The sequence below is a fragment of the Ruegeria sp. BC1 genome (genome assembly GCF_056539305.1).
Map to the genome: position 1 here is coordinate 341,988 of NZ_JBQFUT010000001.1, position 112,435 is coordinate 454,422.

114 protein-coding genes, 3 tRNA genes and 1 other RNA gene (2 of these 118 only partly in view) are annotated in these 112,435 nt (G+C 55.8%); 69 read left to right on the forward strand and 49 right to left on the reverse strand.

What is annotated here, in order from left to right; all coding sequences use genetic code 11:
* A protein-coding gene (locus ACR0IY_RS01640) for a hypothetical protein (RefSeq protein ID WP_480670074.1) crosses the window boundary here: on the reverse strand, nt 1-122 show its beginning. It extends 379 nt beyond the left edge of the window; the window shows 122 of its 501 coding nt (coding positions 1-122); the start codon lies at nt 120-122; its stop codon lies beyond the left edge, outside the window.
* Between the two features lie 232 nt (nt 123-354).
* Here ACR0IY_RS01640 and ACR0IY_RS01645 point away from each other — a divergent pair, with 232 nt between their 5' ends.
* The 5 genes from ACR0IY_RS01645 (at nt 355) to ACR0IY_RS01665 (ending at nt 6,271) form a co-directional block, all read left to right on the forward strand.
* Nucleotides 355-1,323: an XdhC family protein gene (locus ACR0IY_RS01645; protein ID WP_480670076.1), complete on the forward strand. Its 969-nt coding sequence runs from the start codon at nt 355-357 to the stop codon at nt 1,321-1,323.
* The gene (locus tag ACR0IY_RS01650; RefSeq protein ID WP_480670078.1) at nt 1,320-2,318 is read left to right on the forward strand and encodes a molybdopterin-binding protein; all 999 of its coding nucleotides are present in this window, start codon (nt 1,320-1,322) and stop codon (nt 2,316-2,318) included. The genes ACR0IY_RS01645 and ACR0IY_RS01650 overlap by 4 nt, the downstream gene beginning before the upstream one ends.
* 140 nt (nt 2,319-2,458) lie before the next feature.
* Nucleotides 2,459-2,944 carry a (2Fe-2S)-binding protein gene (locus ACR0IY_RS01655; protein WP_480670079.1) on the forward strand — a complete coding sequence of 162 codons (486 nt, stop codon included), beginning with the start codon at nt 2,459-2,461 and terminating at the stop codon, nt 2,942-2,944.
* A gap of 80 nt (nt 2,945-3,024) precedes the next feature.
* Nucleotides 3,025-5,385 carry a xanthine dehydrogenase family protein molybdopterin-binding subunit gene (locus ACR0IY_RS01660; protein WP_480670081.1) on the forward strand — a complete coding sequence of 787 codons (2,361 nt, stop codon included), beginning with the start codon at nt 3,025-3,027 and terminating at the stop codon, nt 5,383-5,385.
* A 94-nt stretch (nt 5,386-5,479) separates the two neighbouring features.
* A complete protein-coding gene (locus ACR0IY_RS01665) occupies nt 5,480-6,271 on the forward strand; it encodes an FAD binding domain-containing protein (RefSeq protein WP_480670082.1) in 792 nt (263 codons plus the stop codon).
* Between the two features lie 45 nt (nt 6,272-6,316).
* Here ACR0IY_RS01665 and ACR0IY_RS01670 read toward each other — a convergent pair whose 3' ends face one another.
* Nucleotides 6,317-7,162, reverse strand: coding sequence for a MurR/RpiR family transcriptional regulator (locus ACR0IY_RS01670; RefSeq protein WP_480670084.1), 846 nt, complete (start codon nt 7,160-7,162; stop codon nt 6,317-6,319).
* A gap of 141 nt (nt 7,163-7,303) precedes the next feature.
* Here ACR0IY_RS01670 and ACR0IY_RS01675 point away from each other — a divergent pair, with 141 nt between their 5' ends.
* From ACR0IY_RS01675 to ACR0IY_RS01685, 3 genes are read left to right on the forward strand one after another with little or no spacing between them, the layout of a single operon-like run.
* Nucleotides 7,304-8,083: a beta-keto acid cleavage family enzyme gene (locus tag ACR0IY_RS01675; protein WP_480670086.1), complete on the forward strand. Its 780-nt coding sequence runs from the start codon at nt 7,304-7,306 to the stop codon at nt 8,081-8,083.
* Nucleotides 8,080-9,396, forward strand: a complete 1,317-nt coding sequence (locus tag ACR0IY_RS01680) for an aspartate aminotransferase family protein (RefSeq protein WP_480670088.1) — start codon at nt 8,080-8,082, stop codon at nt 9,394-9,396. The genes ACR0IY_RS01675 and ACR0IY_RS01680 overlap by 4 nt, the downstream gene beginning before the upstream one ends.
* A 58-nt stretch (nt 9,397-9,454) precedes the next feature.
* Nucleotides 9,455-9,859, forward strand: a complete 405-nt coding sequence (locus tag ACR0IY_RS01685) for a hypothetical protein (protein WP_480670089.1) — start codon at nt 9,455-9,457, stop codon at nt 9,857-9,859.
* Nucleotides 9,860-9,907: 48 nt separating this feature from the next.
* On the opposite strand, the gene infC is transcribed toward ACR0IY_RS01685, so the two are convergent.
* From infC to cobA, 7 genes are all read right to left on the reverse strand, one after another.
* Entirely contained in the window at nt 9,908-10,498 is a 591-nt protein-coding gene (infC, locus tag ACR0IY_RS01690) for a translation initiation factor IF-3 (protein ID WP_480671101.1), read from the reverse strand.
* 116 nt (nt 10,499-10,614) lie between these two features.
* A complete protein-coding gene (locus ACR0IY_RS01695; protein WP_480670091.1) occupies nt 10,615-11,448 on the reverse strand; it encodes a ferredoxin--NADP reductase in 834 nt (277 codons plus the stop codon).
* 106 nt (nt 11,449-11,554) lie between these two features.
* Nucleotides 11,555-11,962, reverse strand: a complete 408-nt coding sequence (locus ACR0IY_RS01700) for a DUF934 domain-containing protein (RefSeq protein WP_480670093.1) — start codon at nt 11,960-11,962, stop codon at nt 11,555-11,557.
* The gene (locus ACR0IY_RS01705; protein ID WP_480670095.1) at nt 11,959-12,720 is read right to left on the reverse strand and encodes a phosphoadenylyl-sulfate reductase; all 762 of its coding nucleotides are present in this window, start codon (nt 12,718-12,720) and stop codon (nt 11,959-11,961) included. Before ACR0IY_RS01705 ends, ACR0IY_RS01700 begins: the two co-directional genes overlap by 4 nt.
* Nucleotides 12,710-14,374, reverse strand: a complete 1,665-nt coding sequence (locus tag ACR0IY_RS01710; RefSeq protein ID WP_480670097.1) for a nitrite/sulfite reductase — start codon at nt 14,372-14,374, stop codon at nt 12,710-12,712. Before ACR0IY_RS01710 ends, ACR0IY_RS01705 begins: the two co-directional genes overlap by 11 nt.
* 66 nt (nt 14,375-14,440) lie before the next feature.
* Complete coding sequence (locus ACR0IY_RS01715) at nt 14,441-14,755, reverse strand: DUF2849 domain-containing protein (RefSeq protein ID WP_480670099.1); 315 nt, start codon at nt 14,753-14,755, stop codon at nt 14,441-14,443.
* Nucleotides 14,755-15,531, reverse strand: a complete 777-nt coding sequence (cobA, locus tag ACR0IY_RS01720; RefSeq protein ID WP_480670100.1) for a uroporphyrinogen-III C-methyltransferase — start codon at nt 15,529-15,531, stop codon at nt 14,755-14,757. The genes ACR0IY_RS01715 and cobA overlap by 1 nt, the downstream gene beginning before the upstream one ends.
* A gap of 142 nt (nt 15,532-15,673) precedes the next feature.
* On the opposite strand from cobA, the gene ACR0IY_RS01725 reads away from it, so the two are divergent.
* Nucleotides 15,674-16,153 carry an Lrp/AsnC family transcriptional regulator gene (locus ACR0IY_RS01725; protein WP_480670102.1) on the forward strand — a complete coding sequence of 160 codons (480 nt, stop codon included), beginning with the start codon at nt 15,674-15,676 and terminating at the stop codon, nt 16,151-16,153.
* A gap of 5 nt (nt 16,154-16,158) precedes the next feature.
* Here the strand turns inward: ACR0IY_RS01725 and ACR0IY_RS01730 are convergent, their stop codons facing one another.
* Nucleotides 16,159-17,331, reverse strand: a complete 1,173-nt coding sequence (locus tag ACR0IY_RS01730; protein WP_480670104.1) for a cytochrome P450 — start codon at nt 17,329-17,331, stop codon at nt 16,159-16,161.
* 47 nt (nt 17,332-17,378) lie between these two features.
* Here ACR0IY_RS01730 and ACR0IY_RS01735 point away from each other — a divergent pair, with 47 nt between their 5' ends.
* From ACR0IY_RS01735 to ACR0IY_RS01765, 7 genes are all read left to right on the forward strand, one after another.
* On the forward strand, nt 17,379-19,112 hold the full coding sequence (locus tag ACR0IY_RS01735; RefSeq protein ID WP_480670106.1) for a sensor histidine kinase: 1,734 nt from the start codon (nt 17,379-17,381) through the stop codon (nt 19,110-19,112).
* Nucleotides 19,109-20,338 (forward strand): sigma-54-dependent transcriptional regulator, encoded by a 1,230-nt coding sequence (locus tag ACR0IY_RS01740; protein WP_480670108.1) that lies wholly within the window; start codon nt 19,109-19,111, stop codon nt 20,336-20,338. Before ACR0IY_RS01735 ends, ACR0IY_RS01740 begins: the two co-directional genes overlap by 4 nt.
* A 376-nt stretch (nt 20,339-20,714) precedes the next feature.
* Nucleotides 20,715-21,716, forward strand: a complete 1,002-nt coding sequence (locus ACR0IY_RS01745; protein WP_480670110.1) for a DctP family TRAP transporter solute-binding subunit — start codon at nt 20,715-20,717, stop codon at nt 21,714-21,716.
* Between the two features lie 114 nt (nt 21,717-21,830).
* A complete protein-coding gene (locus ACR0IY_RS01750) occupies nt 21,831-22,508 on the forward strand; it encodes a TRAP transporter small permease (RefSeq protein ID WP_480670112.1) in 678 nt (225 codons plus the stop codon).
* Entirely contained in the window at nt 22,508-23,884 is a 1,377-nt protein-coding gene (locus ACR0IY_RS01755; RefSeq protein WP_480670113.1) for a TRAP transporter large permease, read from the forward strand. The genes ACR0IY_RS01750 and ACR0IY_RS01755 overlap by 1 nt, the downstream gene beginning before the upstream one ends.
* Before the next feature lie 162 nt (nt 23,885-24,046).
* On the forward strand, nt 24,047-24,358 hold the full coding sequence (locus ACR0IY_RS01760) for a DMT family transporter (protein WP_480670115.1): 312 nt from the start codon (nt 24,047-24,049) through the stop codon (nt 24,356-24,358).
* Between the two features lie 76 nt (nt 24,359-24,434).
* Nucleotides 24,435-24,881, forward strand: a complete 447-nt coding sequence (locus ACR0IY_RS01765) for a nucleoside deaminase (RefSeq protein ID WP_480670117.1) — start codon at nt 24,435-24,437, stop codon at nt 24,879-24,881.
* 11 nt (nt 24,882-24,892) lie between these two features.
* Here the strand turns inward: ACR0IY_RS01765 and tpiA are convergent, their stop codons facing one another.
* Complete coding sequence (tpiA, locus tag ACR0IY_RS01770; RefSeq protein ID WP_480670120.1) at nt 24,893-25,642, reverse strand: triose-phosphate isomerase; 750 nt, start codon at nt 25,640-25,642, stop codon at nt 24,893-24,895.
* A gap of 123 nt (nt 25,643-25,765) precedes the next feature.
* Nucleotides 25,766-26,131: a HesB/IscA family protein gene (locus ACR0IY_RS01775; RefSeq protein WP_480670122.1), complete on the reverse strand. Its 366-nt coding sequence runs from the start codon at nt 26,129-26,131 to the stop codon at nt 25,766-25,768.
* A 180-nt stretch (nt 26,132-26,311) separates the two neighbouring features.
* Between ACR0IY_RS01775 and ACR0IY_RS01780 the strand changes: the two genes are divergently transcribed.
* Nucleotides 26,312-26,644, forward strand: a complete 333-nt coding sequence (locus ACR0IY_RS01780) for a hypothetical protein (protein WP_480670124.1) — start codon at nt 26,312-26,314, stop codon at nt 26,642-26,644.
* A gap of 239 nt (nt 26,645-26,883) precedes the next feature.
* Here ACR0IY_RS01780 and ACR0IY_RS01785 read toward each other — a convergent pair whose 3' ends face one another.
* The 3 genes from ACR0IY_RS01785 to ACR0IY_RS01795 form a co-directional block, all read right to left on the reverse strand.
* Nucleotides 26,884-27,246: an SUF system Fe-S cluster assembly protein gene (locus ACR0IY_RS01785; RefSeq protein ID WP_480670126.1), complete on the reverse strand. Its 363-nt coding sequence runs from the start codon at nt 27,244-27,246 to the stop codon at nt 26,884-26,886.
* A gap of 96 nt (nt 27,247-27,342) precedes the next feature.
* Nucleotides 27,343-27,621 (reverse strand): NfeD family protein, encoded by a 279-nt coding sequence (locus ACR0IY_RS01790; protein ID WP_480670128.1) that lies wholly within the window; start codon nt 27,619-27,621, stop codon nt 27,343-27,345.
* A complete protein-coding gene (locus tag ACR0IY_RS01795; protein WP_480670130.1) occupies nt 27,621-28,511 on the reverse strand; it encodes an SPFH domain-containing protein in 891 nt (296 codons plus the stop codon). Before ACR0IY_RS01795 ends, ACR0IY_RS01790 begins: the two co-directional genes overlap by 1 nt.
* Before the next feature lie 175 nt (nt 28,512-28,686).
* Between ACR0IY_RS01795 and ACR0IY_RS01800 the strand changes: the two genes are divergently transcribed.
* The 3 genes from ACR0IY_RS01800 (at nt 28,687) to lon (ending at nt 33,415) form a co-directional block, all read left to right on the forward strand.
* Nucleotides 28,687-29,598 (forward strand): nucleoside hydrolase, encoded by a 912-nt coding sequence (locus ACR0IY_RS01800; RefSeq protein WP_480670132.1) that lies wholly within the window; start codon nt 28,687-28,689, stop codon nt 29,596-29,598.
* 64 nt (nt 29,599-29,662) lie between these two features.
* Entirely contained in the window at nt 29,663-30,793 is a 1,131-nt protein-coding gene (tgt, locus tag ACR0IY_RS01805) for a tRNA guanosine(34) transglycosylase Tgt (RefSeq protein WP_480670134.1), read from the forward strand.
* Between the two features lie 213 nt (nt 30,794-31,006).
* Nucleotides 31,007-33,415 (forward strand): endopeptidase La, encoded by a 2,409-nt coding sequence (lon, locus tag ACR0IY_RS01810; RefSeq protein WP_480670136.1) that lies wholly within the window; start codon nt 31,007-31,009, stop codon nt 33,413-33,415.
* A gap of 106 nt (nt 33,416-33,521) precedes the next feature.
* Here lon and ACR0IY_RS01815 read toward each other — a convergent pair.
* Nucleotides 33,522-33,596: transfer RNA gene (locus ACR0IY_RS01815), tRNA-Val, on the reverse strand.
* Between the two features lie 128 nt (nt 33,597-33,724).
* Nucleotides 33,725-34,453 carry a porin gene (locus ACR0IY_RS01820; protein ID WP_480670138.1) on the reverse strand — a complete coding sequence of 243 codons (729 nt, stop codon included), beginning with the start codon at nt 34,451-34,453 and terminating at the stop codon, nt 33,725-33,727.
* 337 nt (nt 34,454-34,790) lie between these two features.
* Between ACR0IY_RS01820 and ACR0IY_RS01825 the strand changes: the two genes are divergently transcribed.
* The 3 genes from ACR0IY_RS01825 to uvrA all read left to right on the forward strand — a co-directional run bounded on the left by ACR0IY_RS01825 (nt 34,791) and on the right by uvrA (nt 38,017).
* Nucleotides 34,791-34,867: transfer RNA gene (locus tag ACR0IY_RS01825), tRNA-Asp, on the forward strand.
* Nucleotides 34,868-34,919: 52 nt separating this feature from the next.
* Nucleotides 34,920-34,996, forward strand: a tRNA-Asp gene (locus ACR0IY_RS01830).
* A 162-nt stretch (nt 34,997-35,158) separates the two neighbouring features.
* Entirely contained in the window at nt 35,159-38,017 is a 2,859-nt protein-coding gene (gene uvrA / locus ACR0IY_RS01835) for an excinuclease ABC subunit UvrA (RefSeq protein ID WP_480670140.1), read from the forward strand.
* Between the two features lie 18 nt (nt 38,018-38,035).
* Here uvrA and ACR0IY_RS01840 read toward each other — a convergent pair whose 3' ends face one another.
* The 6 genes from ACR0IY_RS01840 to ACR0IY_RS01865 all read right to left on the reverse strand — a co-directional run bounded on the left by ACR0IY_RS01840 (nt 38,036) and on the right by ACR0IY_RS01865 (nt 43,551).
* Complete coding sequence (locus ACR0IY_RS01840) at nt 38,036-38,692, reverse strand: site-2 protease family protein (RefSeq protein WP_480670142.1); 657 nt, start codon at nt 38,690-38,692, stop codon at nt 38,036-38,038.
* Nucleotides 38,693-38,834: 142 nt separating this feature from the next.
* On the reverse strand, nt 38,835-39,167 hold the full coding sequence (locus ACR0IY_RS01845) for a hypothetical protein (protein ID WP_480670144.1): 333 nt from the start codon (nt 39,165-39,167) through the stop codon (nt 38,835-38,837).
* A 97-nt stretch (nt 39,168-39,264) separates the two neighbouring features.
* Nucleotides 39,265-40,137, reverse strand: coding sequence for a 3-hydroxyisobutyrate dehydrogenase (gene mmsB / locus ACR0IY_RS01850; RefSeq protein WP_480670146.1), 873 nt, complete (start codon nt 40,135-40,137; stop codon nt 39,265-39,267).
* A gap of 4 nt (nt 40,138-40,141) precedes the next feature.
* Nucleotides 40,142-41,179, reverse strand: coding sequence for an enoyl-CoA hydratase/isomerase family protein (locus ACR0IY_RS01855; RefSeq protein ID WP_480670148.1), 1,038 nt, complete (start codon nt 41,177-41,179; stop codon nt 40,142-40,144).
* Between the two features lie 7 nt (nt 41,180-41,186).
* Entirely contained in the window at nt 41,187-42,329 is a 1,143-nt protein-coding gene (locus tag ACR0IY_RS01860; RefSeq protein ID WP_480670150.1) for an acyl-CoA dehydrogenase family protein, read from the reverse strand.
* Nucleotides 42,330-42,435: 106 nt separating this feature from the next.
* On the reverse strand, nt 42,436-43,551 hold the full coding sequence (locus ACR0IY_RS01865) for a carboxylate-amine ligase (protein WP_480670152.1): 1,116 nt from the start codon (nt 43,549-43,551) through the stop codon (nt 42,436-42,438).
* A gap of 138 nt (nt 43,552-43,689) precedes the next feature.
* Here ACR0IY_RS01865 and ACR0IY_RS01870 point away from each other — a divergent pair, with 138 nt between their 5' ends.
* Nucleotides 43,690-44,541, forward strand: a complete 852-nt coding sequence (locus ACR0IY_RS01870) for a class I SAM-dependent methyltransferase (protein ID WP_480670154.1) — start codon at nt 43,690-43,692, stop codon at nt 44,539-44,541.
* 60 nt (nt 44,542-44,601) lie between these two features.
* Nucleotides 44,602-45,078 (forward strand): fasciclin domain-containing protein, encoded by a 477-nt coding sequence (locus ACR0IY_RS01875; RefSeq protein WP_480670156.1) that lies wholly within the window; start codon nt 44,602-44,604, stop codon nt 45,076-45,078.
* A gap of 51 nt (nt 45,079-45,129) precedes the next feature.
* Here the strand turns inward: ACR0IY_RS01875 and ACR0IY_RS01880 are convergent, their stop codons facing one another.
* A complete protein-coding gene (locus ACR0IY_RS01880) occupies nt 45,130-45,714 on the reverse strand; it encodes a L,D-transpeptidase (protein ID WP_480671102.1) in 585 nt (194 codons plus the stop codon).
* A 198-nt stretch (nt 45,715-45,912) separates the two neighbouring features.
* Nucleotides 45,913-47,412 carry a CoA-acylating methylmalonate-semialdehyde dehydrogenase gene (locus ACR0IY_RS01885; protein WP_480670158.1) on the reverse strand — a complete coding sequence of 500 codons (1,500 nt, stop codon included), beginning with the start codon at nt 47,410-47,412 and terminating at the stop codon, nt 45,913-45,915.
* Between the two features lie 103 nt (nt 47,413-47,515).
* Between ACR0IY_RS01885 and ACR0IY_RS01890 the strand changes: the two genes are divergently transcribed.
* From ACR0IY_RS01890 to coaD, 3 genes are all read left to right on the forward strand, one after another.
* Complete coding sequence (locus tag ACR0IY_RS01890) at nt 47,516-48,418, forward strand: LysR family transcriptional regulator (RefSeq protein ID WP_480670160.1); 903 nt, start codon at nt 47,516-47,518, stop codon at nt 48,416-48,418.
* Between the two features lie 58 nt (nt 48,419-48,476).
* Entirely contained in the window at nt 48,477-48,914 is a 438-nt protein-coding gene (locus ACR0IY_RS01895) for a CBS domain-containing protein (RefSeq protein ID WP_480670161.1), read from the forward strand.
* Nucleotides 48,915-48,998: 84 nt separating this feature from the next.
* Nucleotides 48,999-49,490 carry a pantetheine-phosphate adenylyltransferase gene (gene coaD, locus ACR0IY_RS01900; RefSeq protein WP_480670162.1) on the forward strand — a complete coding sequence of 164 codons (492 nt, stop codon included), beginning with the start codon at nt 48,999-49,001 and terminating at the stop codon, nt 49,488-49,490.
* On the opposite strand, the gene gap (ACR0IY_RS01905) is transcribed toward coaD, so the two are convergent.
* From gap (ACR0IY_RS01905) to gap (ACR0IY_RS01915), 3 genes are all read right to left on the reverse strand, one after another.
* The gene (gene gap, locus ACR0IY_RS01905; RefSeq protein WP_480670163.1) at nt 49,482-50,486 is read right to left on the reverse strand and encodes a type I glyceraldehyde-3-phosphate dehydrogenase; all 1,005 of its coding nucleotides are present in this window, start codon (nt 50,484-50,486) and stop codon (nt 49,482-49,484) included. The two genes, coaD and gap (ACR0IY_RS01905), sit on opposite strands and share 9 nt — an antisense overlap.
* Nucleotides 50,487-50,567: 81 nt before the next feature.
* The gene (locus ACR0IY_RS01910; protein ID WP_480670164.1) at nt 50,568-50,711 is read right to left on the reverse strand and encodes a hypothetical protein; all 144 of its coding nucleotides are present in this window, start codon (nt 50,709-50,711) and stop codon (nt 50,568-50,570) included.
* A 71-nt stretch (nt 50,712-50,782) separates the two neighbouring features.
* A complete protein-coding gene (gene gap, locus ACR0IY_RS01915; RefSeq protein ID WP_480670165.1) occupies nt 50,783-51,784 on the reverse strand; it encodes a type I glyceraldehyde-3-phosphate dehydrogenase in 1,002 nt (333 codons plus the stop codon).
* A gap of 181 nt (nt 51,785-51,965) precedes the next feature.
* Here gap (ACR0IY_RS01915) and ACR0IY_RS01920 point away from each other — a divergent pair, with 181 nt between their 5' ends.
* Nucleotides 51,966-52,928 carry a DUF808 domain-containing protein gene (locus ACR0IY_RS01920; protein ID WP_480670166.1) on the forward strand — a complete coding sequence of 321 codons (963 nt, stop codon included), beginning with the start codon at nt 51,966-51,968 and terminating at the stop codon, nt 52,926-52,928.
* Between the two features lie 57 nt (nt 52,929-52,985).
* Here the strand turns inward: ACR0IY_RS01920 and tkt are convergent, their stop codons facing one another.
* Nucleotides 52,986-55,010 carry a transketolase gene (tkt, locus tag ACR0IY_RS01925; RefSeq protein WP_480670167.1) on the reverse strand — a complete coding sequence of 675 codons (2,025 nt, stop codon included), beginning with the start codon at nt 55,008-55,010 and terminating at the stop codon, nt 52,986-52,988.
* A 236-nt stretch (nt 55,011-55,246) separates the two neighbouring features.
* Here tkt and ACR0IY_RS01930 point away from each other — a divergent pair, with 236 nt between their 5' ends.
* From ACR0IY_RS01930 to ACR0IY_RS01940, 3 genes are read left to right on the forward strand one after another with little or no spacing between them, the layout of a single operon-like run.
* Nucleotides 55,247-56,044 (forward strand): hypothetical protein, encoded by a 798-nt coding sequence (locus ACR0IY_RS01930; protein ID WP_480670168.1) that lies wholly within the window; start codon nt 55,247-55,249, stop codon nt 56,042-56,044.
* On the forward strand, nt 56,044-56,439 hold the full coding sequence (locus ACR0IY_RS01935) for a cell division protein ZapA (RefSeq protein WP_480670169.1): 396 nt from the start codon (nt 56,044-56,046) through the stop codon (nt 56,437-56,439). Before ACR0IY_RS01930 ends, ACR0IY_RS01935 begins: the two co-directional genes overlap by 1 nt.
* Nucleotides 56,436-56,789 (forward strand): MliC family protein, encoded by a 354-nt coding sequence (locus tag ACR0IY_RS01940; protein ID WP_480670170.1) that lies wholly within the window; start codon nt 56,436-56,438, stop codon nt 56,787-56,789. Before ACR0IY_RS01935 ends, ACR0IY_RS01940 begins: the two co-directional genes overlap by 4 nt.
* Here ACR0IY_RS01940 and grxD read toward each other — a convergent pair whose 3' ends face one another.
* From grxD to ACR0IY_RS01970, 6 genes are all read right to left on the reverse strand, one after another.
* Nucleotides 56,790-57,152: a Grx4 family monothiol glutaredoxin gene (gene grxD, locus ACR0IY_RS01945; protein WP_480670171.1), complete on the reverse strand. Its 363-nt coding sequence runs from the start codon at nt 57,150-57,152 to the stop codon at nt 56,790-56,792. It abuts the gene before it with no gap.
* Complete coding sequence (locus ACR0IY_RS01950; protein WP_480670172.1) at nt 57,139-57,429, reverse strand: hypothetical protein; 291 nt, start codon at nt 57,427-57,429, stop codon at nt 57,139-57,141. The genes grxD and ACR0IY_RS01950 overlap by 14 nt, the downstream gene beginning before the upstream one ends.
* Before the next feature lie 183 nt (nt 57,430-57,612).
* Nucleotides 57,613-57,849, reverse strand: a complete 237-nt coding sequence (locus ACR0IY_RS01955) for a BolA/IbaG family iron-sulfur metabolism protein (RefSeq protein WP_480670173.1) — start codon at nt 57,847-57,849, stop codon at nt 57,613-57,615.
* Between the two features lie 139 nt (nt 57,850-57,988).
* Nucleotides 57,989-60,148: a phosphoribosylformylglycinamidine synthase subunit PurL gene (gene purL, locus ACR0IY_RS01960; protein ID WP_480670174.1), complete on the reverse strand. Its 2,160-nt coding sequence runs from the start codon at nt 60,146-60,148 to the stop codon at nt 57,989-57,991.
* A 174-nt stretch (nt 60,149-60,322) separates the two neighbouring features.
* Nucleotides 60,323-62,608, reverse strand: coding sequence for a mechanosensitive ion channel family protein (locus ACR0IY_RS01965; RefSeq protein WP_480670175.1), 2,286 nt, complete (start codon nt 62,606-62,608; stop codon nt 60,323-60,325).
* Between the two features lie 279 nt (nt 62,609-62,887).
* Nucleotides 62,888-63,796, reverse strand: coding sequence for a LysR family transcriptional regulator (locus ACR0IY_RS01970; protein ID WP_480670176.1), 909 nt, complete (start codon nt 63,794-63,796; stop codon nt 62,888-62,890).
* A 169-nt stretch (nt 63,797-63,965) separates the two neighbouring features.
* Here ACR0IY_RS01970 and ACR0IY_RS01975 point away from each other — a divergent pair, with 169 nt between their 5' ends.
* From ACR0IY_RS01975 to ACR0IY_RS02020, 10 genes are all read left to right on the forward strand, one after another.
* Nucleotides 63,966-67,385 (forward strand): indolepyruvate ferredoxin oxidoreductase family protein, encoded by a 3,420-nt coding sequence (locus ACR0IY_RS01975; protein WP_480670177.1) that lies wholly within the window; start codon nt 63,966-63,968, stop codon nt 67,383-67,385.
* An 80-nt stretch (nt 67,386-67,465) separates the two neighbouring features.
* A complete protein-coding gene (locus ACR0IY_RS01980; protein WP_480670178.1) occupies nt 67,466-68,344 on the forward strand; it encodes a lysophospholipid acyltransferase family protein in 879 nt (292 codons plus the stop codon).
* 8 nt (nt 68,345-68,352) lie between these two features.
* Complete coding sequence (gene murI / locus ACR0IY_RS01985; RefSeq protein WP_480670179.1) at nt 68,353-69,162, forward strand: glutamate racemase; 810 nt, start codon at nt 68,353-68,355, stop codon at nt 69,160-69,162.
* A gap of 94 nt (nt 69,163-69,256) precedes the next feature.
* Entirely contained in the window at nt 69,257-70,285 is a 1,029-nt protein-coding gene (argC, locus tag ACR0IY_RS01990) for an N-acetyl-gamma-glutamyl-phosphate reductase (RefSeq protein WP_480670180.1), read from the forward strand.
* 7 nt (nt 70,286-70,292) lie between these two features.
* Nucleotides 70,293-70,739, forward strand: a complete 447-nt coding sequence (gene ccmE, locus ACR0IY_RS01995) for a cytochrome c maturation protein CcmE (RefSeq protein ID WP_480670181.1) — start codon at nt 70,293-70,295, stop codon at nt 70,737-70,739.
* Between the two features lie 115 nt (nt 70,740-70,854).
* Entirely contained in the window at nt 70,855-71,466 is a 612-nt protein-coding gene (locus ACR0IY_RS02000) for a holin-associated N-acetylmuramidase (RefSeq protein WP_480670182.1), read from the forward strand.
* Entirely contained in the window at nt 71,457-72,035 is a 579-nt protein-coding gene (locus tag ACR0IY_RS02005; protein ID WP_480670183.1) for a holin family protein, read from the forward strand. Before ACR0IY_RS02000 ends, ACR0IY_RS02005 begins: the two co-directional genes overlap by 10 nt.
* 75 nt (nt 72,036-72,110) lie before the next feature.
* Nucleotides 72,111-74,075 (forward strand): heme lyase CcmF/NrfE family subunit, encoded by a 1,965-nt coding sequence (locus ACR0IY_RS02010; protein ID WP_480671104.1) that lies wholly within the window; start codon nt 72,111-72,113, stop codon nt 74,073-74,075.
* A complete protein-coding gene (locus ACR0IY_RS02015) occupies nt 74,072-74,527 on the forward strand; it encodes a cytochrome c-type biogenesis protein (protein WP_480670184.1) in 456 nt (151 codons plus the stop codon). The genes ACR0IY_RS02010 and ACR0IY_RS02015 overlap by 4 nt, the downstream gene beginning before the upstream one ends.
* Before the next feature lie 71 nt (nt 74,528-74,598).
* Nucleotides 74,599-75,375: an enoyl-CoA hydratase-related protein gene (locus tag ACR0IY_RS02020; protein ID WP_480670185.1), complete on the forward strand. Its 777-nt coding sequence runs from the start codon at nt 74,599-74,601 to the stop codon at nt 75,373-75,375.
* Nucleotides 75,376-75,380: 5 nt separating this feature from the next.
* Here the strand turns inward: ACR0IY_RS02020 and bmt are convergent, their stop codons facing one another.
* Nucleotides 75,381-76,397, reverse strand: coding sequence for a betaine--homocysteine S-methyltransferase (gene bmt / locus ACR0IY_RS02025; protein ID WP_480670186.1), 1,017 nt, complete (start codon nt 76,395-76,397; stop codon nt 75,381-75,383).
* A gap of 123 nt (nt 76,398-76,520) precedes the next feature.
* Nucleotides 76,521-76,841 (reverse strand): DUF1476 domain-containing protein, encoded by a 321-nt coding sequence (locus ACR0IY_RS02030; protein WP_480670187.1) that lies wholly within the window; start codon nt 76,839-76,841, stop codon nt 76,521-76,523.
* A 187-nt stretch (nt 76,842-77,028) separates the two neighbouring features.
* Here ACR0IY_RS02030 and purC point away from each other — a divergent pair, with 187 nt between their 5' ends.
* The 6 genes from purC to ACR0IY_RS02060 all read left to right on the forward strand — a co-directional run bounded on the left by purC (nt 77,029) and on the right by ACR0IY_RS02060 (nt 85,593).
* A complete protein-coding gene (gene purC / locus ACR0IY_RS02035) occupies nt 77,029-77,784 on the forward strand; it encodes a phosphoribosylaminoimidazolesuccinocarboxamide synthase (RefSeq protein WP_480670188.1) in 756 nt (251 codons plus the stop codon).
* Nucleotides 77,785-78,179: 395 nt separating this feature from the next.
* The gene (gene purS / locus ACR0IY_RS02040) at nt 78,180-78,410 is read left to right on the forward strand and encodes a phosphoribosylformylglycinamidine synthase subunit PurS (protein WP_109311572.1); all 231 of its coding nucleotides are present in this window, start codon (nt 78,180-78,182) and stop codon (nt 78,408-78,410) included.
* A gap of 23 nt (nt 78,411-78,433) precedes the next feature.
* On the forward strand, nt 78,434-79,102 hold the full coding sequence (gene purQ / locus ACR0IY_RS02045) for a phosphoribosylformylglycinamidine synthase subunit PurQ (RefSeq protein ID WP_480670189.1): 669 nt from the start codon (nt 78,434-78,436) through the stop codon (nt 79,100-79,102).
* Between the two features lie 36 nt (nt 79,103-79,138).
* A complete protein-coding gene (locus ACR0IY_RS02050) occupies nt 79,139-80,917 on the forward strand; it encodes a sensor histidine kinase (protein WP_480670190.1) in 1,779 nt (592 codons plus the stop codon).
* Nucleotides 80,918-80,929: 12 nt separating this feature from the next.
* Nucleotides 80,930-82,264 carry a sigma-54-dependent transcriptional regulator gene (locus ACR0IY_RS02055; protein ID WP_480670191.1) on the forward strand — a complete coding sequence of 445 codons (1,335 nt, stop codon included), beginning with the start codon at nt 80,930-80,932 and terminating at the stop codon, nt 82,262-82,264.
* A 509-nt stretch (nt 82,265-82,773) separates the two neighbouring features.
* The gene (locus tag ACR0IY_RS02060; RefSeq protein ID WP_480670192.1) at nt 82,774-85,593 is read left to right on the forward strand and encodes an Rne/Rng family ribonuclease; all 2,820 of its coding nucleotides are present in this window, start codon (nt 82,774-82,776) and stop codon (nt 85,591-85,593) included.
* Between the two features lie 53 nt (nt 85,594-85,646).
* Here ACR0IY_RS02060 and ACR0IY_RS02065 read toward each other — a convergent pair whose 3' ends face one another.
* The gene (locus tag ACR0IY_RS02065) at nt 85,647-85,880 is read right to left on the reverse strand and encodes a sulfurtransferase TusA family protein (RefSeq protein WP_480670193.1); all 234 of its coding nucleotides are present in this window, start codon (nt 85,878-85,880) and stop codon (nt 85,647-85,649) included.
* Between the two features lie 105 nt (nt 85,881-85,985).
* Between ACR0IY_RS02065 and ACR0IY_RS02070 the strand changes: the two genes are divergently transcribed.
* The 4 genes from ACR0IY_RS02070 (at nt 85,986) to ACR0IY_RS02085 (ending at nt 90,317) form a co-directional block, all read left to right on the forward strand.
* On the forward strand, nt 85,986-86,738 hold the full coding sequence (locus ACR0IY_RS02070) for a cytochrome c biogenesis CcdA family protein (RefSeq protein WP_480670194.1): 753 nt from the start codon (nt 85,986-85,988) through the stop codon (nt 86,736-86,738).
* Nucleotides 86,739-86,801: 63 nt separating this feature from the next.
* Nucleotides 86,802-88,016, forward strand: coding sequence for a hypothetical protein (locus tag ACR0IY_RS02075; RefSeq protein WP_480670195.1), 1,215 nt, complete (start codon nt 86,802-86,804; stop codon nt 88,014-88,016).
* Entirely contained in the window at nt 88,013-89,362 is a 1,350-nt protein-coding gene (locus tag ACR0IY_RS02080; RefSeq protein ID WP_480670196.1) for a cytochrome P450, read from the forward strand. The genes ACR0IY_RS02075 and ACR0IY_RS02080 overlap by 4 nt, the downstream gene beginning before the upstream one ends.
* Before the next feature lie 73 nt (nt 89,363-89,435).
* The gene (locus ACR0IY_RS02085) at nt 89,436-90,317 is read left to right on the forward strand and encodes a fructose bisphosphate aldolase (protein WP_480670197.1); all 882 of its coding nucleotides are present in this window, start codon (nt 89,436-89,438) and stop codon (nt 90,315-90,317) included.
* Nucleotides 90,318-90,323: 6 nt separating this feature from the next.
* Here the strand turns inward: ACR0IY_RS02085 and ACR0IY_RS02090 are convergent, their stop codons facing one another.
* The 4 genes from ACR0IY_RS02090 to fumC form a co-directional block, all read right to left on the reverse strand.
* The gene (locus ACR0IY_RS02090; RefSeq protein WP_480670198.1) at nt 90,324-90,926 is read right to left on the reverse strand and encodes a DNA-3-methyladenine glycosylase I; all 603 of its coding nucleotides are present in this window, start codon (nt 90,924-90,926) and stop codon (nt 90,324-90,326) included.
* A gap of 64 nt (nt 90,927-90,990) precedes the next feature.
* Entirely contained in the window at nt 90,991-91,206 is a 216-nt protein-coding gene (locus ACR0IY_RS02095; protein WP_480670199.1) for a ribbon-helix-helix domain-containing protein, read from the reverse strand.
* Entirely contained in the window at nt 91,203-91,379 is a 177-nt protein-coding gene (locus ACR0IY_RS02100; RefSeq protein ID WP_480670200.1) for a DUF4169 family protein, read from the reverse strand. The genes ACR0IY_RS02095 and ACR0IY_RS02100 overlap by 4 nt, the downstream gene beginning before the upstream one ends.
* Complete coding sequence (fumC, locus tag ACR0IY_RS02105) at nt 91,379-92,773, reverse strand: class II fumarate hydratase (RefSeq protein ID WP_480670201.1); 1,395 nt, start codon at nt 92,771-92,773, stop codon at nt 91,379-91,381. The genes ACR0IY_RS02100 and fumC overlap by 1 nt, the downstream gene beginning before the upstream one ends.
* A 180-nt stretch (nt 92,774-92,953) precedes the next feature.
* On the opposite strand from fumC, the gene ACR0IY_RS02110 reads away from it, so the two are divergent.
* Nucleotides 92,954-93,532, forward strand: a complete 579-nt coding sequence (locus tag ACR0IY_RS02110) for a hypothetical protein (protein WP_480670202.1) — start codon at nt 92,954-92,956, stop codon at nt 93,530-93,532.
* Nucleotides 93,533-93,546: 14 nt separating this feature from the next.
* On the opposite strand, the gene ACR0IY_RS02115 is transcribed toward ACR0IY_RS02110, so the two are convergent.
* The 7 genes from ACR0IY_RS02115 to ACR0IY_RS02145 all read right to left on the reverse strand — a co-directional run bounded on the left by ACR0IY_RS02115 (nt 93,547) and on the right by ACR0IY_RS02145 (nt 98,315).
* A complete protein-coding gene (locus ACR0IY_RS02115) occupies nt 93,547-94,005 on the reverse strand; it encodes an SspB family protein (RefSeq protein WP_480670203.1) in 459 nt (152 codons plus the stop codon).
* Nucleotides 94,006-94,081: 76 nt separating this feature from the next.
* The gene (gene chrA, locus ACR0IY_RS02120) at nt 94,082-95,335 is read right to left on the reverse strand and encodes a chromate efflux transporter (protein WP_480670204.1); all 1,254 of its coding nucleotides are present in this window, start codon (nt 95,333-95,335) and stop codon (nt 94,082-94,084) included.
* Complete coding sequence (locus tag ACR0IY_RS02125; protein WP_480670205.1) at nt 95,332-96,147, reverse strand: chromate resistance protein ChrB domain-containing protein; 816 nt, start codon at nt 96,145-96,147, stop codon at nt 95,332-95,334. Before ACR0IY_RS02125 ends, chrA begins: the two co-directional genes overlap by 4 nt.
* 128 nt (nt 96,148-96,275) lie before the next feature.
* Nucleotides 96,276-96,707, reverse strand: coding sequence for an ester cyclase (locus ACR0IY_RS02130; RefSeq protein WP_480670206.1), 432 nt, complete (start codon nt 96,705-96,707; stop codon nt 96,276-96,278).
* A gap of 94 nt (nt 96,708-96,801) precedes the next feature.
* Nucleotides 96,802-97,174: a transfer-messenger RNA gene (gene ssrA, locus ACR0IY_RS02135) on the reverse strand.
* 36 nt (nt 97,175-97,210) lie between these two features.
* Nucleotides 97,211-97,573, reverse strand: coding sequence for a DUF4345 family protein (locus ACR0IY_RS02140; RefSeq protein ID WP_480670207.1), 363 nt, complete (start codon nt 97,571-97,573; stop codon nt 97,211-97,213).
* 10 nt (nt 97,574-97,583) lie between these two features.
* Nucleotides 97,584-98,315 (reverse strand): FadR/GntR family transcriptional regulator, encoded by a 732-nt coding sequence (locus ACR0IY_RS02145; protein ID WP_480670208.1) that lies wholly within the window; start codon nt 98,313-98,315, stop codon nt 97,584-97,586.
* 85 nt (nt 98,316-98,400) lie between these two features.
* Between ACR0IY_RS02145 and ACR0IY_RS02150 the strand changes: the two genes are divergently transcribed.
* From ACR0IY_RS02150 to ACR0IY_RS02225, 16 genes are all read left to right on the forward strand, one after another.
* Nucleotides 98,401-99,192 (forward strand): DUF2182 domain-containing protein, encoded by a 792-nt coding sequence (locus ACR0IY_RS02150; protein WP_480670209.1) that lies wholly within the window; start codon nt 98,401-98,403, stop codon nt 99,190-99,192.
* Between the two features lie 4 nt (nt 99,193-99,196).
* Complete coding sequence (locus ACR0IY_RS02155) at nt 99,197-99,901, forward strand: DUF1326 domain-containing protein (RefSeq protein WP_480670210.1); 705 nt, start codon at nt 99,197-99,199, stop codon at nt 99,899-99,901.
* Nucleotides 99,901-100,407 carry a DinB family protein gene (locus ACR0IY_RS02160; protein WP_480670211.1) on the forward strand — a complete coding sequence of 169 codons (507 nt, stop codon included), beginning with the start codon at nt 99,901-99,903 and terminating at the stop codon, nt 100,405-100,407. Before ACR0IY_RS02155 ends, ACR0IY_RS02160 begins: the two co-directional genes overlap by 1 nt.
* The gene (locus ACR0IY_RS02165) at nt 100,408-101,511 is read left to right on the forward strand and encodes a dimethylsulfoniopropionate demethylase (RefSeq protein WP_480670212.1); all 1,104 of its coding nucleotides are present in this window, start codon (nt 100,408-100,410) and stop codon (nt 101,509-101,511) included.
* A 104-nt stretch (nt 101,512-101,615) separates the two neighbouring features.
* Nucleotides 101,616-102,611, forward strand: coding sequence for an acryloyl-CoA reductase (gene acuI, locus ACR0IY_RS02170; RefSeq protein ID WP_480670213.1), 996 nt, complete (start codon nt 101,616-101,618; stop codon nt 102,609-102,611).
* Between the two features lie 185 nt (nt 102,612-102,796).
* The gene (frr, locus tag ACR0IY_RS02175) at nt 102,797-103,360 is read left to right on the forward strand and encodes a ribosome recycling factor (protein WP_480670214.1); all 564 of its coding nucleotides are present in this window, start codon (nt 102,797-102,799) and stop codon (nt 103,358-103,360) included.
* Nucleotides 103,361-103,369: 9 nt separating this feature from the next.
* Entirely contained in the window at nt 103,370-104,101 is a 732-nt protein-coding gene (locus ACR0IY_RS02180; RefSeq protein ID WP_480670215.1) for an isoprenyl transferase, read from the forward strand.
* Nucleotides 104,098-104,880 carry a phosphatidate cytidylyltransferase gene (locus ACR0IY_RS02185; RefSeq protein ID WP_480670216.1) on the forward strand — a complete coding sequence of 261 codons (783 nt, stop codon included), beginning with the start codon at nt 104,098-104,100 and terminating at the stop codon, nt 104,878-104,880. Before ACR0IY_RS02180 ends, ACR0IY_RS02185 begins: the two co-directional genes overlap by 4 nt.
* On the forward strand, nt 104,880-106,052 hold the full coding sequence (gene dxr / locus ACR0IY_RS02190; RefSeq protein WP_480670217.1) for a 1-deoxy-D-xylulose-5-phosphate reductoisomerase: 1,173 nt from the start codon (nt 104,880-104,882) through the stop codon (nt 106,050-106,052). The genes ACR0IY_RS02185 and dxr overlap by 1 nt, the downstream gene beginning before the upstream one ends.
* Nucleotides 106,053-106,056: 4 nt before the next feature.
* A complete protein-coding gene (gene rseP / locus ACR0IY_RS02195) occupies nt 106,057-107,409 on the forward strand; it encodes an RIP metalloprotease RseP (protein ID WP_480670218.1) in 1,353 nt (450 codons plus the stop codon).
* A gap of 91 nt (nt 107,410-107,500) precedes the next feature.
* Nucleotides 107,501-107,629, forward strand: a complete 129-nt coding sequence (locus ACR0IY_RS02200) for a hypothetical protein (RefSeq protein ID WP_480670219.1) — start codon at nt 107,501-107,503, stop codon at nt 107,627-107,629.
* A 128-nt stretch (nt 107,630-107,757) separates the two neighbouring features.
* The gene (gene bamA, locus ACR0IY_RS02205) at nt 107,758-110,118 is read left to right on the forward strand and encodes an outer membrane protein assembly factor BamA (RefSeq protein WP_480670220.1); all 2,361 of its coding nucleotides are present in this window, start codon (nt 107,758-107,760) and stop codon (nt 110,116-110,118) included.
* A 24-nt stretch (nt 110,119-110,142) separates the two neighbouring features.
* A complete protein-coding gene (locus tag ACR0IY_RS02210) occupies nt 110,143-110,709 on the forward strand; it encodes an OmpH/Skp family outer membrane protein (RefSeq protein WP_480670221.1) in 567 nt (188 codons plus the stop codon).
* Nucleotides 110,710-110,781: 72 nt separating this feature from the next.
* Nucleotides 110,782-111,255, forward strand: coding sequence for a 3-hydroxyacyl-ACP dehydratase FabZ (fabZ, locus tag ACR0IY_RS02215; protein WP_170677032.1), 474 nt, complete (start codon nt 110,782-110,784; stop codon nt 111,253-111,255).
* Nucleotides 111,252-112,037, forward strand: a complete 786-nt coding sequence (gene lpxA / locus ACR0IY_RS02220) for an acyl-ACP--UDP-N-acetylglucosamine O-acyltransferase (RefSeq protein WP_480670222.1) — start codon at nt 111,252-111,254, stop codon at nt 112,035-112,037. Before fabZ ends, lpxA begins: the two co-directional genes overlap by 4 nt.
* Nucleotides 112,038-112,041: 4 nt before the next feature.
* Nucleotides 112,042-112,435 carry the 5' portion of an LpxI family protein gene (locus ACR0IY_RS02225; protein ID WP_480670223.1) on the forward strand. 401 nt of this gene lie beyond the right edge of the window, so 394 of the gene's 795 nt are visible here — the first part of the coding sequence; the start codon lies at nt 112,042-112,044; its stop codon lies beyond the right edge, outside the window.

A 112,435-nucleotide genomic window follows, 5' to 3' on the forward strand; every position in this document is an offset into this window, starting at 1 on the left:
TTTTCCTGGTCGATGAAAACCTTCCATCCTTCGACTTCACCATAGCGCAGGAATGTGTCGGCAGTCGCTGCGGTCGAGGCCAACAGGCCAATTGCCATTCCGAGTGTAAAAATGCGTTTCAACTCTCTGTCTCCGTTGCAAAAAAATAATATGCGCATACTGGAATGCACCAGTTGCGCGTGTACGCTAGAATCGCGCTGCCTGACAATCAATCCTTTGAAGGACTGCACCGAATTTTGGCCTGTTTACGCCGAAGGCCCTGATTTTCGATTGCATATAAAAGGTTAACGCCAAGCGTTACTTTTCATCCCGATAAACCTGCTTATGTTGGGGCAGAACACGCCGGAGGGTTCAATGGACAGATTCGACAACAGTCCCGAAAAGGCCTTGCGCTGGTACAATGACGGGAGACCCACCGCCTTGGCCACTGTTGTGGAAACCTGGGGCAGTGCGCCGCGCCGGGTTGGATCGCAGTTGGTTATTGGCGGGGATGGTCGCATCGAGGGCTCGGTTTCGGGCGGGTGCGTCGAAGGTGCCGTTGTGGTTGAGGCACTTGAGGCGATTGACGAAGCCGAGGCGCGTCTTTTGGAATTCGGCGTCAGTGACGACGACGCTTTTGCCGTTGGTTTGGCCTGCGGTGGAACTATCCGCGTTCTGGTCGAGCCGGTGGGCACGGTTCTGCCCGAATCCATGCTGCGCGAATTGGTCGAAGCGCGGGCACAGCGTGAGGCGCTGGCCTATGAGGTGAATATCGAAACTGGCCACAGAGCTCTGCGGCGCAATGCCTACTCGGATCGGTTGCGTATGGATCGGTCAGGGTTCGAAGAAGACGGCCAGACATTTGTGGCTGTCCATAACCCTCCTCTGCGGTTGGTCATTGTCGGCGCGGTGCACATCGCGCAGGCATTGGTTCCGATGGCGCGGATCGCAGGGTACGATCCTGCCATCATTGATCCGCGTGAAGCCTTTGCCTCGAGCGCTCGTTTCCCTAATGAGACGATCCTGACGGACTGGCCCGACGAAGCAGTTGCCAAGTTGGGCATGGATGCCCGCACAGCGGTGGTGCTGTTGACGCATGATCCCAAATTGGATGACCCAGCTTTGAAATCCGCGCTGGAGGCCGATGTGTTTTATATCGGCGCCTTGGGGTCAAAGCGTACCCATGCCAAACGGATTGAGCGCATGACGAAGGCCGGCTTTACCGAGTCTCAGATTGCACGCATCCACGGCCCCATCGGTTTGGATATCGGTGCTGCCGATCCATCCGAAATTGCAGTGTCCATTCTTGCACAAATGACAGCGGTATTGCGAGGTAAGGCGTGAAGTTCGGACCCGTTCCCGTCGAACAGGCTGCCGGAGCCATATTGGCCCATTCCGTGCAGACCGGCGATGTCAAATTGCGCAAGGGGCTCCTCTTGACGGCTGAGCATCAGGAAAAATTGGCTTCGGCGGGGTACGGATCCGTGATTGTTGCTCGACTTGATCCCGGAGATTGCCACGAAGATAAAGCAGCCGGGATGCTGGCCGAGGCATTGGTCCCCGATCCCCAAAGCGCCGCGCTGCGGGTGACGCAACCGTTTACCGGTCGCGTAAACCTGCTTGCACAAGGGCCGGGCGTGGCAGTTTTGGATATAGCAGCGCTCGAGGCATTTAACCTGGTCAATCCGATGATCACTGTCGCCACCGTGCCGCAGTATCAGCAGATGGATACGGGCGGGATGGTGGCGACAATAAAAATCATCTCTTACGCCGTACCGGGGGCGGATGTTCTTGAGGTTTCTCGCTTGGCTCAGGGTGCTGTCCGTCTCGCTACGCCGGTTTATCGAAAGGCCGGGTTGGTCGTGACTGAAATCCCCGGCGGGCCGTCCAGCGACAAGGGGATTGCTTCTATCCGTGGCCGGGTCGCAGCACTTGGGATGGAAATGAGCGATGTCCGAATTGTTCCGCACCAGACCGAAGCTCTCGCCTCGGCCGTAACTGAAACCAAGGGCGATTTGATCATGATCCTGACGGGTTCAGCAACTTCGGACGTCCAGGATGTGGCGCCAGAGGCAGTGCGCGCCGCTGGGGGGCAGGTGGATCGGTTTGGCATGCCGGTCGATCCGGGCAACTTGCTGTTTCTGGGTTCACTCGGCCCGCGACCGGTGATCGGATTGCCGGGGTGCGCGCGATCCCCGGCGTTGAACGGCGCGGATTGGGTTTTGTCCCGCGTCGCCTGCGGGATCGAGACGACCGGCGCGGATATCGCAGGCATGGGCGTTGGCGGGTTGCTCAAGGAAATCCCGACGCGGCCACAACCACGAGCGTCACGCCGGTAATTTGCCTTCCTGGGACAACGCAATATCTATTGAAGATTGTCCGAGTGCCTGACCATTTCAGTCGCTAAATATTTTTGTTCTCAAACAAAAATTCCCGTGTTTAACTCGGGCCAGGGAGAGTTTCATTTTAGGAGGAGCGAATGACACAGGTCTCGATGACCGTGAACGGAAAATCCGTGAGCGGTGATGTTGAAGGCCGGACATTGCTGTCCAGCTTTTTGCGCGAACATCTGTCTTTGACCGGAACACATGTGGGCTGCGACACGGCGCAATGCGGCGCCTGCGTGGTTCATGTGAATGGCGAGGCGGTCAAATCCTGCAATATGCTGGCGCTTGAGGCCGAAGGGGCAGAGGTCGGCACGATTGAAGGTCAGGCCAATGCTGATGGCTCGCTGAATGTGATCCAGCAAGCGTTTCAAGATCACCACGGGCTGCAATGCGGTTTCTGTACGCCGGGCATGGTGATGAGCGCTGCGGCGTTGCTGAAAGACAACCCGCGACCGACCGAGTCCGAGATCCGTAAGTACCTCGAAGGCAACCTGTGTCGTTGCACCGGTTATCACAACATCGTCAAGGCAATCATGGCCGCATCCGGTCAGGACGTCAGCAGCATCGCTGCCGAATAATGCCACTACGGGCGTCCGAGGAAACGCCCGTGGGATAACATAGGGTGCACAAGCATCCGTTTATGGGAGGAGAACAAGCAATGCCCAAAGACAGTGGCATCGGAGCCAGTTCCAAGCGGCGCGAGGACGTGCGCTTTCTGACCGGAGCGGGCAATTACACCGACGACATCAATGTTCACGGCCAGGCCTATGTACATTTTTTGCGGTCCGACATCGCGCATGGCCGGATCAAGAGCGTGGATACCTCAGCAGCAGAATCGATGCCGGGCGTAGTCAAGGTATTCACCGGCAAGGATTTTGAAGGCGTCGGCGGCATCCCATGTGGTTGGGAAGTGACTGACCGTCACGGCGCACCCATGCAGGAACCGGCGCATCCGATTTTGGCACAGGGCAAGGTGCGTCACGTGGGCGACCCGATCGCCGCTGTTGTGGCCGACAGCCTTGAACAGGCGCGCGATGCCGCCGAAGCCATTGATCTGGATATCGAAGAACTGCCCGCCGTTCTCGACATGAAGGCAGCCGCGCAGGATGGCGCGACGCTGGTTCATGACGACTTGAAAAACAACATCTGTTACGATTGGCATTTGGGCGAAGCTGACAACGATAAGGTCAACGAGGTCTTTGCCAATGCTGCGCATGTGACGACACTGGATTTGGTTAACAACCGCTTGGTTGCAAATCCGATGGAGCCGCGTGTAGCGGTGGCCGAGTATAACCGCGGGACTGAGGAGTATACGCTCTACACCACCTCGCAGAACCCGCATGTGATCCGCCTGCTGATGTGCGCTTTTGTCCTGGGCTTGCCCGAGCACAAGGTACGCGTAGTCGCGCCCGATGTAGGGGGTGGGTTTGGCACCAAGATTTTCCACTACGCCGAAGAGGCGTTCTGCACATACGCGGCCAAAGCCTGTGGGCGTCCTGTCAAGTGGACAGCCAGCCGGTCCGAGGCGTTCATATCGGATGCGCATGGCCGTGACCACGTCAGCACAATCGAACTGGCACTGGATGCGGACAACAATTTTGTTGGCCTGCGTACTGATACTTACGCCAATCTGGGCGCATATCTGTCAACCTTTTCCAGCTCGGTTCCAACCTGGTTGCACGGCACGCTGATGGCAGGCAACTACAAGACGCCGGTTGTTCAGGTGAACGTGAAGGCGATGTTTACCAATACAGTGCCGGTCGATGCCTACCGTGGAGCAGGTCGGCCCGAGGCGACCTATCAGATCGAGCGCGTGATCGACAAAGCCGCGCGCGAGCTGGGGGTCGACCCGATTGCCCTGCGGCGGCAGAATTTCATCACCGAGTTTCCCTATGACACGCCCGTGGCGCTGACCTATGACACCGGCAATTATCATGGGACAATGGACAAGCTTGAATCCGCTGCTGATCTGGCAGGGTTTGCTGCGCGCCGTGCGGAAAGTGAAGCCAATGGCAAACTGCGAGGGCTTGGTATCAACTGCTATATTGAGGCATGCGGCATTGCTCCGTCGAACATCGTTGGCATGTTGGGTGCTCGTGCGGGGCTGTATGATGCGGCGACGGTGCGGGTGAACGCCACCGGCTCGATCAGCGTGATGGTCGGGGCGCACAGTCACGGGCAGGGGCACGAGACCGCCTTTCCGCAGGTTGTAGCCGATATGATCGGTATCGACGAGTCGATGGTCGAGATCGTTCATGGTGACACGTCCAAAATCCCGTTCGGCATGGGTACCTATGGGTCTCGTTCTCTGGCGGTCTGTGGCTCGGCTATGGTCAAAGCCACCGAGAAGGTGATCGAAAAGGCCAAGCGGATCGCAGCGCATTTGCTGGAGGCATCAGAAGCCGATATCGAGTTGAAGGACGGTCAGTTCAGTGTTGCGGGGACGGATAAGTCAGTTGCTTGGGGCGATGTGACCCTGACGGCTTATGTGCCTCATAACTATCCGCTGGAGGTCGAGCCCGGGCTGGAAGAAACTGCGTTCTACGACCCAGCCAACTTTACGTTCCCGGCAGGTGCCTATGCCTGCGAGGTCGAAGTTGACCCGGAAACAGGTCAGGTCAGCATCGAAAAATTCACCGCTGCGGATGATTTTGGCAATATCGTCAATCCGATGATCGTGGACGGGCAGGTACACGGCGGCATTGGCCAAGGTATTGGTCAGGCATTGTTGGAGAACTGCGCTTATGACGAAAATGGTCAGCTGCTCAGCGCGTCCTACATGGATTATGCAATGCCACGCGCGGATGACGTGCCGTTCTATGCTGTTGATCATTCCAGCCAAACGCCGTGTACGCACAATCCGTTGGGCGTGAAAGGCTGTGGTGAAGCAGGCGCAATTGGTTCTCCGCCAGCGGTGGTGAACGCGGTGCTTGATGCACTGAATTCCGCCGGCAAAGCAGTTGATCACATCGACATGCCGATGAGCCCATCGCGCGTTTGGGCAGCGATGAACGGTTGAGTGGAGAGGGCGGACCGGGGGCCAGCCCCCGGACCTCCGGGATATTTACAGCCAGATGAAGGGCGGATCCGCGCCTTTCGGAAAGGAAGACGAAATGTACAATTTCGAGTTTAAGACCCCCTCGACCATCGCCGATGCGGTCGCCGCGTTGGGGGGCGAGGATGCACAGGCGCTTGGCGGGGGGCAGACTCTGATCCCGACGCTGAAACAACGCCTGGCAGCCCCGTCTGCGTTGGTTTCTTTGAGTGGTATTGCCGAAATGAAGGGTGTTTGCATTGAGGATGACGGTTCGGTCGCAATTGGCGGGGCGACGACCCATTCTGATGTGGCGCGTGAAGCCGCAGGCAGTTATCCGGCGCTGGCAGCGTTGGCTGGACAGATTGGTGATCCGGCGGTGCGTAATCGTGGTACTATTGGCGGTTCGATCGCCAATAACGATCCGGCTGCCTGCTATCCCGCAGGCGCATTGGGATCGGGCGCGACGATTGTAACCAACACGCGTGAGATTGCTGTGGATGACTTTTTCGAGGGCATGTTCTCGACCGCCCTGGACGAGGGCGAGATTATCACTTCAATCCGTTTTCCGGTTCCGCAGGCGGCGAGTTATCAGAAGTTCCTGCAACCGGCTTCGCGTTTTGCGTTGGTCGGTGTGTATCTGGCGCGGTTCGCGGACGGGGTTCGGGTGGCCGTGACAGGTGCCAGCGAAGACGGTGTGTTCCGATGGTCAGAGGCGGAGGAGGCGCTGAATAAGGAATTCCGCACAGACGCGCTGATGGACCTGCGTATTAACCCGGCGAACATGATCGGTGATCTTCACGGCAGTAAGGATTACCGGGCGCATCTTGTCGGCGTTATGACTAAACGTGCTGTGGAAGCTTGTATGTAGACCACAGACAGCAAGGAAAGCCCCGACTTTACTGTCGGGGTTTTTTTAAGTCCGCCGAATTTTGGGCGGCTTTGAGGGCTGCCAATAGGCGCCTGTGTCTTCCCGCGCCTTTTGATAGGATTCTATCCGATGGCGAGCGGCGCCGCCTTGGGCATCGAACAGGTGCCCCAGAAGGCATTCCAAAACAGCCATTGCGCCGGTAAAGCAAGAAAACGGGTGCAGCGCGCGCGTGCTAATGGTCAGGGCAATGTCTGGTTCAACTCCAGGTGCGATCACTTCGCTGTCAGAGATTAGAATAAGACGTAGCCCCTTTTGTTTCGCAAACCGCATCGACTGGATGGTGTCCGCCGAATAAGGTTGGACTGTAATTGCAATTAGGCAATCCCCTTGGTCCGCATCCAGCAAATCATCGGTCGCAGAGCCGATATGGCGTGGAATCAACTGTAGACCAGGATGTGCCATGCGCCCTGTGTAGGAAAAGTAGTACGCCAAGGCATAACTGGCGCGGGTGGCTGTCACGAAACATCGGCGGGATCCGGTGATAACCTCGACCGCAGTTTGGGCCTTGTCGGATGTCATGAGGCGCAGGGATCGTGTCACGACATTCTGTTCGTTTTGCGCCAGCCCGGCCTGCAATTTGCTAAATTCGTCCCCGGTTCGCATGCTGGTAATCCAGTCCTGCCCGAGGTCATTTTCGCGGTCTGTCACAAGAGCCTTTCTGAAAGGCGCGCGGAAGGCTTCGAAACTGTCGAACCCCATGCGCTGTGACAAGCGCACCAGAACGTTGGAACTGACGCCAATCCTGGCCGCCGTAACGCGGATGGGGTCCAGCCCGAAATCACCGGGATTGTCGATAATGTACTTTGCGGCTGCCTGCAGGGCAGTCGGCATCCGCTCAATTTCCTGACGCAATCGATCTGTCAATTGGTTCGGGGTCGCAGTCATGAAGATAAAAAAACAAATGTTTTGAAAATAGCAACTAAAAAACATCTAGGATGCGATTAGATGAGGACCTGAACCCGAGGAATTCTCATGTCTGTCTCAAGTCCAAAAATTGAACCCAACCATCGGCCCTATGTCTTGGTTGCCCCGAATGGCGCAAGGCGCGGGTCTATTGATCATCCAGAATTACCGGTTTCCACCGACCAAATCGTTGAAACGGCACGGAACTGCCATGCCGTTGGTGCGGATGGGGTGCATCTGCATGTGCGGGATAAAGATGGGCTGCATTCATTGGATTCTGGTCAATATCTTGAGATTTTAGAAGAACTTGGCCGAGAAGTTCCTGGACTGGACCTTCAGATCACAACCGAGTCTGCCGGGGTGTTTGACGTGCCTGCACAATTTAATTGCTTGCAGCAGGTGCGCCCAAAATGGGCCTCGATTTCCGTGCGAGAGATTGCGCGGGCACCGGATTGGGCAGCTCGTGTTTACGGCTTATGTGCCGAGCAGGGCACTAGGGTGCAACATATTCTGTACGACGCAGAAGATGCCATGCAGTTGGTTGAATGGCAAAAGGCGGGGATCGTTCGAGACGGGCAGGTGGATCGGTTGTTGGTGTTGGGGCGGTATTCCACAGGCCAGCAATCCACCCTTCAGGATTTGGACCGGTTTCCGGCGGATACTTCGCCATGGATGGTATGCGCCTTTGGCGCGCAAGAGCACGCCTGTCTGACACATGCCGCCCAACGCGGAGGAGATGTGCGGGTTGGGTTCGAAAACAGTCTGACTAATCAAGACGGGAACCCATGGAAGGATAACGCCGCGTCGGTTTCGGCGCTTGTTGCCATGCTGGAAAGGGCATTCATATGAGTCACGTATTTCCGCGCCACACGAAGTCGGACCTGCCCGTGGTTGCAGGTGGAGACGGGTGTTACCTGATCGATACGCAAGGACGTCGCTATTTGGATTGCGGCGATGCCGCTGTTTCCTGTCTGGGTCATTCCAACCCCGCCGTCATCCGGGCTGTGCAGGAACAGGTCGAAAAGATCGCGTTTGCGCATACCGGATTTATGACGTCGGACCCGGCCGAGGCCTTGGCGGATCTGCTGATTGAAAACGCCCCGGGGGATCTGGATCGGGTCTATTTCGTCTCGGGCGGGTCCGAGGCGACCGAGGCGGCCATCAAGCTGGCGCGTCAATTCTACCTGGAAACCGGGCAGCCCGAACGGCGGCATGTGATTGCGCGTCGCCAAAGCTACCATGGCAACACTCTGGGGGCGTTGTCCGCAGGTGGGAATGCATGGCGGAGGGCGCAGTTCGCTCCGATGCTGATCGAGATGACACATATCGCACCTTGCTATGAATACGCGGAGAAGCCTGAGGGCGAGAGCAGTTTTGATTATGGTCAACGCGTAGCCAATGAGTTGGAAACCGAAATCCTGCGGTTGGGCCCCGAGACCGTGATGGCCTTTATGGCTGAACCGGTTGTGGGTGCGACGCTGGGCGCAGTTCCTGCCGTCGAGGGGTATTTCAAGCGCATTCGCGAAATCTGCGACATGTACGGCGTGCTTTTGATCCTGGACGAAGTGATGTGCGGCATGGGGCGGACAGGACATCTATTTGCCTGCGATCACGAGGGTGTCTCGCCCGATATCCTCTGTATCGCCAAAGGATTGGGGGCTGGTTATCAGCCGATTGGCGCGACGCTTTGCACGGATCGGGTTTTTAACGCCATTCGCGACGGATCCGGGTTCTTTCAGCATGGTCACACTTATATTGGCCACCCGGTTGCCACCGCTGCCGCCTTGGCCGTGGTGCGTGAATTGACCGAACGATCCCTTCCTGCACGCACCAGAACAATGGGTGACAAGCTGCAAGTGGCTCTCGAGTCGGCATTTGGTCAGCACCCCAATATTGGCGATTTGCGTGGCCGGGGTTTGTTCCGAGGTATCGAATTGGTTGCAGACCGTGAAACCAAAACACCGTTCGATCCTGCGCTCGGGGTCGCTGGCAAAATCAAAAAGGCAGCAATGGCCGAAGGGTTGATCTGCTATCCCATGTCCGGCACGCGCGATGGGCGGTTGGGCGACCATATCCTGTTGGCGCCGCCTTTTATCATTGAGGACGCACAGTTGGATGAATTGGTAGGGAAACTGGGTAAGGCAATCTCATCGGTGATATAACGCCGTTGTGATGGGACTTTTCGTTTGAGGTCAATAGTGTAGGTCGCGAAGACAACTGGTGGGCAATGCCGACATGATCGCCGATATCTGGACGAGTTTTCGCACCCTTCCAACTTGGGTTCAGATTTGGATGAGTTTCATCCTGATCCCAATTAACCTTGCGCCGGTTGCTTTTTTAGATCAGCCCAACGCGGCGCTTATCGCGTTGCTGTCCATTGGTGGAATGGCGTTGAATATTCCGATTATGCTGGTTGCCCGCGGCATGAGCAAAGCAATGTCTTTGCCGCATTTACTGTGCTGGGTGCCGATGGTCGTAATCGTTGCCGTCACATTGTCTGGCACGTCGGGCCTGTCGCCATGGTATTCCACGTTGCTGGTCGTGTTGCTTGTCGTCGACCTGACTTCACTGGCGTTTGATGTAAATGACACGCGCCTGTGGTTGGCTGAACGCAAGGCAAAATAAAAGCCCCCTCGGATCGAGGAGGCTTTGATCGTGTCAACCGATGCGGGTTTACTTCTGTGGCAGAGGCCCAATCATCATGATCATCTGACGACCTTCCATCTTTGGCATGTTTTCAACTTTGCCCAATTCCTTGATGTCTTCAGCCACACGCTCCAGAAGCTCACGACCCAGATTCTGGTGAGCCATTTCACGGCCACGGAAGCGCAGAGTGACTTTGACCTTGTCGCCCTTTTCCAGAAACTTGAAGACGTTTTTCATTTTGACATCATAGTCATGTGTGTCGGTGTTGGGCCGGAATTTGACCTCTTTCACCTCGATGACTTTTTGTTTCTTACGGGCTTCGCTTTCGCGCTTTTGCTGTTCGTACTTGAACTTGCCAAAATCCATGATTTTGCAGACCGGCGGGTTCGCGTTGGGCGAAATCTCGACCAGGTCAAGGCCGGCATCAGCGGCAAGTTGCATGGCTTTGGCGGGATGAACCACCCCGACATTGTCACCATCAGCGCCGATCAGGCGAATTTCGGGGGCACGAATTTTTTCATTGACGCGTGGGCCGGTGTCTCTCTGCGGCGGCGCGTTGTGAGGTCTGCGAGCTATTGGTTCATTCCTTTGATGATTGCAGAATTTCGAGCTCGGAATTTAGACTGCAACGCAGGTTGTTTCAAGCGTGATCCGCGTCGAAGCAGCTGAAATCCACGGGATTTGCAGCAGGATTTTGCGCGGGCAGCAAGGAACTTGCAGCCCGCGTGTAAAGATTAGCCCACAAAAGCCTTTTCGATCACGAACTCCTTGGGGTCGGAATTTGCGCCTTCGCGCAGTCCGAACTCTTCCAGGATTTCCTTGATATCGAGGTTGAAGGCCAGGCTGCCGCAAACCATTGCGCGGTCAGTTTCCGGTTTGATGCCACCCTCAATACCCAGATCGCCAAACACGGTGTCGTCTTTCAGCAGGTTTGTAATACGACCCATCTTGGGACTCTCTTCGCGAGTGGTGGTCGGGTAATAGCGAATCTTGTCCGCGAAACCTTCGCCTATCAGCTCGGCCAGCATTTCGTCCTGACGGATGCCTTCGATCAGCTGACGGCCATATTCCAACTCGGCCACTTCGCGGCAGGTGTGGGTGATAATAACCTCGTCATAGTCCTCGTAGGTCTGCGGCTCGCGCAGCAGCGACGCGAACGGTGCAAAACCGGTGCCGGTGGCAAAGAACCACAGGCGCTTGCCGGGCAGTAGCGCGTCATGAACCAGTGTACCTACCGGCTTGGGCCGCAGGATGATCTGGTCGCCGGGTTTGATGTGCTGAAGTTTCGAAGTCAGCGGGCCGTCCTGCACTTTGATCGAGTAGAACTCCAGTTCTTCGTCCCACGACGGCGACGCGATGGAATAGGCGCGCAGCAGCGGTTTGCCATTGTCGCCCAGCAGGCCGATCATCACAAACTCGCCCGAGCGGAACCGCAGCGAGGCGGGGCGTGACACCTTGAACGAGAACAGGCTGTCGGTCCAATGCTTCACATCGGTCACGGTCTGAGCGTCCGGCAATACGGGGGCCTTCACGGCGGTGGCTTCGGTCACGGATTTCATCTCTGTCATCATTTCACTGCCGGTGTGCTTAACCGACATCTCCGTTTATACATTGATCCAAGTCAGGAAAAGGGGGCAGTTGCCCCCGTTCCATCACAAGCTGGCGATGGGCGGCTTAGCCGCGCAGGCGGGCCTGATAGTTGTTTTCTTTCCAGTTAGCGCGGGCCAGCCACTGATCTTCGGGCTGACGACCGGCCAGAGAATCGTCGATTTCGACTTCGTCAAAACCACTGCGCCGGGCCATGGCGTACTGGTCTGCCAGAACATGTCCCTTGGCGCGCAAACGGCCGGTAAAACCTTTCAGGCGCAGGGTACGGGCAATGGTAAAGCCACGGCCATCGGCAAAGGACGGAAAATCTACCCGTACCATTTTGGCGTTGCCCAGGCGGTCAACCAGCTCGTCCGGGTCAGTGTCGGACGGTACGTCCAGAGCCACTACGTCGTTGGCAGCGTCTTCCAGCGTGACATAGCCGTCGGTCCAGTCATCAGGGGAAAACCCCTCATCTGTTACGATTACGTTCATGTTATCTCTCCGGCGCGCACCATCTTGCCGTCGACAAAATGGATGCCGCATTCTTCCTTGTTCTGATCGCGCCAACGTCCAGCGCGGGGGTCTTCGCCCTCCTTCACCGGCGAGGTGCAGGGCGCACAGCCGATCGAGGGATATCCTTTGGCAACCAGCGGATGCCGGGGCAGGTTGTTTTCTTCCATATAAGCGCGCACGTCTTCGGGCGCCCAATGGGCCAGCGGGTTGACCTTGATCCGGCCCGTGCCGTCCTCAACCTCAAAGAACTCCAGCGTCGCGCGAGTGCCCGACTGGAACCGTTTGCGCCCGGTAATCCAGCCGCAATATCCGGACAGGGACTTTTGCAGAGGAAAGGTCTTGCGCAGATTGCAACACGCGTCCGTGTCCCGCAGGCGCAAAGCGCCATATGGATCGTCACGCTGAATATCCTCATCATCCGCGCGGATGATCTGGACGTTCTTCAGGCCCAGACGCTCGCTGACCTCTTGCTGGTATTCCAGCGTTTCGGTGAACAGCATCATAGTGTCCACGAACAGCACCGGCGTCATTTTGTCGACCACCGCTGCCATGTGCAGCAACACAACCGACTCGGCCCCGAAACTTGAGACCAGAGCCAACTTGTCTATCTCCTCCAGCGCGCCATGCATCACATCATGCGCACTGTGGTGCCGGAACTGGGCGTTCAGCGCCTCGACCTTTTCGGTCAGTTCGCTTCTTTCTTTGCCCAGTTCCGTTTGGATCAGATCAAGCGGCATTCGCCTGAGCCTCGGGATAGAGTGCAGCCTTGAACGGAGCCATACCGACGCGGCGATAGGTTTCCAGGAAGGTCTCTTCAGCGCTCTCCCGCTGGTTCAGATAGGTGTCGACGATGCGCTCTACAGCCGGAACGATCTCATCATAGGCAAAGCCCGGACCGGTGCGGTCACCAATGGCCGCCGTCTCGGTGCCGTCGCCGCCCAGAGTGATCTGATAGTTCTCGACGCCAGCACGATCCAGTCCCAAGATGCCGATGTGACCCACGTGGTGGTGACCACATGCGTTGATGCAGCCCGAGATCTTGATCTTCAGGTGGCCGATGTCGTGCTCGAGCTTCAGGTCTTCGAAACGGGTCGCAATTTCTTGCGCGACTGGAATCGAGCGGGCCGTCGCCAGCGCGCAGTAATCCATGCCGGGGCATGCGATGATGTCGCTGATCAGGCCGATATTGGCGGTCGCCAGTTCGTATTCCTTCAGCTTCGCGTGGATCGCGGGCAGGTCCGACTTGTGGACATGCGGCAGGATCACGTTCTGCTCGTGGCTGATGCGCAGCTCGTCATAGGCGAACTCTTCGGCCAGATCGGCCATTACACGCATCTGCTCGGCAGTCGCATCACCCGGCGTTGCGCCGTGTTTCTTGATCGAGATCGTGACGATCGCGTGGTCCGCGTTCTTGTGCGGCGCGATGTTGGTGTCGACCCATGAGCGGAAAACTGGATCGTTGGTGTAGGCGCTTTCGAACGACGCTACCGAGCCTTCGCGGAAGGCGGGCGCTGCGAAGTGGCCCTTGATCTCTTCCAGCAGAGCCATGTCGGCGCCCTTGAACTGCGGGCGAACCTGCAGGAAGCGCTCGTTAACCTTGGCGCGGATGGTGTCGATGCCGTTCTCGTGCACGGTAATCTTGATACGCGCTTTGTATTTGTTGTCGCGGCGGCCGATCTGGTTCCAAACGGAAACGGTGGCTTCCAGATACGCCAGCAGATCGTCAAAGGCGACGAATTCGGACAGCTCTTTACCGATCATTGGGGTGCGGCCCAGACCGCCACCTACGATCACACGAGCACCCAGAACGCCGTCACGCTCGACCAGTTGCAGGCCGATGTCATGCGCTTTGATCACGGCGCGGTCGTTTTCCGAACCGGTGATCGCGATCTTGAATTTACGCGGCATGAACTGGAATTCCGGGTGGTCAGTCGACCATTGGCGCAGCAGTTCGGCATAGGGGCGCGGGTCAGCGATCTCATCCGCGGCAGCACCGGCGAAATGATCTGCGGTCACGTTGCGGATGGTGTTGCCCGAGGTTTGAATGGCATGCATGCCTACCTCGGCCAGCGCGTCCAGCATATCCGGTACGTCGTTCAGTTTCGGCCAGTTGTATTGGATGTTCTGACGCGTGGTGAAATGGCCATAGCCTTTGTCCCACTTCTCGGCCAGCAGTGCCAGTTGGCGCATCTGAGCGCTGGACAGGGTGCCATAGGGGATGGCGACGCGCAGCATGTACGCGTGCAGTTGCAGATACAGGCCGTTCATCAGGCGCAGAGGTTTGAATTCATCCTCGGTCAGTGAGCCGTCAATGCGGCGCTCGACCTGCGCGCGGAACTGTGCGTTACGTTCTGCCAAAAATGCTGTGTCGAACTCGGAGTAGCGATACATGATTAGCTGTCCTTAATTGCAGCCCCGAAACCTAGGGCCTTTATGGGGAGAGAGGAGGGCCGAGGGTTAGGCCCGGGGCTGCGTTACTGTTTCCTGCTTGCCATGGGCATAGTTTGAGGGTCCGGTGCGGCGGAACTCCTCGCGGAAATGGGTGGGCTCGGGGCCTTTGGTACCTGCGACGGCATCAGCTAAGTAGGCTCCGACGATCTTGTTTGCCTGACGGGTGGCATCCAGCAGACGAACCTGTGCGTGGGCTTCATCCGTGATCAATTCGGCTTCGGACAGCTCACGCGACCAGCGGTCGTCTTCGGTCTGGTAAATAACGTCGCCTTCCAACAGATCGTTGGCGGTGACCACTTTAGGGGTAAAAGCGCGGGCCATCAGGCGTGCTCCTTCTTGAATTCGGTCAGGGCCTGGGTCGCTTGGCGCGGGGCGAGGCCGTAAAAGGTCAGGGTGGGGCCGTCCATGTCGGCGGCGCTCAGGTCGGTGGGCAGTTGATCCAGTGTGGTGGCCAAAACGCGCTGATCGGCGCGCGAGGCGTTTTCCACCAGCGTCACTGGCGTAGCACGGTCAGCACCGTGCATGATGAGGCGGCCCTGAATGAAACGGGCGGATTTCTTGCCCATGTAAATTGCCGCGACAGAACCGGGGCGTGCCAGCGCAGCCCAGTCATGATCAGCGAACCCCTTCATGTCGTGTCCGGTTAGAATGCGGACCGACGAGTTGCGACCGCGCCGTGTAAGACTTTGCCCGATTCCTGCGACTGCGGCAGACGCTGCGGTGATGCCGGGAACGATTTGCCAAGTGATACCTGCGGCCTCGATTGCTTCGATCTCTTCATCCAGACGGCCGAACACGGTTGGGTCGCCGGACTTCAGGCGTACGACATGCTGTCCTTTCAGGGCATGCTCGACCAAAAGGGCGTCGATGTCTTCCTGTTTCCACGACGGTCCGAACCCGGCCTTGCCAACATCGACCAGAACGGCTGTCTTGCCGGCCAGCTCCAGAACCTCGGCGCTGATAAGGAGGTCATGCAACACGACATCAGCACGCTCAAAGGCATTAAGCGCCTTGAGTGTCAGCAATTCTGGATCGCCCGGACCCGCGCCGACAAAGTCGACGTGCCCTGTGCCATCATATGAACGCGTAAGCTGCATGTTCCGTCTCAGGTTGGTTTGACTTGACCTGCAATATAGGAAATATTCCCGGTATTGCGCTATATGGGCGCATAAATAAGAACAAACGTTCCATCAATGCCTCGATCTGGGACGCGAGTTTCGAAACGAAGGGAAAATTGGAATGTCGGTGCGGATTGATGACACGGATCGGAAAATTCTGGTCGAGCTACAGCGAGACGCCAGCCAATCTTTGGATGAAATAGCCGCCCGTGTCGGCAGTTCCAAGACCCCAGTTTGGAATCGAATCCGCAAGCTGAAAGGGGCCGGAGTGATCGGTCAGCAGACCGTTTTGTTGGATGCCGAAGCGTTGGGGTTTGAGGCGACGTTTTTTGTGCTGATTCGTACCTCGGAACACGAGGCAGACTGGCAGCGAAAGTTCCTTAAGGCGCTGCGGGATCGCCCCGAAGTGCAAGAGGCGCATCGGCTGGCAGGGGACATCGATTATATCCTCAAAGTGCGGGTCAAAAATGCTCGGGCTTATGACGTTTTTTATCAGACGCTGATCTCGGAAGTACGTGTCCACAACGTAACGGCTTTGCTGTCCATGGAAGAGATCAAGTCGACAACCATGCTGCCGCTAAACGCACTGATTGAAACCTGAAATATTCAGACCCGGACCATCAGCCGGGTCAGCCCGTGGAAGTGATAAGAGTTCGAGTATTCCGGTTCGGCGCTCAGGCGCAGGTTCGGGCATCTGTCGAACAGCGCGGTCAAACCAATCCGCATCTCGAGCCGCGCCAGCGGAGCACCGACGCAGAAATGAAGTCCTCCGCCAAAGCTGGTGTTGGTGACGATCGGGCGCGTTGGATCGAAAATGTCGGGGTTGCTCCAGACAGACGGGTCCCGGTTCGCAGCCCCCAACAGCAAAGCGACTTCATCGCCACGCTTGAATCTATGGCCGAACACCTCAACATCCTCATAAGCATAGCGGGTGAACATATGCAGAGGCGGGTCGTAGCGCAGGATTTCTTCGACCAGTCCGTTCGGTTCATAAGCCCGCGGATCCAGACCAAGTTCCAGAATTGTTTTCACCCCATTGCCCAGCGAATGAACAGTAGCCTCGTGTCCGGCGTTCAGCAGTAAAATGCAGGTCGCCACCAGTTCATCGCGTGAGAGTTTTTCGCCGTCTTCTTCGGCCGCGATCAGGCGCGTGATCAGATCGTCTTTCGGGTCAAAGCGGCGCTGGTCGACATACTCGCTTAGAAAGGCAGTGAAGTCCCGTGCGGCAATCGCGGCCTTGTCTTCAGTTTGACGCGTGCGACCAGCCTGATACATCGCCACCATCGCGTGCGACCATTTCAACAGATCGGGCGACATATCTTCGGGAACTCCCAACAAGCGACAGATCGTTATCACTGGTACCTGCGTACAAAATGCATCCAGCAGGTCAAAGGGCGCGTCAGGAAAACGGTCGATCAGAGAGTGACAGAGGGCAAGAATAGACGGCTCAAGCGCAGTAATCGCGCGTGACGTAAAGGCTCGCATGACCAAAACACGCAGCCGTGTGTGTCGGGGTGGTTCTGCTTCCAGCAGAGAGTGCGCCTCGACTTTCAGCCAAGGCGCAAGATGCGCGGGGCCAGGGCGTTGAAGTTCAGTGGGAATTTCGCGGCCAAAGCGACGGTCTTTTAACAGGGTCTGAACAGCCTTGTGCGACACGGCTGCGACTTTCTTGTAGTCGTCCCAATAGACAAGGTCACCTTGCGCGCGGGCCTTGTCGTAGAAAGGATAGGGATTTTGAACAAAACCCAGTTCAACCGGCGATTGGAATACCGTCTTCATGCGGCGCAGACTTGCCATGCAGCGCGCTGAATGCAAGACCCTATGATATGCAAAGGGTTTGGGTAATCTTGGGTTTTCTGATTGCCGTCGGGATGTTGTCCGCCGGAGTCTGGTCGTATGGCTATCGTCAGGCACTTTCACAATTGAATGAAAAGGCCGAGGCGGATCTGGAACTGGCTGCGGACCGATTGAGCACACAGCTACAGGTTTATCAGGAACTAGCCGTTCTGATGGCCGGACATCCCGATTTGCGGGATTTAAGCAATCCCGCAAATATCCACACAGCGCGGGCGCTTTTATTGGAAGTTGCGGACAAAACCGCCGCTGTTGATGTTCTTTATGCTGATACCGAAGGGCGGGTATTGGCCGCAGCACATGACGTTGTCGGCGGTAACGTCCAGGGGCAACCAGCCTTTGAACGCGCAATGCAGGGCGCATTGGGCAGCGCGCATGGCGTATTGCCGCGATTCGGGAATCGTATCTTCACCTATGCGGCACCGGATTTCGCGTCGGATGGCAGGGTCACGGGCGCGGTGGTGGTTATTGCTGACGTGGAAGATATTGAACAGACGTGGCGCGGCAGTACTGAGGCTGTCTTCTTTATTGACCGCACCGGCCTCGTGTTTATTTCAAACCGATCAGAATTGCTGTTCTGGCAACGCGACGGCGGTCAAAGGGGATTGGTTCCTCCGGGCGACCGAGAAGTAAGATTTGCAGAAGACATGATCGGACCGTACGAACTGTGGCACCTTGGCTGGGGGCCTTATTTGCCTCAGCGTGCGTTGCATCTAAGCCGGGATTTGCCTGTGATCGGAATGACAGGTGAGGTTGTGATGGATGCAGCCCCGGCACGGCGCCTTGCGGGCTTGCAGGCCGCGACCGTCGCCGCGCTCTGTCTGGCGTTTGGAGCATTGTTGTTTCTGGCGACCGAACGTCGGCGCACTTTGACCGAGGCCAATGCCGTGCTGGAAAGCCGCGTTGCACAAAGGACCCATGCGTTAACCGCGGCCAACTCCGCTTTGCGCCGCGAGGTGCACGAACGTCAGGAGGCCGAAACTGCGCTGAAACACGCGCAGGAAGAGCTGATACAGGCTGGCAAATTAAGTGCCCTTGGGCAGATGTCGGCAGGAATCAGTCATGAGCTGAACCAGCCCCTGATGGCAATTCAGCAATTTGCGGATAACGGGTCGGCATTTCTGTCGCGCGGGCGTGACGAAAAAGCCTCTGAAAACCTGACCCGGATTTCCCATATGGCGGCTCGGATGGCGCGGATCATCAAGAACTTGCGCGCCTTTGCCCGCAACGAAAGCGAGCCAATGGGTAAGGTTGATCTTGTGCAGGTGATCAATACCGCGGTGGAGTTGACCGAGGCCCGTTTGCGGGCCGATGCAGTTACGATGGAGTGGTTGCCTCCGGAAACTCCGGTTTTCGCATGGGGCGGTGAGGTGCGTCTTGTTCAGGTCTTTGTGAACCTCATTAACAATGCCGCAGATGCGATGAGCCAGCAGGACGACCGGCTTATTCGAATCGCCATCGAAGACGGTGCAAGACTGGCTGTGACTGTTCGGGACATCGGGCCGGGTATCGAGAACACCGAAAAGCTGTTTGAGCCATTTTATACGACCAAGGCGGTCGGGTCGTCTGAGGGCATGGGGTTAGGCCTTTCGATTTCCTATGGGCTGGTTCAGAGTTTCGGTGGGAATATTCGGGGCGCGAATGCGGATATGGGTGCGGTGTTTACCGTCGAACTTGAAAAATACCGGGAAGACGAGGTGGCATGACGCGTAAAGTTCTTCTGGTGGATGATGACGCCGCAGTGCGCGAGGCATTGGCGCAGACATTGGAGCTCGCAGATTACGAACCGATCACAGCGAGTTCGTTTGTTGTGGCCAAGGATCACATTCGGGCAGAATTCTCTGGTGTGATCGTTTCGGATATTCGAATGCCGGGTCGGGATGGATTTCACCTTTTGACATATGCCCGTGACGTGGACCCGGATCTACCTGTGATCCTTTTGACAGGCGAAGGCGACATTCCGATGGCGGTTCGGGCCATGGGGCAGGGGGCATTCGACTTTCTGGAAAAGCCATGCGCGGCATCTGATCTGCTTGAGGTTTTGAGCAAAGCCTTTGAGGCACGTGACCTGGTTCTGGAACAACGCGCGCTGAAACATGAGCTGGAACGAGGCGACCCTGCCGCGCGGTTGCTGTTCGGGCTGTCCTCGCAAGCCGAAGCGTTAAGAGAGCGAGTCCGCAATGTCGCCCCAACGGCAGCCGAGGTTCTGGTGACCGGGCCCGCGGGTAGTGGAATATCCAAAGTGGCCGAGGTTGTGCACCTGATGTCGCCGCAGGCACAGGGCCCATTTGTCAAAAGGCCGTCATCCGGCCTTACGCCCGACGCGCTGGTTCAGGTTTGTGAGGATGCTGCTGGCGGATCACTGTTCCTCGACGAAATCTCAGCGATGCCCGAGGCTACGCAATATGCCGCGCTGGAAATCGTCGAGCAGGGGGCGGGGGCACGCATTCTGGCCGGCACGACGGCTGATTTGGCGCTCATGTCGTCCAATGGTCGGTTCCTTGCTGACCTTTTTTATAGGCTGGATGTGATGCGCGTGCGCATACCGTCTTTGGCCGAGCGGCCCGAAGATATTCCTGTGATCTTCCGTCACTATGTCGCGCAGGCGGCCGAACAGGCCGGTATTGCAGAGCCCGAGGTTTCGTCCGAACATTTAGCGTCGCTGATGGCCAGTGACTGGCCGGGAAATGCAAGGTCTTTGATGTCGGCAGCAATGCGGTTTGTGCTTGGAATGCCGGAAGAGGTCGCACAGTCAACAGATCTGGGTTTGAGTGAACAAATGGCCCGCGTGGAACGATCTTTGTTGATTGCAGCCCTTGGCCGGCACAATGGGAAAGCATCTGACGCAGCAAAAGCACTGAAACTGCCGCGCAAGACATTTTATGACAAGTTAGCGCGCTATCAGATTCGCCCCGAAGATTATCGCCGCTGATCAAAGGCGCTCCGGCTGCCGAGTATGGCCGCATTTTTATACCGTCAAAGGCGTCGGGCCGGGCAGCCCGCTGGCGCGGGCTGTTGTTGGAATCAATCGGGCAATCGAGGGATTCGGCTGCTGTGATTCGATATGAGTGCGGAAATCCGCACAACTCGTGTCGCGCCTGTGCGGTTTTTCGCACAAGTGCCTTGGCTTACTAAATTACACTTCTGAAATACTTCTTCTAAGCACGTGGCTTTAAAGTATAAAATCATATTTCTTTGTCGTGAAAACTAAACGTTGAGACGAAATCATTGATTCGGTTCACTTCGCGGCATGCGGCGCTGATTTGGTGCCTAATTGAAGATTTAGGGAGTCTGGGAGGACGAAACCGATGAAATTTCTGACAACGGCAGCAACAGCAGTTGCGCTAACTGTTACCGCGACGGCTGGTATGGCAGCCTGCGACGACGGCGAGATCGTCGTGAAATTCGCGCATGTGACGAACACCGATAAACACCCCAAGGGGATCGCGGCATCTCTGCTTGAACAGCGAGTCAATGACGAGATGAACGGCGTGATGTGTATGGAAGTCTATCCAAACTCGACCCTCTACAATGATGACAAAGTGCTGGAGGCGATGTTGCAGGGCGATGTGCAATTGGCCGCACCCTCGCTGTCGAAGTTTGAAAAATTTACCAAGCAATTCCGTCTGTTCGACCTGCCATTCATGTTCAAGAACATTGACGCGGTGGATGCGTTCCAGGCCTCGGCAGACGGTCAGGCAATGAAAGACAGCATGCAGCGTCGCGGTCTGCAGGGGCTGGCGTTCTGGCACAATGGCATGAAACAGATGTCCGCTAACAAACCTCTGGAGGCCCCGTCTGATGCAGATGGTCTGAAGTTCCGCGTGCAGTCCTCGGATGTACTGGTGGCGCAGATGGAAGCCATTGGTGGCAGCCCGCAGAAAATGGCGTTCTCGGAAGTGTACGGCGCGCTTCAACAGGGCGTTGTGGACGGGCAGGAGAACACTTGGTCGAACATTTACGGCAAGAAGTTCTTTGAGGTGCAGGACGGCATTACCGAGACCAACCACGGGATCATCGACTATCTGGTTGTGACCTCGGTCGACTGGCTGGACAGCCTTGACCCGGAAGTCCGTGATCAGTTCATGACTATTCTGGACGAAGTGACGGCCACCCGAAACAAAGAAGCCTTTGCTGTAAACGAAGCGGCCAAAGCCTCGATCACCGATGCGGGTGGGATCATTCGTGAGCTTAACCCGGAACAGCGTCAGGCATGGGTTGATGCGATGAAGCCCGTTTGGGACCAGTTCGCCGGTGACGTGGGTCAGGACAAGATCGACGCCGCTCAGGCCATCAACGCCGGGTTCTAAACTCGGTTAAGGCCGCGCGTCATGGACTGGGGAGTTATCGACGCGCTGGCCGGGCGGGCCAACTAAAGGCCCGCCCGCTATCACCCTCTTCACAAAAATTGCGGGGACAGAGAGATGTCTGGTGCGAATTCCGGCCAAGGCGGGCTGGTCGACCATATAGAAGAAACCCTGATCGCATTGCTGCTGGGCCTCATGACGGCCGTAACCTTTGCCAATGTGATCGCGCGGTTCGTATTTAATTCCAATATCTTATGGGCGCTTGAGCTGACGGTGTTCACTTTCGGCTGGCTGGTGCTTCTGGGCGCGTCGTATGCGGTCAAAAAACATGCGCATCTGGGCGTTGATGCGATCCTGAACATGTTGGCACCGGCACCGCGTCGGGTATTGGCGCTGATCGCTGTGGGATGCTGTCTGGTGTTCTCGCTGCTGATGCTAAAGGGCGCATATGACTATTGGGCGGTGTTCGCGGATCTTCCGCCCACTTCGGGGCGCTGGTTCCCGACTGGGTTCAATTTCGATGCGCGCAGTCAAAGTTTTTACGAAGTTGACGATATCCCCATGGTTGCGCCACTGCGGTTTCTGGAAGAGATGATCAACTACGGTGAATCTTACGAAAAGCTGCCGAAGGTTGTTCCGTACTTCGTTCTTCCCCTTTCGATGCTGCTGTTGGTGATCCGTTTTGCCCAGGTCGCCGTGCAAATCTGGCGTGGAGAGACAGACCGTATTGTCGCCAGCCATGAGGTTGAAGACGAAATTGAGGAAGTGCGCGCTCAGCAGGGAGGGCATGACTGATGGACGTAGTACTTCTATTCTCGATGGTCATCGGCCTGCTGCTGATTGGTGTACCGATTGCGGTGGCCTTGGGCCTCAGCTCAACCCTGTTCCTGCTGATCTATTCAGACAGTTCACTGGCCTCGGTCGCAGGTACGCTGTTTGAGGCGTTCGAGGGCCATTTTACCCTGTTGGCCATCCCGTTCTTCATTCTGGCCTCGTCCTTCATGACGACGGGGGGCGTGGCGCGGCGGATCATCCGGTTCTCGATTGCATGCGTGGGGCACCTGCCGGGCGGTCTGGCAATTGCGGGTGTGTTTGCCTGTATGCTGTTTGCCGCCTTGTCAGGATCGTCGCCAGCGACCGTGGTGGCCATCGGGTCGATTGTCATCGCCGGGATGCGGCAGGTGGGCTATTCCAAGGAATTTGCCGCTGGCGTGATCTGTAACGCCGGTACGCTAGGTATCTTGATCCCGCCGTCGATCGTGATGGTTGTGTATGCCGCAGCCGTTGAGGTTTCGGTCGGTCGCATGTTCCTGGCTGGCGTCATTCCGGGCCTTCTGGCCGGCTTGATGCTGATGGTGACGATCTATGTCATGGCCAAGGTAAAGAACCTGCCAAAGGGTGAATGGAAGGGCTGGGGAGAGGTTTTTGTCTCGGCGCGCGAAGCCGGTTGGGGTCTGTTCCTAATCGTAATCATTCTGGGCGGCATCTACGGTGGTATCTTCACCCCGACTGAGGCGGCCGCGGTCGCTGCCGTATACGCGTTCTTCATCGCCAGTTTTGTCTACAAGGACATGGGGCCGCTCAGTACGGAAGACGGAGCGCGTAATCTATCGCTGCTGAAAAAGCCTTATGCGCTGGTTACCGCGTTCTTTCATCCGGACACCAAGCACACGCTATTCGAGGCTGGCAAGCTGACCGTTACCCTGCTGTTTGTGATCGCCAACGCACTGATCCTGAAGCATGTTCTGACCGACGAACAGGTGCCGCAAAGCATTGCCGAGGCGATGCTGTCAGCCGGTCTCGGTCCGGTGACCTTCCTGATCGTGGTCAACGTGATCCTGCTGATCGGAGGGCAGTTCATGGAGCCCTCAGGCCTGTTGGTCATCGTCGCGCCATTGGTGTTTCCGATCGCCATCGAACTGGGCATTGATCCGATCCATCTGGGTATCATCATGGTGGTGAATATGGAGATCGGGATGATCACCCCTCCGGTCGGTCTGAACCTGTTTGTGACCTCGGGCGTGGCGGGCATGCCGATGATGGGTGTGGTCAAGGCGGCTCTGCCGTTCCTGGCTGTGCTGTTCGTCTTCCTGATAATGGTGACTTATATCCCCTGGATTTCGACCTTCTTGCCCAACACCTTCATGGGCCCCGAGATCGTGACCCATTGACCATTATCACAGAGCAATGTGGTCGGGCGGCGTCCTCCGCCCGGCCTTTTTTTCAAGATCACTTGTATTACGCCCAGAGATTGCTACTTGAGATTCAGAGGACGACCTCGCCATATTGGTTCTGCATTCGGGACGACCCGAACTGGCATGAGGTACTATTAAATGTCCTGGATTTTCCTTTTACTCGCAGGGCTGCTTGAAATTGTGTGGGCGGTTGCCATGAAGCAGTCTGCGGGCTTCACGCGGCTCTGGCCGACGGCCATCATGGGCGTTTCAATGATAGGATCGTTCGGATTTCTGGCGATGGCGATGCGCACGTTGCCGTTGGGCACAGCCTACGTTATCTGGACCGGCATCGGCGCTGTCGGAGCATTTCTGGTCGGGATCATGTTTCTTGGAGAGGCGGTGAACCCCCTTCGAATTGTGGCTGCCGTTCTGATCGTTTCCGGCTTGATTGCGATGAAAGTGGCGTGAATTGGGGCCTGGCGTTGACGCCTTTTGGCGTCTTCGGCAGTCTAACCTAATATGAAACGAAGCAAAGGTTCAGGGCATGATGACCGACACCGATACCCGTCTGCTGCGCGTTGCTTACAAAGAGGCGAAAGCGGGATTTGACGAAGGGGGATGCCCGATTGGCTCTGTCTTGGCCCGTGAGGGCGAGGTGGTGGCGCAGGGTCGTAATCAGCGTGTGCAAAAGGGTGATCCGATTGCCCATGGAGAGATGGACGCCCTGCGCAAGGCGGGACGTCAAAAAACCTATCGCGACACGGTGCTGTATACTTCGCTGTCGCCATGTATGATGTGCGCCGGGACAATCGTGCAGTTCGGTATTCCGCGTGTGGTGATTGGTGACACCCAAAATTTCGGCGGGAACGAGGATTTTCTGCGGAGTCGTGGAGTCGAGGTCATCCTTGCGGAAGACCCCGATTGCATCGCGTTGATGAAGCGGTTCATCAAGGAAAAGCCCGATCTTTGGGCCGAAGATATCGCCGAATGACGAAACCCGGATTAGGCGCGTTCCAGCGCTTCGATAATGCCCGAAAAATCCGCGGCCTTTAGGCTGGCGCCGCCGACCAGTGCACCATCGACATTCGAAACACCAAAGATTTCCGTGGCGTTCGAGGGTTTGACCGAGCCGCCATAAAGCAGACGTACCGAACGGCCTACACCTTCGCCAAAACGACGTTCCAACCGTGCGCGGATAAAGTCGTGAACTTCTCCTATTTCGTCCAGAGTTGGCACTTTGCCGGTGCCGATGGCCCAGATCGGTTCGTACGCTACTACCAGGTTCTCACCGGTTGACTGATCCGGGATCGAGCCCGACAGCTGCCCGCCGATTATATCAAGCGTGTTGGCTGCCTCGCGTTGTTCCAAGCTTTCACCAACGCAGATGATTGCTTTTAACCCGGCATCCATTGCTGCGCGGGCCTTGGCACGCACGTCTTCGTTTTGCTCGCCGTGATCCTCGCGGCGTTCGGAATGACCCAGAATGACGGCATTGGCACCTGCGTCGATCAGCATTTCCGCACTGATATCGCCGGTATGTGCACCAGAACCCGCAGCATGGCAGTCTTGACCACCAACGGAAATGCCACTGTCACCAACGGTATCCGCTGCGCGGTGCAGCAAGGTTGCAGGAGGGCAAATCAATATGTCGATTGCCGGAGAGGGGAATGCGCGAGTCAGAACCTCTAGTTCACTCAGTGCCGCTGAGGTTCCGTTCATCTTCCAGTTGCCAGCCGCCAGCTTGCGCCGCATATCCCGATCTCCTTGAAAATTCATAGTTCTTGGGATCGGATAACACCACCGGCCCGAACTGACAATTCCGGTTGCAAAATGGAGTGGCAATACAGCGCGTTCAGCTGGTTCACAGAACGCTTATCAAGTTTGCGAGGTTAGTCCTTCGTCGAATTTGATCGACTCGCCACACCCGCAGGCATCTACGACATTCGGATTGCGGAATTTGAACCCGGCCTCCAAAAGAGAGACTTCATAGTCGATTTCGGTGCCAAACAGGAACATCTGCGCCATTGGCGCGATCATGATCCGTGCGCCGTCCTGCTCAACCACTTCGTCGTTCGTGTCAGGCTCATCAACATAGTCCATGGTGTATTCCATACCGGCACAGCCGCCTTTCTTGACACCAATGCGCAGGCCAGCATGGCCGCCTTTATCCATCAGGCGGGCAATCTGCTCTGCAGCTTTAGGCGTCATGGTCACGGCTTGTTTGCCGGGAATACCGAACATAATGATCTCCGTCGTCGCGCAATAATCTCAATTTAGTGCTCAGTGCGCATGGGCTCAAGACATAGCAGCCATGCTTACCTAACTTTTCATCGCCCAAAGTATTGACGCTTGCCTTTTGAACCAAGGTGACTTTTGCTGAGTATACTCGAATTCATTAGACTTGATATAGGGTGAGGCAGAATGGCAAATCGACAATTTACGTTTAAGGGCAATATTTTAATTCCGGTACTTGTAGTGTTTTCCTTAACCGCGAACGTAGCTTCGGCGCAGACCGAACTGAAGCGGCATCCAATAAACTGTGCCACAGCTGAAGGTGACCTCAGGGCAATTGCCGCAGAAAAGAAACACACCCAGGATCAGCAAGTGGAAAGCATAATCTCGATAACTCCGGCAGGTGCGTTGCTTGGATTGGCAACGGGGACCGAGAAAAAGAGATTGTCTATGTTATCAGGCGATTACGTGAAAGCGCTGGACGACAGGGCGGCGGAAATCAAGTCTACTTGTGGCATCTAGTAACTTGCCGCTTGATCGAATCTGAAAGAAAGAGACCGCTCTCGGGCAAGAACGGTCTCTTATTCGAGTCATCTGACCGGGCCAAGTTGGGGGACGGCAGGGTTGCCCGGCGAGTGCTGCACAGTGAATGCGACATCTGCGCGAGCTCGCCGGAATAATTGCCAGTCTGTGTGACGCTTTTTGAACAAGCGAATGACAGATAAATAAATGTTTTATGACAAAGGCTTGCGCAAGTCGGCTTACATAAAGCCAAGTTCCAGGCGCGCTTCGTCCGACATCATCTCCATACCCCAGGGCGGTTCCCATGTCAGCTCGACGTCGACGTCTTTGACGCCAGCCACCGGTTCGATCGCTTCGACAATCCAGCCAGGCATGTCACCAGCGACAGGGCAACCGGGTGCTGTAAGCGTCATGATGACCTTCACTGAATTTTCCTGAGTGATATCGATCGTATAGATCAGGCCCAGATCATAGATATTCACTGGAATTTCAGGGTCATAGACCGTGCGGCAGGCTTCCACCACAGCGTCGTACAGGGGGTGCTCAATGGTCGACGGCGCAATTAGCGGTGTGCCTTCGAACTGTTCACTCGGATGAGTCATTCGTGCCTCGGGTCTGTTTCCTGAGCAATTATATAGGATATGCCTCTGGCAGCGTCCAGAGGTGCATTGACGCCCCCTGAGGGGCGCCAAGCAAGGTCATTCGTTGATATCATGGTTGAAGGTTTTCACCTGACCGTGGGGCAAGGCAAACATCCGCCTCAGAACCAACCAAGCCACCAGTGACAGAACCGCAAAAATCAACAGAAGGATCGGCAGCGAAGGTGTCACTCCGGGGATGGCCAGCAGGATACCAGTGATAGCTACCCCGATCGCGAAGCCCAGAAAGATAAAACCGGGTAGAAGGATTTCGAGGATACCAAGGGCCAGAGCCGCAGCCAGCCAGATCCACCAGGTCAGCCAGAAGGGGTCGGCCATTACTTTCCTCCTTTCAGCATCTTGAAGGCATCTCCAAATGCTTCCAATGCGTTGGCAGGTACAACGATGGTTTGCGAACCATTGCCATTACCCAGGGCATTCAGTGACTCGACCTGCTTCAGAGCAACCTGATATTGCGCCGCCTCGATGCCATTGTCTTGAATGGCTTTTGCGACCACGCCTGTTGCATAAGCTTCAGCTTCGGCCTGAATGCGGCGGGCCTTTGCATTCTGCTCTGCAGCATAAAGCTCGGCATCGGCGTTCAATTCGACCGCGCGTTTCTGGCCCTCGGCTTCGGTAACCTGTGCACGGCGGGCACGTTCGGCGTTCAGCTGTTGCAGCATCGCATCACGGGTGGCCTGATCCAGATTCACGTCGAGGATCTCGGCGCGGGTTACTTCGATCCCCCAGTCATCTACGGCGGTTTCGACGCTTTCCTGAATGCGCGTGATCAGTTGAGCACGGTTGGACTGGACTTCGTCCAGATCCATTTTACCGATTTCGGCCCGAACGATCCCGGCTACTGTTGTCGCGATTGCACCGTCGACGTCACGGATACGATACACGGTCTTTTCCGGTTCCAGAATGCGGTAAAAGACCGAGGTGTCGATCTGCACAAGAACGTTGTCTTTAGTGATCGCATCCTGTGTCGCATTAGGCAGTTGGCGCTCCAGAATGGATATCTTGTGCCGCGCAACGTCAAGAAAAGGAACAATAAAGTTGATTCCTGGGCCAAGCACCGAGTGCAGGCGCCCGAACCGTTCGACCACGTATTTTTCGGATTGCGGGACAATTTTTATGCCCTTGAAGATGACGACGACGACCAAAACCGCCGCCAGCAGGTAAATGATATTTGACGTCAACAATCCAATAATCTGGTCTTCGGTCATATCTGTCCTCTTTTATTGTGTACAGTAGTATACATTTGGGGGTTGAGTCGCCCGATTTCAACTCTGGTATGGAGAGATTGACCGAGGTTTCCTATCTCTGAACCGGACGGAATGGGTCAGAATTTTCAGATTGTGACCGCTTTGCATCCCGGTGCGTTTACGGTATCGGGCAGGGATGAAGCTAATAATTGACACCGATCCCGGCATCGACGACGCCATGGCGATCGCTTATGCGGTCGCTGCGCCTGAAATTGACCTGATTGGTCTGACCACAGTATTTGGCAATACTCATGTGCACCAATCCAGTCGTAACGCACGATTTTTGCTAGATAAACTTGGGGTCAATGCACCAGTGGCCGAAGGTGCTGCATTCCCGCTGGGTCAATCTCGTCATGATCCTTCGGAGCATGTGCATGGCCCCGAAGGATTTGGCGACATAACGGACGTTCCTCAAATCGGATCGAACCATTCCTTGCCTGCGGCAGAGTTCCTGGTTGAGATGGCGCGCCAGCACAAAGGTGAACTCGTTGTCTGTGCGGTTGGCCCTTTGACAAATATCGCTGCGGCGATGCGATTGGACAGTGGATTTTCACAAAATATCAATCGCTTGGTAATCATGGGTGGAGCGGTTTATTGCCCTGGAAACATCACTGAATATGCCGAGGCCAATATTTATCATGATGCGCTGGCTGCGGACGAGGTCTTCGCTGCTCCGCCTGACACCGTTTTGGTGGGGCTGGATGTGACACTGAAAACCCTTTACGAAACAGCGGATTTTGAGGCGCTGGCCGAGCGTTCCCCGAATATGGGATCGTTTTTGCGCGATATCTCAAAGTTCTACCTAAAATTTTATAAAGAGGTCGGAGGTCTCGAAGGCTGTGGTTTGCACGATTCTACGGCCGTCATTGCCTGCACTCACGAACCCATGTTTGAAATGGTTGAAACCGGCTTGCACGTCGTTGTCGATGGGCCGGAAATGGGTGCGACGCGCCCGGTCCAATCACGACCGTCGGTCCGGGTTTGCCAGGACGTAGATGGGGCTGGGGTTGTCGATCTGTTCACCAGCCGTGTTTCTTCGCTGCCCTGACGACTTGCAATGATTGTACAGATCGGGCAAGTGCTGCCCGGTTCAGCGACCCTGAGGCACCCTTATGACCGAGCGTTTTTCTTTTGACCTGAAAGCTACCGATGGCAAAGCCCGAACCGGTGTAATCCATACACCTCGTGGAGAAGTGCGCACACCGGCTTTCATGCCGGTGGGAACAGCGGCAACAGTCAAGGCAATGATGCCGGAAAGTGTACGTGCAACCGGGGCCGATATCCTGTTGGGCAACACCTATCATCTGATGCTGCGCCCCACGGCCGAGCGGATCGACCGACTGGGCGGTTTGCATAAGTTCATGAACTGGGACCGACCTATCCTGACGGACTCGGGTGGTTTTCAGGTCATGTCGCTGGCTGGGTTGCGGAAGCTGACTGAGAAGGGCGTGACCTTCAAATCTCATATAGATGGGTCCAGGCACGAGCTGACACCCGAACGGTCAATGGAAATTCAGCGACTGCTGGGGTCTGATATCGTCATGTGTTTTGACGAATGCCCCGCCTTGCCTGCGGATCGGGATCGTATTGTCGAGTCGATGCGTCTGTCGATGCGTTGGGCCGAACGCTCTCGCGAGGCCTTTGGGGATCGGCCGGGTCATGCTCTTTTTGGCATTATGCAGGGTGGGCTGGAACAGGACCTGCGCGCAGAAAGTGCTGAGGCCCTCAAAAAGATCGGGTTTGAAGGCTACGCCATTGGTGGGTTGGCCGTGGGTGAGGGGCAGGAGGCGATGTTTGACTGTCTGGAATACGCGCCAGATTTTCTGCCCACTGACAAACCTCGCTACCTCATGGGGGTCGGAAAGCCGGATGACATCGTAGGCGCTGTCGCGCGTGGCATAGATATGATGGACTGCGTTCTCCCCTCGCGTTCCGGGCGCACAGGGCAAGTGTTTACCCGTCATGGAGTTGTGAACATCAAAAACGCCCGCCACGCCGACGACCCTCGTCCGTTAGACGAGCATTGTACCTGTCCGGCTTGTACCAACTATTCCCGCGCTTACTTGCACCACGTGTTCCGCTCCAATGAGATGATATCGGGCATGCTGCTGACCTGGCACAACCTGCATTATTTCCAGGAAATCATGCAGGGTATGCGTGAGGCGATTGCGGCAGGAACTTTTGCTGAATGGCAGACAGAGTTCCATGCAAAGCGAGCACAGGGTGACATTGTACCGATATAAGCGGATTCAGTTAATCTCTTTTTGTAAAATCGGTGGATATATCGGCGCGATACCTTGCAGTCCGTAAAGCCTCGGGTCATTCTGATCGTGACAAATGGCAGTGAGGTTGAAAAGGGGCGGTTGTTGCCCCACCTTTATTGTCCAAGAACGGAGACGGCAGAGCGTTGCCTCGATGAGGGACCAGAGCCGTCTTGCCAACGATAAGGATTGAGCATGCAAGAGCCCCTTAATTCCTCTTACCCGGTACTTCCGCTGCGCGATATCGTGGTGTTTCCACATATGATCGTGCCGCTGTTCGTTGGACGGGATAAATCCGTCCGTGCGCTTGAGGAAGTGATGCAGGACGACAAGCAGATTCTGCTGTCCAGCCAGATTGACCCGGGCGATGATGACCCGAATGTGGATGGCATCTATCGATCGGGCGTATTGGCCAATGTTCTGCAACTGCTGAAACTGCCGGACGGCACCGTAAAAGTGCTGGTCGAAGGACAGGCGCGTGTGCAGATCACAGAATTTCTTGAAAACGAAGAGTTTTTTGAGGCCCGCGCTGAATATCTGACTGAAATTCCGGGCGACGTAACCACGACCGAAGCGCTGCTGCGCACCGTCGCGGATGAGTTCGAGCGCTATGCCAAAGTGCGCAAGAATATCCCCGAAGAAGCGTTGACCGCAGTTGGTGAAACCACCGAGCCTGCCAAGCTGGCGGATCTTGTGTCGGGTCATCTGGGCATTGAGGTCGAGCAAAAGCAGGAACTGCTGGAAACCCTCAGCGTCAGCGAGCGGCTTGAGAAGGTCTATGGCCTGATGCAGGGCGAGATGTCGGTTCTGCAGGTCGAGAAAAAGATCAAGACCCGCGTTAAATCCCAGATGGAGAAGACGCAGCGCGAGTACTATCTGAATGAGCAGATGAAGGCCATTCAGAAGGAACTGGGCGATGGTGAGGACGGCAGCAACGAAGTTGCCGAGCTGGAAGCCAAGATCAACGAGACCAAGTTGTCGAAAGAGGCCCGCGAAAAGGCCGAGGGCGAGCTGAAAAAGCTACGCAACATGAGCCCGATGTCGGCTGAGGCCACCGTCGTGCGCAATTACCTCGACTGGATTCTGGCTTTGCCGTGGGGCACCAAATCCCGCGTCAAAAAGGATCTTGGTCGCGCGCAGGACATTTTGGATGCCGATCACTATGGCCTTGAGAAAGTCAAGGAGCGGATCGTTGAGTATCTGGCGGTTCAGCAGCGTTCGAAAAAGCTGAAAGGCCCGATCCTCTGCCTTGTTGGCCCTCCGGGTGTGGGTAAGACATCGCTTGGTAAGTCGGTTGCCAAAGCAACGGGACGCGAGTTCATTCGCATCTCGCTGGGTGGCGTGCGCGACGAATCCGAGATTCGCGGCCACCGTCGAACTTATATCGGCTCGATGCCCGGCAAGATCATCCAAGCGCTGAAAAAAGCGAAAACCACGAACCCGCTTATCCTGCTCGATGAAATCGACAAGATGGGGCAGGATTTCCGTGGCGATCCGGCTTCTGCAATGCTTGAAGTGTTGGACCCGGAACAAAACAGCACGTTCATGGACCACTATCTTGAGGTCGAATATGACCTGTCCAACGTGATGTTCCTGACCACGTCCAACAGCTATAACATGCCTGGGCCTCTGCTGGACCGGATGGAGATCATTCCGCTGGCCGGTTACACCGAAGAGGAAAAGAGCGAGATCGCCAAGCAGCATTTGATCGGCAAACAAGTCAAGAATCACGGCCTGAAGGCTAAGGAATTCGAACTGACCGATGAGGCGCTTCAACAGATGATCCGCACCTATACCCGTGAAGCGGGTGTGCGGAACCTCGAACGTGAGATCGCCAAGGTGGCGCGGAAGTCGCTGACCAAGATCATCAAGAAGCAGGCTGATTCCGTCACGGTGACGCCCGACAATCTCGATGAATTCCTGGGCGTGCCAAAATTCCGTTATGGTCTGGCTGAGCAGGACGATCAGGTCGGTGTTGTCACCGGTCTGGCTTGGACGTCGGTTGGCGGTGATCTGCTGCATATCGAGGCGCTGAAACTGCCCGGTAAAGGCCGGATGAAGACCACGGGTAAGCTGGGCGATGTGATGAAGGAATCCATCGACGCGGCCTCATCTTATGTGCGGTCGATTTCTCCCCAGATCGGGGTGAAGCCGCCAAAGTTCGACACGCTGGACATCCACGTTCACGTGCCGGATGGGGCTACACCCAAGGACGGTCCAAGTGCTGGTCTGGCGATGGTAACGTCGATCGTGTCTGTGCTGACCAGTATCCCAGTACGCAAGGACATCGCGATGACGGGGGAAGTTTCGCTGCGCGGTAATGCAATGCCCATCGGTGGATTGAAAGAGAAACTGCTGGCGGCTTTGCGCGGTGGAATCAAAACTGTCCTGATCCCGGAAGAAAACGAAAAGGACCTGGCAGAGATTCCTGATAACGTAAAGGAAGGGTTGGAAATCATCCCGGTCACGCACGTGTCGGAAGTTCTGAAACACGCTTTGGTGCGTGAGCCCGAACCGATTGAATGGGATGAGGCGGCCGAGGAAGCAGCTGCTGCTGCGGCCAAGCCTGCCGAAAGTGCAGGGCCTTCTGCTACTGCACACTAAGTCAAAAATCCAAAAGGCGGGTCAGAGAGGCCCGCCTTTTTCGGTTCTGCCAGACTGCAATTTTAACGACAGGCTACGCGTCGACATGATTACAATTGTGGGAAAGTGGTGGGTGATAAGAGATTTGAACTCCTGACATCTTCGATGTGAACGAAGCGCTCTACCACTGAGCTAATCACCCGTGAGGACGCGTATTACAGAGAGTCCCTAAACTGTGCAAGAGCTCCGCCAGCAGTTTATTTCGGTCGAAAACGAAGGTTTGCGCAATTCGTAAAAGGGTAGCCCCGGGCCAAGACCCGGGGCCATAGATTACAGGCCAGGCAGTTTGTCGACCACGCCACGACGGCCAAAAGTGGTGCCGCGTTTGTTTCCAAGGTTCATCCGCACACCGACACCGATATAGGCTTCGTTTGTGCTGCCGGAAACGATGGGTGACGAAATATGCGCAAAGCCGACATTTCCGTACAGGATAGCGTTGTCTTGCACATAGTAGTCTGCACCGACCGTGAATAGGCTGTAGTCCAGAAGACCATAGAAGTTGTCGATCAAGTCATAGCTAGCAGTGAATTCCCACTGGTCTTCCACCTTTGTCGACACGGCGATACCAAAAAGCGTTCCGTCGATATCAGAAAAATCGACGACTTGTTGACGTCCAAGATATGCTTCGACTTCAGCCGGTCCGGCGTCGAAACCAGCTTCGATACCATAAAATTCAAGGTCGGGGCCATCAACATAGTCACGCCCGTAGTAGGCGCCAAAGGATGCGTTGCTGCTGGTGTGCAAGTTGGTATGCAGTGTCCAGCTGTTTGCGTTTTCGCCTGCGTCCTGAAAGCGGTACCCGCCAAGATCAAGTTGTGTGCTGAATGACCGCGAAAAAGCCAGTTCACCAGATCCGTTCAGGTTGAAGACATCTCCAAAGTCGCTGTCTGTAAATGTCGAATATCCCAAATCCAGATAACCGCCGGTAACTTCTACCGCATGCGCAAGGTTAGCTGATGCAGTTACTGCTATAGCACTGCAAATAAACAAATTCTTCACGATTCTGCTCCGTAATTTCTTTCGTTGCTGAAGGTTCTTGCTGAGACCTTTTTGCGAGTGCAGCACTAGCTCCCGAGATTAGGAAAGTGTATCGGCACAACGCAAAATTGCGGTGCTGTTGCGTAGGAAACACATTCATAGGTTGCAGCGGTTCTGCCGAACTTCAAGCGAGTTAGAAAAACAAGGGTGATGGCAAATTCTCGATGTTTCTGGTGCGAGGTTTTCCAAGCGTGTGGCCGGAAAATTCGCGATTTTGGAAAAAACTTCAAAACGCCGCTTGACGATGTCGGGGCGTGGCCATAATACACCCCAACGTTCAGCAACGAACGGGCAGCGGGCGGTTGTAGCTCAGTTGGTTAGAGTACCGGCCTGTCACGCCGGGGGTCGCGGGTTCGAGCCCCGTCAACCGCGCCATCGCTGCCAGCCTTGGATCCGGGTAAATGGATCAGACATAGACCCTAAATGCGCGGTTGTAGCTCAGTTGGTTAGAGTACCGGCCTGTCACGCCGGGGGTCGCGGGTTCGAGCCCCGTCAACCGCGCCATTTTCCTGAATGCCGATGTAATCAAAACTCCCGAACAGGGCGGGCATTGATGTCAGGAGTTGTCGGCATTAATCCATCAGTTCACACTTTGTTCTAACTTTTTTGTTGGAGACTCAGTGCAGCTCGCCTATTTCTAGGACACTTGTGTGTTGGGGGCCGAATATGGCTGAGCTGAAGAATATCGAGGTGCGCGGCGCGCGCGAACATAACCTCAAGAATATCGACGTTGATATCCCACGGGATCAGCTGGTGGTGATCACCGGCTTGTCGGGGTCGGGCAAGTCGTCTCTGGCGTTTGACACGATCTATGCTGAAGGTCAGCGCCGTTACGTCGAAAGCCTGTCTGCCTACGCGCGCCAGTTCCTTGATATGATGGAAAAGCCGGATGTGGACCACATCAGCGGTTTGTCCCCGGCGATTTCGATCGAGCAGAAGACGACGTCCAAGAACCCGCGGTCGACCGTCGGCACTGTAACCGAGATATACGACTATCTGCGTCTTTTGTTTGCGCGCGCGGGTACACCCTTCAGCCCAGCTACTGGCCAGCCTATCGAAGCGCAGCAGGTGCAGGACATGGTCGACCGGATCATGGTGATGGAGGAAGGGACACGCGGCTACCTTCTGGCACCCATCGTCCGGGACCGTAAGGGGGAATACAAAAAGGAATTCCTTGAGCTGCGTAAACAGGGGTTTCAACGCGTTAAAGTAGATGGCGAGTTTTTTGAGCTCGACGAACCGCCCACATTGGACAAGAAATTCCGCCATGACATCGACGTGGTTGTTGACCGCCTGGTGGTGCGTGAGGGGATGGAAACGCGACTGGCAGACAGTCTTCGCACGGCGCTTGATCTGGCGGACGGCATTGCCATCCTTGAAACTGCCCCACGCGAAGGGGATCCAGAGCGCATCACGTTTAGTGAGAATTTTGCATGTCCGGTCAGTGGCTTTACGATTCCCGAGATTGAACCACGGCTGTTTTCCTTCAACGCGCCCTTTGGGGCCTGTCCAGACTGTGACGGTCTGGGGGTTGAGCTGTTCTTTGATGAACGGCTTGTGGTGCCGGACCAGACTTTGAAGCTGTACGACGGAGCATTGGCCCCTTGGCGCAAAGGGAAATCCCCGTATTTTCTGCAAACTATCGAAGCGATTGCCCGGCATTACGAGTTTGATAAGAACACGCCGTGGAAAGATTTGCCTGCGAAGGTGCAGCAAGTGTTTTTGCGCGGGTCTGGCGACGAAGAAATCCAGTTCCGCTATGACGAGGGTGGTCGGGTCTATCAGGTCACCCGCAGCTTTGAGGGCGTGATTCCCAACATGGAGCGCCGCTATCGCGAAACCGACAGCGCCTGGATACGCGAAGAATTCGAGCGGTATCAGAACAACCGGCCGTGTGGCGCGTGTCACGGCTACCGCCTGCGGCCCGAAGCCTTGGCTGTCAAGATTGCTGGTCTGCATGTCGGGCAGGTGGTTCAGATGTCGATCAAAGAGGCTCTGGCCTGGGTCGAGGACGCTCCGAACCATTTGAGTGTTCAGAAGAACGAGATCGCCCGTGCCATACTCAAGGAAATTCGCGAACGTCTTGGGTTTCTGAATAACGTTGGTTTGGAATACCTTACGCTGTCTCGTTCAAGTGGAACCCTGTCCGGCGGTGAAAGTCAGCGCATTCGTCTGGCCAGTCAGATCGGCTCGGGACTAACCGGCGTTCTCTATGTTCTGGATGAACCTTCCATCGGTTTGCACCAGCGGGACAATGACCGTCTCTTGGGAACGCTGAAGAATCTGCGGGATCAAGGCAATACGGTGATTGTAGTCGAGCACGATGAAGAAGCCATTCGCGAGGCCGACTACGTGTTTGATATTGGCCCGGGGGCTGGTGTTCATGGCGGCCAAGTAGTCAGTAAGGGAACACCGGATCAGATCGCTTCTGATGCTGCGTCAATGACGGGGCAATATCTGTCTGGCACGCGAGAAATTCCGGTGCCGGTGGAACGGCGCAAGGGGAACAAGAAAAAGGTTTCAGTAGTAAAAGCGACCGGGAATAACCTTAAAAATGTCACAGCACATTTCCCTTTGGGCAAATTTGTCTGTGTCACCGGCGTGTCTGGTGGCGGCAAGTCGACCCTGACGATTGAGACTTTGTTCAAGACGGCCTCAATGCGGTTGAACGGTGCACGACAAACTCCTGCACCGTGTGAGACAATCAAAGGGCTGGAGCACCTGGACAAGGTCATCGACATTGACCAGCGCCCCATCGGACGGACACCGCGTTCGAACCCGGCCACATACACCGGGGCCTTCACTCCGATCCGCGACTGGTTTGCGGGTCTGCCTGAAGCCAAGGCACGTGGTTACAAGCCAGGCCGCTTCAGTTTCAATGTCAAAGGGGGCCGGTGCGAAGCTTGTCAGGGCGACGGTGTCATCAAGATCGAGATGCACTTTTTGCCCGACGTCTATGTGACCTGCGAAACCTGCAAGGGCGCGCGCTACAATCGCGAGACGCTTGAAATAAAATTCAAGGGCAAGTCCATCGCAGATGTGCTTGATATGACAGTGGAAGACGCGCAGGAGTTCTTTAAGGCCGTCCCTTCAATCCGGGATAAGATGGATGCGCTCGCGCGCGTTGGCTTGGGCTATATCAAGGTCGGTCAGCAGGCGACGACACTGTCGGGCGGTGAAGCTCAGCGGGTCAAACTGTCAAAGGAACTGTCCAAACGTTCGACTGGGCGCACTCTGTACATTCTGGATGAGCCGACAACGGGCCTTCATTTTGAAGATGTCCGTAAGTTATTGGAAGTGCTTCACGAATTGGTTGATCAGGGTAACACGGTAATCGTGATTGAACACAATCTAGATGTTGTGAAAACTGCGGACCACATCATTGATATCGGCCCCGAAGGCGGCGACGGTGGTGGTGAAATCGTGGCGACCGGAACACCCGAGGATGTTGCCGCGGTCGAGTGTAGCCACACCGGCAGGTACCTGAAACAGATGTTGAACCCGGAACGTGTAGCGGCAGAGTAATTTCTTACTCAGATTGGCTTAGTAATGGGCGTATCTGAGCATGTGCCAATGGCGCAGCAGCGGCGGAAAGAACAGAAACACAAAGCCAAATGTGAAATAAGCGAAAATCATCAGTGGGATCCAAAGCAGTACGCCGATCAAACCGACAAACCCGGTGATGCGTGTGGCAGTTTCACCGGATACTATCCGGTTCAGTCCCGCGTGCAGCAGACGCCCTCCGTCCAGGGGCATCAGCGGCAGCAGATTGAAGATTGCCAGCCATAGGTTCAATTGGGCGGTCACCGCCAGAACCCAGCCAAGCTCGGGCGAGGCGACCATTGGTTCCAGCAATGAAAACACCGCCCACAGGGTCAGGTTGACGATCGGGCCCATCGCCACGATCAATTCATCCTCATAGGATGAGGTTGACCGGCGATGTTCACAAAACCCTCCTCCGCCATAAAGGACCACTCGGTTGACCGGCACGCCCTGAACAAGACAGCCCCAGGCGTGACCCAATTCGTGTAGAAGGATCGAGGATAGAAGGATTGCAACAAAACCCAGCGTATAGGGCAGGCTGGCGGGGTCAAAATTCAGTCCGACAATGAGCAATACCAGAAAAGTCAGGCTTTGATTAAACTGTACGGGTACGCCCCACGGGCCACGGAATTGAAAAATCGCGTTGTCGTTATTCATTAGCAATCCTCACAACAATGAGGATTGTCATGACGCTAAATTGCGTCAAAAGTTAGGAGATAACCTCAGGGTTGGGACAGCGTGTGCATATTCTGCCGCGCGGCATCAGATTTAACGCACAAAACGCATCAGGTTGTGGGGGTCAGTTCAGAATGTCCGCTACCGCACCGATCAGGTTCAGGACTTTGCGTGTATCGGGGTCCACGCGGTATACATAATCCCCGGCGCGGATATAGCTGTCACCGCGACGCAGCCCATAGCGATAAGGATCGTTAATCCAGCGATAGTCGCGATTGATGTAATCACCTGTGTTGTAAAATTTTTTGACCTGCCCGGGCGGCACACAGGGCACGGCTTTTTTCGCAAGTCCAGGCGGGCAGTGACCGCCTTTGCCTTTACCATTTCCCGCCATAACAGCACCGGAACTAAGCGCAAGCGTCAGAATTGCTGTAGAAATAGCCAGAGTGCGCGACATCATATTTCCTCTCGCATGAGCGCTCGTTCAGTACATAAATGGCCGTAGGTAAACGGGTGGTCAACCCTATGGGCAAGAAGCTGCCCACGGGGTTCGATTAACCGCGTCCGCGCTTTTCGAACCGAGGTAGCATGGCGGAAAAATCCTTGCCCAGCCCGCCTTCGGCCTCGACAAACTGCTCATACAGCGCGGTGGCGGCTTGTCCCATGGGGGTGTCGGCATCCGAGCTTTCAGCGGCCTGTTGACTGAGGCGAAGATCCTTCAACATCAGTTCGGCGGCAAACCCGGGTTGATAGTCATTGTCGGCCGGACTTTCAGGGCCAACGCCGGGGGCAGGGCAGTAGGCATTCATCGTCCAGCTATAACCAGACGAAGTGCTGACGACATCAAACATTTTTTGACGATCCAGCCCAAGTTTGTCGGCCAGGGCGAACGCCTCGCAAGTTGCGATCATGGTCACGCCCAGGATCATGTTGTTGCATATCTTGGCGGCCTGACCCGAGCCGGACTCACCGCAATGCACCGCTTTTTGACCCATGACATCGAAAAGCGGAGCCGCCTTGGCAAATGCATTATCACTGCCGCCTGCCATGAAGGTGAGGGTGCCTGCTGTCGCCCCACCAACGCCGCCGGATACGGGGGCATCGACGGTTTGGATACCCGCTTTAGCCGCCTGATCAGCTACAGCGCGGGCGCTGTCCACATCGACGGTTGAACAATCAATCCACACCGTACCGGTCTGCATGGCCGGGATAATCTCATCTGCGACCGCCCGCAGAATCTGGCCGTTCGGTAACATGGTAATTACGATTTCGGCGGTTGCAGCTGCGTCTTCCCCGGATTCGGCCATGACGACACCCGCAACATTGACGTCGGCCATGTCAAATCCCGTCACCGCATGCCCGGCCTTAGCCAAATTGGCCGCCATTGGATTGCCCATATTGCCAAGGCCGATAAACCCGATTTTCATTGTGTCACTCCTCAAATGTCAGCGTGTCCTTACCCAGCGGCAGCAGCATTTTGGAAACGGCGACGGCGGGGACGGACTGGTCGGCAAATTGCCAGCGCGGGTTGCGGTCTTTGTCTATGATTTGGGCTCGAATGCCTTCCAGAAAATCCCCGTGCTCCATAGCGCGGTAGGTGTAGCGGTATTCAAGTTCCAACGCTTTGCGCTGTGTCAGGCTGGGGCCGCGCAATCTGTGTAGTATTTCCACGGTGCAGGCCATAGACAGTGGGGAGTTGCGCCCCATCATGAGGAGTGTTTCGGACGAGTGATCCTGATCCGAATGAGTCAAACCATTCAGGATGTCCCCCAAACTCTCTCCGGCGAAATGCAAATCTATGTCTGCCTGGCGACGTACCAATTCGCTGTCTGGTGGTGAGACTGAATGGCCTTTTAGGAGTTCAGCGTCACCCGATGCCTCCAACATCTCAATCAAATCAGACCATTGCGCGATGGGAATGAAGTGATCGGCGAAGCCGGCAAATATGGCGTCGCCCGGTCCCATGCGGTGACCGGTTGTGCCCAGATACTCACCCAGCCGCCCCGGCGCTAGGGCAAGCATCAAAGTGCTACCGACGTCCGGGACCAACCCGATTGAACATTCGGGTAGCGCGATCTTTGAATTTTCCCCAACTACCCGGTGACTTCCGTGGCACCCGATTCCGACGCCACCGCCCATAGTGAACCCCTGCAGAAAACTGACAACGGGCTTGGGGTATTCAAATATCAGCGCATTCAGGCGGTATTCATCGCGCCAAAAAATACGGCCGTAAGTATAGTCACCTTTCATGCCAGACGCGTAGAGATCCGCGATATCGCCCCCTGCGCAAAAGGCTTTGTCACCTTCGGCGTCCAAAATGACCAGATCGACCGCGTCATCTTCGCGCCAGTTGCGCAAGGCCGTGTCAATGGCAATGCACATTTCATAGGTCATCGCATTCAGCGCCTGAGGCCTGGTCAACGTGATACGTCCGGCGCGGCCTGTGATGCGAATGTCGATGTCTGGCATCTTGTCCTCAGCGTTCTGCAAGCAACTGGCGGGCCACGATAACCCGCATGATTTCATTCGTACCTTCCAGTATCTGATGCACACGTAGATCGCGGACCAACTTTTCGATGCCGTAATCCGCAAGATATCCGTAACCGCCGTGCAATTGCAGGCACTGATCGACGACTTTCGATCCAGTCTCGGTCACGAATTTCTTGGCCATGGCGCAGAACTTGGTCGCATCCGGTGCGCCCTGATCCAGTTTCCATGCGGCTTGACGCAGAAAGGTGCGGGCGGCCTGAAGTTCAATTTCCATATCGGCCAATCGGAATTGCAGCGCTTGGAACTGGTCAATGGATTGCCCGAATGCTTTGCGTTCGGACATGTACTGCAGGGTCATATTCAGCCCGGTTTGTGCTGCACCCAACGAGCAGGACGCTATGTTCAAGCGACCGCCGTCAAGGCCCATCATCGCGTATTTGAATCCATCCCCTTCGGCTCCTACAAGGTTGCCCGACGGGATGTGGCAATCATCAAACTGTACTTGCGACGTTGGCTGGCTTTTCCAGCCCATTTTCTGTTCCAGCGCGCCAAAGCTGAGGCCTGGAGTTCCATCCTCGACATACACAGTCGAAATGCCTTTGGGCCCGTCCTGACCGGTGCGCACCATGCAGACATAAGCGTCAGAATACCCGCCGCCCGAGATAAAGGCTTTGGTTCCGTTTAGTGTATAACCCTCGTTCGTTCGATCTGCGCGGGTTTTCAGCGCAGCCGCGTCCGAGCCGCTTCCGGGTTCGGTCAGGCAATAGCTGAGGACGGTGTTGAGGCTCAGAACATCAGGCATGATGCGGGATTTCAACTCTTCGCTGGCGAAACTGTCCAGCATCTTGGCGCACATGTTGTGGATCGAAAGGAACGCTGCGACCGACGGGCAGGCCATCGAAAGCGCCTCAAACACCATCGTAGCATCCAAGCGCGTCAGGCCTGATCCGCCGCTGTCTTCGGAAACGTAAAGTCCACCGAAGCCCAACTCACCAATTCGGGGCCAAAGGTCTTTGGGGATGGTGCCTTCCGCCTCCCACTGGCGGGCATGTGGGGCAACGTTGTCCTGCCCGAATTCATATGCCATGTCGAAGATTGCGGTCTGCTCTTCCGTCAGTGCGAAATCCAAGGCTTGCCTCCCACGCTGCCAAATGAATTGAACGACTGTTTATTTCGCAATCCTTACAGAAATTTTGCACGGCCAGCAATCGTCTGCGATGGGTGGTCTGCGCGACTTAAAGGTCCAGGTGATATTCCTCGATCAGGTGCTGTACCACCGCTTTACCAGGGTCATCGCCCCGCGCTTCGGCTTCGGCGTAAATGCGGCGCTGCCGTGTGGCCGACGTTCCGGTTTGCGCAATCTGCTGTAACCGAGCCAGCTCGGTCATGGTGCCCAATGCCTCGGCATCTTCGGCAAGCATTCCCATCAATTCGCCCATTAGTTCGGGCATTGGTTTGATGGAGCGGTCGCCAAAGTCGATCAAACCTTCACCAACACCGTAACGCTGCGCGCGCCAGCGGTTTTCGCCTATCAGGAACTGATCGTAGTGCCGCCACCGAAGATTACGATCCTTCAGGCGGCACAGCATGCGTGTCAAAGCCTGAACCAAAGCGGCCAGAGACAGAGTGTGCTCCATCCTCGGTTGCACATCCATGATCCGCGTTTCCAGAGTTGGAAACCTGTGTGACGGCCGAAGGTCCCACCAGATTTTGCTGGTGTCCTCGATCACGCCCAACTCGACAAGAATGCCGGTGGTGCGTTCATAATCCGCCCAACTGGCCAATACCGGCGGCAATCCTGTACGTGGCAGATTGTCAAAAACAGTCAGGCGATACGAAGAAAGCCGCGTGTCCTCGCCGTTCCAATAAGGTGAAGAAGTAGACAGCGCGAGCAAATGGGGCAGAAAATATGACAATTGCGGCATAAGATCGGCGCGTAGGGCCGGGTCCTCGACGCCGACATGAACATGCATTCCACAGATGAGCATACGCCGCGCGACCCCGCCCAGGGCATGTTGCAGCGCGTCATAGCGGTCTTTGCGGGTGTGGGTTTGATCCTTCCAGTTGGCGAACGGATGACAGGATACGGCGATTGGGGCGAGATTATACTCGGCGGCCCGATCCGCCACACATGAACGCAAGCGCTTTAGGTCTTCGCGAGCCGAGCTGATGGTTGTGTGCGGGCGGGTGCCGACCTCGATCTGGCATTGCAGAAATTCGGGGCTGACCTGTCCTTCGAAGTCGGCCTGGCAGGCTTCCATCAGCGCCGCGGGTGCCTCGGCAAGCTGAAGGCTGTCGCGATCGACCAGTAGATACTCTTCTTCGATGCCCAGCGTGAATTCCTGCTGCATGGCGGCCCTCGCGTTGCTATTCGAAACAGTGAATACGGAAATTCACGTTTTGCCAAGTGTTTGCCCGTGGGGTGCTTGCAGCGCCCCCGTTTGCAGCGCTATGGAGCAAGGAAGAAAATTCCCATCCGGAGCCTTCGCGTGAAACCCAGAAAATTTCCCCGGCTGAATGCCGCTCTTGACCGGTTTGGTGTGAAACTGATCGACAAAGTGAGTGAAAGGGATGAGCGCGCTCGGCTTGAAGAGTTCGAGCGGGCAGGGGGACTAACCCGTCCGGCCTACGCTTTGTCGCCGGGAATGGAGGGGTTTGATCTTGGCCAATTGGCTGCTGAGTACACCCAACATGCCGAAGCGCTGGACGCCCTAAAAGATCCGGAGCGCAATCAGACCGGTTATCGTATTGGCAACGGATACTATGACAGCCCCGATGCAGAGGCCCTGTACCTGATGATCCGTCGCTTCGCGCCCAAACGTGTGATCGAGGTCGGCTGTGGCAATTCCACCCGTGTGACCCGGCAGGCAATCATCGACGGAGGACTTGAGACGCGGATCACCGCGATTGACCCGTACCCGCGCGCGGATATCGCCCATGTGGTAGATCAGTTTGAACAGAAGCGATTGGAAGAGGTCGATCCATCCCTGTTCGAACAGCTTGAAGCAGGCGACGTCCTGTTCATCGATTCAAGCCATGTAGTCCGCATGAGCAACGACGTGGCCCACTTGTTCTGCCGGATCATTCCAGCCCTGAAACCGGGCGTGGTGCTACATGTCCACGATGTTTTTCTGCCCTATGAGTATCCCAAGCGGTTCTTTTATGATTGTCCGGGGTGGGGAGAGCAATACATTCTGCATGCATTGCTGCAATCTGATGCGTATTCAATGCTTTGGCCCGGATACTACCTGCAGCAGGATCGTCCCGATGCCGTCGAGGCTCTGCCGTTCCTCAAGGACGGTCGGGCGCAGAGTATCTGGGTTCAGGTAAAAGAAAAGTGATCCGGCGCGACTAACCCTCCGTACCTCTTTCCATAACAAGCTGGAGAGGAGAGAACAGCCATGTTTCGCCGTACTTTCATGGGCGCCGCCGCCGCACTTGCATTTGCACTGCCGGTCAAGGCAGATGCCGCCGATATTGTGGATACTGCCGTTTCGGCCGGATCATTTAACACTCTGGTCGCCGCAGTGCAGGCTGCAGGCTTGGTGGACACCTTAAAGGGAGACGGGCCGTTCACGGTTTTCGCTCCTACCGACGAAGCGTTTGCCGCGCTACCTGAAGGAACCGTCGAAACACTGCTTTTGCCTGAGAACAAGGACCAATTGGTCGAGATTCTGACGTACCATGTTGTCCCTGCAAAGGTCATGTCAGGCGACATCGCCGGTAAACGCGCAAAAGTACTTACCGTTCAGGGCGACCGGTTGAGTGTGAACGCCAAGAATGGCGTGAAAGTCAACGGCGCGGAAGTTGTGCAGGCTGATATCGAAGCCAGCAACGGCGTCATTCACGTGGTTGATGCCGTCATTCTGCCAGAATAAGACTGTTTGACATGAAAAAAGCCCCGGTTCAGTCTGCCGGGGCTTTTCTTGTTACAATATTCGGACCTTGGTTCCCACTTTGACGAGCGGATAGAGCTCCTCAACGTGCTGATTATAAAGGCCAATGCAGCCGGATGAACTCTGCCGTCCAATCTTGCGTGTGTCATGGGTTCCGTGCACCAGATAGGCAGGCCAGCCCAAATACATCGCACGTGTTCCAAGCGGGTTTCCGGGGTCGCCGCCCTCCATGCGCACCGGCAGGTTCGGGTCACGTTCACGCATGGATGCGGTCGGGGTCCAGCTAGGGTTCTCGGCTTTGCGTACGACCTCGGTGTAGCCGCGTTTGGTTAGTTCCTCGCTCATGGGAACCGAACTGGGGTAAAGTTTGTAAGTCCCGTCGGGGCCCCAATAGTGCACGGCCCGGCTGGTGGTATCCGCCAGCAAGACGCCGACACCAATCTTGTCAAAATGATCTTGCCAGTTCTGCTGTGAGAACGAAGAGACATTGCGGCGCACCGGTAACTGTGTGCTGATGGCGTCTTCCGTCTCGGGGAAGGCGTCCGCGCTCTGCGCTCGCACCAAAGCAGGCGTTGCCAGAAGAGACGCTGCGCCCAACAGCGCAGAGCGGCGGGTCATACGGGAATTTGACAACTTGGCCTCCGGTTCAGGAACTGCTCGAACAATAATTCGCCGCCAAAATATTGCCGGAAGGACAGTTTTTCTAGGGCCTGCCGGCTAAATTTGTTGTGAAGCCACCTTTTTGGGCAGCGCTTTGCCCAAAAAAAACCCGGCCTGGTTCCGGCCGGGTTGGTTTTGTGTTCGCTACAGCTTGGATCAGTCCATGGCTTTGAAGTTGAACTCGCCGCCTTCCTTGATGCCCGAGGGCCAGCGGGACGTGACGGTCTTGGTGCGCGTGTAGAACTTGAAGCTGTCCGGGCCATGCTGGTTCAGATCGCCAAACATGGATTTTTTCCAGCCACCGAAAGTGTGGTAGGCTAGCGGCACCGGGATTGGAACGTTGATGCCGACCATGCCGATATTCACTCGGCTGGCAAAATCACGCGCGGTGTCGCCATCACGGGTGAAGATCGCGGTGCCATTGCCGTATTCATGGTCCATCGCCAGTTTCAGCGCTTCTTCGTAGGAACCGGCGCGAACCGTGCTCAGAACCGGGCCGAAAATTTCCTGCCGGTAGATGTCCATATCCGGAGTGACGTGGTCGAACAGATGGGGACCGACAAAGAAGCCGTCCTCATAGCCCTGAAGGCTAAAGTCACGGTTGTCCACCACCAGTTTAGCGCCTTGCTCGACGCCCGAATTGATAAGGCCCAGGATTCGCTCCTTGGCGGCTCCGGTGACAACCGGCCCCATATCCACGTCGTCGCCGGCGGTATAGGGACCAACCTTCAGTTTTTCGACGCGCGGAATCAGCTTTTCGATCAGTTTGTCGGCTGTTTCTTCACCAACCGGAACCGCAACCGAAATGGCCATGCAGCGTTCGCCTGCCGCGCCAAAACCCGCACCAACCAGCGCGTCCGCGGCCTGATCCAGATCCGCATCCGGCATCACGATCATGTGGTTCTTGGCGCCACCAAAACACTGCGCGCGTTTGCCGTTCGCGGTTGCACGGCTGTATATATACTGAGCAATCGGGGTCGAGCCGACAAAACTGACGCCTTGGATGATTTCGCTGTCCAGAATGGTATCGACGGCCTCTTTGTCTCCGTTCACAACTTGGAACACACCTGCAGGCAGACCGGCCTCGATGAATAGCTCGGCCAGCATCAGCGGGACAGAGGGGTCACGTTCAGACGGTTTCAGGACCACGGCGTTGCCGCAGGCCAGTGCCGGGCCGACATGCCACAGCGGCATCATGGCAGGGAAGTTGAACGGCATGATCGAGCCCACAACACCCAGCGGCTGACGCATCGAGTACATGTCGATGCCGGGACCGGCGCTATCGGTGAACTCACCCTTCAGCATCTGCGGCGCGCCGATGCAGTATTCTATGACCTCCAAACCACGCTGCAGATCCCCTTTGGCGTCCGGGATTGTCTTGCCATGCTCGCGGCTCAGCGCTTCGGCCAGTTTGTCCATATCGCGGTTCATCAGCGCGACCATTTTCATCATGACACGCGCGCGTTTTTGCGGGTTGGTTGCACCCCAAGCGACCTGCGCGGCGGCCGCATTTTCGATGGCAGCGGTGGTTTCGGCTGCGCTGGCCATCGGGCATTTGTACTGCACTTCACCCGTTGCCGGGTTGAAGACATCGTCGAACCGGCCCGAAGTACCGGCCACAAGCTCGCCATTGAGGAAGTGAGTCAGGTCTTGCATAGGAAACTCCTGCGATAAATTTGCGCGCAGAATAGGCTTGCAGAAATTGCGCGAACAGAGGCAATGTTTCAAAAGAGCTTTGCAAAAATGCAAAAGGTTACAGATGACCCCCAATTGGGATGACATGCGGATTTTTCTGGCTGTGGCTCGTGAAGAGAGTCTGTCTTCAGCCGGCCGTATCCTAAAGATTGATCCAGCCACGGTCGGTCGACGCATTGCACGGTTGGAGTCGACCTTGGATTCCGCGCTGTTCACGAAATCCCAACAGGGGTACATGCTGACCGCAGCCGGAGAGAGGTTGCTGGATCACGCCCTACAGGCCGAAGAGTCGATGCGTGCAGCAGCAGGAGCGCTGTCCGGATCGACAAAGTCATTAAGTGGTCAAATACGGATCGGGGCACCGGACGGCAGTGCGAATTACCTGTTGCCGCAGGTTTGCGCCAAGATCAGCGATGCGAACCCCGATTTGGACATCCAGATTTTGGCCCTGCCACGGATTATCAACTTGTCCCGGCGCGAAGCAGATATGGCCGTAACGGTCAGCGCGCCGACCGCAGGAAAATTGCTGGTCAAGAAAGTTAGTGATTACAAGCTGCACATGGTGGCGACGCAGGAATATCTGGATCGAAACGCTCCCATTCGATCAGTCGCTGACCTTAATGGGCACCGGTTGATTGGTTACATCCCGGATATGATCTTTGATCGTGAGCTGGATTATCTCAACGATATCGGTGTTGACCGTGTCGCTCTTGCATCGAATTCGGTGTCTGTTCAACTCAGGCAGGTTTCACTTGGAACCGGTGTTTGCGTGGCCCACGACTTCACCCTGCCGTTCCACCCAAACTTGCGGAAAATCCTGACGGATCAAGTGAGTCTGACACGCAGCTTCTATTTGGTCCGTCATCAGGGGGATCAGCGCAATGAACGGCTCAACCGCTTTGCCGAGGCCCTTACGCATGGGATACGCGACGAAGTTGCGCGGTTAGAAGCCGATGCCGGTGCTTGACAGGTCGCTTTAATCGCGCAACGCTTTGGATAACTTTATTATTTCGGAGGTGTTCTTCATGCTCGTTCAGGCCATTCTGAAATCCAAGGCTACAGAAGGCGTGGTGACAGTCGAACCTTCGGCGACGGTCTCAGAGGTGTCGAAAATCCTGGCAGAGAAACGCATTGGTACCGTTGTCGTGTCTGAAGACGGAGGGCAAACGGCAGCTGGTATCTTGTCAGAACGGGACATTGTCCGCGAACTGGCCGCCAGCGGCAGTGGGTGTCTGACCCAACCTGTCAGCGCGTACATGACGCAGGATTTGGTGACGACAACGCGGCAGGCGACCGTTCAGGATATCATGACCCAAATGACCGAAAGACGCTTTCGGCACATGCCCGTTGTCGAAGATGGCAAATTGATCGGCATAGTGACTCTAGGAGATGTGGTTAAAGCCCAACTGGCAGAGCTGGCAATGGAAAAAGACGCCCTCGAAGGCATGATAATGGGTCACTGAAGAAGCGGCGCGCGAAGCAACCTCTTGCGTCAACAGTTAAGGTGTGTTTGCTAGCGCAGAAATTCCACGACGCAGGAGGGTGTGATGCGGGTAGGTCTTTACCCCGGAACCTTTGACCCGATAACGCTGGGCCACATCGATATTATTCGGCGGGCTACGGCTTTGGTCGATAAACTGGTTATCGGTGTCGCTATCAACCGCGACAAGGGTCCTCTGTTTTCGCTGGAAGAACGGGTGGCCATGATCGAGGCCGAATGCGCCCATTTGACAGACCAGACCGGGACCGAAATCGTCGCCCATCCCTTTGAGAACCTGCTAATTGATTGCGCCCGTGACGTGGGCGCTCAGATCATAGTGCGAGGTCTGCGCGCTGTAGCGGATTTTGAGTATGAATTCCAAATGGTTGGTATGAACCGCGCCTTGGATAACTCGATCGAGACAGTGTTTCTGATGGCGGAGGCGCGGCATCAGGCCATCGCCTCGAAGCTGGTTAAAGAAATCGCTCGGTTGAATGGGGACGTGTCAAAATTTGTCACGCCCCAGGTCAATGACGCGCTGCTCGAGCGGTTAGGCTAGGGCGCCCATCGCGGCGGCTGTATCAAGCATTCGGTTCGAGAAACCCCATTCGTTGTCATACCACGCCAGTACCCGAACCAGGGTGCCGTCTGTGACTTTGGTCTCGGCCAGAGAAACGGTTGAGCTGTGGGAGTCGTGGTTGAAATCCATCGAGACCAATGGACGTGTTTCAGCAGCCATTACGCCGGGGATCTTTGCTGCCGCCTCGACGAACAGGGCGTTAACTTCGTCTTCCGTTGTCGGGCGGGATACTTCGGCAACCAGGTCAACGACCGAGACGTTTGGTGTGGGAACGCGGATCGCCTGTCCCGTCAGCTTACCGGCCAGCTGTGGTAAAACCAAACCCACGGCAGCGGCCGCTCCGGTTGTTGTTGGAATCATCGACAGCGCAGCTGCACGAGACAGATAGGGATCTTTCCCGGCCGTATCATGGACGGGCTGGCTGGCAGTGTATGCATGGACCGTGGTCATGTTGCCGTGCACGATGCCAAGTCCGGTATCCAATGCTGCTGCAACCGGCGACAGGCAATTGGTTGTGCAGGAGGCATTTGAGACTATCGTATCATCGGCGGTGAGTTCATGCTCGTTCACGCCGAAAACCACGGTTTTGACGGCGCCATCGCCGCGTGCAGGTGCCGAGATCAGGACTTTTTTAGAACCGTTTTTCAGGTGCCTGTCTGCAGCTTCACGCGTGCGAAATACACCGGTGCACTCCAGAACCACATCGACATCCGACCAGTTCAACGCTTCGGGATCGCGCTCGCTGGAGAGGCGGATCGGGCCCGCGCCAACGTCAAGTCCTTCTTCGGTCAGTGTGACCTTGTTTTGATAGCGACCGTGCACGCTGTCAAATTCGAACAGATGCGCGTTCATTTCGGGTTTACCCAAGTCGTTGATGGCCACGATTTCCACGTCCTTGCGACCTGTTTCCATCACTGCGCGCAATACTCCGCGACCGATCCGTCCAAATCCGTTGATTGCCAGCTTGAGTGTCATTTTCCGCTCCGTCCGTGTGCCCGCATTGATAAGTTAGCGCTAACAACGACGGATCAAGGCAAAAGTCAAGAAAAACCTCAATCAGCGCCAGAAAGCGAGCCAGTCCAGAAAGGCGTAGAATTTCTTACCGAGGAAAATCAGGTGGTCGGGTCCAAAGACCGCATAATCGATAATGATCGCACCAAGGATCATTAGGCCAAGCCAGATAGCGATTTGGTTGGTCATAGCGGCCCCGAACGAAAATGCCCGCCCAGATAACCTGAGCGGGCAAAAAGGTTCAAGATTTCAATCGGGTCTTAGTTAAGCCGACCCATGGCAACGGCGACATCGGCCATACGAACCGAGAAGCCCCATTCATTGTCGTACCACGCAAGGACACGTACCAGACGTCCGTCAACAACACGGGTCTGTTCCGGTGCAAAGATCGAGCTTTCCTCGGTGTGGTTGAAATCGGTCGAGACCAGGGGCGCGGGCTCATAACCCAGAACGCGCTGCATCGGGCCTTGCGCGGCCTCGCGAACGATCTCGTTAACTTCTTCGACCGAGACATCGCGCGAGGCGCGGAAAGTCAAATCAACGGCCGAAACGTTAGGAGTCGGCACGCGGATCGCCGAACCATCCAAGCGTCCTTTCAGGTTCGGCAGAACCTCACCCAGAGCTTTGGCAGCGCCGGTCGAGGTCGGGATCATCGACATCGCTGCTGCGCGGGCGCGGTACAGGTCGCTGTGGCGACGGTCCAGCGTTGGCTGGTCGCCGGTATAGGCGTGGATCGTGGTCATGATGCCGTTTTCGATACCAACACCTTCGTCCAGTACCTTGGCAAGCGGAGCAAGGCAGTTGGTGGTGCAAGAACCGTTGGAAACCATATTGTCGTTTGCTGTCAGAGTGTTGTGGTTCACACCGAATACGATGGTCTTGTCTACGTTCTTACCCGGCGCGGACAGCAGTACCTTTCCAGCACCACGTTCCAGATGGGTTTTGGCCTTGGTGCCGTCGTTGAACTTACCGGTACATTCCAGAACGACATCGCAGCCATCCCAATCCAGTTCGTTCATGTCGTAGGTCGAAAACATCTCCATTGGGCCGCGGCCCAGGTCCATGGTGTTGCCATTTATGGTGACATCGCGGGGAAAACGGCCGTGGACGCTGTCGTACTTCAGCAGATGAGCCGAGGTTTCCAATGGCCCGGTCGCGTTGACCTTGATCACTTCGATATCGTTCCGGCCCGACGCGGCGATGTGCGACAGGGTGCAGCGGCCAATGCGGCCAAATCCATTGATCCCGACCTTGATGGTCATATGATGTCTCCAAATGCGCTTGCTTTGCAGGCCATATAGCGGCGATTTCGGAATCTCAAAAGGGCAAAAGTGGCATATTTTTAACGTGTTAGCGCAAACCTCAGGCGATTGCGCTAACGCTTGCGCTAGCTGTGAGATCGGGTAGGGTCCGCATGCGGCAGGTGACAGGAAAGGATGCGCAATGAGCGGTCTGTTGGCCCTTTTGGATGATGTGGCGGGGATCGCCAAGGTGGCGGCGGCATCAGTGGACGATGTCGTGGCAGCTGCCGGGAAGGCTGGGGCCAAGACGGCAGGAGTGATCATCGACGATGCTGCGGTGACGCCAAAATATGTACAGGGATTTGCACCAGCGCGGGAATTGCCGATTATCTGGCGTATTGCGCGTGGGTCGGTGTTTAACAAGATTGTTCTGTTGCTACCGGTGGCCTTGTTACTGGCCAATTTCGCGCCTTGGCTGATAACTCCATTGTTGATGATCGGAGGGTCATATTTATGTTTCGAAGGGGCGGAAAAGATTTTTCACGTCCTTTTCCCTCACGGCAGTCACGCCATCGAAGAAGATATGAACGTTCGTGACCCCGGTCATCTTGAGGAGCAAAAGGTAAAGGGCGCGATCAAAACAGATTTCATCCTATCCGCTGAAGTCATGACCATCGCACTGGCAGCAATCGAGGCCCCGAACCTGTGGATGCAGGCCGCTACTCTGGCGGTGGTCGGGCTTGGAGTAACGCTGGCCGTTTATGGCTCGGTTGCTTTGATTGTGAAAATGGATGATGTGGGCCTGTATTTGGCTCAGAACGCTCCGACTCCTGTTGGCCGTGGGTTGGGGCGCGGGCTGGTCAAGGCGATGCCCGGCGTGATGAAAACCCTGTCCATCGTCGGAACGGCGGCGATGCTGTGGGTTGGCGGGTCGATCATGATCCATGGGATGGAAGTTCTGGGTTTTGGCTGGCTGGGGCACCATATTCACGATTGGGCTTACGCAATTGGACATTCCGTGTCCGAACCCTTGGTTGGTGTGGTGGAGTGGATATCTAAGGCAACGATGGATGGAGTGTTCGGTCTGGCTTGGGGGCTGGTTCTGATCCCTGTAGCCACCAAAGTGATCGGGCCACTTTTGTCCAAGAATTCGGGCGCGCACTAAAAGTAAAATGAAAAGGGCGGCCTTAGCCGCCCTTTGCTCGGTCTTTTGTGGGCTGGTTTACAGGCCCAGCAATTCCTTGACCTTGGCAGCGGTTGCATCGGCAGTGATGCCGAAATGCTTGTAGAGCTCGCCAGCGGGGGCCGATGCGCCAAAGCCTGACATGCCGATGAAACCAGCCTTGGCTTCGCGGCCACGCTCGCCCAGCAGCCAACGGTCCCAGCCACCGGCGCGGACGGCGGCCTCGATGCCGACGCGTACGGCGCCAGCCGGCAGAACGCGTTTGCGATAGGCTTCGTCCTGTTCAGCGAACAGTTCCATGCAGGGCATAGAGACAACGCGGGTGCCGATGCCATCAGCTTCAAGCAGCGCCTTGGCCTCCATGGCCAGCGACACTTCGGAACCGCTGGCGATCAGGATAGCCTGACGCTTGCCTTCTGCTTCGGCCAGAACATATGCGCCTTGCGCGGTCAGGTTCTTGGTCTTGTGCTGAGTCCGCACGGTCGGCACGCCTTGACGGGTCAACGACAGGACCGAAGGGCTTTCCTTGAAGGTCAGCGCCAGTTCCCAAGCCTCGGCGGTCTCAACCGTGTCGGCGGGGCGGAACACATAGGTGTTCGGTGTCGCGCGCGAGATGGCCAAATGCTCAACCGGCTGGTGGGTCGGACCGTCTTCGCCCAGACCGATCGAGTCGTGGGTCATCACAAAGACGCTGGGTACTTTCATCAAGGCGGCCAGACGCATGGACGGGCGCGCATAGTCGGTGAAGGCCATGAATGTACCGCCATAGGGGCGGATACCACCGTGCAGCGCCATGCCGTTCATCGCAGCGGCCATGCCGTGTTCACGGATACCGTAGTGGATATAGCGGCCCTTGCGGTTTTCCGGCAGGAACACGCCCATATCGGCAGATTTGGTGTTGTTCGATCCGGTCAGGTCGGCCGAACCGCCAACGGTTTCAGTCATGATCGGGTTCACGACGTTCAGAACCCTTTCCGATGACGCGCGGGTGGCTAGTTTTGGCTGATCTTCCGACGCTTGTTTTTTGAAAGCACGGATCGCGCCAGCCAGTTTTTTGGGGGCTTCAAAGGCATAAGCGCGGTTGAATTCGGCCTGCTTGCGCTCGGACAATTGTGCGAAACGGTCTTCCCAGGCGGCACGCTCGGCAGCACCACGTGCGCCGATGGCTTCCCATGCCGACTTTACGCTGGCGGGAATTTCGAATGCGTCATGTGGCCAACCATACCCTTCTTTAGCAGCTTTCAGTTGGTCTTGATCGGTCAACGCACCGTGACCCTTCGAGGTGTCTTGCGCTGCATGACCCAGAGCAATGTGGCTTTCGCACGCGATCATGGTCGGTTTGTTCGAGGCTTTAGCCTGAATAATTGCTGTGTCGATAGCTTTGGGATCGTGACCATCGATCTCGATCACATGCCAGCCCGAGGCCGCAAAACGGCGCACTTGATCCGTGCGGTCTGCCATGTCGACGGTACCGTCGATGGTGATGTTGTTGTTGTCCCAGAAAACGATCAGCTTGCTCAGTTCGTGGCGACCGGCCAGTGTGATCGCCTCTTGGCTGACGCCTTCCATTAGGCAGCCGTCGCCTGCGATGACATAGGTGTAGTGATCGACAACTTTCTTACCGTAATGCGCGCGCTGAATTTCTTCGGCCATAGCAAAACCCACGGCGTTCGAGATGCCCTGGCCCAGAGGTCCAGTCGTGGTCTCGATCCCGTCGACCAGGAAGTTTTCCGGGTGGCCCGCAGTTTTCGCGCCCAGTTGGCGGAAGTTCTTGATCTCGTCCAGCGTTACGTCGCCATGGCCTGTCAGGTAAAGCAGCGAATAGATCAGCATCGAGCCGTGACCCGCCGACAGAATGAACCGATCACGGTCGGGCCAGTTCGGGGCCGAGGCATCAAACTTCAGGTGCTTTTCGAACAGCACGGTCGCAACGTCGGCCATGCCCATAGGCATACCGGAATGGCCGGAATTCGCGGCGGCGACGGCATCAAGGGTCAGGGTGCGGATGGCCGCAGCTTTGTCCCAGTGTTCGGGGTTTGCATTGCGCAGCGCAGTCAGGTCCACGAGCATTGTTCCTTTGGATTACAGGCAGATGTGGCGCTCAATACCATTCAGCCCTCAAAGTGCAAGCGGAACTGGCTGTTCAAGTAGAGTGGTAGGTAAAGAAAGCGGCTCAAGTTGTTGAAAGCAAACAGTGGGTATTTTCCGGCTCGTTAGGTTAGACTGGCTTAAGACGCGGATGATGTTGATTCGGACAGACCCGCGAGACGAACGAACCTTGGTAAAGAGGTGGCAGGGGCATGAGTCAGATCGAGGAATTACAGCGCCGCATCGTTGCCGCGATGGAGCGGATTGGAACCGGTGTCGAGGCATTGCGTGACGCACCTCCGGTGGCGTCCGGCGCAGATGATACGCTACGCGCGGCACTGGACGATGAACGGGTTGCCAATGCACAATTGGAAGAGCGTTTGAAATCCCTGAAGGAACGCCATGAACAGGAAGTCGACGCCATGCGCGCCGATATGGAAAGCCTGCGTGCGGCACCTGTTGAGGATCCGGAAAACGAGGCGCTGCGTGAACAGTTGGCTGAAGCGACGGCCAGACTGGCATCGGTTGAGGCCGCTCGTGCAGAACTGGCCGACGCCAAGGCCGCGCTGGAAAATCAGGACGAGTTGGAAACGCTGAAGTCCGAGAATGCTGAACTGAAAACCGCAATTGAAGCAGCGCAAGAGCTTGGGGCCGAAAACGCCCGTTTGCGGTCTGAATTGGCGGATAGCGAACGCGTGGCCGAATTGAGTGCCGAGCTGGAAATGTTGCGTGCGGAGCGCTCCAGCCACGGGGCTGCGATGTCGCGGTTGGACGATGACTTGCAGCGCATGCGCAAAGCGAATGAACAATTGCGTGCGTCGGTTGATGAACTGCGCGCCGCAAGTGCCGAGGGGGTGCCGGATGCCGCATTGCTGAACCGCGCAACCGAGGCCGAGCTTGAAGCCACACGTGCGGCGCAAGCAACGGATGCGGCCGAAGCGCATGCGGTTCTGGCCCGGCTGGAGCCGCTGTTATCTCGCGCAAAACTGGCAGAAGGGGAGGTTGAATAATGCCCGAAGTAACCATTCATATTGGTGGGCGCGGATTTGACGTCTCGTGCCAGGATGGCGAAGAAACGTTCCTTCAATCCGCAGCCAAAATGCTGGATGACGAAGCGCAGGTTTTGTCCGATCAGATTGGTCGCATGCCGGAATCGCGAATGTTGCTAATGGCCGGGTTGATGCTTGCGGACAAGACGGCCGGTACCGAAGACAAGATCAGGGCGCTTGAGACGAAACTGATCGAGGTCGAGGCCGAGTTGCAGACGCTCAGATCCATGCCGCAGCCGGAACCTGAACGGATCGAGGTGGCCGTGGTTCCTCCATTCGTAACGGACACACTTGCCGAGATGGCCGCGCGGGCCGAAGCGTTGGCGTCGGTGATTGAAGAAAGGTCCGCCGGATGAATAGTCTGCAAACGGGTGTCATCGCCATGGCGATGACGCTGGCGGGCAGTGTCGTGTGGGCCGAAATAGATATTCTGCCCGTTACGTTCACCTGCGAAAACGGGGCTTCGTTGCAAGTCGCCTATTTCAACGCACCGGACGGGTCCAGTGCAGCGGCGATGATGGTCGACAATCAGTTGGTCACTATGCGCCAAACCTTAAGCGGGTCGGGAATTCGTTACGAATCCGAGGGTGGAGCAGGGACCTATATCCTGCGTTCCAAAGGCTGGGACGCTACGGTGAGCTTTCTGGCGACAGGAGAAGATGCCGCCAGTGAGCAGGTTGTTTTGCAGAACTGCGTCAGCCGCTAATTAGGCGTTGGCCTCACGAATTTTGTCGGCTGCTTCTTTGTTGTAGCCGACACCGTTGTCGTCAAACAGCGTGTCCAACTCGCCGGACAGTGTCATCTCGGTGATGATGTCACAGCCGCCGACGAATTCGCCTTTGACATATAGCTGAGGCACGGTCGGCCAGTCGGAATAATCCTTGATACCCTGGCGCACCTCTTCATCGGCCAGAACGTTCACGTCGGTATATTCCACACCCATATAGTTCAGAACACCAGCAACGCGGGACGAGAAACCGCACTGCGGCATCTCCTTGGTGCCTTTCATGTACAGCACCACATCGTTGGCTTTAACGGTTTCGTCGATCTGGGTTTTAACGTCGCTCATCTTGCTTGTCCTCTTCACCCGCATCCGGGTCAGTCGTTTCAATCTTTGACGGGTCGGGGCCCCATCCTTCTTCTTCAAGCCGCCGATGTTCGGCCTGAGCTAAAGTCAGCGGATCAAGTCCGTATCTTTCGATGCCGCCAACCTTGCTGATCTTATCCGGGTCCGGTCGCATGTCGGCGAGGTTACGTTTTCTGTTGCGCTTCACATAGGCTTCGATCAGGGCGGCGGCAACTATGAAAGCTGCGATGATGCATATCCAGATCGGCCAGTTGCTCATTTTTCTGTTCTCAACCCTGACGGCGTTCGAATTCACGGCGTCTCATTTTCCGTGTCACTCGCCAGTAATTCGGTCCATAATTCAGAAGTTCCGGTAGGTCGCAAAACAACGTCGAAATGACGTGGGCAATATCAAAGACCAGATTGGTTAGCCTCAGCAGAACCCAACCAATCGGCTCATCCATTACTCGGGCACTTTTGTCGTCAACGCCAGCGCGTGCAATTCCCCATCTGGGCCGTCCATCTTGCCCTTCAAGGCCGCATAAACTGCACGTTGCTGCTGAACCCGGTTCTTGCCGCGAAAGCTTTCGTCCACGACCATGGCGGACATATGCACACCGTCATGCCCGCCGACCTGAATATCCGCATCTGGAAAGGCTTCGCGCAGCAGGTGTTCGATTTCGTGGGCGCTCATCGGCATGTAGGTTTCTCCTGAAGGTCTTTCCCAAGATGTAGAGCGCGCGGACGGGGCGTGCAAGGGCGTGTTGGGGCCAGAGAAACAACAAAACCTGCGTCGGTGGGGACGCAGGTTTCGTGTTTGGATCTTAGATTGTGCTTTATTAAGCGACGGCCTCGGCAAAGCTGTTACGGAACGTTGCGGTCAGCTCCTCCAGCGACGCCTCGGAGTTGCCGATCCGAACGTTGTCACCGGTGAAGCGGCCAACAGAAACCAGAGGTACCCCGGCCTGTCCGGCAGTGATCATCAGCGCCTCGGCCTGATCGAAATTGCAGGCGACCAAATACCGGGCCTGATCTTCACCAAACAGGAATTCGGTCACTGCATCGTCGAGGTGAACGCCAACGCCTGCGGCCTCGGCCAGTTCAAACGCGGCCAGCGCAAGGCCGCCGTCACCCAGATCGGTGCAGGCCTTGATCATGTCGCGGTTGGCTCGGATGAAATCACCGTTGCGCTTTTCGGCTTCCAGATCGACATGCGGTGCGTCACCGTCTTCGCGGTTGAACACTTCGGCCAGCAGAGCGGATTGCCCCAGATGGCCGTTGGTTTCCCCGATAACCAGAGCAACGTGGCCTTCGCGAACCTCGTTGCCGATGATCTCGTCTGTGTGGCTTAACAGGCCAACTGCTCCGATTGTGGGTGTGGGCAGGATCGCCTGTCCGTCGGTCTCGTTATAAAGCGAGACGTTGCCCGACACGATGGGCATATCCAGAGCGGCCACGGCTTCGCCGATCCCTTTGATTGCTCCGACGAACTGACCCATGATCTCGGGCTTTTCGGGGTTGCCGAAGTTCAGGTTGTCGGTGGTCGCCAGTGGTTTCGCACCCACAGCGGTCAGGTTGCGATAGGCTTCGGCCACGGCTTGTTTGCCGCCCTCAACAGGGTTGGCGCGGACATAGCGGGGCGTCACGTCGCTGGTGAAGGCTAGCGCCTTGTCAGTGCCATGCACGCGGACCATACCCGCACCCAGACCCGGCGTGCGCGCGGAATCTGCCATGACCATGGTGTCGTATTGTTCGTAAACCCACTGTTTTCCGGCATAATTCGGCGAGCTTAGCAGAGCCCGTAGACCGTCAATGGGATCGATCTGGGGAACTTCTGCCAATTCTTCGGCCTCAGGGGTCGGTTCCCACGGGCGGTCATATTCCGGTGCGGTCGAGGACAGCTTGGACAGAACCAGATCGGCTTTGACCTCTCCGTTGTGGACGATCAGGAAGCGGTCTTCTGCGATTGTTTCGCCAACGATGGCAAAGTCCAGATCCCACTTTTCGAACACGGCACGGGCTTCTGCCTCAAGCTCGGGCTTAAGTACCATCAGCATGCGTTCCTGAGATTCGGACAGCATCATCTCATAGGCCGTCATGTTCTCTTCGCGCTGTGGAACGTTCTCAAGATCCAGACGCACGCCCAGACCGCCCTTGTCGCCCATTTCAACGGCGGAACAGGTCAAACCAGCAGCGCCCATATCTTGAATCGAGATTACGGCACCGGTCTGCATCAGTTCCAGCGTCGCCTCCATCAGGCGCTTTTCAGTGAAGGGGTCGCCAACCTGAACGGTGGGGCGCTTTTCTTCGATTGTGTCGTCGAACTCGGCCGAGGCCATGGTTGCGCCACCCACACCGTCACGTCCAGTTTTGGCGCCTAGGTAAACCACTGGCATGCCGACACCCGAAGCAGCCGAATAGAAGATCTTGTCACTGTCTGCCAAACCTGCGGCAAATGCGTTTACAAGGCAGTTGCCATTATAGGCCGGGTGAAACCGAACCTCACCGCCGACGCAGGGAACACCGAAGCAGTTGCCATATCCGCCGATACCTTCGACTACACCGTTGACCAATTGACGAGTCTTGTGGTGGCCGGGCTCACCGAAGGACAGAGCGTTCATGGATGCGATAGGGCGCGCGCCCATGGTGAAAACATCACGCAGAATACCACCAACCCCAGTCGCCGCGCCCTGATAGGGCTCGATGTAAGACGGGTGGTTGTGGCTTTCCATTTTGAACACGACCGCTTGCCCGTCGCCGATATCAACTACACCAGCGTTCTCGCCCGGTCCGCAAATGACCTGGGGCCCCGAAGTGGGTAGGGTTCGCAGCCATTTCTTGGACGACTTATAGGAGCAGTGCTCGTTCCACATAGCTGAGAAAATGCCCAGTTCGGTGAAGGTCGGCTCGCGCCCGATGATCTCGAGGATCATGTCGTATTCATCGGGCTTGAGCCCGTGTGCAGCAATCAAATCGGGTGTGATGGCGGGCTCTTGCATCTTCTGTCCTGTGTCCAAGTGGGCCGAGATTGCGCGCCTTTTAGGGCAAGGGCGCGCCGGTGGAAAGGGTTAAGACCAGGAACGCAGGGATCGAAGTGCTGTCGCGGCACAAAAAAGCCGCCCAAACAGTTCATCCGGGCGGCTTTGGGGGGGGCTTTTCAAGGGGCAACAGCCTTACTTCGGAGCACCGTGTGCGGAGCCGGATTGTTTGGCCTGTTGTTCAGCCTGTTGGTTTGCGGCTTCACCGGCGGCGGCGCCGATTGCGGCCTTTTGTTCTTCGCTGATGTTTTCGGCCTCATCCAGTCCGGGGATTGCAACGCGTACCTCACGGCGGGCAAAGTCGATGCCGTTCTCTTTGAACGCGGCCTTGACCCGGTTGAAGATTTCCTTGCGCAGGGTGAACTGTTTACCCGGCTTGGCCATGAACTTGCCTCGGATGATCATGCCGACATCGTCAAAGTCGAAAACACCCTGCGATTTGAATGGTTGCAGGAAGCCATCCTTGTGGACCTCGTCCTCCATCATCTCGGCACCGATCTTCTTAAAGATTTTCTTGACCTTGTTGGGGTCGGTGTCGAAGGGCACGGTAAATTTCAACTTCATGATGACCCAGTCGCGGCTGTAGTTGGTCAGCTTCTGAATCTCGCCGTAAGGAATGGTGTGGACCGGACCACGGTGGTGACGCAGCTGCATCGAGCGGATCGAGATCTTTTCAACCGTCCCAGTGGTGCCACCCACGTCGACATATTCGCCAACGCGAAAGGCGTCGTCGATCAGGAAGAAAATCCCACCGACGATGTCCGAGACCAGTTTCTGTGCGCCGAAACCGATGGCCAGGCCAAGGATACCGGCACCGGCCAGCAGCGGCGTGATGTCCAGACCCAGCGCGCCCAGCGCGAGGAGAACAAAGATCACCGCAATCGCGACCTGTGCAGTCACACGCAACAGGGGCAAGACAGTTGCCAGTCGCGATCCGCCAGCACCACCACCTTCACCGGCTTCTTCATCCGGGCTTTGTCCGGCTGCCGTCATCTCTTTTGCCAGACGACGGTTGATCCAGAGCGATACAACCTCATTCAGAATGTATCCGACGGCAATGATGATGAAGAATTGAATGACCTTACTGCCGGATTCTGTGCTGCCGCCCGCGATCTCTCGCAGGTCCAGATCCCAGGCGTTGGCGATCATCAGGATGACGAGCACACCGGCCAGAACACGACCGATGCGGATGTAGCTGCGTTTTGTGGATTTATAGGCACGTTCGGCCACCGGGCCTTCACCAAGCATCGGGGGCTGAAGATGGCGCACCAATCCACGTATCAACGTGTCCAGAGCGGGTGCGATCAGCAACCAGAACATGGTGGTAAAATGTGCCCCCTGAACCAACAGGGCGATAGTCGTTGGATCGCGTTGCGCGGCAAGAAATTCGACCAACAGCCAGATCACCGCCGATACGCCGATGGCGAAATAGGGATAGTAATAGGCCACTTCTTCGTCGAACTTGGTGTGATCTGGATCCGTTCCCAGCATCATCTGCGAAAGGCCTTCGCGGGCTTTCCACGCGATTACACCAATGTAGATGTGAATTGCTGCATTCAGCCAGAATCCGATACGTGTATCGTCACCGGTGATTCCGTTGAGCGCGTTGAAATGAATTACAAACAGCGTGAACCCAATCAGCATCAACAGACCGATCAAATTGCGATGCAGGTATTTTGCCCAGTGATCGTCGATATTCACCAAGCGAAAGTGCGGTTTGTTCGGCGCTAGAATGAACCGCGAGGCAGCAGCACCAAGGCGGGGAATCCAGATCAGGTAGAAAACAAAGGGGGCTGCGTAGGTTATCTGTTCCGGGGTCAGCAGGCCGCGTCCAAGCGCACGGATGACCACATAGAAAACGACCAGCCCGGCGATCTCGTGGCAGAAGCGCCCAAACAGGTATCGAACTGCGCCCCACAGATCATTCTCGTCCTTCATTTCGTCCGGTTTGTGCCATTTGCGAGTAAGGAGGCCGAACAGCTTTTCCGCGATGAAGCCAGCCACCAGAACGCTCAGGACCAGCCCCATAAGGACAAAGACGCCGTTTGATCCAAACGTGCCAACAAAATTCTCGTAGGCGATGGCCTGTGCGACGAAGATATTGGGCAAGGTGGTTGCGACATGTGTCCACGACGCAACCATTTCGGCCCAAATCTCGTTAATCTCTGTTATTGGGTCTTCGCGATCTGCCGCAGCTGCGGCATTTTTCTCGGCCACGGCGTCCAGCCGTTCAAGCAGGATTGACCGGACCTGGTCGTCCGACATGCGCGCGACCATGTCATCGACCTGTTCAGGGGTCAAATCGTCGGGAATTGTAATGGTTGCTGGTGTATCAGTAGTACCGCTTATCTGGGCGAGAGCCGGTCCAGTTAACAAAACGACTGAAAGTATCGCCAAAAAAAGACGAATTGGGTGAAACATCGAATCTGTCCTCGAGCACAAGTCTTTGTGATTTTGGGACGATCATAGGTCTAAGTGCCCGAGTTTCCCAGATGTTTTACTGTTTTGAGCCAGGTGTCGGTGCCCGAAGCCAAAAAAAAGGCCGAGCACTAAGCTCGGCCGTAGTCCAACAGGGAGGTATGAAGATGATGAGCGTTTCAGCATCATCGCCTTCGAGAGCTCATTTAGGGATCAGTTTGTTAACGATCAAGGCTAATTACACTGATTGCTTGTCATTCCCGCTATGCCGTTAATGCATAGCTAGAGTTTTCCCATCTGCTTCAGATGCTTGCGTTGGGCAATGATCTCATCTTGCACGAAGTCGCGGAAAGCGGCCACGCGTTTGGAATGCCTCAATTCCTCGGGGTAGGCGAGGTAAACGGGTACATCTGCGGTTTCAACATCCGACAGGATCGGAACCAACTGTGGAAAGTCCTGCGTAACGTAATCCGGTAGCACACCGATCCCCAGATCGTGCAGCACGCCCTGGAGCACACCGAAATAGTTGTTCACCGTCAAAAGTGAGCCGGGGTTGTAGGTCATCAGGTGCCGTACCATTCCGGCGCTGGCACCGACCTGTGGCGCGGAAGGCGTTTGGCAAATCAGGCGGTGATCTTTGATCTCTTCTGGTGATTTGAGCATTCCGCCGTGTGTGTCGATATAATCCTGTGTTGCATAAAGCTGCATCTGGACTGTCATCAGCCGTTTGCGGATCAGATCGGCCTGACTGGGTTCCTTCATACGGATTGCCACGTCGGCCTCGCGCATCGGCAGGTCCAGAACGCGTTCCTCAAGCATCAGGTCAATATTGAGGTCGGGGTATTGCTCATACAGTTTTGGCAGGCGCGGAGCCAGCCAGAGGGTACCAAAGCCAAAGGTTGTAGTGACACGCAAAACGCCAAAAACTTCTTCTTCGCTATCCCGGATACGCGCTGCGGCTGCGTCCAGTCGTTTTGACATTGCCGAGGTCGCATCGAACAGCAACTCTCCTTGTTCGGTCAGGATCAATCCGCGGGCATGGCGATGGAACAGAGTCGAATCAAGTGATTCTTCCAGTGCTCTGATCTGACGACTGACCGCAGATTGCGACAAATTCAGTTTGTCGCCTGCATGAGTCAGGCTGCCAGCATCCGCAACTGCATGAAATATTCTAAGCTTGTCCCAATCCATTGCCGCAACTTTCGTAATCTTTTGGAACGCCTATATGAAATAGGTAACAACTTCTACATTCAATCAACGAAATCCTTAGGACTCAGAGGATAAACACTATGAAGGTCAGCAATTATGACCTAAGATAGTAAAAAATGTAGCACACTGATCTGACGAGGGGAGGCGTCTGATGAGTCAGCCACAAATATCGCTGAACGACCGGTTTGATCTGGAAAAGAACCCAATTCTGCTCAATGGCACTCAAGCGCTTGTGCGCCTGATGCTGATGCAAAAGGCACGGGATACACAGGCGGGGCTAAATACCGCAGGTTTAGTGACCGGGTATCGTGGGTCACCGCTTGGTGCGGTCGACCAGCAGATGATGCGAGCAGAAAGGCAACTGGCCGAAAGCGACATCACTTTTCAATTCGGGTTGAATGAAGACTTGGCTGCGACAGCCCTCTGGGGCAGCCAGCAGGCCGGGTTGCGTGGGGATGGCCGTTTCGATGGCGTGTTCGGGCTTTGGTACGGCAAGGGGCCGGGGGTTGATCGATCCGGCGATGTGATGCGCCACGCCAACATGGCTGGCACTGCCAAACATGGCGGCGTGCTGATGGCGATGGGGGATGACCACACCGGCGAAAGTTCGACCGTATTGCATCAGTCTGAATGGTCGCTGGTCGATATGTATATGCCGATCGTCAGCCCGGCGGGTGTGCAGGAAATTCTAGACTATGGCATCTACGGGTTTGCGCTCAGCCGGTTTTCGGGGCTTTGGGTCGGGCTAAAGACGATGAAAGACACGATCGAGGTCACCTCGGTTGTGGACGGCAGCGCTGATCGAATGAAACTGGCTTTGCCCCAGTTCGACATGCCTGAAGGCGGTCTGAATATCCGGTTGGGTGATACGCCTCACCTTCAGGAAGGGCGGATTATCGATTTTAAACGTTTTGCCGCCGAGACGTTCTCGCACGCTAACAAGATGGACAAACGCGTTTGGGGGAAGCCTGGTGCCAAGATCGGGTTTGTCGCCGCAGGTAAAAACTGGCTGGACCTGGCTCACGCTATGTCGCTGCTGAATATTGACGCGGAGGAGGCCGATCGCCTGGGAATCACGACCTACAAGATCGGTCAGACCTTCCCGTTGGATATGGCCGGGTTCCATGACTGGGCTGAAGGGCTGGACCTAATTGTTATCGTTGAAGAAAAGCGAAAACTGATCGAGGTTCAGGTCAAGGAAGCTATCTTTGATGATCGCCGGGGCCGTCGTGTTTATGGCTGGTACAAGGGTGGAGCAGGGACACTGCACCGTGAAGAATTGTTCCCAACACGTGGCGCTCTGGACCCGAACATGATCGCCGAAAAGCTGGGCGAGATCCTGATCGAAGAGGGCCGCGATACAGATGGCGTTCGCGCCGGTTTGGCCAAACTTTCCGAGGCGCGCCGGGCCGACAACGCCGAAGAAATAGCGACACGGCTGCCGTATTTCTGTTCAGGATGCCCCCATAACAGTTCGACCCGTTTGCCCGAGGGCAGCCGCGCATTTGCAGGCATTGGCTGTCACTACATGGTGCAGTGGATGGACCGGGAAACCACCGGTTTCACACAGATGGGGGGCGAAGGCGTAAACTGGGTCGGTGAAGCGCCGTTCTCGACCACCAAGCACGTGTTCCAGAACCTAGGCGACGGGACCTATAACCATTCGGGCGTGCAGGCAATCCGCGCGGCCCTGTCGGCGGGTACCAACATTACCTTCAAGATCCTTTTCAACGATGCGGTCGCCATGACCGGAGGGCAGGAAAATGAAGGTGGACTGACTGCAGAACGAATTGTCGCCGAGGTCAAGGCCATGGGCGTGCAACATGTCGCCGTCGTCTATGATGAGAAAGAGGATGTTGACCTTAAGGCTTTGCCATCTGGCGTCGAAACCTTTGAGCGCGCGGAATTGATGCAGGTGCAGGAACGGTTCCGCGAGATCGAAGGGGTCTCGGTCATTGTTTACATTCAAACCTGTGCTGCTGAAAAACGTCGTCGACGCAAGCGGGGCACATTCCCCGACCCAGACAAACGGGTGTTTATCAATACAGACATATGTGAGGGCTGCGGTGATTGCGGTGTTCAGTCGAATTGTGTGTCGATCGTGCCGAAGGAAACCGAACTTGGCCGTAAAAGGGCGATTGACCAATCGAGTTGCAATAAGGATTTCTCTTGCCTCAATGGGTTTTGCCCTTCGTTTGTGACGCTGGAAGGCGCAATTATCCGTAAGGAGGCAACGACAGAGATCGATCTTCCAGACCTGCCTCAACCCGTATTACCCGCGATCAAGGGGACGCATAACGTTGTGATTACCGGGGTCGGAGGCACCGGCGTCGTGACTTTGGGTGCCATTTTGGCCCAAGCTGCGCAAATCGACGGCAAAGGTGCCGGGATGATGGAAATGGCAGGCCTGGCCCAAAAGGGTGGCGCGGTGAATATTCACTGCCGCCTGGCCAACCGCCCCGAAGATATCAGCGCAATTCGGGTGGCAACCGGAGAGGCGCACGCGTTGATTGGCGGAGATCTGGTCGTGTCTGCCGGTGCCAAAACTCTGGGGCTGACACGTGCAGGTCAAACTGGAGCTGTGGTAAATAGCCATGAAACCGTTACCGGGGATTTTACACGCGATACCGAATTTAGGGTGCCGGGGGATAGGCTGGAACTGGCGTTGCAAGCGCGGCTGAAAGACGATGTTTCTCTGTTCGATGCGACCGACCTAGCGCGCGCCGTAATGGGGGATTCTATCTATTCTAATATGATGGTGTTCGGCGCTGCCTGGCAACGGGGCCTGCTGCCTGTGAGCCACGACGCGATTTTGAAGGCCATAGAGCTGAACGGAACTGCGGTTGAGCGAAACAAGCGCGCGTTCGATATTGGCCGCTGGGCTGTTCTGCATCCGAATGAGGTTGCGGGTATACTGGAACCCAGCCTGACAGAGCTGCCTAAAACTACTGAGCAGATGATTGAGTTTCGCGCTCAACACTTGGCAGTGTACCAAAGCGGTGGGTTGGCGAAACGATACCGCAAGCTGGTGGAGGTGTTCGAGGACGACGGAATTCGTGAAGCCGTGGCAAAAGGTTACCACAAGCTGTTGTCCTATAAGGATGAATACGAAGTGGCCCGACTGATGCTGGACAGTCGCGAAAAAGCTGCGGCCGAGTTTGACGGGGATTTCAAAATGACATTCCATCTGGCTCCACCAATTTTGGGTGGCACTGGTTCGGACGGTCGCCCCAAAAAACGGGCGTTCGGGGAATGGACGCTGGGGCTGATGAAGGTTCTGGCTCGGTTGAGATTCTTGCGGGGAACGCCATTGGACATCTTTGGTTACAGTGCCGAACGCAGGATGGAACGGGCGCTGATTAAACAATATGAGCGGGATATCAAAGAGATATCATCGTTAGTTACACCCCAAACACGCAAAGCTGTGATTGCTTTGGCCGCATTGCCGCTGGATATTCGCGGGTTCGGTCCGGTCTTGCTAGCCAACGAAGTCAAAGCCGCAAAACGGCGTGAGGAGCTGCTGGCCACTATTCGAAACGGAGGGCCCGAAGTGCGCGCAGCGGCGGAGTAAATCGTCACAGGACTGTCACGAAACCTAGGCAAGATTGTGGTTTGCACTTATTTTGCAGGCAACAGATCCTGGAGACCCGAATGCCCTCGCGCCACCATGTCGCTCGTGACATTTCTTATGCATTCTCTGCCGAAACAAAAGGCGGACGTATGGTCATCAAGCTGATGGAGAACACGACCGGGCGCATGCGCCTGATCAAACGCGCGGACGGGTATGACAAGGAGGTCGCCGAGGGGCGCGACTTCTGGTCGGTGATGGTTGAGCGTTATGGATTGTCGTTGGATGTGGCTGGCGGGTCGTTATCGAATGTTCCGAAAACCGGGCCGCTGATCCTGATTGCCAACCATCCTTACGGCATTCTGGACGGATTGATGATGGGCCACATTCTGTCGCAGACGCGCGGAGAATTTCGCATTCTGGCCAATCACGTGTTTCGCAAGGCCGAAGATCTGAATCGCATCATTCTGCCGATTTCTTTCGATGAATCGAAAGATGCAATGAAACAGAACCTTCAGACCCGAAAAGAGGCTTTGACTTATCTGGGCGAGGGTGGAGCGATCGGTATTTTCCCGGGCGGCACAGTCAGCACCGGGCTGAAGCCTTTTTCACACCCTATGGATCCCGGCTGGCGTGGGTTCACAGCGCGAATGGTGGCAAAATCCAACGCAACGGTGGTGCCGGTTTTCTTTGACGGTCACACTTCGCGCCTGTTTCAGATCGCCAGTCATTTGCATAATACTCTGCGTATGGGGCTGTTGATCAAAGAGTTCAAGAAACGCGTCGACACGCCTGTAAAAGTCGTGATCGGAAAACCCATTGCGCGCGATGTTCTGGACCCGTTGGCCAAGGATACGCGCAAGATGATGGATTTCTTGCGCAAAGCCACGTATGAGCTGTCTCCGAAGCCGTTGAAGTCTTATGACTACGGCTATGAATTTGAGGAACGGCATCGCGCCTAAAGGGGCAAATGGCAGTAGGCATCTTTGATTCTGGTTTGGGCGGTTTGACCGTTCTGGACGCCGCGCAGAAACGTCTGCCGGACGTGGATTTTCTGTATTTCGCGGACAGCGCGCATGCGCCTTACGGTGTGCGTGATGCCGAGAATATATATGACCTGACACGGCGCGCAGTGACCGATCTGTGGAACCGTGGTTGCGATCTGGTGATTCTGGCCTGCAACACAGCCAGCGCAGCCGCGCTGCGCCGGATGCAGGAAGAGGGCGTGCCCGAAGGTAAGCGTGTCCTGGGCGTTTTCGTGCCTTTGATCGAAGCGCTGACCGAACGGCAATGGGGCGACAACAGCCCGCCGCGTGAGGTCGCTGTAAACCACGTGGCTTTGTTTGCGACCCCGGCCACCGTTTCTAGCCGGGCGTTTCAACGGGAACTGGCTTTTCGCGCAATTGGCGTGGACGTTGAGGCGCAGGCCTGCGGCGGCGTAGTGGATGCCATCGAAGACGGGGACTTGATCCTCGCTGAAGCGCTGGTTCGGAGCCATGTGGACGCGCTTAAGCGCAAAATGCCGGAACCGCAGGCAGCAATTCTTGGCTGTACGCATTATCCGCTGATGGCCGAAACCTTTCAGCAGGCACTCGGCCCGGATGTACAGGTGTTCAGTCAAGGCTCTCTGGTGGCCGAAAGCCTTGCAGATTATCTGCAACGCCACCCAAATATGCAGGGTAACGGCGTTGGAGGTTTTCTGACCACGGGGAAGCCGGGCTTCGTCAGCGACCGGGCAACGCAGTTTCTCCGACGACGGATCACGTTCGAGGCCGCCTGACTTAGGTCAAGGACGGCTCTGCACCTTCTCATTAATTCAAAGACCGTCGCATCGGCGGTCGTAACATGTGGCACTATGGAACAAGAGGTCTGACATGACCCACAAAATCGCAATTCTGGGCGCTTCGGGCTATACCGGCGCTGAACTGGTGCGGCTGATCGCCGAGCACCCGAATATGGAAATCACAGCCCTGGCCGCCGAGCGCAAGGCAGGTCAATCGATGGCGCAGGTCTTTCCGCATCTGCGTCATATGAATGTACCAGACTTGTGCAAAATCTCCGAGATCGACTTTTCGCAGATTGATCTGTGCTTCTGCGCCTTGCCGCATAAAACAAGCCAGGAAGTTATTAGTGACCTTCCTAAAAGCCTGAAGATCATTGATTTGTCAGCGGATTTCCGGCTGCGCGACGCGGATGAGTACGAAAAGTGGTACGGTAATCCGCATGCTGCGTTGGAGCAGCAGGAAGAGGCTGTTTACGGTCTGACTGAATTCTACCGTGACGACATTCGCAACGCGCGACTGGTGGCCGGAACCGGGTGCAACGCAGCCACGGGGCAGTATGTGTTGCGGCCGCTGATCTCGGCCGGTGTGATTGATCTGGACGATATAGTGCTGGACCTAAAATGCGCCGTATCGGGGGCTGGGCGTTCGCTGAAGGAAAACCTTCTCCACGCGGAACTCAGCGAAGGTTACAACGCATATGCTGTTGGTGGAACGCACCGCCATCTGGGCGAGTTCGATCAGGAATTCTCGGCATTGGCCGGTCGGACAGTACATGTGCAGTTCACTCCTCATCTGATCCCGGCAAACCGGGGCATTCTGGCGACAACTTATGTAAAGGGCGATCCGGCCAGCGTGTACGAGGCGCTTGCCAAGGCCTATGAAAATGAACCCTTTATCCAGATGCTGCCTTTTGGTGAAACACCTTCGACCCACCATGTGCGGGGTTCGAATTTCTGCCATATCGGTGTTGTTGGCGATCGGATTGAACGCCGCGCCATCGTGATAGGCGCATTGGATAACCTGACAAAAGGTAGCAGTGGCCAAGCCTTGCAGAACGCCAACCTGATGTTAGGTGAGACTGAAACCGCGGGCTTGATGATGGCCCCGCTGTTCCCGTGAGGATAAAATGAAAACGCTCAAGAAACGTCGTCGAGTACAAGTCATTTTGCTGGCCGTCGTGGCTCTGGCCTTGTCGACAGTGTTGATTGGGTACGCGATGCGCGACGGTATCAACTTTTTCCGCTCACCCAGTCAGGTCATCGCGGAACCGCCAAAACCCACCGAAGTGTTTCGGATCGGCGGTTTGGTCGAGGATGGTTCGATCATTCGCGGACAGGGTGAAACGGTGCACTTCGTTGTCACGGATGGAGGCGAAAGCGTGAAGGTTTCGTTTACCGGTGTTCTACCTGATTTGTTTTCGGAAAATCAGGGTATGATTGGCACGGGTTCTTACGTGAATGGTGTATTTGAAGCCACTGAAATACTTGCGAAGCATGACGAAACTTACATGCCGAAAGAGGTTATGGACGCCCTCAAGGAGCAGGGTGTTTACAAGGAATCCGGCGAAAGCTGAAACCATGTAAGTGGTAAAGACCTTAAATAGGGCGTTGCGGGAGCAGCGCCCTTTCTTGTTGGTCGCAATTAACCTTCTTGCCCCAGCGTTTGTTTGACAACAAACGGAGGGTTCGATGCGAACGGTGCGACAGATTGCGACTGAAATCGTGGCGCGCGAAGGTGGTTTTGTGGACGATCAGGATGATCCCGGTGGTGCAACAAAATACGGCGTGACAATTCACACGTTGCGCCGTTTGAGGCTGGACCTTACTGGCGACAGCTCGATCAACGTCGATGACGTGCGGTTGCTAAACAAATCTCAGGCAATTGATATCTTTGTCCGTCACTATTTTGAGATGCCCCGGCTGGGGCTATTGCCGCGGCAACTACAGCCGACGGTTTTTGATATGTATGTAAACGCCGGCGCCCAAGCCGTGAAAATCTTGCAGCGACTGTTGCGTGACATGGGGTTTGAAGTTTCGGTTGACGGAATTGTGGGGCCTGAAACCGCGCTGGCTTGTGGCGATGCGGCAATTCCTGAACCGGCTGCTTTGCGGGATGCGTACGGTGTTGCGCGCCGCAATTATTATTTTCGCCTTGCCGATCACAGGCCCACTTTACGTAAATACGCGAGAACCCGTGTAGGGGGAAAAGGTGGTTGGATACGGCGTGCAGAAGAGTTTGTTTCGGCGGCTTATCACCTGAGCGATGTGGACTTCCAGAGGAGGGTAGCCAGATGGGACTGATCTCAGGTGTGTTGGCGTTTCTATTTGGTGGCGGGCGTAATGTTGTTCGAGAAACCGCTGAAATATTTAGAGAAAACACCGAAAAGGGTGCTGAGCGTAGTTTAAATCTGCAACAACAGGCGATGACGCAGTTCGGGTCCGAGTTTCAGGTGCCGCGAAAGGGGGGCTTTGATCGTTTCATGGATGGGCTAAATCGCTTACCACGCCCGGCCATGGCGCTTGGCACCTTGGGTCTGTTCATTGCTGCCATGGTGGACCCTTTGTGGTTTTCAGCTCGAATGCAGGGGATCGCTTTGGTGCCCGAACCTTTGTGGTGGCTGCTGGGAGTAGTTGTTTCATTTTATTTCGGCGCGCGCCATCAGGCCAAGGTGCAGGATATGCAGCGTGAAATTACTGCAACAATGCGGAGGACACCTCAGGTATTGGACAATCTTCGGGCGTTGAAGGAGTTACGAGCGGGTAGCATTGGGACAGCCGATCCGGGTACGGATGTTGTGTTGGCTGAACAGACGAGTCATCCCGATAAAAACCCTGCGCTTGAAGACTGGAGGCGTAAGCGCGTGTCGTGACCCGCGACACTATGCTCACCCCGTAGGGGTGAAAGTGATTGGTGCTCTCCCCGCAACAGGATTATATCCGTGGCCATGATTACTGAACTTGGCCACTTTGCCCTGATACTCGCTTTTCTGGTTGCCGTTGTGCAATCAGTGGTTCCCCTGATAGGCGCCGCCAAACGGTGGCCCGGCTGGATGACCTTTGCCGAACCTGCAGCGATCATACAGTTCCTTTTGGTTGGGTTTTCGTTCGGGGCATTGGTCTGGGCCTTTGTGACCTCGGATTTTTCGCTTCGGATTGTTGTTGAAAACAGCCACTCGGCCAAGCCGATGCTGTACAAAATCAGCGGCACCTGGGGTAACCACGAAGGCTCCATGCTGCTGTGGGTGCTGATTGTCTCGTTGTTTGGTGCAATGGCGGCGTTTTTCGGGGGTGGCTTGCCGCCCACACTGAAAGCTCGGGTTCTGGCGGTTCAAGCGTCCATTGCCGTGGCTTTCTTTGCGTTCATCCTGTTTACGTCAAACCCGTTTGACCGGCTAATCGTGGCACCGTTTGATGGCCGCGACCTGAACCCGCTATTGCAGGATCCCGGTTTGGCCTTTCATCCACCGTTTCTGTACCTGGGGTATGTTGGCCTAAGTATGGCGTTCAGCTTTGCGGTTGCCGCCCTGATTGAGGGGCGCATCGATGCGGCTTGGGGCCGGTGGGTTCGGCCCTGGACATTGGCTGCGTGGATTTTCCTGACCATTGGCATCGCGCTTGGCTCCTGGTGGGCTTATTACGAACTAGGCTGGGGCGGATTCTGGTTCTGGGATCCGGTTGAAAATGCCTCGTTCATGCCGTGGCTTCTGGCCGCCGCCTTGCTGCATTCTGCAATTGTTGTGGAAAAGCGCGAGGCGCTTAAAAGCTGGACTATTCTGCTGGCCATCATCGCGTTCGGGTTCTCACTGATCGGGACATTCATTGTGCGGTCGGGCTTGCTGACGTCAGTGCATGCCTTCGCCAGCGACCCCGAACGGGGCGTGTTCATCCTGTTCATTCTTGTGATCTTCATTGGTGGTGCCCTGACGTTGTTCGCAGCCCGCGCACAAGCTATGGAGGCCAAAGGCGTTTTCGGCATGGTTAGCCGTGAAAGCGCGCTGGTGCTGAACAACATCTTGCTGGCTGTAAGTTGTTTCGTGGTGTTCTTTGGAACAATGTGGCCGATGGTGGCTGAGATGGCGTTTGATCGAAAACTCTCGGTCGGTGCGCCGTTCTTCAATTCTGCGTTCACGCCTTTCATGATTGCTTTGGGGATTGCATTGCCGATTGGTGCGATGCTGCCGTGGAAGCGGGGCGGGCTGGGCAAAGCGGCTTATTCCTTGCGGTATGCCTTTGTGCTGGCTGTGGCACTGGCACTGCTGGTTTGGGTGATGCAGACCGGGCGCAGCGCGTTGGGGCCTGTCGGGTTGTTCCTGGGAGCATGGATTACTTTCGGTGCAGCCGTCGATTTGTGGAGCCGGACCGGCCGCAAGGGCAATCTGAGGCGCTTATTCCGTCTGCCCGGCGCGGACTGGGGCAAGGCAGTTGCTCACACAGGTCTGGGCGTGACGATGTTCGCAATTGCTGGTCTGACCGCGTGGGAGGTTGAAGATATCCGTGTTGTGCAGGCCGGTCAGCCGTTTGAGGTGGGGCAATTCACGCTGACGCTGGAGGATGTCCGGCGGGTTCAGGGGCCAAACTATTTCTCGACCATGGCAGATGTTCTGATTGAAAAGGACGGTCGGCCTATCGGCACCCTTCATCCCGAAAAACGTGACTATCCCGTTGCGCGGATGCCGACGACTGAAGCCGCGATTGATTATCGGTTCCTGCGGGATCTCTATGTTGTGATCGGTGATCAGCAGGCAGACGGCGGCTGGGTCATGCGGACCTATATCAAGCCGTTGGCGAATTGGATCTGGGGCGGGTGCATCTTGATGGCGTTGGGCGGCCTTCTCAGCCTGTCGGATCGTCGATTCCGTGTAGCAGCGGGGGCTCGCAAAGCTCCTGCAAGCGGGGTACCTGCGGAATGAAGCGTCTTATTCTCATCCTCTCACTATTGGCTTCACCGTTATTTGCCGTACAGCCGGACGAAGTTCTGGATGATCCAGCGCTGGAGCAGCGCGCCCGTGATCTCAGTACAGGTCTGCGGTGTCTGGTCTGCCGGAATGAAAGCATCGACGAAAGCAACGCGGAACTTGCACGCGACCTGCGCATTTTGCTGCGCGAACGTCTGGTAGCCGGCGATACAGATGAAGAGGCAATTTCATTCATTGTGGAACGATACGGGGAATACGTTCTGCTCAAACCAACCACGACGGGCTCGAACATGATGTTGTGGCTGGCCGGGCCTATCATGTTGCTGATAGCGGCCGGAATGGGGTGGAGTTTTCTGCGCAAACGCGCCCAGCTTCAGGAGGTGGGTGAAAACAAGGCGCTGAGTGAAGCCGAGAAAGAACGTTTGCGCCAGATTCTTGATGACTGACCCAGGGTTCATCTTTTCCTTTGCCGCCATATAGGTCAGGGTTCTGAAAAGCTCAGACATGGTGAAGGGTCATGGAATACACAACAATCCTTTTGGACATCACGGACGATTTGGCGGTTGTTACCCTGAACCGACCGGACAAGATGAATGCTATGACAGCGCAGATGCGCGCCGAGGTTACACATGCGATGAAGCACGCTGCGCGCCATGCGCGGGCTGTTGTTTTGACCGGTTCGGGTGGTTCGTTCTGTTCGGGGCAGGATCTTGGCGACGCGTCCAGCACCGGAAAGATCGATCTAGAACGGACCCTGCGCGATGAATATGAGCCGATGCTGGAAACGATCTACGATTGTCCGGTGCCAACGATTGCGGCAGTAAACGGTCCCGCAGCAGGGGCAGGGGCAAGCCTTGCTCTGGCCGCCGACGTTGTGATTGCGACCGAAAGCGCCTACTTCCTTCAGGCTTTCGCCCGGATCGGGTTGTTGCCTGATGCCGGCGGCACTTGGTTCATGCCGCGCCAGATGGGGTTTGCCAAGGCAATGGGAGCGGCGCTGTTCGCTGACAAGATAACGGCGCGGCAAGCAGATGACTGGGGGCTTATCTGGGAGGCTGTGCCCGACGAAGAATTCGACGCGCACTGGCGCAAGCGGGCGGCCTACCTGGCCAATGGTCCGACCGCCGGGTTTGGTGCGATCAAACAGGCCATTCGCGGTACTTACGAAAAGACACTACCTCAGCAACTGGCGCGAGAAGCGCATCTGCAAGGCGAATGTGGTCGTACCCGCGACTTTTCCGAAGGCGTCGTCGCGTTCATGGAAAAACGCCCCCCGAAATTCGAGGGGCGCTGAAAAAGTTAGGCGCGACGCCGACGTCGGCCACGGCGTTCGGGCGTAGCAGCCTCGCCTTCGGTGCCATCCGAGGCCGATGAGAACGGCCCCAGAGCATCCGTGATCTGATCCAGTGTTGGGCGTGACCCTTTGGACGTCGTGTCCAGCGCTTCGCGCATCTTGCGCAGGTGATCCGGCATTGTGCCGCAGCAGCCGCCGATAATCGTTGCACCTGCATCACGGGCCATGGCCGCATAATGGCCCATCAACTCCGGCGTGCCGTCATAGTGAATATGCCCATCCACATATTTCGGGATGCCAGCATTGCCTTTCGAGATTACGGGCCGTTCGGTTCCCTGAGCGGCAAAGCCAAGCACAGTGCGCAGGATGTCCGAAGCACCAGTGCCGCAGTTCGCACCAAAGGCGATTGGCGGGTTGGGCAGGGTCTCGACCAGCTGCGCCAGGTCGGCCGACGTTACGCCCATCATGGTGCGTCCGGCGGTATCAAAGCTCATGGTGCCGCACCACGGCATGTCGGCCAGCGCAAAGGCTTCTGCAGCGGCGCGGAATTCTTCGGGTGCACTGATGGTTTCAAGCCACAAGATGTCAGCGCCGCCAGCCTTTAGGCCCTCTGCCTGTTCGTGGAACATCTCGACCGCTTCCGCGTGCGAGAGGCTGCCGACGGGTTCCATGATTTCACCGGTCGGGCCGACCGACCCAGCCACAACAACGGTGCGTCCCGCCTTGTCGGCAACTTCACGACCAAGCTCCGCGCCAATGCGGTTCAGCTCGGACACGCGGTTCTGCGCATCATGCAGTTTCAGGCGTGCAGATGTGCCGCCAAACGTGTTTGTCAGAAACAGATCACTGCCCGCATCGACTGAGCCCTGATAAAGCGCTCGGATCTTGTCGGGCGCGTCAACGTTCCAAAGCTCGGGAGCGTCCCCCGATTGCAGGCCCATATTGAACAGATTGGTACCTGTTGCTCCATCCGCCAAAATGGCATCGGCAGTTTTCAGAAGCTGGCTCAGTGCGTTTGTCATTGGAGTTATCCGAAAAATGGCACAAATGGCCCGATAAAAACAGAGGCGCCCCGTGTCTCATGGCCGGGACGTCAAATCAAATTCATAAATCTCATGAAGATCATGAGTTTTGCGTCAAGCGCCTTAAATTTCAGCCTCAGCCAAAACTTGCTCTTTGGCTTCAACCAGAAGTTCGGCCATCTTTTCCCGGATTTTCTGCTCATCCGCCAAGTCACCTAGATAGGCTTTGACTGCAACTACGACATCTTCTTCGCTGACGTTCTGAAGGTCGGCATGTACCAGTTCCTGGCCATACTTCCGAGCCTGTTCAACGGTTTCACCCTTCAACGTTGAAGCCCATACTGCCATGAACCGGTTGCGCCGCATCCGGGCGATGAATTGCATCTTTTCATCATGCGCGAATTTGTTTTCAAATGCGGCTTCACGTTCGTCGAAAGTGGTCATTGGCTGGGGCCCTCTTGGGTTACATCTTCTGTTCCGATGATATGACTATACGATGCGCTGGGTGCAAGCGATTTGCGCTGCGTCAAAGCCTCTCGGGTCAGTGAACTTGCGGGACAGGGGTGCTTGCACTATGAGGACGCCAAGGTGAAGGGAGTCATCTCCCCCCAACAGACTGGAAGGGTCGCTTATGGCGCGTCGCAAGAAAATCTACGAAGGTAAGGCCAAGATTTTGTATGAAGGCCCTGAACCGGGCACCATCGTGCAGTATTTCAAGGATGACGCCACCGCGTTCAACGCCGAGAAAAAGGACGTGATTGACGGCAAAGGCGTGCTGAACAACCGTCTGAGCGAGTTTTTCATGAACGGCCTGACACAGATCGGTGTTCCGACCCATTTCATCCGCCGCTTGAACATGCGCGAACAGCTGGTTCGCAGCTGCGAGATCGTGCCGTTGGAAGTGATTGTGCGCAACTACGCCGCTGGCACCATGTCTAAGCGTCTGGGCATTGCCGAGGGTACACAGCTGCCGCGCCCGATTGTGGAATACTGCTATAAGGACGACTCGCTGGGTGATCCTCTGGTGACCGAGGAACACATCGCCGCTTTTGGCTGGGCCAGTCAGCAGGATATGGACGATATTCTTAGCCTTGCGTTGCGCGTGAACGATTTCATGAGCGGCGTGATGCTGGCCGTCGGAATCCGTCTCGTCGACTTCAAGATTGAAATCGGTCGGGTTTTTGAGGGCGATTTCCAACGCTTGATTATCGCCGACGAGATCAGCCCTGACAGCTGCAGGCTCTGGGATATCGAGACCGGTCAGAAGCTGGACAAGGATGTATTCCGTCGCGATCTGGGTAGTCTGACCGACGCTTACTCGGAAGTTGCACGCCGTTTGGGTGTGCTGCCGCAGAGCAATGTGTCCAAGCCGACGCTGATCAACTGATCAATTCAAGTGTTTGGAAACCAAAACGCCGCTTCGTCTGAGGCGGCGTTTTTATTTCTTTTACCAGAGTTTCGCACGCTGGCTGATAGTCTCGCACCTCTGGGCGATAAGTTATCCGAGGCCCCCCTTGATCGTATCATTCACTTAGTTTTCCCCAAAAAAACCGACATAGCAAACGTAACCGCGGTCGTGGTCGTTTGTTTTTTGATCGCCAGCTAGAAGGTATTAAGCGGCGCGATCGGAACGTTTGATAGGCGTTATCCCGGTTTATCCGTAGCAGGGGAGGTTAAACCCGGAGACCTGCGTTTCAACAAGGGTTGTTCAATGCTTGCAAGCACGTTATCCCCCGCGCAACGGAACGGGCCGGACCGAGGCCCTCAGCTGGAGTTGCAGGAATGAAAGCACGGGTGCATGTGATGCTCAAGAATGGGGTCCTTGATCCGCAGGGTGAGGCAGTGCGTCACGCATTGGGCGCCATGGGTTTCGATCAGGTCGAAGGTGTGCGTCAGGGCAAGGTGATTGATCTTGAATTGGCCGAAGGTGCAACCGAGGCCGACATCACTGAGATGTGCGAAAAGCTTTTGGCCAACACGGTCATCGAACGTTACGAAATCGAACTGGTCTGAACCTAATATCCGGAGGCCCCGCCATGCGCGCAGCTGTTATCGTATTTCCCGGGTCGAACTGTGACCGGGACCTTGCCGTCGCTTTCGAGCAAGCCGGTTTTCAGGTCGACATGGTGTGGCACAAGGATGCCGCTTTGCCAGAGGGCATCGATATCGTTGGTGTGCCGGGCGGTTTCTCATACGGGGATTATCTACGTTGCGGGGCCATTGCCGCGCAGTCTCCGATCTGTAAGGCCGTGGTCGAGCATACCGACCGCGGCGGATATGCCGTTGGTATCTGCAATGGATTCCAGATTCTGACCGAAACCGGCATCCTGCCAGGCGCGCTGCTGCGAAATGCGGGATTGAAGTACATTTGCAAGACTGTCGGGCTTAAAGTGGAAACGAGCGACAGCGCTTTCACCGAAGGTTACAACGCAGGCGACGTGATCGGGATTCCGATTGCACATCACGACGGAAACTATTTCGCAGATGATGCCACATTGTCCGCATTGAAAGATCAGGACCGGATCGCGTTCACCTATACCGAGAATCCTAACGGATCGGTTGGCGATATTGCAGGTATCCTGTCCGAAAACCGCAGGGTTCTGGGCATGATGCCACACCCCGAGAGGGCAGCCGATGAAGGTCACGGCGGTACCGACGGAACGGCATTGTTCCGCGCATTGTCGGGTGTTCTCGCGCCCGCGTGACTTGAGGTTACACCAAAGCCCGCGTAATTTCCCGGAATGAGTTCCGATGAACGCTCTGTTTGGTCCAATCTGACAAAACCGTTGCGCGGCGCGCCCCTTGGGTGGCGCCTGCGCGTGGCTGTTTTGATACTGCTCGTGGCGACTGTCGCGACGGTCTGGATCACCAACCGTTTACTGACGGACCGGTTTACTGAATCCACGCGCAACCGGGCCGAGTTGCGTCTGGCCTTGTATTCCGGCAACCTGCTGAGTGAGTTGCGCAGAAATGCGATTGTGCCTCAGCTATTGGCGCGCGATCCAACTTTGATTTCAGCGCTTCAATCAAGTGACTATTCTTTGTCCACACAGCGCCTGATTTCTTTTGTCGAAGAGATTGGTGCTGCGTCATTGATGCTGCTGGATCGGGATGGGCGCTCAGTCGCGGCTACTGACCGGAACCGTCTGGGCGAAGCGCACCGTGGTTCCCCGTATTTTTTCGATGCAATACGGTCGAACGCTACTGTTTTTACGGTCATCCAAAAAGAAGCTGGGGGGTATAGCTTTGTCTATTCCCGCCGAATGGAGGCCAATTCCGATATTCTGGGCGTTATCGTTGTTGAGGTGGATCTTCAGAAGTTTGAACGCGCCTGGGCGGGGATTTCTGATGCGGTGATGGTTGCTGATAGCACCGGCACCATTATTCTATCGACCGAACCGCAATGGCGGGGTCTAGAGGAAAGTGGCGCCATGCTGCGCCAGCCGCCTGAAGGCGCCATCCAGCGGGCCATCCGGGCAACGACCGACTGGACGGCATTGCCACCAGACGCCTATTTTCAGGGCGAGGCGGTGATGCGGATGGAAACGCGCATTCCGTTCCGAGGTTGGCAGATGACGTCGTTCACCACATATGCCTCGATCCGTGAAAAAGTGAACAGCGTTCTCGCGCTTGAGATCATGGGGTTTGCGATTCTTCTTGCTCTGGCCTTCTACGCGCTCAGCCGCAGGGCCACGTTGCGGATGGCTTTGTTTCAGCGCGAGTCGGCAGAGCTTCGCGCATTGAACACACGTCTACAGCGGGAAATCGCTGAACGGGAACGGGTTGAAAAAACTCTGGAAGTTGCCGAGCAGACGCTGGCTCAGAGCTCGAAACTAGCGGCTCTGGGTGAGATGTCCGCAGCCGTGAGCCATGAATTGAATCAACCGTTGGCTGCAATGAAAACTTATCTGGCGGGCGCGCGTTTGTTGTTGCGTAGAAATCGCCCCGAAGAAGCACTGGCGAGCTTTGGTCGGATCGACGGCCTGATTGAACGAATGGGCGCAATTACCCGGCAGCTCAAATCATATGCGCGCAAGGGGGCAGACGCGTTTTCCCCTGTAAATCTTGGCGAAGCGCTGGCATCCAGCCTATCGATGATGGAGCCGCAGCTGCGGCAGCGGCACGTTAAGATAACTCAGATATTGCCTGAAGAACCTGTTATAGTGATGGGTGACCGGATGCGGATCGAACAGGTTATGGTGAACCTCTTGCGCAACGCCCTGGACGCCACCAAATCTGTATCAGAGCCGGATGTCGAAATCATCCTGGCGGCCGGGGATATGGCGGTCCTGACCGTGCGCGACAATGGCCATGGAATCGAAGACATCGAAAACCTGTTCGAACCCTTCTACACTACTAAACAGCCCGGTGATGGGGTTGGGTTGGGGCTTGCCATCTCTTCCGGTATCGTGAACGACCACGGGGGACGGCTGACCGCGCGCAACAGCCAGCACGGCGGCGCGGTGTTTGAGATGCAATTGCCCATATTGGGAAGCGACGGCCTAGAGGCCGCTGAATAACGAGGAATGACTATGGCACAGGCCATGAAAATAGCCATTGTGGATGACGAACAGGACATGCGCCAGTCGATCAGCCAGTGGCTGGCATTGTCGGGATACGACACCGAAACTTTCGCCAGCGCCGAGGACGCGTTGAAGGTGTTGGGACCGGAATATCCGGGGATCGTTATTTCAGACATCAAGATGCCTGGAATGGATGGCATTCAGCTTTTGAAAAAGCTGATGGGTGCGGACAGCACCCTTCCGGTCATCATGATCACCGGTCATGGTGATGTGCCGATGGCTGTTGAAGCGATGCGCGTCGGCGCATTTGATTTCCTTGAAAAGCCGTTCAACCCGGACCGCATGTCAGAATTGGCCAAACGGGCCAGCAACGCGCGACGGCTTACCTTGGACAATCGTGCGCTGCGGCGTGAGCTGTCCGGCGGAACGCAGATCATGAACAAGCTAATCGGCGCCAGCCCAGTCATGGAGCGGCTACGCGAAGATATTCTCGATCTGGGGCAAGCCGACGGTCATGTACTGATCGACGGTGAGACCGGTACGGGTAAGACTTTGGTCGCCCACGCCTTGCACGCCGTTGGCAGTCGCGCGGGTAAGAAATTCGTTCTGGTGTCCTGTGCGGCGCTGGAGGAGGAAGCGCTGTCCAAACGCCTGTTCGGTCCGATGATGCCCGAAGATGCGCAACTGCCGGCCATCGAAGAAGCACGGGGCGGCACACTGGTGTTAGAGGATGTCGAAGCATTGAGCGATACGCTTCAGGCGCGGCTGCTGAGTGTGATGAATGATCAGGGAACTCCGGCTGAAACACGGATCGTTGCTATTTCCAACCTGCAAGAGGCCGGAAAGACAAGCGAAGATGTTCTGCGCCCGGACCTGTTCTATCGTCTGGCTGCACTGCGTATTACCATGCCGCCTCTGCGTCAGCGCGGGGAGGATATTCTGACATTGTTCACCCGTCTTAGCGAGCAGTTTGCTGAGGAATATGGGTGTGAAGCGCCCAAGGTCAGTGCGCAGGAGGCCGCGCAGTTGCTACAGGCCCCATGGCCCGGAAATGTACGTCAGTTGATCAACATTGCCGAGCGCGCGGTGCTGCAATCACGCCGTGGATCAGGGACGATCGCGTCGCTTCTGATGTCCGATCACGAAGAAATGCAACCCGTGATGACCACAGAAGGCAAGCCTCTCAAAGAGTATGTTGAAGCGTTCGAGCGGATGCTAATCGACAATACGATGCGCCGTCATAAAGGCTCGATTGCTTCGGTGATGGAAGAATTGTGTCTGCCGCGCCGGACTTTGAATGAAAAGATGGCAAAATACGGCTTGCAGCGGTCGGACTATTTGTGAGGATCGGAGAGGGGGTCCGCCCCCTCTTGTGCCTTCGGCTCAATCCACTCCGGTGATATTTATGGTCAGATGAAGCGATCCTGCGGCGTAGACGTGGGGTATTTCAGTTTGCCCATTGTCTTTTCCACAGGACTGCTTTTATTGTGTCGGAACGGGCAGGGCCATTTTTGTACCTATAAGCCCCGAATCTTTGAGTTTCGCTGCGACGCCACAGGTGGAGAACCTTCCCACAGGGCGACGCAGACCGATTATGCCTCGAACGGGGCACTAGAACGCCTGAGCCCACCTGAGTGGGTGAAAGGAATAAATGGGCAGGTGACGGCACTCCGCGCCTGTCGGAGAAGAACCGCGATGATGCGCGCGCAACGATTGACTATACGGGCAGGGGGCCATAGCGCCAGACCCTGCCGCGCGCCGTCCGATATCGCCCTCACAAGACACCACCCCAAAAGCGCCTGTCCCCCCGGACGGGTAAGGACAACGCGTTTGGCGCGGTGCACCAAGGACACATGGCTAAGAAAATGCTTATCGATGCCACCCACGCGGAGGAAACCCGCGTCGTGGTGGTCGACGGAAACAAGGTTGAGGAATTTGACTTTGAATCCGAAAACAAACGCCAGCTTGCCGGCAACATCTATCTTGCAAAAGTAACACGGGTTGAGCCGTCCCTTCAGGCGGCCTTTGTCGATTACGGCGGCAACCGCCACGGGTTTCTGGCGTTTTCGGAGATTCACCCCGATTATTACCAGATCCCGGTCGCTGATCGCGAAGCGCTGATGGAAGAAGAGCGCGCTTATGCTGAGGCGATGAAGGCGCGGGATGAGGCTGAGGAATCAAAGCCCAAAAAGCGCCGGTCTCGGTCGCGTACCAAGGCTGCTGATGTGAAATCCGACGACGTTGTGGAATCCATCGAGGTGTCATCTGAACCCACCGGAATGGAGACGATCGACCTGGATGAAGGCGAAGAGGGGGCCGATCTGTCTGTGCCTGAAGGCACTTCCCCAATGGATCACGTTGCTGAAACTCCGGTAGAAGAGCCCGCCGACGAGGCGGAAGAGGCTGAAGGCTCTGATGCGCTTGATCAGCAAGCCGAGAGTGCCACAGCGGATGAAGATGTTGCCGAAGACAAAGGCGAACCTGCTTCGGAAGCGGCTGAGGATTTGAAAGCGGAAGCGGACGAGGCTGAGCCCGAAGCGACTGAAACGCAGGATGCGCCAGCCGAAGGCGGTTCTGACACTCCGGCGGAAGAAGAAGGCTCTGCCGAAGAGACCCCGGAAGAGGGTTCCGTTGCGGAGGACGAAAGAAAGGGCGATTCCGACAACGTGGCGGAAGAATCCCGCTCGGATGCGTCCGCAAAGGACGAGAGCATTGAATCAGTTGCTGACGAAGATGACAGCGACGACATTCGTCCACCGCGCAAGCCACGCCCGCGCCGGTACAAAATTCAGGAAGTCATCAAAGTTCGCCAAGTTCTGCTTGTGCAGGTGGTAAAAGAAGAACGCGGCAACAAGGGTGCAGCTCTGACCACATATCTGTCTCTGGCAGGTCGTTATTGCGTTCTGATGCCCAACACGGCGCGTGGCGGCGGGATCAGCCGTAAGATCACCAACGCGCCTGACCGTAAGAAACTCAAGGAAATCGCTGCTGAAATCGATGTGCCGACGGGCGCGGGTTTGATCATTCGGACCGCAGGCGCCAAGCGTACGAAATCTGAGATAAAGCGTGACTATGAATACCTTCAGCGCATGTGGGAACAGATCAGGGCACTGACTCTGCAATCCATTGCGCCAGCGAAAATCTATGAAGAAGGCGACCTGATCAAACGCTCGATCCGCGACCTATATAATCGCGACATCGACGAAGTACTGGTCGAGGGCGAGGGCGGGTATCGCATCGCCAAAGACTTTATGAAGATGATCATGCCGTCTCATGCCAAAAACGTGAAACGGTATGAGGACGCACTGCCGCTTTTCGCGCGCTATCAGGTAGAAAGCTACCTGACTGGGATGTTCAACCCGACGGTGCAGCTGAAATCCGGTGGATACATCGTGATCGGTGTGACCGAAGCGCTCGTGGCCATCGACGTAAACTCGGGCCGGGCGACTAAGGAAGGCTCGATTGAGGAAACCGCACTCAAGACCAACCTTGAAGCAGCCGAGGAAGTGGCGCGCCAGCTACGTCTGCGCGACTTGGCGGGGCTGATCGTCATCGACTTTATCGATATGGACGAGCGCAAGAACAACTCGGCCGTTGAGAAGCGCCTGAAGGAACGGTTGAAAACAGATCGCGCGCGAATTCAAGTGGGTCGGATTTCCGGCTTTGGTCTGATGGAGATGAGCCGCCAGCGTTTGCGCCCTGGTATGCTTGAGGCGACGACGCAACCGTGCCCGTCCTGTCATGGTACTGGTCTGATCCGGTCGGATGATAACATGGCGCTGACTATCCTGCGTCAGATCGAAGAGGAAGGTACCCGTCGCCGCTCGCGCGAGGTTTTGGTGCGCTGTCCGGTCAGCATTGCCAACTTCCTGATGAACCAGAAACGCGAGCATATTGCCCAGATCGAAGCGCGCTATGGATTGTCGGTTCGCGTTGAGGGTGACGTGCATCTGGTCAGCCCTGATTTCTCGATGGAGAAGTTCAAAACCGCAAGTCGCAATGTGCCCGAGGCAAGCGCCCCCGTCGTTTCAGTGGACGCGACGCTGATGGATCTTGTCGACGCGGGTGAGGAAGAGACGGATTCTGACGACGCTGTACAGGCGGACGAGGAAACTAAACCCAAGCGCAAGCGCCGTCGTCGTCGTCGGAAAAAATCGGGTAACTCGGGCGAAGCGCCTGAAACCCAGGCAGAGGATAATGATGATTCCCCTGAAGCAAGCGAGGAATCAGCGCCTGAGCCTGAAGCGGAAGACACCATTAAGGAAAAGAAAACCGCGAAGCCAAAGCGCACCCGAGCCCCACGATCCAAAAAGAAGGATGCGGAAGAGGTTGTTAAGGCTGAGGAAACGGCTCAATCAGAGCCTGTTGAGCAAGCCGAGATTGCCCCTGTAGAAGCGGCAACTGAACCGACCCCCGTAGAGGCCTCAGAAAACACGGCTTCCGTAGAAACGGCTTCGGAACAGTCTGCAGATGATGCCAGCCTGTCTGAAACAGATGAGACTGCTGAGCCAGCGGTTGAGGACGTCGCTGAGACAGTGGAACCGACAGAGGTTGAGTTGGCACCAGCAGAATCCGTTGAGGAAACGCCGGAGCCGGTTCTGGAGGCTGTGGCCGAAGAACCCGAACAGCCCAACAAGCCGAAACGGCGCGGTTGGTGGTCCTTAGGTCAGTAATCAAAAATGGCGGGCTTAGGCCCGCCTTTTTTTCTAATGGGTAAGAAACGGCCTCATCCCGTTTTTTGAATCAGATAGACTTGGTGCCCATCCACATCGTCTTGGGACAACAGATTGTGTCCGCTTTCGGCGCAGAAATGTGGAACATCAATAACAGCTGCGGGATCGTCCGCCAAAACGCGAAGTACCGCCCCTTCGGGCATGGACTTAAGGCGTTTTCTGGCTTTTAGAACTGGCAAGGGGCACAAAAGTCCCAGTGCGTCCAGGGTTTCGGTAGGGTGTGACATGGTGTTCAGATATTTCCACTTTATCGGGCTGTCCAGCGTCCAAGCACGAGGATGTGACCGAATGGCCCGGTGACGCGGCTGATTTGATACCATATGTGCTGAATTATGTTCGGAATTGACATCATAGACGCGGGCCTGCTTCCCGCCATGTTCATCGCGATGCTAGGCGGGTTGATCAGTTTTCTTTCTCCCTGCGTTTTGCCCATCGTTCCACCATATCTCGCTTATATGAGCGGTGTGACGATCAACGAAATGAAGGACGAGGCACAGGCCCGGCGCAAAGCAACGCTGGCCGCGCTGTTCTTTGTTTTGGGCCTATCGACGGTGTTCTTGTTGTTGGGGTTCACCGCTTCGGCCTTTGGGGCGTTTGTACTGCAAAACCAGGTGCTGTTTGCCAAACTATCCGGCGCGGTGGTCATCGTCTTTGGCCTGCATTTTCTGAATGTCTTCCGCATTCCCTTTCTGGACCGCGAGGCGCGTATCGAAACCGGAGATTCGGGCGGGTCTGTCTTCGGGGCATATATACTAGGCCTCGCCTTTGCCTTTGGATGGACGCCTTGCATTGGACCCCAGCTAGGGGCGATCCTGTCCTTGGCGGCATCCGAAGCTTCGGTGGCGCGTGGTACGCTGTTGCTGGGGGTCTATGCAGCAGGGCTTGGGATACCGTTCTTACTGGCAGCCATGTTCTTGAACCGGTCGATGTCCGTGATGAACCGGCTCAAACCCCATATGGCAACGATCGAGAAAGTGATGGGCGGTCTGCTGCTGTTCGTTGGTATCATGCTGATCACTGGCCTGTTCACCGAATTCAGCTGGTGGTTGCTGGAGACCTTCCCGTCGCTGGCTAATTTCGGATAACGTGCCGATCCGGCTTACCTTGACGGTAAGGCTGCGCTAACCTGCGTGGTAGAAGGTAAGGCCATGAGCAGTCACACTAATCAGCCTCAGGTGCGCAGGCGCCGGGTGTTCTACATACCCGGCTACGATCCGATTCATCCGCGCCGATATCGTGAGCTGTACCGCAAGGAAAGCCAGGCACAGGCTGCGATTTCCGGGTACGATATCGAAATCTCTCCGAAATCGGGTAAAGGGCTGTATGGCTGGAAGGTTCAGTCCCGACAGGATGGGGTTGAGGCTGAGGCCGACATCGATGTCCTTGTCTGGTCGGAAATCGTGCGGGACAGCATGTCGAATTCGATCCCGGCGACTTATCTGCAGCTTTTGCAAACAGCGTGGACCTATATTGGTTCCGGGGTTCTTTGGCGTTTGATGCGTCTGCGTAAGGGGCCGGTGATCGCAGCGCTTTATCCTGTTGGAATGTTGGTCGTCCAGTTGGGCGTGGCCTTGATCGTGGCGTGGATGATGGTTGCGTTGCTATGGCCGTTGGCGGGCTGGGCGTCTCTGGTACCGGCTGTTGCTGCCGCTTATGCCTTGCTGCATTGGTTCCGCAAAATAGACAACCGCCTGTTTGCCTACTACCTGATGCACGACTACGCTTATTCCGCGGCGCTGAACGGCGCGATACCACCCGCGCTAAGGAACCGTCTGGCAGAGTTTACGGCACATATTCGGGGTGCTCTTAAGATGGACGTTGATGAGGTTCTGGTCGTCGGACATTCCTCGGGCGCGCATCTGGGGGTTACGGTGTTGGCGGATTTGATCCGCGAGGGAGGGCTGACCGAACCACACCCGACGCTGTCTTTTTTAACATTGGGCCAAGTAGTCCCCATGGTTTCGTTTTTGCCCGAGGCGCAATCGCTGCGCGCCGATCTGCAATTTTTGTCATCTCAGGAGGAATTAACCTGGGTTGATATATCCGCTCCGGGGGACGGGTGTGCATTTGCCCTTTGCGATCCGGTCGGTGTCAGCGGAGTAGCGACGGAACAGACACGCTGGCCATTGGTTCTGTCAGCTGCCTTTACGCAAACCCTGTCGCCCGAGCGTTGGCAAGAACTTCGCTGGCGGTTTTTTCGTTTACACTTCCAATATCTGTGCGCCTTTGATCGGCCGGGGTTCTACGATTATTTTCGAATTACGGCAGGCCCCCAGACACTACGCCAGAGGTTCGAGGGACGTGCACCATCAAAATCGCGTATCGACAGTCCGGTCTCAAAATACAGGTCAGTCCTGACATGATGCCGCCAAAGCCATCGCCACGCCCCGACAAGGTTTCGCTGTGGCGATATCTTAAACTGTTCCGCAAAGATCTTTTGTCGGCACAACCGCAACGGCTCTATCGCGCTTGGATGGCCGAGTTTCGCACGCCATTCTTCAGGTCCTACATGATCAACCAGCCCGAGCTTGTCGATACCGTCCTCAAGCAGCGCCCGGATGACTTTCCTAAGTCGGGCCGCATCAGTGAAGGGTTGCGGCCATTGCTGGGCAACTCGGTCTTTTTGACCAACGGGGAAACATGGAAGCGACAGCGCCGCATTATCGACCCGGCTTTTGAAGGCGGGAGGTTGAAAGACACATTCCCGGCGATGCTTACGGCAGCTGAGGCCTGTGTTGAACGTCTTCGGCAGCAGTCTGGCACAGTGATCGAGTGTGAAGAGGTCACCAGCCACGCCGCGGCAGATGTGATTTTCCGAACCCTGTTCTCGGTTCCAATCGAAAATGAGGTTGCCGCGCAGGTGTTTGACAAGTTTCGCGCTTACCAGCGACAGCAGCCTTTGTTGAATTTGGCGGCGTTTGTTCCGATTCCCAATTGGATACCGCGCCTGCACGCGCGGAACACACGCAGGAACGCACGTGAGATTCGGTCTTTGATTTCTCATCTGACGTCTGAGCGGGCTAGACTGATCGACCAGGGGCAGGCGCCCGATGATCTGGCCACAAAGATCATGACCACGCCGGATCCGGAAACCGGACAGTGTTTCGATGCGCAGGAAATGGTAGATCAGGTGGCTATTTTCTTTCTGGCGGGTCACGAAACCAGCGCGTCGGCGCTGGCGTGGACGCTGTACCTGATGGCCTTGTACCCCGACTGGCAGGAAACGCTAAGCGCGGAAGCTCAGGCGCTGGACGAGCCGGCATTCGGTGTGATGTCCAAATTGAAACTCAGCCGGGATGTGTTTCGCGAAGCACTGCGTCTGTACCCTCCGGTGCCAATGATGGTACGCGAGGCGACTTGTTCAGAAACCTTTCGGGACAGGGATGTTTCGCAAGGATCTCAGATTGTTATCAGCCCCTGGCATCTGCATCGCCAAGAACGGCTTTGGGATCGCCCGGATGAGTTTGATCCGACGCGCTGGCACACCGAAAACGGCAAAACCTGTCAGCGACAGGCGTATATTCCGTTTTCCGTAGGTCCGCGTGTGTGTACCGGTGCCGGGTTCGCCATGGTCGAGGGGCCATTGCTGTTGTCCTCACTTTTGCGACACTTTCGGTTTGAGCTTGTGAAAGACCGCGCGCCGGTTCCGATCGCGCATCTTACGGTTCGATCCAAAGACGGAATTTGGTTGCGCGTGGTTGAGCGCTAACAAACTACCATCACCCCGCACCTTGCTGTATGCGAGTGCAAAATGCGGAATCATTGTTGAATGGGAAAGTCTTATGTCCAAAGCAGAACAGCGCGAACAGATGTCCAACGGCGCGGGCTTTATTGCAGCCCTGGATCAAAGCGGCGGCTCGACGCCCAAGGCGCTGGCTCTTTATGGGGTTGAAGCCTCGGACTACAACTCGGACGAGGAAATGTTCGGCGAGATCCAGAAGATGCGCGCCCGTATCATTCTGGCCGACGGTTTCACCAAGGACAAAGTGATCGGCGCGATCCTGTTCGAACGCACCTTGGGCGAAGAGATCGACGGTCGCAAAGTTGCTGATTATCTGTGGTCGGTCAAAGGCATTGTGCCATTTCTTAAGATCGACAAAGGTTTGGAAGATCAGGCAAACGGCGTTCAGATGATGAAACCCATCCCCGGGCTACCCGAGACGCTGGCCAAAGCGGATGGCGTATTCGGAACGAAAGAACGGTCTGTGATCCATGAGGCCAACGCCGAAGGAATTGCTGCTGTGGTCGCGCAACAGTTCGATGTAGCGCGCGAAGTTGTTGCTGCGGGCATGGTTCCGATTGTCGAGCCCGAGGTAAATATCAACTCTGCGACCAAGGCTGAAGCCGAGGATATTCTGAAGGACGAAATCCTGAAGAACCTCGACCAACTGGACGAGGGGCAGAATGTGATGTTGAAACTCACCATCCCCAGCAAGGCGAACCTGTTTGACGCACTGGCAGATCACCCGCGCGTTCTGCGCGTTGTGGCGCTGTCGGGTGGGTACTCAACTGCACAGGCCTGTGATCTGCTGAACCAGAACGGCAAAATGATCGCGTCCTTTTCGCGTGCGCTGACTGAAGGGCTGTCCAAGCAGCAATCTGACGCTGAGTTCAATGCGGCTCTGGGTGGCAACATCGACAAGATTTACAGCGCCTCGGTCTGATCGACGCTATTCAGGTTTGGTGAAATCGCGGCGCAACAGCGCCGCTTTTTCACGCATGGTACAACCATGGGCGTGATCGTTCACCAAACCCATTGCCTGCATGAAGGCAAACACAGTCGTTGGCCCCACAAATTTCCAACCCCGCTTTTTAAGATCTTTCGACATCGTGACGGATTCCGGCGAAGTTGACGCGGTTTGTGGCACGGGAGGGCTTTCGGCCTCGAACCGCCATACATACGCTGCTAGTGACCCTTCGGCAGCCACAAGTTCTTGTACCCGACGGGCATTGTTAATGACCGCTTCGATCTTGCCACGATGACGGATGATACCTTCGTCCTGTAACAGTCGCTCAACATCTGTTTCATTAAACGCGGCTACTGCATTGAAATCAAATTGGTTAAACGCTTTTCGAAAGTTCTCGCGCTTGGCTAAAATCGTGCGCCAACTGAGGCCGGACTGAAAGCTCTCTAGACATAACTTCTCGAATAGGCGCTGATCATCGCCCACCGGGTAACCCCATTCACTGTCATGGTAGTCAAAAAATTCAGGCGCTGATTGGCACCATGCACAACGTGGACGGCCATCGGGGCCTGGAACAGTCTGGTTCATAAATGTACCCTTTTTGTTCCCTTTAGCATAGGCGCATTGTGATGACCGCTGCAAGGGGCGAGCGTCAGGAGCGATACCAGTTCAGAATGAAAACACGAATAGCAGATGCAAGCCCAATTTCCGGATCACGCTGAACATCAATTTCAGCGGCTAAGGCATTAATTGCTTGATTCTTTTCTTTCGCAATATCGCGGAATGCCTGCCAGAATTCATCCTCAAGGGATACCGAGGTGCGGTGCCCCTTTAGGGTCAACGAACGTTTGACCGGGCGACCGCTCATTCATCCAGCTCGTGATTGTCCACGTCGCGACGCAACTTTTCTTGCTCGAATTTGGTCTCGATCTTTTCGACCTTACTGCGCCCGAATTTCACAGCGTTCTGATCAGCGCGGGCCTTCTTCTCGGCCCGCGCTTTTTGCTTTCTATACCGGTTCAGGTTAACCGGTTTACCCATCAGCTTTTGGGGCCAATCATGTGTTCGGGGCGAACGACTGCGTCAAAGGTCTCTTCGTCCACGAAGCCCAGCGCGATGGCCTCTTCCTTCAGGGTCGTGCCATTCTTGTGCGCCGTCTTTGCGACGGTAGTAGCATTGTCATACCCGATAGTTGGCGCCAGCGCTGTTACCAGCATCAGTGATTCCTTCATCAGTTTGTCGATGCGCGGTTCATTGGCCTGAATTCCCAGCAACATCCTCTCGGTAAAGCTGTCGGTTGCATCGCCAAGCAGCTGAATTGATTGCAGTAGATTGTAGGACATCATCGGGTTGTAGACGTTCAACTGGAAATGACCTTGCGACCCGGCGAACTTGATGGCGGCGTCGTTGCCCATCACATGCGCCGCTACCTGTGTCAGGGCTTCCGCCTGCGTCGGGTTAACTTTTCCGGGCATGATCGAGGAACCGGGCTCGTTTTCCGGCAGGATCAACTCGCCCAGACCGGATCGCGGGCCTGAGCCCAACAAGCGGATATCGTTGGCGATCTTGTAGCAAGAGCCCGCAATCGTCGCCAACGCACCCGAGAGGAAGACCATGGCGTCATGCGCGGCCAGTGCCTCGAACTTGTTCGGCGCTGTGACGAAGGGCAGGTCGGTGATTTCAGCCATATTTTTCGCAACGGCTTCGTCCCAGCCATCGTGAGTATTTAGACCGGTGCCGACAGCGGTGCCGCCCTGAGCAAGTTCATAGATGCCAGGCATCGATGCTTCGACCCGGGCAATCCCCTGACGGATTTGATGCGCATAGCCGCCGAATTCCTGTTCCAACGTCAGCGGTGTCGCGTCTTGCGTATGAGTTCGACCGATCTTGATGATGCCTGAGAACTCTTTTGCTTTTTTCTCAAGCGCTGCGGCGAATTTTTCCAGACCGGGCAGCAGAACATCTCGCACGCTCATTGCGGTGGCAATATGCATGGCGGTTGGGAACGTATCGTTCGAAGACTGACCCATGTTGCAATGGTCGTTCGGGTGGACAGGGTCCTTTGACCCAATCACGCCGCCCAGAATTTCGATGGCGCGGTTCGCGATGACCTCGTTCGAGTTCATGTTGGACTGCGTGCCAGAACCGGTTTGCCAGACGACCAGCGGGAAGTTGTCGTCAAACTTGCCGTCGATCACTTCACTAGCGGCTTGAATGATGGCATCCGCAATGGTGGCATCCAACTTGCCGATCGCCTTGTTTTCCATTGCACAGGCCTTTTTGATTACGCCCAGTGCACGCACGATGGCGACGGGTTGTTTTTCCCAGCCAATTGGAAAGTTCATGATCGAACGCTGGGTTTGGGCACCCCAATACTTGTCAGCAGGAACCTCCAACGGGCCAAAGCTGTCGGATTCGGTGCGGGTCTGAGACATCGGTCACTCCGTTTTGTATACTGTCGCATGCCGTTTACGCGTAACTATGCCGTCACGCAATCGGCCAGTTGCGCGCACCTTAAACTTAAGGACGCCAGAGGTATAGGCGGAAGGAGTGTTGAATTAACTCGGGAAACACGTTGTACGTGCGGGCGGCTGAGCTACAATAAGAAGATCACCATGTTGGAGGTTAAAGTGGGCAAACTGAATCGCGTACGTCCTCTGAAATTTATCGCTTTTTCATTAAGTGTTCTGTTTTGGGCCGTGTTCTCCAGCCATTCGGCCCAAGCTGCGGATATTGCCCCATTCGTCGGCAATTACGTCGGCTCTGCCAACATGGTGGATGATGACGGAATCGAAATTCCGCGCGACATGAGCGTTTCTATCAAAGAGTTGAGGGACGGGTTTAACGTTAGCTGGACCACCACGACCTATAAGCTGGATGGTCGGGTCAAGGATCAGAAATTTTCAATTGATTTCAAACAGTCCGACCGATCCGATGTCTATTCGGCTGCGATGAAGCGCAACGTATTCGGGCACGAGGTTCCCTTGGACCCTATGCGAGGGGAACCCTTTGTCTGGGGGCGGATTGAGGGGGATACTCTGACCGTGTTTTCACTGTTTATCGGTGAAACCGGCGACTACGAATTGCAGCAATTTGACCGAACTCTGGCCGAGGGCGGTCTGGATCTGTCATTTTCACGCTTTAGCAACGGTGTGAAATCACGCTCAGTCGAGACGTTTCTGAAAAAACAGTAAGGTTCGGTGGGCCGTTACTTTCGGAAACTGTCCAGCGAGACGACTTCGGCGTCTTGGTGGTCGGTTTCCTCTTCTACCTCAATGGATTCTTCGGTGATGGTGTCCGTCTCGTCCTCGTCTTCCGGGCTTTCAAAGCGCAGTCCGAATTCGACCGAAGGGTCCACGAAGGTCTTGATCGCCCCATAGGGGATATACAGCGGTTCTGGCGCGTCACCAAAGTTCAACGTGATTGCGAATCCGTCGTCTCCGACTTCGAGATTCTCGAACCAATGTTGCATGACAATGGTCATTTCCTCGGGATACCGCTCGCGCAGCCAATCGGCTAGCTCAACGCCATCTTGACGAGTGTCGAAGGTAATAAAAAAGTGGTGCGTTCCTGGCAGGCCGTTATCGGCAACGCTGGTCAGAACAGCCTTGATGAGCCCGCGCATGGCGGTGTGCATCAGGTTCCCATAATCGATGTCTTGCGACATGTGTCATCCTCAAAAGTGGTTACCCTCAGCATAGGGGTTTTCAACGGAAACGAAAGACCGGGTATGAGCCGATTGTTTAAGTGAAGTGCAATCCCATTCCGATTGCAGCCATGATTACCAAAGACGTGGCCATTCCGATTTTCAGCTTAAAAATCAACACGCCAGCCAAAACAGTAAGGATCAATGCTATCGGATTCAAGCTGGATAGCTCCGACCACGGAATGGTCACGGGGCCCCACGTTTTTTGGGGGATATTTTGAAAAAGTACATTCAAACTGAACCATACAGAGAGGTTGAGAATCACACCCACAACTGCGGCGGTGATTCCATGCAGGGCGGCGGACAATCTGGGCCGGGCGGACAGTTGGTCCAGATAAGGAGCCGAAAGGAAAATCCACAGAAAACACGGAACAAAAGTCGCCCACAGCGCGACTGCGCCCGCAGCAATGGCAAGAGGGGCGCCACCGCTAATCTGACCGGTCAGCATGGCAACGAACTGCGTCACCAAAATCAACGGCCCCGGAGTCGTTTCGGCCAGCCCCAAAGCATCGATCATCTGATCCGTACTGACCCATTGGTATTTTTCTACGACAGTTTGCGTCATATAAGCCAGAACCGCATAGGCTCCGCCGAATGTGACAATTGCAAGACGGGCAAAAAACCACCCCAGATCACTCAGCAGCTTTTGCCCAGACAGGCTGAGCATTAATAGGGGGCCCAGCCATAATCCCAGCCAGAGAACGGCTGTGCGGACCATTCCGGTGGTTTTGGGTGCGGGGGGTATATCTGACACTTTTGCCTGACCATCATAGGTCACATAGCCCCAAAGTGCCGCAGCTAGAATAATCAAAGGAAAGGGCAGGTTCAGCGCAAAGATGGCAAGAAAACCTAAGACGGCAATAGCGCGGTGGTGCGTATCCGTAAGTGCCTTGCGAGACAGATTCCTGAGCGCCTGCAACACGATTACGATAACCGTTGCTTTAACGCCAAGAAAGCCTGCCTGAACCATAGGCAGGTTGCCAAAAGCCGCATACAATCCAACCAGAATGGCGATGATCAACGCCCCGGGCAGCACGAACATCGCGCCTGCGATCAGCCCTCCGGTTACTCCACGCAGGCGCCATCCGGCATAGGTGGCCAACTGCATTGCCTCAGGGCCGGGTAAGAGCATGCACAGCGACAGTGCCCTCAGATATGTTTGTTCGTCCAACCAAGGGCGATTTTCGACCAGCTCCTGATGCATCAGTGAAATTTGTGCAGCCGGCCCACCAAACGAAAGCACTCCGATACGACCAAACACCTGGAAGAGTTCTTTGATTGAGGGTGTCATGACCTGCGATCCGTCGGCCAGTCGTGCCGCTCATCGAAACCGTCCCGCGCCCAGCGATAAAGTGCATCATAAAGGTGAAGGCCGGCCTGCAGGTTCTGGTGATCGTCCCGATACTGTCGGGACAAACCAACGGATACCGCCAGCAACCCGGCGGCCTCGGGTGCCAGATCATGACGATTTGTGTCTGCGGCCCGAATGACTGTTGCAAGGCGGTCCAAAGCAGGCAATTGCAGCTGAAATTCGTCCAGCATGGTGTCAAAGGTACAGCGGTCCTGCCGATGAGACCAAAACGTGTTCTCGACATCGAACGGTGTCGCACCAAAGATTTCTGCCACGGCTTCAACTTCTGATGGCGCAACGAACAGGAACTGCGCGCCCGGATCTACGAAGCGACGGATCAGCCAGGGGCAGGCGATGCGGTCTATCTTGGGACGGTGACGTGTGACCCAAAGCGTCTGACCATCAATACGCTTTGGCATGGCCGAAGCTGGGATACGCGGCGCGTCGGGCAGATCACGCCAAGTATACATTCCACCTTCCAGATACTCGGCCTTACAGCCCTTGCTACAAAGCCATGAGACTATGCCCTGACTGAGTTTTTTACCCTTTTGGCAAATGACGACCGCTGCCTGATCACCAATCGTTTCGATGATCCCATCCATGTCTTTAGCGGAGCGGCGCACAGAGCCAGGTATAAGGTAAGGATCGGCCTCAAAGTCAGCATCAACGCAAATGTCGATCAAAACCGGTGCCTGAGGCGTTCCGATCAGTCGCAGTAGCTGTTTCGGGGTGATAGAGTTGGGCGCGGGCACGGCATGTCTCCTGTTTCAAGCGGATACATGCGAAACTTGGGCTGGCGCCTCACGGGGCGTTCGCAATCTTACCCCATGGCCACTGATTACGTGTTGGCGCTGAAGGGGTCAAGATTGCGCTTCTGGATTCAGGCCCAGTCCAACCGCTGGCCGGTCATGCAAACGGGTAGGGTGTCTTGTGGAAACTGGCCCAACTGTTCGAACAGTGAGATAAAGTCGAACTGGTTATAAACCTCAACCACGCGATTATCCTTTATCCTACCGATCACGCTGCCCGACGCTTGCAACGGCGCACCATTGTCGGCTCGGGTTGTACTGACATGCAGGATCGCGGAAACCCAGTCGCCGTCCTCGATAACCTTTGGAATATCAACCTTTATTTCCCCAAGAAGGTGCCGGAAGGCCATCACCAGATCGCGGAAGTCTTCCACCCCGACCTGCATTTCAGGGATCAATCCCTCAGCCGTGGTTTCGGGCGCAAAATACTGATCTATGGCGTCGGTGTTACCCTTCTCCCATACCTCAGAATACCATTCTCTGAGTATATCTGCGTGTGACATCCCCGAACTCCTTTTCCTTTCAGACGGAGCTTGGCGAAAAGGAGTGAACAAACTCTGAACACGATCAGAGTTTATCCTGGAGTATTTTAGGGAAAATGCAGGTTTCTGTTGCCAGGTACCTGCGAACCCCGCCTTACGCGGCTAGGCGTAAGGACTTAAGTTTCGGTCTTGTTACTGCTTACGCAGCAACTGCAACCGGAGCACGATTGTCGTTTGCAATTGTACTAGTTTCGCCGGTAACGGTGGCAGACAACCGAGACAAAGCTAACCCCTTTAGACGTTCGTCGATCCTATTTCGGCCCCCCGATTCTGAAAGAGTTCCCCAAACGAAGGATACCTCCAGAAGGTATATGGTGGAGCCGCCGGGTACCGCCCCCGGGTCCGATCCGCTTATTACGAGCGCGTTTATGTCCATAGTCCCGAAGGACATTACTTATATAGGTGAGCAACCGACGGGATGCAAACCGGGAATTTTCCCGGTCAGGCACAATAATTACAGCACCTTAGGTGGCCCTGTTAAAGTTTGCCAAAATGAGCCACAACGCCAGAACCAACTCGATTCCGCCAAATGTCACCGCTTTGACCAAGGGTGGATTATCCAGAATGACCGAGACAAACCGGCCAAGCGCCGCTCCTGCGTAAACGACGCCAAGCATTGCGTAAGCCATTGGGTTGTTAAGAAAAATAACTGCCAACCCTGTCACAACGAATAATCCACCAACGGACGCTCGCATCTCGCTCAGCCCCATATTGCTGCTTGTCGGTGCGAGGTCCAACGAGGCGGCGGTCCAGGCAGGTGCCAGAAATCCGAACAGTCCGAAGCCGATGGTCAGGACTGCGGCAATTACGTTCAGTGCTGTTGTCATCTTGCCCTCGTTACGCGGGTTTGCGGTGTTGCCGGGCCACGTCCTGCGCCAGCCGCCGCGTATAGTATTCAAGCGCGGCCAAGGTGGCATCGACTTTTGTCTCGTCCCGCACTTCTAATGCATCCGCGATTTGGTTGTGCAGAGCAATAATTTCTTCACGAGACCGGGCTGTAAATGTGATCATGTTCATCAACGGCTGCATCGCCTCGACGGCACCGGCGAGTTGATATGACAGAACCGGATTGCCAGCCCCGTCTACCAACGCCCGATGAAATGTGACATCCGACGCACAAAACGCCTCGTCCGTTAGGCCGGGTTGAGATTGGCGAAATATCTCGGCCCGCATCGTGGCCAGCTGATCCGGGGTGCGGCGTTGAGCGGATAGTGGCGCGCAAGCGCGTTCCAACGCAAAACGGGCCTCGCACGCGGTGTCGAAACTGACGGCGTTCATTGATAGCAGCAACGTCGAGGTGGTTACCTGCTGAGAATAGGCGTCCTGAAAGCTGATCCTGTTCACAAAAGCACCACCGCTTGCACCGCGCTGTGTACGGATAAGTGATTGTGCTGCAAGGCGTTTCAGGGCTTCTCGTACCGTCGGGCGTGACACCTGAAACTGATCTGACAACTCGGTTTCAGACGGCAGTCGCTCATCCACAATCAACTCGCCGGAAATTATGGCGTCACGAATGGCTTGTGCGATCTGAGCGGACAAATCCGCGGGTTTCCTTGGGTCGATTTTCATTTTCTAGGGCCGTTCGTCAGATTTTATTTGTCTGACATTTAAAAGTCTGACATTTCAATTGCAAGGACTGAGTCGGGAGGAAGACGTGAGTCGTGCAGTTCTACGCAGCGGATTTTGGCTGGGTTTTTATACGCTGATCCTGTGGGCATGGTGGATGATGTTCACCATGAGCCGCGATATGGATCTGGACTGGATTGGTCGCCCCGGACCGATGGGCCAGTCGATGGCTGCCATGGACCCACGAATGGACATGTATATGCCGATGGCCGAATTTGGCCCGCTATTCTGGATGTGGGCAATCATGATGGCCGCGATGATGTTGCCGACGCTGGTGCCAACTCTGCGCAGCTATGACGATCTGATCCACAGCGCAAACGGCACGCGTGCGGGCTGGTTAGGGGTTCTGGTAGGATATTTCCTTGTCTGGGTAGGCTTTGCCGCGCTGATCACCGGAGTTCAGTTGGTTCTGCTTTTCGGTGGCGTCGTCGACATGCTGGGCATCGCGAAATCCGGCTTCGTTGCAGGCGGGTTGTTGATTGCAGTTGGCGCGTTCCAGTTCACCCGCGCGAAAGAAGTCTGCCATGGTGTGTGCCACGCGCCGATGACCTATTTCCTCGGCCATTGGAAAACAGGGTTTGCTGGCGGTGTTCGAATGGGGCTTGGGCTGGGCGCGTTTTGCGTTGGGTGCTGCTGGGGCTTTATGGCGCTTGGCTTTGTTGGCGGTGTTATGAGCTTGTTGTGGATGGGGTTGGCAACGCTGTTCATGGTTTTGGAGAAACTCCCCCAAATCGGTCACGCGATAACGCGACCTTTGGGGATCGGATTAATAGCAGGAGGACTATTCCTGCTTATTTATCCCTTTGCTTACGGAGGATAAGTTTATGGCTAAAAACAGAAAACCCGAGGCCGACAGGCTGCCAATTAGCCAACGTATCGACAGCCGTATGCCAAATCCCAAACGGCGCGAGATGAGCCCGACGGAATGGGCGATCAAGGGCGAACTGATCCTGAACTGTTCTTGTGATGTATTCTGTCCCTGTGTCGTGTCCCTGGGCGCGCACCCTCCTACCGAGGGCCACTGCCATGCATGGATGGGTGTAATCATCGACGAAGGTCACTATGAAGGTGAAGACCTGTCAGGTCTGAATGTTGGTCTGTTGGTCGATATCCCCGGTCGCATGGGCGAGGGCCAGTGGAAAGTGGCAGCCTATGTTGATGAGCGTGCCAGCGGAAAAGCCTATAACGGGCTGTTGCAGATCTTCAGCGGGCAGGCGGGTGGCACAACGGGTCTGTTCACCATGCTGGTCAGCGAGATCATCGGGGCCGAGCGTGCTCCGGTCCAGATTGAGCGTGATGGCAACAAGCGTCGTATCGTGATCGGTCGAAAAATTCAGGGTGAAATTGAAATGCTTGCGGGTAAGGACCCAGAGCACCCGGTTATGGTCTCGAACTCAAAATACTGGATGGGGCCGGACATCATCGTGGCGCGTGGAACCAAATCGCGGGTGCGTGACTATGGTCGCGTCTGGGACTTCGGTGGGAAATCAGCTGAAATATGCCCGATTGATTGGCAAGGACCCAAGTGATGATCACGGGTGCATATGCGCGGGAGATGGCGCAATATAATCACTGGCAAAACAAACAATTATGTGGGTTTCTAAAAGCGCTGCCGACAGAGGAATTAACCAAAGAGCGCGGTGCATTTTTTGGCTCGATTATGGGAACGGCAAACCATTTGCTTTGGGGTAACTGGATCTGGGTGTCCCGGTTCGACAAACGGGAAGGACCAGGCGGTGGTATTCCCGAAAGTGTTTCGCTCTGCACCAGTCTGGAGGAATGGATTCCGCTGTGTGATACGGTTGACCGTCGCATCTCAGATTGGGCAACCACGTTGGGCGACACTCAGATAACCGGTGATTTCAAATGGTATTCGGCCGCTAAAGAAGCTGATGTTACAGTGCCTTATGCTCGATGCGTAATCCACATGTCTAACCACCAGACGCACCACCGTGGACAATTGCATCAGATGCTGACCGAAACCGGATCAGCCGCGCCTGTCAGTGATCTGGTCTTTATGCCAGCGGAGGTTTGAATGCCGCAGATTTCTTTGTCACGTCGGCTGCGACGTACTCCGTTCTCTGATGGGGTCGAAGCAGCAGGGGTGAAAGCATACACCGTATATAACCGTATGTTATTGCCTACGGTTTTCGAAAGTGTCGAGGCGGATTATCGGCACCTGAAATCTCATGTTCAGGTTTGGGATGTATCGTGCGAGCGCCAGATTGAACTTCGCGGGCCGGATGCGTCGCGGCTGATGCAGATGCTGACGCCTCGGGATTTGCGGGGGATGCTGCCGGGTCAATGTTACTACGTACCCATCGTCGATGAGACCGGCGGCATGCTGAACGATCCCGTAGCGCTAAAATTCTCTGATGATCGTTGGTGGATATCGATTGCCGACAGTGACCTTTTGTTGTGGGTCAAGGGAATCGCCAACGGATATCGTCTGGATGTTTTGGTGGATGAACCGGATGTTTCACCTCTGGCCGTGCAGGGACCGAAGGCGGATGAACTGATGTCACGCGTCTTTGGCGACCGTGTGCGCGACATCCGGTTTTTCAAGTTCGACAAGTTTGAATTCGAGGGCCGTGAACTGGCGGTGGCGCGGTCAGGATATTCAAAGCAGGGCGGATTTGAAATTTACGTCGAAGGCTCCGACATCGGAATGCCGCTTTGGAACGCAATGTTTGCCGTGGGCGAGGACCTGCAGGTGCGTGCGGGATGCCCCAACCTGATCGAGCGTATCGAAGGTGGGTTGCTGTCTTATGGCAATGATATGACCGACGACAACACGCCTCATGAATGTGGTTTGGGAAAATTCTGCAACACACATACGGCCATCGGCTGCATTGGGCGGGATGCTTTGCTGCGCGTCGCGAAAGAAGGGCCAGTTCAGCAGATTCGACCAATCGCCATTGACGGTGCCGCTGTGCCACCCTGTGATCGACCCTGGCCCGTGCTTTCGGATGGAAAAAGAGTTGGGCAGGTGACGTCGGCCGCGTGGTCTCCGGACTTTGAAACCAATGTGTCCATCGGCATGCTGCGGCTGGGTTATTGGGATGCAGGAACGAAGATTGAGGTGGAAACGCCGAACGGTATGTGCCGCGCAACTGTGCAGGAGCGGTTCTGGATTTGAGATCGGGAGGGGGATCTGTCCCCGTCGCTGTGCGACTCTCCCAGGATATTTTTTTGCCAGGTGAAGTACGGGTCTGGCGCCAGGAAAACGAAAGGAAAGATCAGATGTTCAACGCATTGGTGATGGATAAAGATGAAGAGAGTGGCTTGGCCAGCCCATCGGTAAAGAAGTTGTCAGCTGATGATTTGCCCAATGGCGAAGTGACCGTGGCGGTAGAATACTCAACTGTGAATTATAAGGATGGGCTGTGTATGTCTCCTAAAGGCGGGGGACTGGTACGCAACTATCCGCATGTTCCTGGGGTTGACTATGCGGGAACAGTCGAGGCGTCTTCTGATGAGCGCTACAAGCCGGGGGACAGGGTCGTTTTAACCGGGTGGCGCGTTGGTGAGGCCCATTGGGGCGGGTATTCACAGAAAGCAAACGCGTTGGCCGATTGGCTGGTTCCATTGCCCGACGGGCTGGATTCGCGACAGGCCATGGCGGTAGGGACGGCCGGATTTACGGCTATGTTGGCAGTCATGGCGCTTGAGGATCATGGGTTGGAGGCCGGGCATGGGCCAGTTCTGGTCACTGGTGCGGCCGGTGGCGTCGGATCGGTAGCGACTGCGATTCTGGCCAATTTGGGTTATGAGGTTGCAGCTGTGACCGGTCGCCCAGAGACAGGCGAGTATTTGAAATCCTTGGGCGCCACGACGATCGTTCCGCGGGAAGAACTGAACGAAACCACCAAACGTCCGCTGGAAAGCGAGACGTGGTCAGGTTGCGTTGATGCAGTTGGCGGTGAAATGCTGGCCCGTGTGCTGGGGCAAATGAAATACGGTGCTTCAGTTTCAGCAGTTGGATTGGCGGGTGGGGCGGCGCTGCCAGCGTCTGTCATTCCGTTCCTGCTGCGCGGCGTGAACCTGTTGGGCATCGACAGCGTTATGCAACCCTACGACAACCGCGTGCGGGCCTGGCAGCGCATTGCCACGGATCTGCCGATGGACAAGCTTGAAGCCATGGTTCAACCAGCCACTCTTGGAGATCTGCCTCAGCTGGGCGCGGATATCCTAAATGGTCAAGTCAAAGGGCGCGTAGTCGTCGATGTAAACGCCTAGTTTGTTGTGCAACTTGCTTCCGGTCGGCCAATGCGCCGGCCGGGGCTAGTTCCTTTGAAAAGACCTCGAAAATGCCAGAAACACCTCTGGTCATTGTCTCAATTCCACAGCATCATTGCTATACATCCCAATTGTGATGGCTTAAGAGCCATGCAAACAGCACCTGAAGACGGGGAGTGAGCAGAATGTCTGACGATTTCGTACTGGATACCGATGATCTGAAGCGCCGCATGGAAGGCGCCATGTCCAACCTTAGAACCGAGTTTGCTTCACTTCGGACTGGACGAGCATCGGCATCGATGCTGGAGCCTGTTATGGTAGACGCTTACGGGTCGATGACGCCCATCAATCAGGTGGGGACGGTCAACGTGCCCGAGCCGCGAATGGTTACCGTCAACGTTTGGGATAAGGGTCTTGTTGGAAAAGTCGAAAAGGCCATCCGGGAAAGCGGCCTGGGGATCAATCCTCAGCTTAACGGCACAATCATCATGCTGCCGATCCCTGAATTGAACGAAGAGCGCCGCCGTGAATTGGGCAAGGTGGCCGGACAGTATGCGGAACATGCCCGCGTCTCGATCCGGAATGTACGTCGCGACGGTATGGACCAGATCAAAAAGGCTAAGGCCGACGGCATGTCAGAAGACGATCAGAAGCTTTGGGAAAGTGAAGTTCAGGATCTGACCGACGAAATGATTAAAACCGTTGATGCCGCGCTTGAAACCAAGCAAGCCGAGATCATGCAGGTCTGAGACCGGACTATGCTAAACGCCCCGCATACTGAGGCCACGCTTGGGCCGCGCCATATTGCCATTATCATGGACGGGAATGGACGCTGGGCGCAGGCCCGTGGCAGACCCAGGCTGTTCGGGCACCATGCCGGTGCAAGACGGGTGCGAGAGGTTGTTGAAGCCTGCCCAGGACTGGGCGTCAAATACCTGACAGTTTTTGCGTTCTCGACGGAAAATTGGAAACGCACTCAGGCTGAGGTCGCCGGTTTGATGAGCTTGTTCCGGCGCTACATCATCAAGGAAACCCGAACGCTCAAGGAAAATGGGATCAGAGTTCGGTTCATTGGCGACCGTGTGCGCCTTGATACGAAACTTACCGGCCTCATGGATACGTTGGAAGAGGAAACCAAAGATAACGATCTGGTTCATCTGACCATCGCCTTGAACTATGGCGGTCGTGACGAGGTCGCCCGGGCGACCAAACGTCTGGCACGGGATGTAGCGGACGGGAAACTTCGCCCGGAAGACGTCAATGAGGAAACGCTACCGAAATACCTGGATACGCACGTGTTGCCAGATCCCGATCTTGTTATACGCACCAGTGGCGAGGCGCGCATTTCGAACTTCCTTCTCTGGCAGTCGGCTTATTCTGAGTATGAATTTATCGACACGCTTTGGCCCGACTTTACAGCGGCCGAGCTTGAAAGGCTTTGCCGAAACTTTGGCACGCGCGAACGTCGCTTTGGGGCCGTTACAGCATGAGCGACGGACGATGGTCTGATTTGACCGCCCGGGTTCTTTCGGCTGCGGTATTGGTCGTAATTGGCTCTGTCGAAGTTTGGCTGGGCGGGTTGTGGTTCGAAACGTTCATCGCAATTGCCTGCGGCCTGATGACCTGGGAATTGGTCCGGATGATCAACCCGGACAGGTCCGGTTTGGCGATCCAACTTGCCATCCTGACTGGTGTCGCAGTGATCCTCAGCTATCACGTGCCGCCAATGTACAAACTGCCGATTCTGTTGGCACCGGCATTGGTCGGGGCAGGGCAGATTAAGCAATCAAAAGTTATCTATGTGCTTTTTGCCGTGTGGATAGCGGCCGCCGGTCTGGGCTTTATTTCGATCCGTGAAAACATGGGTTTCGGTTGGATGGTCTGGTTGATTTCGGTCGTCGTCGCGACGGATGTGGCTGGGTATTTTGTGGGCAAAACCTTTGGCGGTCCTAAATTCTGGCCTAGGGTGAGCCCCAAGAAAACCTGGTCTGGCACGGCCGGTGGATGGGCTGCGTCTGCTATTGTCGGTGCGGTGTTTGCCTTTCATGCCGGTTTCGGGTTCATGTTTGTGGTGATCTCAGTGCTCGCTTCGATGGCCAGCCAGGCCGGTGATATCGTCGAAAGTGCGACCAAGCGGAAATTCGGGGTCAAAGACAGTTCGAACCTAATTCCGGGGCATGGAGGCTTTCTCGACCGGTTCGATGGGATGATGGGGGCGGCACTGTTCGTTCTAATCGCAGGTCTGCTGTACTCCCCCGGAGGGATGTGATGCGCAGGGTATCCATTTTGGGATCAACGGGATCCATTGGGCAAAACACCATCGATTTGATCGGCCGCGATCCGGCCGCTTATGACGTCGTCGCTTTGACGGGTGGTGCAAATGTCGAAAAGCTAGCAGATGACGCGCGCCGTCTGAACGCGGATCTGGCCGTAACCGCGCATGAAGACCGTTTGGAGGACCTGCGAGAGGCGCTGGCAGGCAGTGGCGTAGAGGCTGCGGCAGGTTCCGCTGCATTGACCGAAGCAGCGGCGCGCCCAGCAGATTGGGTGATGTCCGCCATTGTCGGAGCAGCCGGGCTACGACCCGGCCTGGAAGCATTAAAGCAAGGCGCGACGCTGGCATTAGCGAACAAGGAGACACTGGTTTGCGCGGGTGCTCTGGTTCTTAAGACTGCTCAAGCCCATAGCGCGCGCCTGCTGCCAGTGGACAGCGAACATTCGGCGGTGTTTCAGGCGCTTGTCGGCGAGGATATGGACGCAGTTGAGCGTATCATTATCACGGCCAGCGGCGGTGCCTTCCGAGATTGGCCGTTAAACGATCTGGCAAGCGCAACCGTCGAGCAGGCGTCAAGCCATCCAAACTGGAACATGGGCCAGCGGATTACCATCGACAGTGCGTCGATGTTTAATAAAGCACTTGAGCTTATTGAAACCAAAGAATTCTTTGGTGTTTCCCCGAGCCAGATCGAAGTTTTGGTGCACCCGGAATCCATCGTGCACGCGTTGGTTGGTTTCAATGACGGTGCGGTCATATCGCATATGGGGGCACCAGATATGCGCCATGCAATCGGCTATGCTCTGCATTGGCCCGATCGTCGGGATCTGCCGGTCGAGCGCCTGGACCTGGCTAAACTGGGCCAGTTGCGCTTTCAGGAACCGGATGAGGCACGTTATCCGGCATTGCGCCTTGCTCGCAACGTGATGGAGCGTGGCGGGCTTTCCGGCGCTGTCTTCAATGCCGCCAAAGAACGTGCGCTGGATCATTTCATCGCCCGTCGGATCGGTTTTCTTGAAATGGCTGGTATTGTCGAGATGGTTCTAGACAAGTTTGAGACCACAGGAGGCCTTATTGATGCCCCCTTAGACCTTGATAACGTACTGCGAACAGACCATCTGGCACGTAAGTGGGCTGACGAGACCATCACCCAGAAAGCAGGATAGAACCTTGGACGTACTCTCTCTGATCCCTCAATTTGGCAACCTGCTTTACACAATCATCGCCTTTGTGATCGCGCTGTCAGTTATCGTCGCGGTGCATGAATATGGCCACTACATTGTGGGCCGTTGGTCCGGTATCCATGCCGAGGTTTTCTCGATCGGTTTCGGTCCAGTCCTGTGGAGCCGCATGGACAAACGCGGTACCCGCTGGCAAATCGCCGCACTGCCTTTTGGCGGCTACGTCAAGTTCTTGGGAGATGCCAACGCCGCTTCGGGCAAAGATGAAGAGGCGATGCAGGAGATAACCGAACAAAGTCCAGAAGAATTAAGGCGCACAATGCATGGCGCTCCGTTATGGGCGCGGACGGCTACGGTTGCTGCTGGTCCTATATTCAACTTCGTGATGTCCATTGTCGTCTTTGGTCTCATTTTCCTGTCGCAGGGCGTAACCAAAGAGCCATTGACAGTTGGCAAGATGTTCCCGTTGCCCGGATCGGAACAAGAGCTGCTGGAGGGAGACGAAATCGTCGCTATCGCCGGTGTTCCTGTCCCGGATTTTGGCCAGGATGGAGCGTGGAGAGAATTTACCGATGCCCTGCCGGTGAAGCCCAAGTTGGATTACACCGTACTCCGTGACGGGCAAACGCTGGATGTATCCGGTCCTTGGTTGTACCCGGCATTGATTCAACAGGTGGCTCCGCGCAGTGCCGCTATGGATATCGACCTGAAATCCGGTGACGTTATCACTGCTGTGAACGGCGACCCCATTTTTGCCTTTGAGCAACTCAAGGAACACGTAGAAGCGTCGGACGGCAAGGTCCTGTTGCTGGACGTCTGGCGCGACGGGGCCGAGCTGGAATTCGCTTTGGCACCACGTCGAACAGATGAGCCGCGACCTGAAGGTGGCTATGTAACCCACTGGCGTATTGGGATTGTTGGCGGTATGGTTCTGGAGCCCGCAACGGAACCTGCGGGGATTTTGACGTCATTGTCTGGCGGCGTTCAGCAGACGATGCGGATCATCAACGGCTCGCTTTCGGGCATCTGGCACATGATTACCGGGGCAATCAGCACCTGTAATATGTCAGGCCCCATCGGTATTGCTGAAACGTCGGGCGCTATGGCCAGCCAGGGGGCACAGAACTTTATCTTCTTCATTGCCGTTCTTTCGACAGCGGTGGGTTTGTTGAATTTGTTTCCTATCCCGGCATTGGATGGCGGGCATCTGGTTTTTTACGCATACGAGGCGATCGCAGGTAAACCACCCAGCGATGGCGTGTTGCGTGTCCTCATGGGGGTGGGCGTGTCGTTGATTTTGGGGTTGATGATATTCTCGGTCTCTAACGATCTGTTCTGTTGAAGATGGCGCGGATTGTAACGGCTGTGCCGTAATTCCGCCGCATTCCTCGTGTAGCGTTTTGGGCGTAAATAAATTCGTGTCAGAGGTTGAGATGACAAAGGCCCTGCGTAAATCAGTTAAAAGCTTTGGGTTTCTGTTCGTACTGAATTGGGACTCGATCCTGTTCTTTGGTGCAACCGCTGTTGCGATGGCTGGATGGGCCTATCTCATCACGATGTGATTCTCACATCCTTTTAAAAACTACTCTTGGCGGCCTTCGGGGCCGCTTTGTGGTTTTTGGTCTTTTGACAAGTATAAATATTCTCGCTACTCAGCAAATAAGTCCAAAAAATATCGGGTAGTGAAATTATGACTGATAGGCGAGGCGCGGGCATATCCTGCGGAGGTCGGGAGCCTGAAAACAAGATTTTGTGGCGATCACTAGCGTTTATTTTCCTTTTTGTTGTTGTGAGTTTAACGTCCCTGCCGCACTCGGCATGGGCGCAGACTTACGTCATCAATTCGTTCGATGTTGAGGGTAACCGACGCATTGAAACATCAACGATCATCGCGCGAACGGGGATCGAACCAGGTCAGACTGTAACCGCCGGAGAGTTGAACGATGCGTTCCAGCGTTTGCTTGACAGTGGTGTTTTTGAAACAGTCGAACTGACGCCGCGTGGCAGTACGCTGGTGATCGAGGTTGAGGAATATCCTACGATCAACCAGATCAGTATTGAGGGTAACCGCCGTGTAAAGGACGATGTTCTACTCGACGTGATCTCGTCTGAACCTCGGCGTGTCTTCACGCCTCAGGTTGCAGAAGCGGACGCGGATTTGATTGCCGAAGTTTACTCTTCACAGGGGCGTGTCTCGGCGACCGTTATCCCCCGCATCATTCGCCGCAGCGATAACCGCGTCGATCTGGTGTTCGAGGTTGCGGAAGGTACAACGATCGAGGTGGAGCGCGTGAGCTTTGTAGGCAACCGCGCCTTCTCGGATCGTCGTTTGCGTCGTGTACTGGAAACAAAACAAGCCAACATTCTGCGGACCTTCCTGCGGAGCGATACGTTCATTGCCGATCGGATTGAATTCGATAAGCAGGTCATCCGGGATTTCTACCTGTCGCGAGGCTATGTTGATTTCCGTGTAAACAGCGCCAATGTCGAGTTCACCCGCGAACGCGACGCGTTTTTCCTGGTGATGAATATCACCGAAGGCCAAAAGTTCTCGTTCGGCAAGATTTCTACGGTCAGCGAAATTCCTGGGGTGGATGCTGCGGCCTATCAGAATTCGCTAAAGGTACGGCCCGGCGTAACCTATTCGCCGTCGTTGGTCGAAAGCTCTATTGCACGATTGGAACGTTTGGGAACTAAACAAGGCGTCGATTTCCTGCGGGTTGAACCGCGGGTTACCCGGAATGCGCGCGATCTGACACTGGATGTTCAGTTTGTGCTGACCAGGGGGCCTCGGATTTTCGTCGAACGGATCGATATCGAAGGCAACACCACAACGCTGGACCGTGTCATCCGCCGGCAGTTTGATACCGTGGAAGGTGACCCGTTCAACCCACGTGAGATCCGGCAGGCTGCCGAACGAATCCGGGCGCTTGGGTTCTTCTCCGTCGCGGATGTTGAGCCGCGCGAAGGCTCAACACCTAGCCAGGTGATTGTGGATGTGGACGTCGAAGAACAACCGACCGGTTCGCTGAGCCTCGGCGGTAGTTACTCGGTATCTGATGGTATCGGGATTGCAATCGGTTTGAGGGAAACCAATTTCCTTGGTCGTGGCCAAACTGTCGGCCTCAACTTGTCGACGGCACAGGAATCCGAACAATACGTTCTGACTTTCACCGAACCGTATCTGTTGGGTCGCAGGCTTCAATTCGATGTAGGGTTGGGTCTGTCTGCGACAGACTCGAGCTTTGCAAGTTACAACACCGAGACTTTGTTTTTCCGTCCTCAACTGAGCTATGCCATTGGCGAACTATCCTCGTTGAGGCTGCGTTACGGCTGGGAAAACAGCGAGATGACTCAGCAGGGTGATCAGGTCAACGGTGCGGTGATCGCTTCGGAGATTGCGCAAGGAGAGCGGTCAACCAGTTCGCTGGGTGTCTCGTACGTGTATGACAGTCGCCTTGGGGGGTTGAACCCGAACGCTGGCGTGTTGTTTGAGGTTGGAGTTGATGCCGCCGGTTTGGGTGGCGACAACGAGTACTTCAAGTCTACTGCCCGAGGAATTGCCCAGACCCGTGTTTGGAATGAAGAGGTCGTGCTGCGTGCATCCCTTGAGCTGGGTGCATTGCATTGGCAAGGGGATGACTTCAGCAGGACGTTGGATCGATTTGTTTTGGGACCCAACATATTCCGAGGCTTCGAACCTGCGGGTATTGGCCCACGTGACCTTTCAAACGGTCAGGATGATGCAATCGGCGGCAACTACTACTGGGTCGCGCGGTTCGAATCCGATTTCCCGCTGGGTCTCCCTGAGGAGCTCGGACTTCGAGGCGGTGTGTTCTATGATGTTGGCAACCTCTACAACATTAACAATGTAGACACGACGGGTGCGAATATCGTCGGCGCGGACGGCTCGATCCGTCACGTCCTCGGGGTCTCGGTCCTGTGGGAAACTCCATTTGGACCACTGCGCTTCAACTTCTCGCAAGCTGTGAAGAAAGAAGACTTTGACAAAGAGCAGAGTTTCGACCTGACCGTTCAAGCGCGGTTCTGATCCTGAATGATGAGTCGCATGTACATGAAACCGCAGGGTCCTATATGGGCCCTGTGTGTTTTTATTATTCTTTCTCTCGCGTCCGTTGCAACGGCGCAGCAGCTCGGGGTCCCACAGAGCAGTGTATTGACGTTGTCCAGTGAACGGCTGTTTTCCCAGTCCGCTTTCGGGCAGCGTGTTCTGAGCGAAATCGAGGCTGATAGCGCCTTGCTTGCGGAAGAAAACGAACGGATCGTCGCCGAACTAAGCCAGGAAGAACAGGATCTGACGGTAAAACGTGGGGACTTGGAGGCAGAAGACTTTCGGCCCCTCGCGGAAGCTTTTGATAAGAAGGTCCAGTCACATCGGGAAGGACAGCGCGCAAAGTTGGACGCGTTGGCACGCCGCAGTGAAGAGGCACAGCAGAAGTTCTTTGAACTGGTTCAACCAGTGTTGATTGATCTTTTGCGTGAGACTGGGGCGACGATTATCATCGAGCGTTCAAATGTTTTCCTAAGTTCTGACCGCACCGACATAACTGACGCTGCCATTGCCCGGATTGATGCCGAAATTGGCGACGGAAGCACCCTAGAAAACGAGGCTAGCGAATAGGTTCGCTTGCCCTGAAGGCGCGGTATTGCTAACCACGCGTCAAATTGAAATCCAGAACGGGACAACCATACTATGACCACGGAAACCAAGAGCGCCGACATTCAGCTGATCCAGCGGATATTGCCGCACCGCTATCCGTTTCTGCTGGTCGACAAGGTGGTGGACATTTCGGGGTATCAGTCGGCGGTTGGTATCAAGAATGTCACCATGAACGAGCCGCACTTCCAAGGCCACTTCCCTGGAACACCGATCATGCCGGGTGTCACGATTGTCGAGGCAATGGCGCAGACGGCCGGTGTCATGCTGGGTGTGGGCATGGATGTGATCGACAGTGAGCTGCTGATCTATTTTATGAACATCGACAAGTGCAAATTCCGCCGCAAGGTAGTTCCGGGTGATGTGCTTGAAATGCACGTCGAAACCGTACGCGGCAAAAAAGGCGGCAAGATTTTCAAGTTCAGCGGTCGCGCGACAGTAGATGGTGAGGTCGCAGCCGAGGCCGAATTCTCGGCTTATGTCGACTGGGACATGGAAAAAACAACATGAGCCGCATCCACCCAAGCGCAATTATCGAAGACGGCGCACAGATTGGTGAGGGCTGCATCATTGGACCGCTCTGCTATATCGGCAGCCAGGTTCATCTGGGTGATCGGGTAGAACTCAAATCTCATGTTGTGGTGACCGGAGACACTTCGATTGGCGACGAAACCGTTATCTTTAATTTCTCGGTAATCGGTGAAATTCCGCAGGATTTAAAATTCGGCGGAGAAAATACGCGGCTGGAAATCGGAAAACGGAACCGAATTCGTGAGCATGTGACGGTGAATACCGGCACCGAAGGTGGCGGCGGTGTGACCCGGATCGGAGATGATTGCCTGCTAATGGCGGGTGTCCATGTGGCCCATGACGTGCAGATCGGGAACCGTGTGATCATGGTGAACCATGCTGGGGCGGCGGGTCACTGCGTCATTGAAGATGACGTGATCGTCGGCGGTATCTCGGGTTTGCACCAATGGGTTCGTGTCGGTCGTGGTGCGATCATCGGCGCGCTGACCATGGTTCCAAAGGATGTTATCCCGTACGGTCTGGTTCAGGCCCCTCGCGGCGAATTGGACGGGTTGAATTTGGTCGGTTTGAAACGCAAGGGGGTATCGCGCGAAGATATCTCTGCCCTGCGTGCTGCATTCAGGGAACTCTCGACCGGCGATGGGACGTTTATGGAGCGTGCCCATAGGGTCGGAGCTGATAACGAAAGCGAATACGTACAGCGTATTGTAGATTTCGTCACAGGTCATTCGGACCGGTCTTTCCTAACACCGGGGAAGTAGTCCAATGCTGGCACTGATTGCTGGAACAGGCGCCTTGCCGGGTGAAGTGGTCGAAAGCCTAACTGATCGCCCGGTGATTTGCGCTATGGAAGGGTTCACACCTGACACCCTGACAGCCGATATAGTTTTTCCCCTGGAACAACTCGGCAGTTTCATTGCCGATCTAAAGGCGCGGGGGGTAACCGAGATTTGCATGGCCGGTGCGGTTCGCCGCCCGCCTATCGATCCCTCACGGATTGACGCCGCAACAATGCCGCTGGTTCCGGTTTTGCAACAGGCGCTCATGTCAGGTGATGACGGAGCGTTGCGCGCGGTGATCGGGATATTCGGTGACGCCGGGCTAACTGTTCGGGCAGCTCATGAAATTGCTCCGGACTTGTTGCCGCAACTCGGTTGTT

Bases quoted from the DNA above. Each gene is read 5' to 3' on its own strand.
- ACR0IY_RS01645 (WP_480670076.1), top strand. From the start codon at position 355: ATGGACAGATTCGACAACAGTCCCGAAAAGGCCTTGCGCTGGTACAAT.
- ACR0IY_RS01655 (WP_480670079.1), top strand. From the start codon at position 2,459: ATGACACAGGTCTCGATGACCGTGAACGGAAAATCCGTGAGCGGTGAT.
- ACR0IY_RS01660 (WP_480670081.1), top strand. From the start codon at position 3,025: ATGCCCAAAGACAGTGGCATCGGAGCCAGTTCCAAGCGGCGCGAGGAC.
- ACR0IY_RS01665 (WP_480670082.1), top strand. From the start codon at position 5,480: ATGTACAATTTCGAGTTTAAGACCCCCTCGACCATCGCCGATGCGGTC.
- ACR0IY_RS01670 (WP_480670084.1), bottom strand. From the start codon at position 7,162: ATGCCGACTGCCCTGCAGGCAGCCGCAAAGTACATTATCGACAATCCC.
- ACR0IY_RS01675 (WP_480670086.1), top strand. From the start codon at position 7,304: ATGTCTGTCTCAAGTCCAAAAATTGAACCCAACCATCGGCCCTATGTC.
- ACR0IY_RS01680 (WP_480670088.1), top strand. From the start codon at position 8,080: ATGAGTCACGTATTTCCGCGCCACACGAAGTCGGACCTGCCCGTGGTT.
- ACR0IY_RS01695 (WP_480670091.1), bottom strand. From the start codon at position 11,448: ATGACAGAGATGAAATCCGTGACCGAAGCCACCGCCGTGAAGGCCCCC.
- ACR0IY_RS01700 (WP_480670093.1), bottom strand. From the start codon at position 11,962: ATGAACGTAATCGTAACAGATGAGGGGTTTTCCCCTGATGACTGGACC.
- ACR0IY_RS01705 (WP_480670095.1), bottom strand. From the start codon at position 12,720: ATGCCGCTTGATCTGATCCAAACGGAACTGGGCAAAGAAAGAAGCGAA.
- ACR0IY_RS01710 (WP_480670097.1), bottom strand. From the start codon at position 14,374: ATGTATCGCTACTCCGAGTTCGACACAGCATTTTTGGCAGAACGTAAC.
- ACR0IY_RS01715 (WP_480670099.1), bottom strand. From the start codon at position 14,755: ATGGCCCGCGCTTTTACCCCTAAAGTGGTCACCGCCAACGATCTGTTG.
- cobA (WP_480670100.1), bottom strand. From the start codon at position 15,531: ATGCAGCTTACGCGTTCATATGATGGCACAGGGCACGTCGACTTTGTC.
- ACR0IY_RS01725 (WP_480670102.1), top strand. From the start codon at position 15,674: ATGTCGGTGCGGATTGATGACACGGATCGGAAAATTCTGGTCGAGCTA.
- ACR0IY_RS01730 (WP_480670104.1), bottom strand. From the start codon at position 17,331: ATGAAGACGGTATTCCAATCGCCGGTTGAACTGGGTTTTGTTCAAAAT.
- ACR0IY_RS01735 (WP_480670106.1), top strand. From the start codon at position 17,379: ATGCAAAGGGTTTGGGTAATCTTGGGTTTTCTGATTGCCGTCGGGATG.
- ACR0IY_RS01740 (WP_480670108.1), top strand. From the start codon at position 19,109: ATGACGCGTAAAGTTCTTCTGGTGGATGATGACGCCGCAGTGCGCGAG.
- ACR0IY_RS01745 (WP_480670110.1), top strand. From the start codon at position 20,715: ATGAAATTTCTGACAACGGCAGCAACAGCAGTTGCGCTAACTGTTACC.
- ACR0IY_RS01750 (WP_480670112.1), top strand. From the start codon at position 21,831: ATGTCTGGTGCGAATTCCGGCCAAGGCGGGCTGGTCGACCATATAGAA.
- ACR0IY_RS01755 (WP_480670113.1), top strand. From the start codon at position 22,508: ATGGACGTAGTACTTCTATTCTCGATGGTCATCGGCCTGCTGCTGATT.
- ACR0IY_RS01760 (WP_480670115.1), top strand. From the start codon at position 24,047: ATGTCCTGGATTTTCCTTTTACTCGCAGGGCTGCTTGAAATTGTGTGG.
- ACR0IY_RS01765 (WP_480670117.1), top strand. From the start codon at position 24,435: ATGATGACCGACACCGATACCCGTCTGCTGCGCGTTGCTTACAAAGAG.
- tpiA (WP_480670120.1), bottom strand. From the start codon at position 25,642: ATGCGGCGCAAGCTGGCGGCTGGCAACTGGAAGATGAACGGAACCTCA.
- ACR0IY_RS01775 (WP_480670122.1), bottom strand. From the start codon at position 26,131: ATGTTCGGTATTCCCGGCAAACAAGCCGTGACCATGACGCCTAAAGCT.
- ACR0IY_RS01780 (WP_480670124.1), top strand. From the start codon at position 26,312: ATGGCAAATCGACAATTTACGTTTAAGGGCAATATTTTAATTCCGGTA.
- ACR0IY_RS01785 (WP_480670126.1), bottom strand. From the start codon at position 27,246: ATGACTCATCCGAGTGAACAGTTCGAAGGCACACCGCTAATTGCGCCG.
- ACR0IY_RS01790 (WP_480670128.1), bottom strand. From the start codon at position 27,621: ATGGCCGACCCCTTCTGGCTGACCTGGTGGATCTGGCTGGCTGCGGCT.
- ACR0IY_RS01795 (WP_480670130.1), bottom strand. From the start codon at position 28,511: ATGACCGAAGACCAGATTATTGGATTGTTGACGTCAAATATCATTTAC.
- ACR0IY_RS01800 (WP_480670132.1), top strand. From the start codon at position 28,687: ATGAAGCTAATAATTGACACCGATCCCGGCATCGACGACGCCATGGCG.
- tgt (WP_480670134.1), top strand. From the start codon at position 29,663: ATGACCGAGCGTTTTTCTTTTGACCTGAAAGCTACCGATGGCAAAGCC.
- lon (WP_480670136.1), top strand. From the start codon at position 31,007: ATGCAAGAGCCCCTTAATTCCTCTTACCCGGTACTTCCGCTGCGCGAT.
- uvrA (WP_480670140.1), top strand. From the start codon at position 35,159: ATGGCTGAGCTGAAGAATATCGAGGTGCGCGGCGCGCGCGAACATAAC.
- ACR0IY_RS01840 (WP_480670142.1), bottom strand. From the start codon at position 38,692: ATGAATAACGACAACGCGATTTTTCAATTCCGTGGCCCGTGGGGCGTA.
- ACR0IY_RS01845 (WP_480670144.1), bottom strand. From the start codon at position 39,167: ATGTCGCGCACTCTGGCTATTTCTACAGCAATTCTGACGCTTGCGCTT.
- mmsB (WP_480670146.1), bottom strand. From the start codon at position 40,137: ATGAAAATCGGGTTTATCGGCCTTGGCAATATGGGCAATCCAATGGCG.
- ACR0IY_RS01855 (WP_480670148.1), bottom strand. From the start codon at position 41,179: ATGCCAGACATCGACATTCGCATCACAGGCCGCGCCGGACGTATCACG.
- ACR0IY_RS01865 (WP_480670152.1), bottom strand. From the start codon at position 43,551: ATGCAGCAGGAATTCACGCTGGGCATCGAAGAAGAGTATCTACTGGTC.
- ACR0IY_RS01875 (WP_480670156.1), top strand. From the start codon at position 44,602: ATGTTTCGCCGTACTTTCATGGGCGCCGCCGCCGCACTTGCATTTGCA.
- ACR0IY_RS01880 (WP_480671102.1), bottom strand. From the start codon at position 45,714: ATGACCCGCCGCTCTGCGCTGTTGGGCGCAGCGTCTCTTCTGGCAACG.
- ACR0IY_RS01885 (WP_480670158.1), bottom strand. From the start codon at position 47,412: ATGCAAGACCTGACTCACTTCCTCAATGGCGAGCTTGTGGCCGGTACT.
- ACR0IY_RS01890 (WP_480670160.1), top strand. From the start codon at position 47,516: ATGACCCCCAATTGGGATGACATGCGGATTTTTCTGGCTGTGGCTCGT.
- ACR0IY_RS01895 (WP_480670161.1), top strand. From the start codon at position 48,477: ATGCTCGTTCAGGCCATTCTGAAATCCAAGGCTACAGAAGGCGTGGTG.
- coaD (WP_480670162.1), top strand. From the start codon at position 48,999: ATGCGGGTAGGTCTTTACCCCGGAACCTTTGACCCGATAACGCTGGGC.
- gap (WP_480670163.1), bottom strand. From the start codon at position 50,486: ATGACACTCAAGCTGGCAATCAACGGATTTGGACGGATCGGTCGCGGA.
- ACR0IY_RS01910 (WP_480670164.1), bottom strand. From the start codon at position 50,711: ATGACCAACCAAATCGCTATCTGGCTTGGCCTAATGATCCTTGGTGCG.
- gap (WP_480670165.1), bottom strand. From the start codon at position 51,784: ATGACCATCAAGGTCGGGATCAATGGATTTGGCCGCATTGGCCGCTGC.
- ACR0IY_RS01920 (WP_480670166.1), top strand. From the start codon at position 51,966: ATGAGCGGTCTGTTGGCCCTTTTGGATGATGTGGCGGGGATCGCCAAG.
- ACR0IY_RS01930 (WP_480670168.1), top strand. From the start codon at position 55,247: ATGAGTCAGATCGAGGAATTACAGCGCCGCATCGTTGCCGCGATGGAG.
- ACR0IY_RS01935 (WP_480670169.1), top strand. From the start codon at position 56,044: ATGCCCGAAGTAACCATTCATATTGGTGGGCGCGGATTTGACGTCTCG.
- ACR0IY_RS01940 (WP_480670170.1), top strand. From the start codon at position 56,436: ATGAATAGTCTGCAAACGGGTGTCATCGCCATGGCGATGACGCTGGCG.
- grxD (WP_480670171.1), bottom strand. From the start codon at position 57,152: ATGAGCGACGTTAAAACCCAGATCGACGAAACCGTTAAAGCCAACGAT.
- ACR0IY_RS01950 (WP_480670172.1), bottom strand. From the start codon at position 57,429: ATGAGCAACTGGCCGATCTGGATATGCATCATCGCAGCTTTCATAGTT.
- ACR0IY_RS01955 (WP_480670173.1), bottom strand. From the start codon at position 57,849: ATGCCGATGAGCGCCCACGAAATCGAACACCTGCTGCGCGAAGCCTTT.
- purL (WP_480670174.1), bottom strand. From the start codon at position 60,148: ATGCAAGAGCCCGCCATCACACCCGATTTGATTGCTGCACACGGGCTC.
- ACR0IY_RS01965 (WP_480670175.1), bottom strand. From the start codon at position 62,608: ATGTTTCACCCAATTCGTCTTTTTTTGGCGATACTTTCAGTCGTTTTG.
- ACR0IY_RS01970 (WP_480670176.1), bottom strand. From the start codon at position 63,796: ATGGATTGGGACAAGCTTAGAATATTTCATGCAGTTGCGGATGCTGGC.
- ACR0IY_RS01975 (WP_480670177.1), top strand. From the start codon at position 63,966: ATGAGTCAGCCACAAATATCGCTGAACGACCGGTTTGATCTGGAAAAG.
- ACR0IY_RS01980 (WP_480670178.1), top strand. From the start codon at position 67,466: ATGCCCTCGCGCCACCATGTCGCTCGTGACATTTCTTATGCATTCTCT.
- murI (WP_480670179.1), top strand. From the start codon at position 68,353: ATGGCAGTAGGCATCTTTGATTCTGGTTTGGGCGGTTTGACCGTTCTG.
- argC (WP_480670180.1), top strand. From the start codon at position 69,257: ATGACCCACAAAATCGCAATTCTGGGCGCTTCGGGCTATACCGGCGCT.
- ccmE (WP_480670181.1), top strand. From the start codon at position 70,293: ATGAAAACGCTCAAGAAACGTCGTCGAGTACAAGTCATTTTGCTGGCC.
- ACR0IY_RS02000 (WP_480670182.1), top strand. From the start codon at position 70,855: ATGCGAACGGTGCGACAGATTGCGACTGAAATCGTGGCGCGCGAAGGT.
- ACR0IY_RS02005 (WP_480670183.1), top strand. From the start codon at position 71,457: ATGGGACTGATCTCAGGTGTGTTGGCGTTTCTATTTGGTGGCGGGCGT.
- ACR0IY_RS02010 (WP_480671104.1), top strand. From the start codon at position 72,111: ATGATTACTGAACTTGGCCACTTTGCCCTGATACTCGCTTTTCTGGTT.
- ACR0IY_RS02015 (WP_480670184.1), top strand. From the start codon at position 74,072: ATGAAGCGTCTTATTCTCATCCTCTCACTATTGGCTTCACCGTTATTT.
- ACR0IY_RS02020 (WP_480670185.1), top strand. From the start codon at position 74,599: ATGGAATACACAACAATCCTTTTGGACATCACGGACGATTTGGCGGTT.
- bmt (WP_480670186.1), bottom strand. From the start codon at position 76,397: ATGACAAACGCACTGAGCCAGCTTCTGAAAACTGCCGATGCCATTTTG.
- ACR0IY_RS02030 (WP_480670187.1), bottom strand. From the start codon at position 76,841: ATGACCACTTTCGACGAACGTGAAGCCGCATTTGAAAACAAATTCGCG.
- purC (WP_480670188.1), top strand. From the start codon at position 77,029: ATGGCGCGTCGCAAGAAAATCTACGAAGGTAAGGCCAAGATTTTGTAT.
- purS (WP_109311572.1), top strand. From the start codon at position 78,180: ATGAAAGCACGGGTGCATGTGATGCTCAAGAATGGGGTCCTTGATCCG.
- purQ (WP_480670189.1), top strand. From the start codon at position 78,434: ATGCGCGCAGCTGTTATCGTATTTCCCGGGTCGAACTGTGACCGGGAC.
- ACR0IY_RS02050 (WP_480670190.1), top strand. From the start codon at position 79,139: ATGAGTTCCGATGAACGCTCTGTTTGGTCCAATCTGACAAAACCGTTG.
- ACR0IY_RS02055 (WP_480670191.1), top strand. From the start codon at position 80,930: ATGGCACAGGCCATGAAAATAGCCATTGTGGATGACGAACAGGACATG.
- ACR0IY_RS02060 (WP_480670192.1), top strand. From the start codon at position 82,774: ATGGCTAAGAAAATGCTTATCGATGCCACCCACGCGGAGGAAACCCGC.
- ACR0IY_RS02065 (WP_480670193.1), bottom strand. From the start codon at position 85,880: ATGTCACACCCTACCGAAACCCTGGACGCACTGGGACTTTTGTGCCCC.
- ACR0IY_RS02070 (WP_480670194.1), top strand. From the start codon at position 85,986: ATGTTCGGAATTGACATCATAGACGCGGGCCTGCTTCCCGCCATGTTC.
- ACR0IY_RS02075 (WP_480670195.1), top strand. From the start codon at position 86,802: ATGAGCAGTCACACTAATCAGCCTCAGGTGCGCAGGCGCCGGGTGTTC.
- ACR0IY_RS02080 (WP_480670196.1), top strand. From the start codon at position 88,013: ATGATGCCGCCAAAGCCATCGCCACGCCCCGACAAGGTTTCGCTGTGG.
- ACR0IY_RS02085 (WP_480670197.1), top strand. From the start codon at position 89,436: ATGTCCAAAGCAGAACAGCGCGAACAGATGTCCAACGGCGCGGGCTTT.
- ACR0IY_RS02090 (WP_480670198.1), bottom strand. From the start codon at position 90,926: ATGAACCAGACTGTTCCAGGCCCCGATGGCCGTCCACGTTGTGCATGG.
- ACR0IY_RS02095 (WP_480670199.1), bottom strand. From the start codon at position 91,206: ATGAGCGGTCGCCCGGTCAAACGTTCGTTGACCCTAAAGGGGCACCGC.
- ACR0IY_RS02100 (WP_480670200.1), bottom strand. From the start codon at position 91,379: ATGGGTAAACCGGTTAACCTGAACCGGTATAGAAAGCAAAAAGCGCGG.
- fumC (WP_480670201.1), bottom strand. From the start codon at position 92,773: ATGTCTCAGACCCGCACCGAATCCGACAGCTTTGGCCCGTTGGAGGTT.
- ACR0IY_RS02110 (WP_480670202.1), top strand. From the start codon at position 92,954: ATGTTGGAGGTTAAAGTGGGCAAACTGAATCGCGTACGTCCTCTGAAA.
- ACR0IY_RS02115 (WP_480670203.1), bottom strand. From the start codon at position 94,005: ATGTCGCAAGACATCGATTATGGGAACCTGATGCACACCGCCATGCGC.
- chrA (WP_480670204.1), bottom strand. From the start codon at position 95,335: ATGACACCCTCAATCAAAGAACTCTTCCAGGTGTTTGGTCGTATCGGA.
- ACR0IY_RS02130 (WP_480670206.1), bottom strand. From the start codon at position 96,707: ATGTCACACGCAGATATACTCAGAGAATGGTATTCTGAGGTATGGGAG.
- ACR0IY_RS02140 (WP_480670207.1), bottom strand. From the start codon at position 97,573: ATGACAACAGCACTGAACGTAATTGCCGCAGTCCTGACCATCGGCTTC.
- ACR0IY_RS02145 (WP_480670208.1), bottom strand. From the start codon at position 98,315: ATGAAAATCGACCCAAGGAAACCCGCGGATTTGTCCGCTCAGATCGCA.
- ACR0IY_RS02155 (WP_480670210.1), top strand. From the start codon at position 99,197: ATGGCTAAAAACAGAAAACCCGAGGCCGACAGGCTGCCAATTAGCCAA.
- ACR0IY_RS02160 (WP_480670211.1), top strand. From the start codon at position 99,901: ATGATCACGGGTGCATATGCGCGGGAGATGGCGCAATATAATCACTGG.
- ACR0IY_RS02165 (WP_480670212.1), top strand. From the start codon at position 100,408: ATGCCGCAGATTTCTTTGTCACGTCGGCTGCGACGTACTCCGTTCTCT.
- acuI (WP_480670213.1), top strand. From the start codon at position 101,616: ATGTTCAACGCATTGGTGATGGATAAAGATGAAGAGAGTGGCTTGGCC.
- frr (WP_480670214.1), top strand. From the start codon at position 102,797: ATGTCTGACGATTTCGTACTGGATACCGATGATCTGAAGCGCCGCATG.
- ACR0IY_RS02180 (WP_480670215.1), top strand. From the start codon at position 103,370: ATGCTAAACGCCCCGCATACTGAGGCCACGCTTGGGCCGCGCCATATT.
- ACR0IY_RS02185 (WP_480670216.1), top strand. From the start codon at position 104,098: ATGAGCGACGGACGATGGTCTGATTTGACCGCCCGGGTTCTTTCGGCT.
- dxr (WP_480670217.1), top strand. From the start codon at position 104,880: ATGCGCAGGGTATCCATTTTGGGATCAACGGGATCCATTGGGCAAAAC.
- ACR0IY_RS02200 (WP_480670219.1), top strand. From the start codon at position 107,501: ATGACAAAGGCCCTGCGTAAATCAGTTAAAAGCTTTGGGTTTCTGTTC.
- bamA (WP_480670220.1), top strand. From the start codon at position 107,758: ATGACTGATAGGCGAGGCGCGGGCATATCCTGCGGAGGTCGGGAGCCT.
- ACR0IY_RS02210 (WP_480670221.1), top strand. From the start codon at position 110,143: ATGAAACCGCAGGGTCCTATATGGGCCCTGTGTGTTTTTATTATTCTT.
- fabZ (WP_170677032.1), top strand. From the start codon at position 110,782: ATGACCACGGAAACCAAGAGCGCCGACATTCAGCTGATCCAGCGGATA.
- lpxA (WP_480670222.1), top strand. From the start codon at position 111,252: ATGAGCCGCATCCACCCAAGCGCAATTATCGAAGACGGCGCACAGATT.